General features: G+C 42.7%; 112 protein-coding genes, 1 tRNA gene and 2 other RNA genes (1 of these 115 cut by a window edge). 92 read left to right on the plus strand and 23 right to left on the minus strand.

The annotated features are described in order from the left end of the window. The 5 genes from RCH61_RS02060 to RCH61_RS02080 form a co-directional block, all read left to right on the plus strand. Positions 1–645 (plus strand): CD225/dispanin family protein (locus RCH61_RS02060; RefSeq protein ID WP_306479753.1); only part of this gene is annotated, 645 nt, incomplete at its 5' end. 24 nt (positions 646–669) lie between these two features. Next, the gene (locus tag RCH61_RS02065) at positions 670–1113 is read left to right on the plus strand and encodes a DUF2752 domain-containing protein (protein ID WP_306479754.1); all 444 of its coding nucleotides are present in this window, start codon (positions 670–672) and stop codon (positions 1111–1113) included. A gap of 319 nt (positions 1114–1432) precedes the next feature. Beyond that, on the plus strand, positions 1433–2362 hold the full coding sequence (gene pyrF / locus RCH61_RS02070) for an orotidine-5'-phosphate decarboxylase (protein ID WP_306479755.1): 930 nt from the start codon (positions 1433–1435) through the stop codon (positions 2360–2362). Positions 2363–2462: 100 nt separating this feature from the next. Then, a complete protein-coding gene (locus RCH61_RS02075) occupies positions 2463–3245 on the plus strand; it encodes a dihydroorotate dehydrogenase electron transfer subunit (RefSeq protein WP_306479801.1) in 783 nt (260 codons plus the stop codon). After that, the gene (locus RCH61_RS02080; RefSeq protein ID WP_306479756.1) at positions 3245–4147 is read left to right on the plus strand and encodes a dihydroorotate dehydrogenase; all 903 of its coding nucleotides are present in this window, start codon (positions 3245–3247) and stop codon (positions 4145–4147) included. Before RCH61_RS02075 ends, RCH61_RS02080 begins: the two co-directional genes overlap by 1 nt. A gap of 201 nt (positions 4148–4348) precedes the next feature. Here RCH61_RS02080 and RCH61_RS02085 read toward each other — a convergent pair whose 3' ends face one another. Both RCH61_RS02085 and RCH61_RS02090 read right to left on the minus strand, forming a co-directional pair. Further along, a complete protein-coding gene (locus RCH61_RS02085; RefSeq protein ID WP_306479757.1) occupies positions 4349–4999 on the minus strand; it encodes an SdpI family protein in 651 nt (216 codons plus the stop codon). Beyond that, on the minus strand, positions 4996–5274 hold the full coding sequence (locus RCH61_RS02090; protein WP_442920440.1) for an autorepressor SdpR family transcription factor: 279 nt from the start codon (positions 5272–5274) through the stop codon (positions 4996–4998). The genes RCH61_RS02085 and RCH61_RS02090 overlap by 4 nt, the downstream gene beginning before the upstream one ends. 347 nt (positions 5275–5621) lie before the next feature. Between RCH61_RS02090 and RCH61_RS02095 the strand changes: the two genes are divergently transcribed. Then, positions 5622–6908: an aminotransferase class I/II-fold pyridoxal phosphate-dependent enzyme gene (locus RCH61_RS02095; RefSeq protein ID WP_306479759.1), complete on the plus strand. Its 1287-nt coding sequence runs from the start codon at positions 5622–5624 to the stop codon at positions 6906–6908. Positions 6909–7032: 124 nt separating this feature from the next. Here RCH61_RS02095 and RCH61_RS02100 read toward each other — a convergent pair whose 3' ends face one another. Then, positions 7033–7692 (minus strand): hypothetical protein, encoded by a 660-nt coding sequence (locus RCH61_RS02100; protein WP_306479760.1) that lies wholly within the window; start codon positions 7690–7692, stop codon positions 7033–7035. A gap of 43 nt (positions 7693–7735) precedes the next feature. Beyond that, positions 7736–8122 (minus strand): VOC family protein, encoded by a 387-nt coding sequence (locus RCH61_RS02105; protein ID WP_306479802.1) that lies wholly within the window; start codon positions 8120–8122, stop codon positions 7736–7738. A 468-nt stretch (positions 8123–8590) separates the two neighbouring features. Here RCH61_RS02105 and RCH61_RS02110 point away from each other — a divergent pair, with 468 nt between their 5' ends. The 3 genes from RCH61_RS02110 (at position 8591) to RCH61_RS02120 (ending at position 11224) form a co-directional block, all read left to right on the plus strand. Beyond that, complete coding sequence (locus RCH61_RS02110) at positions 8591–9466, plus strand: LysR family transcriptional regulator (protein ID WP_178006615.1); 876 nt, start codon at positions 8591–8593, stop codon at positions 9464–9466. Positions 9467–9546: 80 nt separating this feature from the next. After that, on the plus strand, positions 9547–10293 hold the full coding sequence (locus RCH61_RS02115) for an ABC transporter ATP-binding protein (RefSeq protein WP_178006614.1): 747 nt from the start codon (positions 9547–9549) through the stop codon (positions 10291–10293). Continuing rightward, positions 10283–11224 carry a SufB/SufD family protein gene (locus RCH61_RS02120; protein ID WP_178006613.1) on the plus strand — a complete coding sequence of 314 codons (942 nt, stop codon included), beginning with the start codon at positions 10283–10285 and terminating at the stop codon, positions 11222–11224. The genes RCH61_RS02115 and RCH61_RS02120 overlap by 11 nt, the downstream gene beginning before the upstream one ends. Positions 11225–11246: 22 nt before the next feature. Here the strand turns inward: RCH61_RS02120 and glpK are convergent, their stop codons facing one another. Next, the gene (gene glpK, locus RCH61_RS02125; RefSeq protein WP_306479761.1) at positions 11247–12758 is read right to left on the minus strand and encodes a glycerol kinase GlpK; all 1512 of its coding nucleotides are present in this window, start codon (positions 12756–12758) and stop codon (positions 11247–11249) included. A gap of 244 nt (positions 12759–13002) precedes the next feature. Between glpK and RCH61_RS02130 the strand changes: the two genes are divergently transcribed. Together RCH61_RS02130 and RCH61_RS02135 are read left to right on the plus strand one after the other, a co-directional pair. After that, the gene (locus RCH61_RS02130; protein WP_306479762.1) at positions 13003–14532 is read left to right on the plus strand and encodes a Na+/H+ antiporter NhaC family protein; all 1530 of its coding nucleotides are present in this window, start codon (positions 13003–13005) and stop codon (positions 14530–14532) included. Beyond that, complete coding sequence (locus RCH61_RS02135; protein WP_306479763.1) at positions 14522–15154, plus strand: C39 family peptidase; 633 nt, start codon at positions 14522–14524, stop codon at positions 15152–15154. The genes RCH61_RS02130 and RCH61_RS02135 overlap by 11 nt, the downstream gene beginning before the upstream one ends. Positions 15155–15264: 110 nt before the next feature. Here the strand turns inward: RCH61_RS02135 and asnA are convergent, their stop codons facing one another. Then, positions 15265–16275 (minus strand): aspartate--ammonia ligase, encoded by a 1011-nt coding sequence (asnA, locus tag RCH61_RS02140; RefSeq protein ID WP_178007710.1) that lies wholly within the window; start codon positions 16273–16275, stop codon positions 15265–15267. A 351-nt stretch (positions 16276–16626) separates the two neighbouring features. Between asnA and RCH61_RS02145 the strand changes: the two genes are divergently transcribed. The 3 genes from RCH61_RS02145 (at position 16627) to RCH61_RS02155 (ending at position 18194) form a co-directional block, all read left to right on the plus strand. Further along, complete coding sequence (locus RCH61_RS02145; protein ID WP_178007712.1) at positions 16627–16803, plus strand: hypothetical protein; 177 nt, start codon at positions 16627–16629, stop codon at positions 16801–16803. A 241-nt stretch (positions 16804–17044) separates the two neighbouring features. Continuing rightward, the gene (locus RCH61_RS02150) at positions 17045–17212 is read left to right on the plus strand and encodes a hypothetical protein (RefSeq protein WP_178007714.1); all 168 of its coding nucleotides are present in this window, start codon (positions 17045–17047) and stop codon (positions 17210–17212) included. 166 nt (positions 17213–17378) lie between these two features. Beyond that, complete coding sequence (locus RCH61_RS02155) at positions 17379–18194, plus strand: PHP-associated domain-containing protein (RefSeq protein ID WP_178007716.1); 816 nt, start codon at positions 17379–17381, stop codon at positions 18192–18194. A 62-nt stretch (positions 18195–18256) separates the two neighbouring features. Here the strand turns inward: RCH61_RS02155 and RCH61_RS02160 are convergent, their stop codons facing one another. The 3 genes from RCH61_RS02160 to RCH61_RS02170 form a co-directional block, all read right to left on the minus strand. Continuing rightward, positions 18257–18604, minus strand: coding sequence for a hypothetical protein (locus tag RCH61_RS02160; protein WP_178007718.1), 348 nt, complete (start codon positions 18602–18604; stop codon positions 18257–18259). Next, positions 18604–18966 carry a PqqD family protein gene (locus RCH61_RS02165; RefSeq protein ID WP_178007720.1) on the minus strand — a complete coding sequence of 121 codons (363 nt, stop codon included), beginning with the start codon at positions 18964–18966 and terminating at the stop codon, positions 18604–18606. The genes RCH61_RS02160 and RCH61_RS02165 overlap by 1 nt, the downstream gene beginning before the upstream one ends. Positions 18967–19062: 96 nt before the next feature. Then, positions 19063–20955: an OPT family oligopeptide transporter gene (locus tag RCH61_RS02170; RefSeq protein ID WP_330692897.1), complete on the minus strand. Its 1893-nt coding sequence runs from the start codon at positions 20953–20955 to the stop codon at positions 19063–19065. Positions 20956–21268: 313 nt separating this feature from the next. Between RCH61_RS02170 and RCH61_RS02175 the strand changes: the two genes are divergently transcribed. The 13 genes from RCH61_RS02175 to RCH61_RS02235 all read left to right on the plus strand — a co-directional run bounded on the left by RCH61_RS02175 (position 21269) and on the right by RCH61_RS02235 (position 37035). Beyond that, positions 21269–21925 carry a Crp/Fnr family transcriptional regulator gene (locus tag RCH61_RS02175; protein ID WP_178007727.1) on the plus strand — a complete coding sequence of 219 codons (657 nt, stop codon included), beginning with the start codon at positions 21269–21271 and terminating at the stop codon, positions 21923–21925. Positions 21926–22149: 224 nt separating this feature from the next. Then, positions 22150–22458, plus strand: coding sequence for a thioredoxin (trxA, locus tag RCH61_RS02180; protein ID WP_178007723.1), 309 nt, complete (start codon positions 22150–22152; stop codon positions 22456–22458). 22 nt (positions 22459–22480) lie between these two features. After that, positions 22481–25876, plus strand: coding sequence for a PD-(D/E)XK nuclease family protein (locus tag RCH61_RS02185; protein WP_306479764.1), 3396 nt, complete (start codon positions 22481–22483; stop codon positions 25874–25876). A gap of 2 nt (positions 25877–25878) precedes the next feature. Further along, the gene (gene addA, locus RCH61_RS02190) at positions 25879–29469 is read left to right on the plus strand and encodes a helicase-exonuclease AddAB subunit AddA (protein WP_306479765.1); all 3591 of its coding nucleotides are present in this window, start codon (positions 25879–25881) and stop codon (positions 29467–29469) included. After that, positions 29466–29732 carry a DUF1294 domain-containing protein gene (locus tag RCH61_RS02195; RefSeq protein ID WP_178006346.1) on the plus strand — a complete coding sequence of 89 codons (267 nt, stop codon included), beginning with the start codon at positions 29466–29468 and terminating at the stop codon, positions 29730–29732. The genes addA and RCH61_RS02195 overlap by 4 nt, the downstream gene beginning before the upstream one ends. A 231-nt stretch (positions 29733–29963) precedes the next feature. Further along, entirely contained in the window at positions 29964–30314 is a 351-nt protein-coding gene (locus RCH61_RS02200; RefSeq protein WP_306479766.1) for a PadR family transcriptional regulator, read from the plus strand. A gap of 80 nt (positions 30315–30394) precedes the next feature. Further along, positions 30395–30595, plus strand: a complete 201-nt coding sequence (locus RCH61_RS02205) for a small, acid-soluble spore protein, alpha/beta type (protein WP_178006901.1) — start codon at positions 30395–30397, stop codon at positions 30593–30595. 124 nt (positions 30596–30719) lie between these two features. Beyond that, positions 30720–31397: a WecB/TagA/CpsF family glycosyltransferase gene (locus RCH61_RS02210; protein ID WP_306479767.1), complete on the plus strand. Its 678-nt coding sequence runs from the start codon at positions 30720–30722 to the stop codon at positions 31395–31397. 232 nt (positions 31398–31629) lie between these two features. Next, positions 31630–32721 (plus strand): PucR family transcriptional regulator, encoded by a 1092-nt coding sequence (locus RCH61_RS02215; RefSeq protein WP_178006899.1) that lies wholly within the window; start codon positions 31630–31632, stop codon positions 32719–32721. 40 nt (positions 32722–32761) lie between these two features. Beyond that, the gene (ftsE, locus tag RCH61_RS02220) at positions 32762–33448 is read left to right on the plus strand and encodes a cell division ATP-binding protein FtsE (protein WP_306479768.1); all 687 of its coding nucleotides are present in this window, start codon (positions 32762–32764) and stop codon (positions 33446–33448) included. Next, a complete protein-coding gene (gene ftsX, locus RCH61_RS02225) occupies positions 33438–34388 on the plus strand; it encodes a permease-like cell division protein FtsX (RefSeq protein ID WP_178006473.1) in 951 nt (316 codons plus the stop codon). The genes ftsE and ftsX overlap by 11 nt, the downstream gene beginning before the upstream one ends. 12 nt (positions 34389–34400) lie before the next feature. Beyond that, positions 34401–35495 carry a murein hydrolase activator EnvC family protein gene (locus tag RCH61_RS02230; RefSeq protein WP_178006472.1) on the plus strand — a complete coding sequence of 365 codons (1095 nt, stop codon included), beginning with the start codon at positions 34401–34403 and terminating at the stop codon, positions 35493–35495. A gap of 295 nt (positions 35496–35790) precedes the next feature. Beyond that, positions 35791–37035 (plus strand): S41 family peptidase, encoded by a 1245-nt coding sequence (locus RCH61_RS02235; RefSeq protein ID WP_442920441.1) that lies wholly within the window; start codon positions 35791–35793, stop codon positions 37033–37035. Between the two features lie 175 nt (positions 37036–37210). On the opposite strand, the gene RCH61_RS02240 is transcribed toward RCH61_RS02235, so the two are convergent. Together RCH61_RS02240 and RCH61_RS02245 are read right to left on the minus strand one after the other, a co-directional pair. Continuing rightward, positions 37211–37807 carry a 4Fe-4S binding protein gene (locus tag RCH61_RS02240; RefSeq protein ID WP_178006625.1) on the minus strand — a complete coding sequence of 199 codons (597 nt, stop codon included), beginning with the start codon at positions 37805–37807 and terminating at the stop codon, positions 37211–37213. Continuing rightward, positions 37804–38028 carry a 4Fe-4S binding protein gene (locus tag RCH61_RS02245; protein ID WP_178006626.1) on the minus strand — a complete coding sequence of 75 codons (225 nt, stop codon included), beginning with the start codon at positions 38026–38028 and terminating at the stop codon, positions 37804–37806. The genes RCH61_RS02240 and RCH61_RS02245 overlap by 4 nt, the downstream gene beginning before the upstream one ends. 164 nt (positions 38029–38192) lie before the next feature. Between RCH61_RS02245 and RCH61_RS02250 the strand changes: the two genes are divergently transcribed. From RCH61_RS02250 to RCH61_RS02295, 10 genes are all read left to right on the plus strand, one after another. Beyond that, complete coding sequence (locus RCH61_RS02250) at positions 38193–38462, plus strand: hypothetical protein (RefSeq protein WP_178006627.1); 270 nt, start codon at positions 38193–38195, stop codon at positions 38460–38462. 43 nt (positions 38463–38505) lie between these two features. Next, positions 38506–39108: a lysine exporter LysO family protein gene (locus tag RCH61_RS02255; protein ID WP_178006628.1), complete on the plus strand. Its 603-nt coding sequence runs from the start codon at positions 38506–38508 to the stop codon at positions 39106–39108. Between the two features lie 155 nt (positions 39109–39263). Then, complete coding sequence (clpB, locus tag RCH61_RS02260) at positions 39264–41876, plus strand: ATP-dependent chaperone ClpB (protein ID WP_178006629.1); 2613 nt, start codon at positions 39264–39266, stop codon at positions 41874–41876. A 66-nt stretch (positions 41877–41942) separates the two neighbouring features. Continuing rightward, complete coding sequence (locus RCH61_RS02265) at positions 41943–43148, plus strand: Y-family DNA polymerase (RefSeq protein WP_442920442.1); 1206 nt, start codon at positions 41943–41945, stop codon at positions 43146–43148. A gap of 109 nt (positions 43149–43257) precedes the next feature. Beyond that, a complete protein-coding gene (locus RCH61_RS02270) occupies positions 43258–43767 on the plus strand; it encodes a DedA family protein (protein WP_178006630.1) in 510 nt (169 codons plus the stop codon). 77 nt (positions 43768–43844) lie between these two features. Further along, positions 43845–45170 carry a glycosyltransferase gene (locus RCH61_RS02275; protein ID WP_178006631.1) on the plus strand — a complete coding sequence of 442 codons (1326 nt, stop codon included), beginning with the start codon at positions 43845–43847 and terminating at the stop codon, positions 45168–45170. Further along, positions 45103–45735, plus strand: coding sequence for a hypothetical protein (locus tag RCH61_RS02280; protein WP_178006632.1), 633 nt, complete (start codon positions 45103–45105; stop codon positions 45733–45735). The genes RCH61_RS02275 and RCH61_RS02280 overlap by 68 nt, the downstream gene beginning before the upstream one ends. A 37-nt stretch (positions 45736–45772) precedes the next feature. Further along, entirely contained in the window at positions 45773–46471 is a 699-nt protein-coding gene (locus RCH61_RS02285) for a response regulator transcription factor (RefSeq protein ID WP_178006633.1), read from the plus strand. After that, a complete protein-coding gene (locus RCH61_RS02290) occupies positions 46443–48626 on the plus strand; it encodes a sensor histidine kinase (protein WP_306479770.1) in 2184 nt (727 codons plus the stop codon). The genes RCH61_RS02285 and RCH61_RS02290 overlap by 29 nt, the downstream gene beginning before the upstream one ends. Before the next feature lie 146 nt (positions 48627–48772). Next, complete coding sequence (locus tag RCH61_RS02295; protein WP_178006513.1) at positions 48773–49450, plus strand: TIGR00266 family protein; 678 nt, start codon at positions 48773–48775, stop codon at positions 49448–49450. A gap of 160 nt (positions 49451–49610) precedes the next feature. Here the strand turns inward: RCH61_RS02295 and RCH61_RS02300 are convergent, their stop codons facing one another. The 3 genes from RCH61_RS02300 to RCH61_RS02310 form a co-directional block, all read right to left on the minus strand. Beyond that, complete coding sequence (locus RCH61_RS02300) at positions 49611–50111, minus strand: DUF6106 family protein (protein ID WP_178006514.1); 501 nt, start codon at positions 50109–50111, stop codon at positions 49611–49613. Further along, positions 50108–51058, minus strand: coding sequence for a PucR family transcriptional regulator (locus tag RCH61_RS02305; RefSeq protein ID WP_178006515.1), 951 nt, complete (start codon positions 51056–51058; stop codon positions 50108–50110). Before RCH61_RS02305 ends, RCH61_RS02300 begins: the two co-directional genes overlap by 4 nt. Before the next feature lie 146 nt (positions 51059–51204). Then, complete coding sequence (locus tag RCH61_RS02310; RefSeq protein WP_178006516.1) at positions 51205–52317, minus strand: ABC transporter ATP-binding protein; 1113 nt, start codon at positions 52315–52317, stop codon at positions 51205–51207. Between the two features lie 198 nt (positions 52318–52515). Between RCH61_RS02310 and RCH61_RS02315 the strand changes: the two genes are divergently transcribed. Further along, on the plus strand, positions 52516–53034 hold the full coding sequence (locus RCH61_RS02315; protein ID WP_178006517.1) for a peptidylprolyl isomerase: 519 nt from the start codon (positions 52516–52518) through the stop codon (positions 53032–53034). A 77-nt stretch (positions 53035–53111) separates the two neighbouring features. On the opposite strand, the gene RCH61_RS02320 is transcribed toward RCH61_RS02315, so the two are convergent. Beyond that, a complete protein-coding gene (locus tag RCH61_RS02320) occupies positions 53112–53642 on the minus strand; it encodes a GNAT family N-acetyltransferase (RefSeq protein WP_178006518.1) in 531 nt (176 codons plus the stop codon). Between the two features lie 260 nt (positions 53643–53902). On the opposite strand from RCH61_RS02320, the gene htpG reads away from it, so the two are divergent. Beyond that, positions 53903–55975 (plus strand): molecular chaperone HtpG, encoded by a 2073-nt coding sequence (gene htpG, locus RCH61_RS02325; RefSeq protein WP_178006519.1) that lies wholly within the window; start codon positions 53903–53905, stop codon positions 55973–55975. A gap of 162 nt (positions 55976–56137) precedes the next feature. On the opposite strand, the gene RCH61_RS02330 is transcribed toward htpG, so the two are convergent. After that, positions 56138–56626: a DUF5721 family protein gene (locus RCH61_RS02330; protein WP_178006520.1), complete on the minus strand. Its 489-nt coding sequence runs from the start codon at positions 56624–56626 to the stop codon at positions 56138–56140. A gap of 227 nt (positions 56627–56853) precedes the next feature. Between RCH61_RS02330 and RCH61_RS02335 the strand changes: the two genes are divergently transcribed. The 10 genes from RCH61_RS02335 to RCH61_RS02380 all read left to right on the plus strand — a co-directional run bounded on the left by RCH61_RS02335 (position 56854) and on the right by RCH61_RS02380 (position 67256). Beyond that, positions 56854–57612 (plus strand): GDSL-type esterase/lipase family protein, encoded by a 759-nt coding sequence (locus tag RCH61_RS02335; protein ID WP_178006521.1) that lies wholly within the window; start codon positions 56854–56856, stop codon positions 57610–57612. Then, positions 57609–58094 carry a DUF4358 domain-containing protein gene (locus tag RCH61_RS02340; protein ID WP_178006522.1) on the plus strand — a complete coding sequence of 162 codons (486 nt, stop codon included), beginning with the start codon at positions 57609–57611 and terminating at the stop codon, positions 58092–58094. The genes RCH61_RS02335 and RCH61_RS02340 overlap by 4 nt, the downstream gene beginning before the upstream one ends. Positions 58095–58115: 21 nt before the next feature. Further along, positions 58116–59525: an MBOAT family O-acyltransferase gene (locus RCH61_RS02345; RefSeq protein WP_178006523.1), complete on the plus strand. Its 1410-nt coding sequence runs from the start codon at positions 58116–58118 to the stop codon at positions 59523–59525. 10 nt (positions 59526–59535) lie between these two features. Then, positions 59536–60690 (plus strand): DHHW family protein, encoded by a 1155-nt coding sequence (locus tag RCH61_RS02350; RefSeq protein ID WP_178006524.1) that lies wholly within the window; start codon positions 59536–59538, stop codon positions 60688–60690. Continuing rightward, on the plus strand, positions 60683–61417 hold the full coding sequence (locus tag RCH61_RS02355; protein WP_306479771.1) for a pseudouridine synthase: 735 nt from the start codon (positions 60683–60685) through the stop codon (positions 61415–61417). Before RCH61_RS02350 ends, RCH61_RS02355 begins: the two co-directional genes overlap by 8 nt. Positions 61418–61461: 44 nt before the next feature. Continuing rightward, the gene (gene ligA, locus RCH61_RS02360; RefSeq protein ID WP_178007651.1) at positions 61462–63423 is read left to right on the plus strand and encodes an NAD-dependent DNA ligase LigA; all 1962 of its coding nucleotides are present in this window, start codon (positions 61462–61464) and stop codon (positions 63421–63423) included. Positions 63424–63567: 144 nt separating this feature from the next. Further along, positions 63568–65064 (plus strand): ATP-dependent Clp protease ATP-binding subunit ClpX, encoded by a 1497-nt coding sequence (gene clpX, locus RCH61_RS02365; RefSeq protein WP_178007653.1) that lies wholly within the window; start codon positions 63568–63570, stop codon positions 65062–65064. Positions 65065–65276: 212 nt separating this feature from the next. Continuing rightward, entirely contained in the window at positions 65277–65597 is a 321-nt protein-coding gene (locus tag RCH61_RS02370) for a PadR family transcriptional regulator (protein ID WP_178007655.1), read from the plus strand. After that, positions 65594–66190 carry a DUF1700 domain-containing protein gene (locus RCH61_RS02375; RefSeq protein WP_306479772.1) on the plus strand — a complete coding sequence of 199 codons (597 nt, stop codon included), beginning with the start codon at positions 65594–65596 and terminating at the stop codon, positions 66188–66190. The genes RCH61_RS02370 and RCH61_RS02375 overlap by 4 nt, the downstream gene beginning before the upstream one ends. Continuing rightward, positions 66174–67256 (plus strand): DUF4097 domain-containing protein, encoded by a 1083-nt coding sequence (locus RCH61_RS02380; protein ID WP_306479773.1) that lies wholly within the window; start codon positions 66174–66176, stop codon positions 67254–67256. Before RCH61_RS02375 ends, RCH61_RS02380 begins: the two co-directional genes overlap by 17 nt. Positions 67257–67265: 9 nt before the next feature. Here the strand turns inward: RCH61_RS02380 and RCH61_RS02385 are convergent, their stop codons facing one another. Continuing rightward, positions 67266–68972 (minus strand): S8 family peptidase, encoded by a 1707-nt coding sequence (locus RCH61_RS02385; RefSeq protein WP_306479774.1) that lies wholly within the window; start codon positions 68970–68972, stop codon positions 67266–67268. 293 nt (positions 68973–69265) lie between these two features. Here RCH61_RS02385 and RCH61_RS02390 point away from each other — a divergent pair, with 293 nt between their 5' ends. Then, entirely contained in the window at positions 69266–69913 is a 648-nt protein-coding gene (locus RCH61_RS02390) for a zinc-ribbon domain-containing protein (protein ID WP_178007667.1), read from the plus strand. Further along, positions 69903–70400 carry a signal peptidase II gene (locus RCH61_RS02395; RefSeq protein ID WP_178007665.1) on the plus strand — a complete coding sequence of 166 codons (498 nt, stop codon included), beginning with the start codon at positions 69903–69905 and terminating at the stop codon, positions 70398–70400. The genes RCH61_RS02390 and RCH61_RS02395 overlap by 11 nt, the downstream gene beginning before the upstream one ends. A gap of 23 nt (positions 70401–70423) precedes the next feature. On the opposite strand, the gene RCH61_RS02400 is transcribed toward RCH61_RS02395, so the two are convergent. After that, positions 70424–71014 (minus strand): HAD family hydrolase, encoded by a 591-nt coding sequence (locus RCH61_RS02400; RefSeq protein ID WP_178007663.1) that lies wholly within the window; start codon positions 71012–71014, stop codon positions 70424–70426. 186 nt (positions 71015–71200) lie between these two features. On the opposite strand from RCH61_RS02400, the gene RCH61_RS02405 reads away from it, so the two are divergent. The 30 genes from RCH61_RS02405 to RCH61_RS02550 all read left to right on the plus strand — a co-directional run bounded on the left by RCH61_RS02405 (position 71201) and on the right by RCH61_RS02550 (position 102255). Next, complete coding sequence (locus RCH61_RS02405; RefSeq protein WP_178007661.1) at positions 71201–72112, plus strand: MurR/RpiR family transcriptional regulator; 912 nt, start codon at positions 71201–71203, stop codon at positions 72110–72112. A 291-nt stretch (positions 72113–72403) separates the two neighbouring features. After that, a complete protein-coding gene (locus RCH61_RS02410; protein WP_306479775.1) occupies positions 72404–74302 on the plus strand; it encodes a beta-glucoside-specific PTS transporter subunit IIABC in 1899 nt (632 codons plus the stop codon). 34 nt (positions 74303–74336) lie between these two features. Beyond that, positions 74337–75770: a 6-phospho-beta-glucosidase gene (locus RCH61_RS02415; RefSeq protein ID WP_178006344.1), complete on the plus strand. Its 1434-nt coding sequence runs from the start codon at positions 74337–74339 to the stop codon at positions 75768–75770. 103 nt (positions 75771–75873) lie between these two features. Then, positions 75874–76218: a transfer-messenger RNA gene (gene ssrA, locus RCH61_RS02420) on the plus strand. Next, a tRNA-Ala gene (locus RCH61_RS02425) sits at positions 76219–76291 on the plus strand. 355 nt (positions 76292–76646) lie between these two features. Then, the gene (locus RCH61_RS02430; protein ID WP_178006343.1) at positions 76647–77570 is read left to right on the plus strand and encodes a substrate-binding domain-containing protein; all 924 of its coding nucleotides are present in this window, start codon (positions 76647–76649) and stop codon (positions 77568–77570) included. Between the two features lie 57 nt (positions 77571–77627). Further along, positions 77628–78521, plus strand: coding sequence for a phosphate ABC transporter permease subunit PstC (gene pstC, locus RCH61_RS02435; RefSeq protein WP_178006342.1), 894 nt, complete (start codon positions 77628–77630; stop codon positions 78519–78521). After that, positions 78514–79374 (plus strand): phosphate ABC transporter permease PstA, encoded by an 861-nt coding sequence (gene pstA / locus RCH61_RS02440; protein WP_178006341.1) that lies wholly within the window; start codon positions 78514–78516, stop codon positions 79372–79374. Before pstC ends, pstA begins: the two co-directional genes overlap by 8 nt. A gap of 24 nt (positions 79375–79398) precedes the next feature. Continuing rightward, entirely contained in the window at positions 79399–80148 is a 750-nt protein-coding gene (gene pstB, locus RCH61_RS02445) for a phosphate ABC transporter ATP-binding protein PstB (RefSeq protein WP_178006340.1), read from the plus strand. Positions 80149–80151: 3 nt separating this feature from the next. Further along, positions 80152–80820, plus strand: coding sequence for a phosphate signaling complex protein PhoU (gene phoU / locus RCH61_RS02450; protein WP_178006339.1), 669 nt, complete (start codon positions 80152–80154; stop codon positions 80818–80820). Positions 80821–80935: 115 nt separating this feature from the next. Beyond that, a complete protein-coding gene (locus tag RCH61_RS02455) occupies positions 80936–81610 on the plus strand; it encodes a winged helix-turn-helix domain-containing protein (protein ID WP_178006338.1) in 675 nt (224 codons plus the stop codon). Continuing rightward, positions 81607–82926 (plus strand): sensor histidine kinase, encoded by a 1320-nt coding sequence (locus tag RCH61_RS02460; RefSeq protein WP_178006337.1) that lies wholly within the window; start codon positions 81607–81609, stop codon positions 82924–82926. Before RCH61_RS02455 ends, RCH61_RS02460 begins: the two co-directional genes overlap by 4 nt. Before the next feature lie 224 nt (positions 82927–83150). Continuing rightward, entirely contained in the window at positions 83151–83519 is a 369-nt protein-coding gene (locus RCH61_RS02465) for a GntR family transcriptional regulator (RefSeq protein WP_178006336.1), read from the plus strand. A gap of 46 nt (positions 83520–83565) precedes the next feature. Next, positions 83566–86010: an ATP-dependent Clp protease ATP-binding subunit gene (locus RCH61_RS02470; protein WP_178006335.1), complete on the plus strand. Its 2445-nt coding sequence runs from the start codon at positions 83566–83568 to the stop codon at positions 86008–86010. Between the two features lie 210 nt (positions 86011–86220). After that, on the plus strand, positions 86221–86634 hold the full coding sequence (locus RCH61_RS02475; RefSeq protein WP_178006334.1) for an endosialidase: 414 nt from the start codon (positions 86221–86223) through the stop codon (positions 86632–86634). Between the two features lie 84 nt (positions 86635–86718). After that, a complete protein-coding gene (radA, locus tag RCH61_RS02480) occupies positions 86719–88095 on the plus strand; it encodes a DNA repair protein RadA (RefSeq protein ID WP_178006333.1) in 1377 nt (458 codons plus the stop codon). A 279-nt stretch (positions 88096–88374) separates the two neighbouring features. Further along, positions 88375–90066, plus strand: coding sequence for a hypothetical protein (locus tag RCH61_RS02485; protein WP_306479776.1), 1692 nt, complete (start codon positions 88375–88377; stop codon positions 90064–90066). A gap of 11 nt (positions 90067–90077) precedes the next feature. Then, positions 90078–90215, plus strand: coding sequence for a hypothetical protein (locus tag RCH61_RS02490; RefSeq protein WP_178006331.1), 138 nt, complete (start codon positions 90078–90080; stop codon positions 90213–90215). 3 nt (positions 90216–90218) lie between these two features. Beyond that, positions 90219–90386 (plus strand): hypothetical protein, encoded by a 168-nt coding sequence (locus RCH61_RS02495; protein ID WP_306479777.1) that lies wholly within the window; start codon positions 90219–90221, stop codon positions 90384–90386. Between the two features lie 83 nt (positions 90387–90469). Further along, the gene (locus RCH61_RS02500; protein ID WP_306479778.1) at positions 90470–91186 is read left to right on the plus strand and encodes a hypothetical protein; all 717 of its coding nucleotides are present in this window, start codon (positions 90470–90472) and stop codon (positions 91184–91186) included. After that, positions 91176–91442 (plus strand): PqqD family protein, encoded by a 267-nt coding sequence (locus tag RCH61_RS02505; RefSeq protein ID WP_306479779.1) that lies wholly within the window; start codon positions 91176–91178, stop codon positions 91440–91442. Before RCH61_RS02500 ends, RCH61_RS02505 begins: the two co-directional genes overlap by 11 nt. Further along, positions 91429–91896: a S26 family signal peptidase gene (locus RCH61_RS02510; RefSeq protein ID WP_306479780.1), complete on the plus strand. Its 468-nt coding sequence runs from the start codon at positions 91429–91431 to the stop codon at positions 91894–91896. The genes RCH61_RS02505 and RCH61_RS02510 overlap by 14 nt, the downstream gene beginning before the upstream one ends. 113 nt (positions 91897–92009) lie before the next feature. Beyond that, positions 92010–92188: non-coding RNA, 6S RNA (gene ssrS, locus RCH61_RS02515), on the plus strand. A gap of 161 nt (positions 92189–92349) precedes the next feature. Continuing rightward, positions 92350–93240: a YihY/virulence factor BrkB family protein gene (locus RCH61_RS02520; RefSeq protein ID WP_306479781.1), complete on the plus strand. Its 891-nt coding sequence runs from the start codon at positions 92350–92352 to the stop codon at positions 93238–93240. Positions 93241–93299: 59 nt separating this feature from the next. Beyond that, a complete protein-coding gene (locus tag RCH61_RS02525) occupies positions 93300–94439 on the plus strand; it encodes a LysM peptidoglycan-binding domain-containing protein (RefSeq protein ID WP_306479782.1) in 1140 nt (379 codons plus the stop codon). A 285-nt stretch (positions 94440–94724) separates the two neighbouring features. Then, positions 94725–95897, plus strand: a complete 1173-nt coding sequence (locus RCH61_RS02530; RefSeq protein ID WP_306479783.1) for an iron-containing alcohol dehydrogenase — start codon at positions 94725–94727, stop codon at positions 95895–95897. A gap of 139 nt (positions 95898–96036) precedes the next feature. Continuing rightward, positions 96037–97170: a cobalt-precorrin 5A hydrolase gene (locus tag RCH61_RS02535; protein ID WP_306479784.1), complete on the plus strand. Its 1134-nt coding sequence runs from the start codon at positions 96037–96039 to the stop codon at positions 97168–97170. Next, the gene (locus tag RCH61_RS02540) at positions 97171–97704 is read left to right on the plus strand and encodes a phosphatase PAP2 family protein (RefSeq protein ID WP_306479785.1); all 534 of its coding nucleotides are present in this window, start codon (positions 97171–97173) and stop codon (positions 97702–97704) included. A 98-nt stretch (positions 97705–97802) separates the two neighbouring features. Beyond that, positions 97803–98582: a hypothetical protein gene (locus RCH61_RS02545; protein WP_306479786.1), complete on the plus strand. Its 780-nt coding sequence runs from the start codon at positions 97803–97805 to the stop codon at positions 98580–98582. A 70-nt stretch (positions 98583–98652) separates the two neighbouring features. After that, a complete protein-coding gene (locus tag RCH61_RS02550; RefSeq protein WP_178007753.1) occupies positions 98653–102255 on the plus strand; it encodes a fibronectin type III domain-containing protein in 3603 nt (1200 codons plus the stop codon). A gap of 129 nt (positions 102256–102384) precedes the next feature. On the opposite strand, the gene RCH61_RS02555 is transcribed toward RCH61_RS02550, so the two are convergent. Beyond that, the gene (locus RCH61_RS02555; protein ID WP_178007752.1) at positions 102385–103257 is read right to left on the minus strand and encodes an AraC family transcriptional regulator; all 873 of its coding nucleotides are present in this window, start codon (positions 103255–103257) and stop codon (positions 102385–102387) included. Positions 103258–103428: 171 nt separating this feature from the next. Between RCH61_RS02555 and feoB the strand changes: the two genes are divergently transcribed. Then, positions 103429–105765 carry a ferrous iron transport protein B gene (gene feoB, locus RCH61_RS02560; protein WP_306479787.1) on the plus strand — a complete coding sequence of 779 codons (2337 nt, stop codon included), beginning with the start codon at positions 103429–103431 and terminating at the stop codon, positions 105763–105765. 19 nt (positions 105766–105784) lie between these two features. On the opposite strand, the gene RCH61_RS02565 is transcribed toward feoB, so the two are convergent. After that, on the minus strand, positions 105785–106507 hold the full coding sequence (locus RCH61_RS02565) for a tRNA pseudouridine synthase A (RefSeq protein ID WP_306479788.1): 723 nt from the start codon (positions 106505–106507) through the stop codon (positions 105785–105787). A 149-nt stretch (positions 106508–106656) separates the two neighbouring features. Between RCH61_RS02565 and RCH61_RS02570 the strand changes: the two genes are divergently transcribed. Continuing rightward, entirely contained in the window at positions 106657–107133 is a 477-nt protein-coding gene (locus tag RCH61_RS02570; protein ID WP_178007197.1) for an acyl-CoA thioesterase, read from the plus strand. Between the two features lie 12 nt (positions 107134–107145). On the opposite strand, the gene RCH61_RS02575 is transcribed toward RCH61_RS02570, so the two are convergent. Both RCH61_RS02575 and RCH61_RS02580 read right to left on the minus strand, forming a co-directional pair. Then, complete coding sequence (locus RCH61_RS02575) at positions 107146–107433, minus strand: hypothetical protein (protein ID WP_178007195.1); 288 nt, start codon at positions 107431–107433, stop codon at positions 107146–107148. A gap of 87 nt (positions 107434–107520) precedes the next feature. Beyond that, positions 107521–108099: a hypothetical protein gene (locus tag RCH61_RS02580; RefSeq protein ID WP_306479789.1), complete on the minus strand. Its 579-nt coding sequence runs from the start codon at positions 108097–108099 to the stop codon at positions 107521–107523. A gap of 134 nt (positions 108100–108233) precedes the next feature. Here RCH61_RS02580 and RCH61_RS02585 point away from each other — a divergent pair, with 134 nt between their 5' ends. Beyond that, complete coding sequence (locus RCH61_RS02585) at positions 108234–108383, plus strand: hypothetical protein (protein WP_178007193.1); 150 nt, start codon at positions 108234–108236, stop codon at positions 108381–108383. A gap of 165 nt (positions 108384–108548) precedes the next feature. Here RCH61_RS02585 and RCH61_RS02590 read toward each other — a convergent pair whose 3' ends face one another. Continuing rightward, the gene (locus tag RCH61_RS02590; RefSeq protein ID WP_306479790.1) at positions 108549–108785 is read right to left on the minus strand and encodes a chorion class high-cysteine HCB protein 13; all 237 of its coding nucleotides are present in this window, start codon (positions 108783–108785) and stop codon (positions 108549–108551) included. 117 nt (positions 108786–108902) lie between these two features. On the opposite strand from RCH61_RS02590, the gene RCH61_RS02595 reads away from it, so the two are divergent. The 8 genes from RCH61_RS02595 to RCH61_RS02630 all read left to right on the plus strand — a co-directional run. Then, entirely contained in the window at positions 108903–109820 is a 918-nt protein-coding gene (locus RCH61_RS02595) for a S8 family peptidase (RefSeq protein ID WP_178006258.1), read from the plus strand. A gap of 83 nt (positions 109821–109903) precedes the next feature. Continuing rightward, positions 109904–110254, plus strand: coding sequence for a YlxM family DNA-binding protein (gene ylxM, locus RCH61_RS02600; RefSeq protein WP_178006257.1), 351 nt, complete (start codon positions 109904–109906; stop codon positions 110252–110254). A gap of 73 nt (positions 110255–110327) precedes the next feature. Beyond that, a complete protein-coding gene (gene ffh, locus RCH61_RS02605; RefSeq protein WP_178006256.1) occupies positions 110328–111689 on the plus strand; it encodes a signal recognition particle protein in 1362 nt (453 codons plus the stop codon). Between the two features lie 58 nt (positions 111690–111747). Continuing rightward, a complete protein-coding gene (gene rpsP, locus RCH61_RS02610; protein WP_004845380.1) occupies positions 111748–111993 on the plus strand; it encodes a 30S ribosomal protein S16 in 246 nt (81 codons plus the stop codon). Between the two features lie 23 nt (positions 111994–112016). Continuing rightward, the gene (locus RCH61_RS02615) at positions 112017–112244 is read left to right on the plus strand and encodes a KH domain-containing protein (RefSeq protein WP_178006255.1); all 228 of its coding nucleotides are present in this window, start codon (positions 112017–112019) and stop codon (positions 112242–112244) included. Positions 112245–112419: 175 nt separating this feature from the next. Beyond that, on the plus strand, positions 112420–112926 hold the full coding sequence (gene rimM / locus RCH61_RS02620) for a ribosome maturation factor RimM (protein WP_306479791.1): 507 nt from the start codon (positions 112420–112422) through the stop codon (positions 112924–112926). A gap of 26 nt (positions 112927–112952) precedes the next feature. Next, complete coding sequence (gene trmD / locus RCH61_RS02625) at positions 112953–113732, plus strand: tRNA (guanosine(37)-N1)-methyltransferase TrmD (RefSeq protein ID WP_178007415.1); 780 nt, start codon at positions 112953–112955, stop codon at positions 113730–113732. Between the two features lie 340 nt (positions 113733–114072). Beyond that, positions 114073–115343, plus strand: the 5' portion of a protein-coding gene (locus RCH61_RS02630; RefSeq protein WP_178007413.1) for an FIVAR domain-containing protein. Its footprint extends 103 nt past the window's final position; the window shows 1271 of its 1374 coding nt (coding positions 1–1271); its start codon is at positions 114073–114075; its stop codon lies off the right edge, out of view.

Genomic DNA, 115343 nt, shown 5'->3' on the forward strand with positions numbered 1-115343 from the left:
CCGACAGAACCGGTACAGCCGGTGCAGGCAGAAGAGCCGACAGAACCGGTACAGCCGGTGCAGGCAGAAGAGCCGACAGAACCGGTACAGCAGACACAGGCAGAAGAGCCGACAGAACCGGTACAGCCGGCACAGGCAGAAGAGCCGACAGAGTCGATTCAGCAGACACAGGCAGAAGAGCCGATTCAACCGAAAGCGGCATCTGCGGAAAATGGATATCAGGAAGCACAGCCGCAGAATCCGTATACATCTGCACAGAATAATTCTTATTATGGAGCAGGACAGTCTTATTCAGACCCAAATGCAGATCAGCAGTACACGGGATATCAGAACCAGACATCTTATCAGAATCAGGCGCCTTATCAGAATACACAAGTACCGCAGCAGCCGATTAACTGGGTTCCGTATCTTGTACTGTCCATTATTTGTACGTTATGCTGCTGTCTTCCGTTTGGTATTGTAGGAATTGTGTATGCGGCGAAGATTAATTCAGCAATGGCGGCCGGCAACTATGAGGAAGCGAAGAGCGCAGCGAAGACAGCGAAGATCTGGATTATCGCATCTGCTGTAGTAGGTCTTGTTGTAGAAGTAATTTATATCATCTTCATATTTATCGGAGGCGCAGGCGGATATTACTATTACTAAGAGGTTGTAAAGCAGAGGAAACAGATGTTAGAACGATTGCGTAAAAAAAGAAGTCTGCGGATATTGATCGTAGCAGGAGCGGCGGCAGCTGCACTTGCAGGGGCGGTTTACTTGTATTTTCATAATCCGTACAGTTATCCGCTGCCGTGTATCTTTTATTCTTTGACCGGATTTTATTGTCCCGGATGCGGCGCGGGCAGAGCCGGTTATTCGCTTCTGCACGGAAAGTTTTTAGACGCGTTTTGCTATAATCCGGTTATGACGGTGCTGCTTCCTCTTTTGGGACTTTATGTGGCGGCAAGAGCAGTTGACTGGGCGATTACGGGAGGAGATCATGTTGATCAGAAGATCAGTGCGAAATTCGTTGCCGGAATACTGATTTTTGTTCTGCTGTTTGGAATCGTAAGAAATATTCCGGTATATCCGTTTAATTTGCTTGTGCCGGGCGGTTTGTTTGAATTATTTTAAAGAGACGGCGAATGGAAGAACGATTGTTTTTACAGAGAAAAGCAAGTCGGATAAAGCAGAATAAAAAATACAGAATAAAAATCAGCAGGATAAGAAAAAGAAAAGATGTATCAGCGGGCGCTTGGGAGATTTCCTTAAGCGTCCGTTTTATTTGCGAAAAAACCGCTTTACCTGACGCGGGTGATTCAGACGAGATTTTAGTATAGAAGTCGGTAAGATATTGTGATAAAATGAAAAAGACAAAAAGTTCTGAAAATGTGTAAAGCAGACGCTTTGCATAACAGAGAAACAGATTTTCGGGAAAACGGAGGATACTTGTATGATTAACAAATTAGTGGAAAAGATTAAAAAGACAAAAGCGCCGATCGTGGTAGGTCTTGATCCGATGCTTAATTATATTCCGCAGCATGTTCAGGAAAAAGCGTTTGCTGAGTACGGAGAAACTTTGGAAGGAGCGGCAGAGGCAATCTGGCAGTTTAATAAAGAGATCGTGGATAAGACATATGATCTGATTCCGGCTGTGAAGCCGCAGATCGCGATGTACGAACAGTTCGGAGTTCCGGGACTTGCCGCATTCAAGAAAACCGTAGATTACTGTAAGTCAAAAGACCTCGTTGTTATCGGCGATATTAAGAGAGGAGATATCGGTTCTACATCAGCAGCATATGCGGTTGGACATCTTGGAAAGGTAAAAGTCGGATCAAAAGAATACGTTCCGTTTGATGAAGATTTTGCAACTGTCAATCCATATCTTGGATCTGACGGAGTGAATCCGTTTGTGGATGTGTGTAAAGAACAGAAAAAAGGATTGTTTATCCTTGTGAAAACGTCCAATCCTTCCAGCGGAGAATTCCAGGATCGTCTCATCGACGGACGACCGTTGTATGAACTTGTAGGGGAGAAGGTTGCACAGTGGGGCGCAGAGTGTATGGGCGATGAATACAGCTATATCGGCGCGGTTGTCGGAGCAACGTATCCGGAGATGGGAAAAGTTCTTAGAAAGATCATGCCGAAATCCTATATTCTCGTGCCGGGATATGGCGCTCAGGGAGGTAAAGGAAAAGATCTTGTTCATTTCTTTAATGAAGATGGACTTGGTGCGATCGTGAACTCTTCAAGAGGAATCATTGCGGCATATAAGCAGGAGGCATATGCGAAGTTTGGCGCAGATCATTTTGGAGATGCTTCCAGAGCTGCCGTAGAGGATATGATCGCAGATATTAGTGGAGCGCTTGAATCCGCAAAATAAGACGTTGGAAGAAAACAGAAACGATCTGAAGGAAGATCTAAGAGATCTGAAAGAAAGGGTCGGTAATGAAGAATTTGGAATAAAGGAGCATATGACACATATGACAAGAGAAAAGGAAAATGCAGCGGTCATTTCACAAGAGGAGATCGCTCATGGAATATATAGTATGTGGATCAAAACGGAGGCGGCAAACACTGCAAAGCCGGGACAGTTTATCTCAATGTATACGAACGATGGAAGCAAACTTCTTCCTCGTCCAATCAGTATTTGTGAGATTGACAAGGAGAATGGGGCGCTGCGTGTCGTATATCGTGTGACAGGAGAGAATACAGGAACAGAGCTTTTTTCCCAAATGAAAGAAGGCGATACGATTCCGGTGATCGGACCTCTCGGAAACGGATTCCCGGTGGAGAAGGCGGAAGGAAAACGTGCTTTTCTGATCGGCGGAGGAATCGGCGTGCCTCCGATTTTGGAACTGGCAAAACAGATGGGATGTGATAAAAAACAGATCATCGTCGGTTACCGAAACGAAGAGACATTTCTGGAAACAGAGTTTAGACAGAACGGCGAAGTGTACATTTCTACAGAGGACGGAAGTGCAGGAACAAAAGGAAATGTGATGGATGCAATCCGGGAAAAGGGATTGGAAGCGGACATTATTTATGCATGCGGACCGACTCCGATGCTTCGCGCGATCAAGACATATGCAGAAGAAAATGGAATCGAATGCTATATTTCTTTGGAAGAGCGTATGGCATGTGGAATCGGGGCATGTCTTGCCTGTGTATGCAAAACAAAAGAAAAAGATCATCACAGTAACGTGAATAACAAAAGGATCTGCAAAGATGGTCCGGTATTTTTGTCAACGGAGGTAGAGATCTGATGAATACAAAAGTGACGATTGCAGGAGTAGAGTGGAAAAATCCGGTCACAGTTGCATCCGGTACATTCGGATCCGGAGCTGAATTTGTTGATTTTGTTGATCTGAACAAGCTTGGGGCAGTGACGACAAAAGGAGTTGCCAATATTCCGTGGACAGGTAATCCGACTCCGAGGGTAGCAGAAACTTACGGGGGAATGATGAATGCGGTCGGTCTGCAGAATCCGGGAATTGATATGTTTTGTGACAGAGATATTCCGTTTCTCAGAAAGTATGATACAAAGATCATTGTAAATGTATGCGGAAGATCTACGGAAGATTATTGTGAGGTTGTTGAACGTTTGGCGAATGAAGATGTCGACATGCTTGAGATCAATATTTCCTGCCCGAATGTAAAAGAGGGTGGAATCGCGTTTGGTCAGAATCCGAATGCGGCGGAAGAGATTACAAAAGCGGTGAAAAAGTATGCAAAACAACCGATCATTATGAAATTAAGTCCGAATGTCACAAGTATTTCCGAGATGGCAAAAGCAGTGGAAGCAGGAGGCGCGGATGCAATATCTTTGATCAACACTTTGACAGGAATGAAGATTGATGTGAATAGAAAAGCATTTGTTTTGGCAAATAAAACAGGCGGAGTGTCCGGTCCGGCAATTCATCCGATTGCTGTCCGTATGGTATATGAGGCGGCAAATGCTGTCAGCGTTCCGATCATCGGAATGGGAGGAATTGCGTCTGCAGAAGATGCCATTGAGATGATCCTTGCGGGAGCAAGCGCAGTGTCTGTCGGAACAGCAAATTTCTTCGATCCGGCAGTGACCATGAAGGTTGTGGATGGAATTGAAGAATATATGAAGCAGCAAGGATTTGAAAACGTTGCGGATATGGTTGGAATCGTAAAATAATCAAAAGAATATATAGAAAGACTTGAATTGAAAATAACGTCTGACAGAAGAATGAAATTGCTGTCAGACGTTATTTTTTTGCATGGTGACCGCTTCCGATCCCGGAATGTGCCTTTTGGCACTGCAGGTGATTGAACAGAAAATATCATTTCTGTACGGGCTATCCCTATTTGATAAGAGTATTCTATTAGAAGCTGTTTATCAGATTCCTTTTTTATAAAGGATAAAAGAATAGGCGGTCGGGACAATCGTGCCGATCATAATTACAGTCAGGATAATCCACATTGCGGCATCACTTCCGAACAGACTGTCTGTAAAGGTCATTAAAATCATAGCAATGCCCATAACGATGTAAAGTTTTCCGCCGAGGCGATGCGTGCGATTCCAGTTTTCGGTGCTGTTCAGTGTCCACGGAAGTTTAATTCCTACCGTATAGTTTTGCTGCAGCTTCGGCATATAGTTTCCGAGAACGATGAAAAAGACACCGATCAGGGCAGATACAAAGATTTCAATGCTAAAGTTAATTCCTAATGCGATCAGATAAGTTGCACAGCTGCACATAAGTGAGATGACGGGAACTGTCCAAAAAAGGAGCGCCATCGGTTTCTTATGGATGTTCTTTTTCTTCGGATCATTTAAAGTGATGAAGAGACAAATGAGGTGGAGCGCAGTAAGGATGAGCGGCATCCCGAATACTGCAAAACTCTTATTAGACCAGCCGTTCGCTGTTCCGTCGCTTCCCCAGTGTGTGGCGATCGTATCAGGGAGTTGATTCCAAAGGAATAATCCGATCAGAATGGGCAGCAGAGTAACCAAAGTTGTAATGATAATTGTGTTTTTATATTTTTTCATGACTCTTTTTCTCCTTTCAAGTCTGAAATCCATACCATAATTTCTTCCAGTACAGTAAGGTTCAGTTCATAGAAAATAAAATTTTTCTCACGGGTCTCCCGGATCAAGTCTGCATTTTTTAAAATCTTCAGATGATAGGAGATTGTTGCATGGGTCATATCAAAATGCCCTGCAATTTCGCCGGCAGACATGCGTCCCTTTTTCAAAAGCTCCAAAATTTCCCGCCTTGCCGGGTCGGATAATGCTTTAAAAGTTTCAGCAAAGCTCAAGAACATCCCTCCTCATATTTTAACTCCTGATTTACATGAAAAGTATTTAGAAATATTTCTAAATACCTTATAACACCGGAGGAAAGGAAAGTCAATATCTATTTAGAAAAAAATCTAAATTGTTTTTGCCATTATAAAATACAGAAATGCAGGGAATGATTTGAAAACAAAGAAAAATGTAGTTGTCATGTCGGAATATGAATGAAAAATGGTAAAAAATTTCAAAATCATCATAGAATATCCTTGAAAATCGTTTTTTAAACACAAAAAATGACGGAAAGCATTGACGAAACATCAAAAAATGTATACAATACGATACAGTGATGAAAAAAACAAAACGGAGGAGTCCTGCAATGACTGCGTATAAAGATTTAAGTAAAGAAGAGCTGTTAGAATTAAAGAGCGGATTAGAAGCGCGCTTTGGGGAAGTAAAAGAAAAAGGATTAAAACTGGATATGTCCAGAGGAAAACCGTCTGCGGATCAGTTGAACTTGTCAATGGATATGATGAAAGTGCTTGCCGGAGATGCAAATCTGATCTGTGAAGACGGAGTAGACTGCCGAAATTACGGAAACCTTGATGGAATTGATGAGGCGAAGCAGCTTCTTGCAGATATGATGGAAGTGCCGAAAGATAATGTGATCATTTTCGGAAACTCCAGCTTAAACGTAATGTATGATACAGTTGCCCGTGCTATGACTCATGGAATTATGGGCAATACGCCGTGGTGTAAATTAGATAAAGTGAAGTTCTTATGTCCGGTTCCGGGATATGACAGACATTTTGCGATTACAGAATTTTTCGGAATAGAGATGGTCAACGTACCGATGACTTCGACAGGTCCGGATATGGATCTTGTGGAAAAACTTGTCAGTGAAGATGAATCGATCAAAGGAATCTGGTGTGTGCCGAAGTATTCCAATCCGCAGGGTATCACATATTCTGATGACACAGTGTACCGTTTTGCAAATCTGAAACCGGCTGCAAAAGATTTCCGTATTTTTTGGGATAACGCATATTGCGTACATCATCTGTATGAAGATAAGCAGGACTATCTTCTTGAGATTTTAATGGAATGTAAAAAAGCTGGAAATCCTGACATGGTTTACAAGTTCTCTTCAACTTCTAAGATCAGCTTCCCGGGTTCAGGTATTGCTGCGATGGCGGCGTCTGAAGCGAACTTAAAAGACGTCCGCAATATGATGAAAGTTCAGACGATCGGACATGATAAAGTTAATCAGCTCCGTCATGTAAGATTTTTCAAAAATATTCACGGAATCGTAGAACATATGAGGAAACACGCTGACATTCTCCGCCCGAAATTTGAAGCGGTTTTGGATGTCCTTGAAAGAGAATTAGGAGGGCTGGAGATCGGATCATGGATCGCTCCTCACGGCGGATATTTTATCTCTTTTGATGCAATGGAAGGCTGCGCGAAAGCGATTGTTGCGAAAGCGAAAGAGGCAGGTCTTGTCATGACCGGAGCAGGCGCGACATTCCCTTATGGAAAAGATCCCCATGACAGCAATATCCGTATTGCTCCGTCCTATCCGACGGCGGAAGAATTGTCAGTTGCAGCAGAAATTTTTGTGCTGAGTGTGAAGCTCGTAAGCATCGATAAATTACTTGGAAATTTATAAAATGAGTTTGGCGGAGAAAAATAAGAAATTTTGCAAATAATAGAGTAATGAAAATACAGAATAAATAAAAATGAAGAGGGTATCGTTTTAGATTATGTTGAAACGATCCCCTCTTTTTTGGAAATCAAAAATCGGTCAATGCACAAACTAATGCAGAATACCGTTTCGTTTTATTTTGAATATCATCTTCTGTTACACCATAATAAGAATATAAATCTTGGGCAATGCGTTTAAAACGTTTCATCTGTCTTCGATCGCCTCCGTAGCTTACCCCAAATAGATCCCAGCGAAAATCTAATGTCATTTCCAAATATCCGTTTCCTATAACTAATTCGTACATTTGAAAATCCATAGGTACTTCTTCATCCGGAATAGATTCAATTTTTTGTTCTCTTTCCTGTAGTAATGCATGGAACTTTTGTAATGATTTTTCATCGGAAATATCGGGGGTTGAAATATGTAAGAGATCCCCTAATAGTTCGGGTCTATGGTTGCAGATGATTCCTTCTTTCGCGCATTTTTTTTCGCATTTATATTTCCGGTGAGTTTGGCTGATCGGGAGAAAGCTGTATTTCTCCTGGGCATAAATAATCGTTTCTTCTTTTGTATGCGTTCCGGGCTGAATTTTTTTTTCTGCCCGTTTTCGCCGCAGCTGATATATCTTATTTTTTAGCCGATTCTTTAACGGCTTTTTATAATCATTGCTTTTTCCGGCAATAAAAATACTTACAGGACCGTCATCACCGCCTATCACTGTCGTTTGCTGTATATGCTTATCTATCAAAATGACGCTTCCTTTCTTAATGAGTGTGAGGTTGGTACTGCTTCTAATTTATAACTGCACTTTCAGACTTCATGGGTGTTCCGACTTCAATCAAATTGCCGTCCAAATCATAAAAGCGGACTGCTTTTTGTCCCCAGCTATGTGTTGTGAGACGGTTAACATATTGAATTGACGGGTATAACTTTTCTAAGTTTTTGATAAATGCTTCGATATTTTTCTCTTCAAAATATAGTTCGCAGGAATTGCTTTTCGGAAGGATTTCTTTTCCTAAAAATTTCGTCCAGATTTTCTCGTCTTGAAGGACAAGGCCTTCTGTCAGGATCATATTGCCGTCATTATCGAGGATCATATCCAGACCGAATAAATCGTGATAAAACTGTTTTGATTTTTCGATATCTTTTACAACAAGCAAAATGTTTTTTAATTTCATGCGTATACCCCACTGCAGTTTTCTTGATCGTTTTTTCAGAAAATGATTTGTTGACATAACGAATATCGTTTCCTTTTTGTTTTCTGAATATTTATGGATAGTATATCAGTTTTTGGAAAGATGCGCAATTTAAAACAGGATTTCACAGGAAAATGCTGTACTGGGGAAAATCACCCAATTCCCATCATATGCTGCATTCCGAGACTTACAAGGGATATTCCGACCCAGCAGCAAAAGCCTGTCTTGTTTATGGTAATACGATATCATAAAAAATATATAAAATAAAATTATTAATATTTATATAATAATAAATATATGTTATAATTGAATGCAGGGAGTAATTCTTATAGAGCTCGGGCGGATGTTCGGTGAAAACACCGCCCGCTGCTTTTATGTATAAAGAAGTATATATAAAGAAGTATGTATGAAGGAACGGAGCAGGAGAAAGACGTTTCATGGGGGATGCGTATGCTGGATTTTAGGATGGAAACATTTTTGACAGTATGCCGGGAGATGAATTTCACACGGGCGGCAGAAAAATTAAATATTACCCAGCCGGCGGTATCGCAGCACATCCGTTTTTTGGAGAAGCATTATCATGTGAAGCTGTTCCGCTATGAGGGGAAGAAACTTGAGCTGACAGAAGCAGGAGAAATTCTGAAAAATGCATCTTTGACAATGATGCATGACGAGAATGCGATGCAAGATGAGATGCGAAGAGCAGGCAAGGGAGAAGAGATTCGTTTTGGGGCGCCCCGGACAGTCGGAGATGTGCTTGTAGGGAAGATGATCTTTAACTATTTGAAAATCTATCCGGACGCGCAGATTCATACGATCGTAGAAAATACGCAGGAACTTCTAAAAAGGCTGGACGAAGGAGAGATTGATTTTGCCTTGGTGGAAGGTTTTTTTAAGAAGAGTGAGTATGATTTCCAGACATATTCGGAAGAACCGTATATTGCGGTATGCAGTTCAGATTATCATTTTACAGAGACTCCGAGACGGCTGGAAGATCTTTTCGGAGAACGGCTTTTGATACGAGAGGACGGATCCGGCACGAGGGAGGTGCTGGAGCGCTGTTTAGATTCCCGTAACTTGAGTGTGAGTGATTTCAGGCAGACAGTTGAGATCGGAAGTTTACATGCGATCAAAGAGTTGACAAAATCAAAATGCGGTATTACATTTTTATATGAGGCTGCCGTCAGGGAAGAACTGAAAGATAAGACGTTCGTTAAGATCCCTTTGGAAGATTTTCATGTGACACGAGAATTTACGTTTATTTGGAGACGCGGCAGTTTTTATGCGGATAAATATAAAGAGATTTTCCGATATTTTTCGGCGTAATGGAAAAAATAAACAGAAGGAATGCACGGCATTTTGTGCCGGCGACAAACAAAATAAAGAAAAGGAAGTGAATTTCCGAAATGTTACAGGCAGAACATTTATCGTATAATATAGTAGAAGAAGGAAAACAGTCAGAGATTTTAACAGATGTGAGCTTTTCTGTAGAAGATGGGGAAATGCTTGTTATTACCGGTCCTAACGGCGGGGGGAAATCGACTCTTGCAAAGCTGCTTATGGGGATTAACCGGGCGACAGGCGGGAAGATTCTTCTTGACGGAGAGGAAATTACGGATTATGCGATCGACGAGAGAGCAAAAGCAGGAATGGGATTTGCGTTTCAGCAGCCCCCGCGTTTTAAAGGGATGACGGTCAGACAGCTTCTTTCGCTTGCGGCAGGCGGAACGCTGGATGATAAAACATGTTGTGCGCTGTTGAGCAGCGTAGGACTGTGTGCGAAAGAATATATTGACAGGGAAGCCGACGCCACACTTTCGGGCGGAGAGATGAAACGGATTGAGATTGCGACAGTTTTGGCGAAAGATCATAAAGTGTGCGTATTTGATGAGCCGGAAGCGGGGATTGATCTGTGGAGTTTTTCGATGCTCATTAAACGGTTTGAGCAGATCCACAGAGAGAAAAAGCAGAGTTTGATTCTGATTTCACATCAGGAACGAATTATTCGTATGGCAGACCGGATCATGGTGATCGGAGACGGGAAAGTAGAAGCGGTCGGCACGGCGGATGAGATCATTCCGACGTTATTCGGAACGAAGCCGGAGTCTTGCGGATGCAGAAAACAAAAAGGGGGCGAACTCTATGAGTGTTGATTTTGAAGGAAGCAGCAAAGAGTCAGTGACGCAGCAGGTGTTGGATATAATTGATTCTTATGGATTTAAACAGGAAGGCGCGTACAATCTTCGCTTGAATGGAATGGCGGTATGCCATGGAGACAGCCGTCATATTCAGATCATTCCGAAAGAGGATCGTCAGGGAATCGATATCCATATCAGCGGGGAGGCGAAAGATGAGCAGGTTCATATTCCTGTTGTGATGACTGAGGAAGGTGTGGACATTGTTTATAATGACTTTTATATAGAAGACGGAGCAGATGTGACGATCATCGCAGGGTGCGGAATTCACGGGGAAGGATGTTCCGAGACTCGTCATGACGGGATTCATGCATTTCATGTAGGGAAACATGCAAATGTGAAATATATAGAAAACCATTATGCACAGGGAAATGGTTCCGGCAAGAAGACGTTGAATCCTGTGACAAAGATCTATGTCGGGGAAGATTCGGTGTTTACTTTGGAAACAACGCAGATCAGCGGTGTGGACTGTACAGAACGTGAAAATTATATTGAATTAGGGGATAATGCGAAGCTGTTCGTGACAGAAAAACTGATGACAGATGAAGAACAGTCCGCAGTTTCGAATATGGAGATCGAGCTTAACGGTGTGAACAGTTCGGCAAGAATTGTCTCCAGATCTGTTGGAAAAGGCAGATCAAAGCAAGTGTTTCATCCGAAGGCAATCGGAAATAATCAGTGTCATGCACATGTGCAGTGTGATTCGATTATTATGGATCAGGCAGAGATCAGTTCGATTCCTGAGATCAATGCAAGACATGTGGATGCACAGATTATCCATGAGGCGGCGATCGGAAGGATCAATGATGAGCAGCTTGTGAAGCTTCGCACGTTCGGCATGAACGAAGAGGAAGCGGAAGCTGTCATCATTGAGAATTTCCTGAAATAAACAGTGTCTTTGTCTGTTTTGGTTATTCGTTCTCTGAATCGTTGTTTTTTGCCCAGCCGTAGGAATATTTTACCGCTTTATTCCAGCCTTTAATACGGCTTAAGCGGATGTCTTCGCTGACAGACGGGAGGAAGATCTGATCCGTTGAACGGTTGCTGATTACCTCTTCTTTGTTTTCCCAATAACCGACAGCAAGTCCGGCAAGATAAGCAGCGCCCGTGGCAGTCGTTTCTACGCAGGTAGGACGGTTGACAGGGGCGTTTATAATATCTGCCTGTACCTGCATCAGGAAGTTATTTGCGCTTGCGCCTCCGTCTACATTCAGGGAAGAAAGAGCGATGCCGGAGTCAGCTCTCATTGCCTCAAGTACATCATTTACCTGATAGGCGATGGATTCAAGGGTCGCGCGGATAATATGGTATTTGTTCACTCCACGGGTAATGCCGACGATCGTTCCGCGCGCATATTGATCCCAGTGAGGAGCGCCAAGTCCTGTGAATGCCGGAACAACGTAACACCCATTTGTCGTATCTACTTTTGAAGCCATGTATTCCGAATCTTCGGAAGAATCGATGAGACGCATCTCATCTCTGAGCCATTGAATGGCGGCACCGGCTACGAAAATAGATCCTTCCAGCGCATAATTGACTTTCCCGTCTAATCCCCATGCAATCGTAGTTACAAGCCCGTTTTTGGAGAATACAGGCGTTTCTCCGGTGTTCATCAAGAGAAAACATCCTGTGCCGTAAGTATTTTTCGCTTCGCCGGGATGAAAACAGGTCTGCCCGAAGAGGGCTGCCTGCTGATCTCCTGCGGCGCCTGCGATAGGGATTGCTCCGCCGAAAAACGAAGGATCTGTCTCGCCGTAAATGCAGCTTGACGGTTTTGGTTCGGGAAGCATACTTTTTGGAATGTCAAGTTCGGCAAGAATTTCATCATCCCAGGTAAGCGTATTAATATTGAAAAGCATCGTTCTGGAGGCATTGGAATAGTCCGTCACATGAACCCGTCCCTTTGTCATTTTCCAGATGAGCCATGTTTCTACAGTCCCGAAAAGCAGTTCCTGTCGTTCGGCGCGCGCTCTTGCATCCGGAACATTGTCTAGAATCCATTTGATTTTTGTTGCTGAAAAATAAGCGTCGATGACAAGTCCGGTCTTTTGACGGAATTTCTCTGTAAGTCCTTTTCTTTTCAGGGAGTCGCAGTATTCAGAGGTGCGTCGGCATTGCCAGACGATCGCATGACAGATTGGTTCACCTGTTTTGCGATCCCAAACGATGGCGGTTTCACGTTGATTGGTGATTCCGATCGCCGCAATATCTTCTGCCGCCGCTCCGATTTTGTTCATGGCTTCTACTGCAACGCCCAGCTGACTTGCCCAGATCTCATCGGCATCGTGTTCCACCCATCCGGGATGAGGGAAATATTGAGTAAATTCTCTTTGAGCGATACTGCAAATCTCGCCTTTTTTATTGAAGAGGATGCATCGGTTACTTGTTGTTCCGGCATCCAAAGACATAATGTATTTTGACATGATAAACCTCCTGCAGCAGTCTGTTCTGCCTTAAGTTCTTATAAAAATGAATTTCTTTCATAGAGATATTAATTGTTATTATAGCAGTTGAAGAAGGAAAAGACTATATTTTCTCATCCCTTTTCTATTCTCATTGAGAAATGCTTTTGATATAAGAAAAAGTATGATATAATCGTAAAGACACCGTCAGGTAGTGGACGGATCGGCGAAAGAAAAAAGGAATAAGAGAGATGGAGAGTGAAGTATGGACGGATCAATGTTTATTGGAACATGGTGGGCTCTTGTCCCGCCGCTGCTTGCAATCGTGCTCGCATTTATAACAAAAGAGGTATACAGTTCTCTTTTTATCGGTGTAGCAGTAGGTGCAATGCTCTACAGCGGATTTAATCCGTGGGATTCATTTGTAAACTTTTTTGATATTATGAAAAGCAGCATGAATCTCAACATTTTAATTTTTGACGTTTTGCTTGGAATGATCATAGTGCTTATGGCAAAATCAGGCGGATCGGCAGCGTATGGAAGATGGGCAGGGACGAAGATCAAGTCGAAAAAAAGCGCCCTTTTGGCAACGACAGGTCTTGGAATGCTGATTTTTGTGGATGATTATTTTAACTGTCTGACAGTTGGTTCAGTAATGCGTCCGGTAACAGACAGATATAAAGTGTCCAGAGCGAAGCTTGCGTATATTATCGACTCAACGGCGGCCCCGGTCTGCATTATCGCGCCGATTTCCAGCTGGGCGGCGGCAGTGAACTCTTATGTGCCGGAAGACGCGGGAATCAGCGGATTTCAGCTTTTTATGAATACGATTCCGTATAACTTGTATGCGATTTTGACTTTGACAATGGTTATTTTCATTACTGTGACAGCATTTGATTTCGGACTTATGAAAAAGCATGAGATGAATGCGGCGAAGGGAGATCTGTTTACGAGCGGAGGAGAAGAGTTTGATCAAGTATCAGAAGATGAGATCAATCCGAACGGAAAAGTGATCGATCTTGTGCTTCCTGTAGCCGTATTGATTGTGTCTGCGGTCGGAGCAATGATTTATACCGGATTTCAGGGAGGAGCGACGAACCTTATTACCGCGTTCTCGGGATGTGATGCAGAGACAAGTTTGATCTTTGCAACGATGATCACAGTATTTTTCATGCTGATCTTGTATCTTCCGAGAAAAGTTGTAACATTCAAAGGCTTCATGGATAGTTTGGCAGAAGGATTCAAATTGATGGTTCCGGCAGTTACGATCTTGATTTTTGCGTGGTCTTTGAAGGGAATGGGAGACGCCCTCGGATTAGCAGAATTTGTCGGAGGAGTTGTAGGAAAGAATGCATCGGCAAGTATTTTTATTCCGGCAGTCTTATTTATAGTGGCAATTTTTCTGTCCTTTTCTACAGGAACTTCATGGGGAACGTTTGCGATCCTTGTCCCGATCGCAACGGCTTTGTTTGCAGGAGCAACGAATCTGACGATGATGACGATCTCTGTATCGGCAGTTCTTGCAGGTGCAGTTTGCGGCGATCATATTTCTCCGATTTCGGATACGACGGTTATGTCTTCTGCCGGAGCGCAGAGTAATCATATCAACCATGTGTCGACTCAGATGCAGTATGCGGCAGTTGTCGCGACGGTGAGCTTCGTAGGATATATTCTTGCGGGAATTATTCAAGTATGGTGGATCGTTCTTGGAATCAGTCTGATCCTTTTGCTCGGAGTTCTTACCGGACTTAGGATCCTTTCCGGCAGAAAGCAGGTCAAGGGAAATGTCGGATAAACAGAAAAAAGTATGTATCAATGTGCCGTATATCGATCAGAGCAGGCTGTATCCGACCGGATGCGAAAGTGTATCGACGGTAATGCTGCTTCAGTTTTTAGGCGTTCATATAACAGTTGACGAATTTATACAAAACTATTTGGAAAAGAAGTCTTTTGAAGAAAGAGGCGGGGTGATCTATGGTCCGGATCCGCGCCGGTATTTCTGCGGAAGTCCTTATGATGAGGAATCCTTCGGTTGTTATGCGCCGGTTATTCGATGTGCCCTTGAGAAGATAATCGGAGAAGATTATACGGTGACAGATGAAACCGGAATGACAACGGAATACTTGATCAAAAAATATATCGATCAGGGGATGCCGGTCATTTACTGGGCGTGTATCAATATGCGTGATCCGATCGTAGGACCGCAGTGGAAGCTTTTGGATACAGAAGAGGTATTTACATGGATCTCAAATGAGCATTGTATGCTGCTCGTCGGCTATGATGAAGGTGGGTATTATTTTAATGATCCATATGAAAATAACGGCTGTATCCGATATCCGAAAGAAATTGTGGAAGATCGGCATAAAGCGCAGCATATGCAGGCAGTCGGTATTGCGAGAAAAAGAATCGGGAAATAGAAAAGAAGGAAAAATAGACATAGAAGTAAAAATTAAGAAAAATATAGACGAAAAATAAAAAGAAAAAAATCGGCAGTCTGCAAAAGATAAGGTGCAGGCTGCCGTATTTTTTATAATAAGTGGATTCCGTTTTCGGAAGCAGTTTCAACGATCTCTTCCGGCCACATAGAAGAATGGACTTCTCCGATATGGGCTTTTCTTAAATAGTACATGCAGATACGGGATTGACCGATTCCTCCGCCAACTGTATAAGGAAGCTCTCCGTCAAGAAGAGATTTTTGGAAAGGAAGTTCAGCGCGGTCTTCACATCCGGAGGCTTTGAGCTGAGATCTTAAAGCTTCTTCATCAACACGGATTCCCATGGAAGAAAGTTCAAGAGCAATATCAAGAACCGGATAGTATACGATAATATCGCCGTTTAATTCCCAGTCGTCATAGTCCGGCGCGCGTCCGTCATGTTTTTCGCCTGAAGCGAGTACTTTTCCGATCTGTGAAATGAAAACAGCCCCTTTTGCTTTGGCAATACGATGTTCCCTCTCCTTTGGAGTACAGTCGGGGAACATATCCTCAAGTTCCTGCGAAGTAATAAAGAAAATATCATCAGGAAGAAGAGGTTCGATATAATTATATCTTCTTGAAATGAAATCTTCAGTATCTTTTAAAGCGCTGTATACTTTTCGAACAGTGTATTCCAGCGTTTCCATGTTTCGTTCTTCTTTAGAGATGATCTTCTCCCAATCCCACTGGTCAACGTAGAGGGAGTGGATATTATCGGTATCTTCATCGCGGCGGATTGCCGTCATGTCAGTGTAAAGACCTTCGCCTGAATGAAAACCGTACTTCTTCAGGGCGTAGCGTTTCCACTTCGCGAGAGAATGAACGATCTCCGCGCAGGCATCGCCCTGTTCTTTGATTCCGAAAGAAACCGGACGTTCAACGCCGTTCAGGTTATCGTTCATACCGGATTGCGGAAGAACAAATAACGGCGCGGATACACGCGTCAGATGAAGAGACTTAGCAAGTGCACGTTCGAAATGATCCTTTACTTCTTTGATAGCGACCTCTGTCTCGCGGATCGTAAGCGGAGAAGAGTACCCCTCCGGTATTTTTAAATGTTCCATTATATAACCACTCCTCTTTTGATGTATTGACATTTATGTACTATTTTAATGTGGCGGGGAAGAGAAGTCAACTGTGATTTGGTTTGAGATACGAAACTTATCAACCGTATTGAAAGAAAGAAAAGAAAGTAAATTGTAAAAAAGACGGACAATGGATAAATAACAGATAATTTGAAAATATTTTAAAAAATATTAGAAATATTGTTGACAAATAGTAAATAGAGTGATATTATAAAGTCAACAAATAAAACAAACTAAATAATCAATCAAAAACAAATCAAAAAGATTTGATTTTGAAAGAATTTTAGTAAATGTTTTATTCATCCATCGAATATCGTGATCGGAGATCAGATGAAAGGTGCAGAGAAATATCATAATGACGAGAAAGTTATGAGAGAAGTAAAATCTGTAGCTGTAAAACATCAGAAACCGAAGTTCGATGGAAATTTAAGAACAGGAGGTACAGACCACCGGGAACATAAGTTAATCTATCCAAAAAAGATAGAACAGAGAGGTACAAAAGAATGATAGAGATATCACATTGAAAATGGATGTTGATCAAGATCAGTTGGTTGGCATCCATTTTCATTGTGATTTTTTGCAATGGTGACGAGTCAAAGTCCGGGCTTGCCCGAGACCTTGGCGGCTGCTTATAATCCCGGAACGCCTACAGAGTCATATTTATTGCACACCTTTGCTGGTAGAATTTAAAAATAAGGTTTTAACCGCTATTTTAGAAGGGCGGATATTTGAGAAAGGTGTGTTTTATATGAAAATGAAAAGAAAGACAGTAAGAAATATTTCGATATGTATCTGGTTGTTTTTGATGATTTTTTCGGCGGTTTTGTTCGCGTTCGGAGAGACGAAAAGTTCTCCGGCAGTATATATGTTTGTATGGGCGGCATGTCTGTGGAAAGCGTTATCTGCAGTTGGATGAATGATGGACGGAAATGATTTCCGTTTTTGGAAAATATGAAATGTCGGTGTATAACAGTTGTAATCAACTGAAGGAATGCTGTATAATAGTGCTATAGAGATTCGGTAAATTTCAATAGCAGAAACGAAGAATATCAGGTGGTTACACCGGAAAAGGGGGCTTGTGTATGAAGATAGATATGCACTGCCACGTAAAAGAAGGTTCGATCGACAGCAAGGTCGGATTGGAAGAGTATATTACGATTTTAAAGAAGCACGGATTTCAGGGGATGGTTATTACCGATCATGATACCTACAACGGATACCGGTACTGGAAAGAGAACATTAAAGGGAAGAAACATACGGATTTCGTTGTATTGAAAGGGATTGAGTATGATACGAGAGACGCGGGACATATCCTTGTTATTATGCCGGAAGGCGTTAAGATGAGGCTGCTTGAGATGCGGGGGATGCCGTTGGCGCTTTTGATCGATCTTGTGCACCGAAACGGAGGTGTGCTTGGACCGGCGCATCCGTGCGGAGAGAAGTATATGAGTTTTACGAATGCGAGACGGTATTATCTGTCGCCGGAGATTGTGAAACGGTTTGATTTCGTAGAAGCGTTCAATAGCTGTGAGCCTGTGGCGTCAAATTCCGGCGCGGAGAAATTAGCGAAGAAGTACGGGAAAGTTATGACAGGCGGCAGTGATTCTCATAAGCCGGATTGTGTCGGACGAGGATATACGATCCTTCCGGAACCGGTTACGTGCGAGACAGAGTTGATTTCGCTGATTCATAAGAAGACTCCGTTTAAGGCAGGCGGAGTGCTCTATAATAAGACGACGAAAGAGAAGATTGGTAAGATCAATAAGCTTCTTGTCTATTCTTTCTGGGTGTATAACAAGAGCGGGGAATTGGCGAAACGCCATGGGAGAAATAAAAAAATGGAGGAAGAACATCCTTTTGATCCGATTGATCCGATTGAATTGTATTATCATTCTTAGCAGTTTCTATTGAGGCTGTAGGAATTGTATGATCATGTGGCAATAAAAAAGTTGTCCATCAGTTATTTGTTTAACTGATAGACAACTTTTTTTTCTTCCTTTACTTCTTTGATCATTTTTTGTTTCAGCATATACGGCAGGATGGAGTCGAGAAATGCCTTCGGGTCGGTTACACCGATCCGTTCACTGTTAAAAGGCTGCTTTGCAGTCAAATCCTTCACAAACGGCTCAAGTTCTTTTCTTGTCAGAGATTTGTTTTTTTTGAGCGCTTTTTTAACATTTGCGATCCCTTTGGAACAAAGCAGATTGGATAAATCCTGTCCCTGACGCATTGTGCGCCAAAGTCCCCATCCGTAGATAATCATCGTGGCAACGGCAAACATTAATACATAAGGGATATATTTCACCATTATTTCTTCTCTTCTCCTTTCCAATAAATCAGATTGTTATCTTTCATGATCTCAAGAAATTTGATCAGTCTGGATAAAGACTTTTCCATTTTCGGAAATTCGGCGTCCATTTCTTTGGAAAGCTGATGTACGTCTTTTGTGTCGTCGATTGCATGCCATATAAAGCTTCCGTATTTATCCATTTTGATATCGCTGACTCTTGGGCGGCGGAATACTTTTTGGGCAATTCTGTGATAGAATCCTTTCCATTCAATGAAGACAGTTACGATCCCGTTTTCATCAGTTTCATATTCGATATCCGGGTTTTTCACCGGAATGAAATCAAGATAGTTTTTTTCACCTTTTTTTACTTTTTTACTCATTTTTATGGTAAATCCTCTCTATAACGTCATTACAGCATAATATCATAAAAAGAGACAGCCTGCAAGCTGCGGGCTGTCTCATCAGTAATTAAAACCTTATTTTTTAGCAGGTTTCGCCTTCATGCAGAGTGCGAACAATCCGGCAAGAAGAGCGATGAAGATGATAAGACTTCCAATCTGTGGAAGTGAGAAGCTTAAAGTAAGGTCAAGTTTCGCAACAGCAAATCCTGCAAGTAAGATACCTGTGAGCCCTTCTCCTGCGATAAGACCTGATGTGAAGAGAACACCCTTGTCTGTGCGAGCTTTCTTTTCTTCTGCTGTACCTTTGGCTTTTTCAACAAGGAAACGTACAGCTCCACCAGCCATGATACCTGCACTCAGGCTGAATGGGAGGTACATGCCGACTGCAAACGGCATTACCGGAACTTTCATGATCTCGACTACGATTGCGATAAACACACCGATGAGGATAAGTCCCCACGGAAGCTCTGCGTTCATGATACCTTCAACGAGCATTTTCATCATTGTAGCCTGAGCTGCCGGAAGTTCTTTTGATCCGTAGGACCAAGCTTCATTCAGAAGGTAGAGAACTCCTCCGATCGCTGCAGCAGAAACAACAACACCGATCAATTCACCGATCTGCTGTTTCTTTGGTGTAGCGCCTACGATGAAACCTGTTTTAAGGTCCTGAGAGGTATCTCCGGCGATTGCTGCGATTACACAGATAACACCGCCGATAGCGATTGCTCCGACCATACCTGTTGTACCTGTTGTACCTGTTGCTTTCAGAGTCAGTGTAGCGATGATCAATGTTGCGATCGCCATACCGGAAACAGGGTTGTTAGAAGAACCGATCAGACCTACCATACGGGAAGAAACGGTTGCAAAGAAGAAACCGAAGATAACGATGATAAGTGATCCGAGCGGGCTTACAGGGAATGCCGGGATGAGCCAGATCGCAACAACGATCACCAAAAGGATCACGAGAAGGATCGGCATCGGAAGATCCTGCTGTGTACGAACAAGCGTTGTGTTGGAACGCTTTTTGGACATACTGGACATTGCCTGTTTAAATGTACGAACGATCAGCGGGAAACTCTTGATGAGGCTGATCATACCGCCGGCAGCAACGGCTCCGGCTCCGATATATTTGATGTAGTTGCTCCAAAGAGCGGAAGGACCGTCGGCTGCGAGCATTTCCGCGATTGGCGCTGAGCCCGGGAAGATCGTAGCGTCGGCGCCGAACAGAGCGATCGCCGGCATAAGTACAAACCAGCTTAAAGTACCTCCTGCAAGCATGTAGCTTGAAATCTTCGGTCCGCAGATGAAACCTACACCTGCCAGAGCCGGGAGTACCTGAATACCGATCTGAGCTCCTGTATAGCTTTTGAATGCATATCCGATCTCGCTTGGGAATAATTTAAATCCGTCTGCGATGAATTTGTAAGCTGCTGCAATACCAAGTCCTGCAAATACAGTACCTGCTTTTGCACCTCCCTCTTCTCCTGCAAGAAGAACTTCAGCACAGGCTGTTCCTTCCGGGAACGGGAGTGTTCCGTGTTCTTCAACGATCAATGCCTGACGAAGCGGTACCATGAAGCAAATTCCAAGGACACCTCCGAAAAGTGCAACGAGAAAGATCGTCATCATGCTTGGGAAAGCGATCTTGCCTTCTTCAGCCCAGATAAATAATGCAGGCAGAGTGAAGATAGCACCTGCCGCTACAGACTCTCCGGCAGAACCGATTGTCTGTACAATGTTGTTTTCGAGAATGGAATCCTTACGAAGGATCACACGGATGATACCCATAGAGATAACGGCTGCCGGGATGGAAGCTGATACTGTCATTCCGACGATCAGTCCGAGGTATGCATTTGCGGCGCCGAAAACGATTGCAAGGATAATACCAATCACGATTGAAGTTACCGTAAACTCCGGAACAATCTTATCTGCCGGAATATACGGTTTGAACTCATTTTTCTTTTCCATGATGTTCATTCCTTTTCCTTTCTGTAAAATTAACGACTTCTTAACAGAGTCTATATCAGTATATCACTTTAGGGAGATAAAAGAAAGAAGAAAAAACTGTATTTATGTAATATTTAGGCAAAATTTGTCAATATTTCTATGACATTATTAATCTCATAACGGTTTTCTTATTTCTTTAGGAAAAAAATTTATATTTTTTGCATAGAAAAAAAGGAGGGATTTTCGGAAGCGGAGGAATGATATTTTTCACTTTATCTTTTGACAGGTTTCTTTTATAATGGAAGATAGGAAAACGGAAGGTGAAAGAGTGAAAATGAATGAAATTTTTGAACAGGCGTTTCCTTTTTGGGAAAGTCTGACAGAGAAGCAAAAAGAAGAGATTCGAAACAGTACGGTGAAGACACAGTGTCCTAAGAAAACGCAGCTTCATTTTGGCGGCGGAGAATGTGCCGGAGTTCAGATTGTCAGAAAAGGAAGAGTGAGAGTGTTTATTACGTCGCCGGGAGGCGGAGATATCACGCTGTTCCGTCTGCTGGAGGGGGACGTCAGTATTTTGAGCGCGGCATGTATGCTGAACGGAATGGATGTAGAGCTTGACATGGAGATGGAAACAGATTGCGAGCTTTATACGATTCCGAAATATGTATACCGCAGATTGTATGATGAAAGCGGGATCGTGAAAGACTATACGATGGAGATGATCTCGGAGAAGTTTTCAGATATTATGTGGCTGTTTAATCAGTTTGTGTTTTCGAATGTGGCGTCAAGAATTGCATCGGCGCTTTTGGATCATAAAGTAATGGAACAGTCGGAAAGTCTGGCGATTACGCATGAGGCACTGGCGCGGGATGCAGGAACTGCAAGAGAAGTTGTGACAAGAATTCTGAAACAGTTTCAGGCGGACGGACTTGTGAAGCTGACGAGGGGAAATGTGGAAATTCTTGATGAAGCAGGTCTGAGGAAGATTTAAGGAAGCTCTGATCTCGAAAATGCACAGAGTGATTATCTGTGATTTTGTCACGGAAAAGAAATTTCATCCGGTATAATATAATGACATACTCAATGAAAGAAAACAAAAAATAAAAACAAAATGAAAACCGATTGAAAGCATCGGAAAAACATTCAAAGAGAAATCTGGAAAAAGAAAATTCATTAAAAACAGACCGAATAAGGTCAGGAAAAGGAGAAATGAAAATGGCAGTAGTAAAATTGACAGCAGCAAATTTTGATCAGGAAGTTCTTCAGGCAGATCGCCCGGTATTAGTAGATTTTTACGCAGACTGGTGCGGACCGTGTAAGATGATGGGACCGGTAGTGGAAGAAGTTTCAGGAGAATTGGATAACGTAAAAGTGTGCAAGATCAACATTGACGAAGAGATGGACGTGGCGCAGCGTTATGGAGTTATGAGTATTCCTACATTTATTGCATTTAAAAACGGAGAAATAGCAGGCAAACAAGTGGGAGCTGTTCCGAAGAGCGCGCTTGCAGATTTGGTAAAATAAAAGGAGAAAACAGAGGCAGTTTATGTCATTACAATTTATTATGGGAAACTCCGGAAGCGGAAAATCTCATTATTTATATGAAACGGTCGTTCAGGAGGCGGCCAAAAATCCAAACAAAAACTATCTTGTCATCGTTCCTGAACAGTTTACGATGCAGACACAAAAAGATCTCTGCCTCGCACATCCGCGAGGCGGGATCATGAATATTGATGTGTTGAGTTTCGGGCGCCTGGCACACCGCATTTTTGAAGAGGTGGGGCAGGATGCCCGTACTGTGCTTGATGACGAAGGAAAAAGTCTTATTCTGCGTAAGATCGCAGGGGCGTGTGAAAAAGACCTGAAGGTTTTCAGGGGGAACTTGAAAAAACAAGGGTATATCAGTGAAGTGAAATCGGTAATTTCTGAATTTACGCAGTACGGAGTAGACTTTGATCTGCTGGATGACTTTATGGAAGAGATTCCGTTTGAAAGTTATCTGTATTATAAACTGGATGATATCCGAACAATCTATCAAAGCTTTGAAGAGTATTTGAGTGAAAAATATATTACAAAAGAAGAGATGCTTGATGTGCTCAGCGATGTTGTCCCGCATTCTGATATTTTAAAAGGAAGTGTGGTGGCAATGGACGGCTTTACAGGTTTCACACCTGTGCAGAACCGTCTGATCGGTGAGCTTTTTTCCGTATGTGAAAAAGTGATGATCACGGTGGAAATGGACGGAAGGGAAGATCCTTATGTATATCGGGATCCGTATCAGCTTTTTGCTATTGGTAAACAGATGGTTACATCACTTGTAAAGATTGCCAAAGAGAAAAAAACGGAAATAGACGATGCGGTATGTTTTTATGAAAGACCTGTGTATCGGTTTCGGAACAATCCGGAAATGGCGTTTTTGGAGTCGGAAATCTTTCGCTATTCAGGAGCGAAATATAAGCAAGACTGTGAGTTTATTTCCATGCATGAAGTTCGTTCCCCGGGAAAAGAGGCTGAATATGTAGCGGCGAATATTCGGCGTCTTGTGCGGACGAAAGGGTATCGGTATCGTGAGATTGCTGTAATTGCAGCAGATATGAACGTGTATGCAGACGTATTGGAAAAGGCGTGTGCATCTTTTGACATACCGGTTTTTATGGATCATAAAAAAAGCATCCTTTTGAATTCTTTTGTAGAGTATGTGCGGAGTCTTTTAGGGATGATACAGGAAAATTTTACTTATGAAAGTGTGTTTCGGTATTTAAGATCCGGGTATAGTGAATTTACAGAAGACGAGATTGACCGAATGGAAAACTACTGTCTTGCACTGGGAATAAAAGGATATAAGAAATGGCAGCAGGCGTGGGCGCGGAAGTCAAGGGAGGCAGACGAGCCGGAATTAGAGAAACTGAATCATCTGCGTGTAAAGTTTGTTGAAAAGATAGATCCGCTTGTCTTTGTTGCAAGGCAGAGAAAGAAAACAGTGTTTGACATTACGCTTGCGGTATATGAATTTATCGTCGGAGAACAGATACAGGAGAAACTGGAGCGACAGCAGCAATATTTTGCAGAACAAGGGGAACTTGCGCTGGCGAAAGAATATGAGCAGATCTACAGGATCGTGTTGGAACTGTTTGATAAATTCGCAGAGTTATTAGGAGAGGAACCGATTTCTCTGAAAGAATATTGTGAACTTCTTGACGCTGGATTCGAGGAGGCGAAGGTGGGGGTAATTCCGCCGGGCATCGATCAGGTTGTGATCGGCGATGTGGAACGTACAAGGATCAAAAATATACGCGCGCTCTTCTTTGTCGGTGCGAACGATGTGCTTTTGCCCGGAAATGCAGGAGCAGGAGGTCTCCTGTCTGAGAAAGACAGAGAGGAGTTTAGAAAGAAGCAGATCGCTTTGTCTCCGGGACCGAAGGAGAAGCTGTACATTCAAAAGTTCTATTTATATATGTCTCTGACAAAGCCGACAGAGTTTTTAAGTTTATCATGGTCGAAGGTATCGGGAGACGGGAAAATGATGCGTCCTTCATATTTGATACAGGAAGTTCGGCGGTTATTTCCGAAGCTTGCAGTGAAGGATGAGGAGAATACAGCGCTTCGCGAATGTGAGATTACCCGCAAGGGCGGCATAAAGAAAGTAGCGGAAGGAATTTGCTGCCGTCGTCTCGGTGTAGATGACCCGTGGAAAGAACTGTATACATGGTTCATAAAGGATGGAAAAAATGAGAAGGAGATTTCCGGCATTTTAGACGCAGGTTTTCTGCGCAGAACCGATACCAGGCTGGCGTCGGAAATGGCAGAGAAACTTTATACTTCCCGAAATCGTGTCAGCGTGACAAGACTGGAGAAGTTTGCGTCTTGTGCGTATGCCCATTTTCTCAGTTATGGACTGCGGCTTTCTGATCGGGAAGAATATGGATTTGAGGCGCTTGATCTTGGAAATATTGCACATAAATCTTTGGAAGTGTTTTCTAAAAAGGCAGATGCACAGAAGCTGAGATGGGAGGAAATACCGGAATCTCTTCGTGATGAGATGATCGATGCAAGTGTGGAAGAAAGTATCATTGATTATGGCAATACCGTTCTTTTTAGTTCCGCGCGAAATGAATATATGATCACACGGATCAAACGGCTCATCCGAACATCGGTGTGGGCGCTGACGAAGCAGATAGAAAAGGGGGATTTTGTTCCGAGCGGATATGAGATGCAGTTTGGAAGCGGGAAGATCGACCGGATTGATATTTGTTTCGATGGCGATCATGTATATGTGAAAGTGACGGATTATAAAACAGGAATGAAACGTTTTGATATTACGTCGCTCTATCACGGACTGCAGATGCAGCTTCCGGTTTATTTGAATGCGGCGCTGGAGGTGGAAAAGAGAAAATATCCTGATAAAACGATCGTGCCGGCGGGGATCTTTTATTATCGTATTCAAGATCCGATCGTTTCAGAAGAAGAGACAGAAGAGGCGGTGGAGAAAAGCATTTTAAAGGAACTGAAGCAGGACGGTCTGATCAATGGGGAAGATGCGGTTCTGGCTCATTTGGAAAGAGATCTTTCAGGAAATTCAATTCTATTTCCAATAGGAAGAAACAAGAATGGTTCGCTTAGTAAAAATTCCCGCGCTCTTTCTGAAGACATGTTTCAGACGGTCCTTTCTTTTGCGAAACAGAAGGAAGAATCGGTCAAAGAGCGAATGTATGCAGGGGAAGTATCTGTCTCTCCATATGAAATGGGAGATGCGACAGGATGTGATTATTGTCCGTATAAAGATATCTGCGGATTCGATCCGCGGCTGGAAGGATGCAGTTACCGCAGACTGAAACAATATTCTTCTGAAGAAGCCGTGAAAAAGATGAAGGAGACGCTGACGGAAAACGAGGAGAAGGATCAGGACGTATATCAGCGGGAAGAGAAAGGCGGAGAACAGTGAGTATGGGCGTGAAGTGGACAAAACAGCAGCAAAAAGTGATAGATCTTCGGAATCGGAATATTCTTGTGTCTGCGGCGGCCGGATCTGGAAAGACAGCCGTTCTTGTAGAACGTATCATACAAAGGATTACAGACGAGCAGTGTCCGGTGGATGTAGACAATCTTTTGATCGTAACGTTTACAGAGGCGGCTGCGGCGGAGATGAAAGACAGGATTAGGGCAGCCATTGAGAAAAGGCTGGAAGAAAATCCGGGAAACGAACATTTGGAACAGCAGGCGACTTTAGTACATAGTGCGCCGATTACAACGATTCATAGTTTTTGTCTGTCTGTGATAAGGGAACATTTTCATGTGATCGATCTTGATCCGGGATTTCGGATCGGGGAAGAAGGGGAACTGAAGCTTCTGAAACAGGATGTTCTAGACGAATTACTGGAAGAGCGGTATGCAGAAGGAGATCAAGAATTTCTCTCTTTTACAGAGCGGTTTGGAACCGGGAAAAATGACCGGAAGATCGAAGGGATTATCTTAAAACTGTATGAATATTCCCGCAGTTATCCCCAGCCGGTGAAATGGCTGGATCAATGTGTGGAAATATACGGAAAAGACGAAGCGGAAGAAAAGCTGGTACAGCAGATGTTGAAGCATGTTTATCTTCGCGTGAATGAACCGGAGAAGCTGCTTCAAAGATGTCTGAAAATATGTGAAGAACCAGACGGTCCGTATATGTATGGAGATATGCTGGAGTCAGATCTGTTACATGTAGAGAATATCAGGAGAAGCAGTGATTTTGCAAAAATGTATCGCGCAGTTACTCAGTTTGAATGGAAGACTCTCTCCAGAAAAAAGGATGACAGCGTATCGCCTGAGAAGCGAGAACTTGTGAAGTCGCTGAGAGATCAGGCGAAAAAGGCGATAACAGGAATAAAGGAAATGTATTTTTACACATCGGAAAATACATGGAAAGAAGATCTGCTTCAGGCAAGGGGATCAGTGGAAACGGCTGTGCTTTTGGTAAAGCAGTTTGCAGAGAAGTTTGCAGAGAAGAAGCGCAGCAGAAATATGATAGATTTTAACGATATGGAACAGTTTGCCCTTGCTGTTTTGACAGAAGAAAAAGAGGGAGAACTTGTTCCTTCCGTTGTCGCTCGTGAGTATGCGAAGCAGTTTGAAGAGATCATGATCGATGAATATCAGGACAGCAATTTCGTTCAGGAAACGATTTTGACAAGTGTGTCAGGGCAGGCAGACGGGAGAAACAATATTTTCATGGTAGGAGATGTAAAGCAGAGCATCTACAGTTTTCGTCTTTCAAGACCAGAACTGTTCATGGAAAAATATAATACATACAGCGTGGAAGACAGTGAAAAGCAGCGGATCGATCTGCATAAGAATTTCAGGAGCAGGGAAGAAGTTTTAGACGGCGTTAATTATATTTTTCATCAAATCATGAAAAAAGAAATGGGCGGGATAGAATATGACGATAACGCGGCTCTTTATGCCGGAGCGTCCTTCCCTGAAATCCGGGAGACAGACGAAAGAAATAAAAGGTCAGATACATCAGAGCAGAACGATCTGTTTAAGACAGAGCTGCTGGTTTTGGCTGAGTGGAAAAAGGATACAGAAAATGTACGCCGGACGGAAGCGAGAATGATCGCGAAGAGAATCAGAAAGCTGATGCGGGAAGGAATCGTTTTTGATAAAGAGACAGAAACGTACCGCCCGGTGAAATACAAGGATATCGTGATTCTGACAAGAAGTGTGAAAGGATGGGCGGAAGATTTTTCGGCAGTTCTTGCAGAAGAAGGGATTCCCGCGTATTCTGTAAGCAGGGAAGGTTATTTTGCGGCGTATGAGGTAAGCGTGTTACTCGACTATCTGAAAATACTTGATAACGGACGTCAGGATCTTCCGCTTGCGGCGGCGCTGACTTCTCCGTTTGGACGCCTTCGAACAGAAGAGATGGCAAAGATCAGGATGGAATACCCGGATACGCCGTTTTATGAAAGCGCACGGCTGTATGCTTCGGCAGAAGCGAACGATCCGGTTTTGCAAAAGAAGCTGTCGGAATTCTTTGAACAGGTTGATAGGTTCAGAGGAAAGGTATCTTATACTCCGATTCATGAGCTGCTGGAAGAAATTATAGAGGAAACCGGATTCGGTATCTATATCGGAGCGATGGAAGGCGGCGCTCAGCGGACGGCAAATATCGAAATGCTCGTGGAGAAAGCCAAGGCGTTTGAAGGAACAAGTTATAAAGGATTGTTTCATTTTGTGCGGTATATTGAACAACTGAAAAAATATGATGTAGATTACGGGGAAGCAGGAACGCTGGATGAGCAGGCGGATACAGTGCGGATCATGAGTATTCATAAGAGTAAAGGATTGGAATTTCCGATCGTGTTTGCAGCAGGACTGGGAAAAAGTTTTAATACGCAGGACACAAAAAGCAGTATGCTCCTTCATCCAAAATGGGGAATCGGAGTGGATAAGATTAATCTGGAACGGCGGACAAAGGCTCCAACCTTTCTGAAAAAAGTGATTCGTGAGGAGTTAATGTATGAAATGTGGTCGGAGGAAATGCGTATCTTGTATGTGGCGCTGACAAGAGCAAAGGATAAACTGATCATGACCGGAGTTCTGCCGCATCATTTTGTGATGCAGTCAGGGGAAAACGGAGTGATTACTACAGGGGCAAAATCTTATTTTGACTGGATCATGCCGGCGCTTTGGTCTGAAACGGCGGGAGGAGTAAGAAAGGATGCTCCGGTTGATGTTTTTTATTATACGCAGGAAGATTTGAAACCGGATGTTTCAGAGGTGAAGGCAGAAGAGCTGGCGCTTGATGTGTTGAAACATTGGGATGCGGAAAAGATTTATGATCTGAAATTCCGGGATCGGTTGGATGAGCAGATGAAGTATGTTTATCCGTATGATTTTGAAGGCAGTATGAAGTTGAAATTTACGGTGTCAGAATTAAAGAAAAGAACGATTCTGCAGGAAGAATCCGGTGAAGAGATGTATAAAGAACCGGAAGTTGTCCCGCTTATTCCTCATTTTATTAAGAAGGAAGACACGCTTTCCGGAGCTTCCAGAGGAAGCGCATATCACAAAATGCTTGAATTGCTTGATTTTGCAAAAGAGTATGATGAAAGCGGTCTGGAAGCTGAGTTGGAGAAGCTGACAGAAGCAGGACGTTTGTCAAAGGAAATGGCAGACTGCATCAGGATTGAAGATATGATGCATTTTCTTCAGACAAAGAGCGGAAGCCGTATGTCCCGGGCGGCAAGAAAAGAAATGCTTTATAAAGAGCAGCCGTTTGTGATCGGCGTGGACGCATCGGAGATCTATCCGGGAGATCAGTCTGGGGAAAAGATACTTGTACAAGGGATTATTGACGTATACTTTGAAGAAGAGGACGGACTTGTCGTGCTTGATTATAAGACAGATCAGGTGAAAAACGGGAAAGAACTGGCAGAAAAATACCATGCGCAGTTGGAATATTATGCGCAGGCGCTCTCGCAGCTTACCGGAAAATGCGTGAAAGAGAAGATCATTTATTCGTTTACTTTAAAAGAGGAGATCAATGTATGAAAATTCTGATGTATTATCTGATCGCTGTAAATGCAGTCACATGGATGATGTACGGTTTAGATAAATGGAAGGCAAAAAGCGGAAAATGGAGAATATCGGAAAGGGCGCTTCTTCTTGCCGCTTTGGCAGGCGGTTCTGTCGGGGCGCTGGCAGGGATGATGATGTTTCGCCATAAAACAAAGAAGCCGAAATTTTTCATAAGCGTACCGGTGTTTTTTGTGATCCACTGTGTGATAGCAGGATATATTCTTTTGAATTATTAACGAAAGAATTAAAAGCCGGAACAAAATGGGATTGTTTAAGAATGAAAACCGTATTGGAAAAGTCTATGATATTTCTGATACGGTTTTATTTTGGAAAGAGTTTTGTTTGACAAATGATATTATATAAAATATAATATTACTTGAATAATATATTTGATTTTACAATGAAAAATCCGGCAGGGGATCGGAGCGTTTTTTTGTTTTTGGAAAATGGAAATCGAGGAGGAACGCATGGCATTTCATACAGGGGCGGCTCTTTTGGATGCGATCGTATTGGCGGTTGTATCTATGGAAGAGACTGGAACATACGGATACAGGATTACGCAGGATGTAAGGAAAGTGATCGAAGTATCGGAGTCAACATTGTATCCGGTTTTGCGAAGACTTCAGAAAGACGAGTATCTGGAAGTGTACGACAGACAGTTTGAAGGGAGAAACAGGCGGTATTATAAGATCACTTCAAAAGGGATGCAACAATTAGATTTTTATAAGAAAGAATGGGAAACTTATACCCGGAAGGTCAACGCGATCTTTCACGGGATGATCGTGAATGAGGAGATTTCAGAATCGGATCGGAAGTAAAAGACGCCAAACCGGAGCAGATGAATAGAATTAGAAAAACAGGCAACACTTCTTTGCAAAGAAATGAAAGGAGCAGTTGTATGTCGGGAAAAAAATCAAAAAAGATCGATTTGGCAAACCTTGATCCGGAAGAAAAATTAAAATACGAAGTAGCGGAAGAATTGGGACTTCTCGATAAAGTGATGGCAGAGGGGTGGAAATCCCTTACATCGAAAGAAACGGGAAGGATCGGAGGGCTTGTAACAAGAAAGAAAAAAAGCAGTCGGGCAGATCAGACATAGCAGAAGAATAAACAAAAACGGCAGAACGGGGCATTGAGAAAGCGGCGAAGGGCGGAATATTTCTTTACAAAGACAAGCAAATTTGATAAAATTGTACATCCGAGGGAGACGACAGGTGATGTGTATGAAAGAAAAAATAACTGTTTTGAGTACAGAAATGGACTGCCTGACAGCGAAAGAAGCTATGGTGAAGGCAATCGCGTTTATGGAGAGAGAGTCGGCTGATATCATAGAGATCCTATCCATGAGCACTCTGATGAGTGTGCGGGATGAAGAAGAATGGAAAAAAACGATATCCGGGTTTGGTCTGATGCTTCCGGGGGAGACAGAGATCCTTGAAGCAGCAGGGGAAACGGACAGAGTGAAGCTGAGAGAAGCAGACAATCAGACATTTATAAAAATGTTTATGAAATATCTTCAAAGGAACAGAAAAAAAGTATTTCTGCTTGCAGACTCCGAGGAGAAGCTTGCATCTGTCGAGCATGCGATGAAGTATTATGATAAAGGGATCTGTCTGACGGGACATGCGCTGATCCGGGAAGGTGAAAACAGAGAAGAAGATGTAGTAAACGAAATCAACGGAACCGAAACAGACTGTATTTTATCCGTGCTGCAGTCGCCTTATCAAGAACAGTTCATCGCGAAATATCAGGCTCTTTTGAATGTGAAGATGTGGTTCGGATGCGGATCGCTGCTGGAAAAAAGTTATGGTGAAAGAAAGCTTTCCAAAAGACTTTCCCGCTTTTTCTTAAAAAAGAGATTTCATCTGTTAGTAGGAAAGCAGCAGAAAAAGACGAAATAGACAAATGCTGGACAAAGTGTCTATATTTGGAATTTGTGAACAATGTATAAGATGTAAAATATGAATTTTTTGTAAAATATCTGAGGAAGTGCATAAAAAATATGTATTTCCTCTTTCTTTTTTTGCTGTTTTGCATTAATATAATACATGAGTCTAAGAAAGATGATTTTTTTCGCTTTTTAAGTTTGTGAAAAATGTACATGATATAATTCCAAAGAGTGGAGGAAAAAGAATGATTTCAAATCAGATACTTCAGAATACGATCGATGGACTGAAAGGAATTTCCAAAGTTGATTTTGCTGTATTGGATACAGAAGGAAAGGAATTGGCTGCTACATTTGATAATGTACAGGAAAGAAGCGGCGCGGTGCTCTCGTTTGTAGAATCGCCGGCTGACAGTCAGGTAATACAGGGATGCCAGTTCTTTAAGATCTTCGATGAACAGAGACTGGAATATGTTCTTTTGGCAGAGGGAGACAGCGAGACGGCATACATGCTCGGAAAAGTTGCGGCATTTCAGGTTCATAGTCTTCTTATCGCTTATAAAGAACGATTTGATAAAGATAATTTTATTAAAAACCTGTTGCTGGATAACCTGCTTTTGGTAGATATTTATAATCGTGCAAAAAAATTACATATTGACACAGAGGTAAAACGTGTTATCTTTATTATTGAGACATCACACGAAAAGGATAATGCTGCGCTTGAGAACGTAAGGAATCTTCTCGGCGGAAAATCAAAAGATTTTATTACCGCAGTCGATGAGAAGAATATTATCGTAGTGAAGGAACTTGCAGAAAAGGATGGCGCAAAAGAGCTTGAGAAGATGGCGAAGTCAATGCTTGATATGCTGCGTGAAGACACGAAGGACGAGAAGATCCGCATTGCGTACGGTACGATCATCAGCGATATCAAGGAAGTTTCCAAGTCTTATAAAGAAGCGAAGCTCGCTCTTGACGTAGGAAAGATCTTCTTTGCAGAGAAAGATGTCGTTGCATTTACGACGCTTGGCATCGGACGTTTGATCTATCAGCTCCCGATCCCGCTGTGTAAGATGTTTATCAAGGAGATTTTCGAGGGGAAATCACCGGATGATTTTGACGAGGAGACATTGACGACGATCAATAAGTTTTTTGAGAACAGCCTCAATGTGTCAGAGACATCCAGACAACTGTACATTCACAGAAATACTCTTGTATACAGACTGGACAAGCTTCAGAAGAGCACAGGACTCGATCTTCGCGTCTTCGAAGATGCGATTACATTTAAGATCGCGCTTATGGTCGTAAAATATATGAAATACATGGAATCATTAGAGTATTGATCTATATTCATACAGGAGTATAAATAATTAGGAGGAACTTATGATTGAATTAAGAAACGTGACGAAGGAGTACTCCAAGGGAAATGCTGCCCTTAACGGAGTCTCTGTGAAAATCGAACGGGGAGAATTCGTTTTCATCGTCGGGGACAGTGGTTCGGGAAAATCTACCCTGATCCGTTTGATCATGAAAGAATTGAACCCGACTGAGGGTACGATCATCGTGAACGGGCAGAATCTGAACCGGATGAAGCACAAGAATATCGCAAGATACAGAAGAGGTTTAGGAGTTGTGTTTCAGGACTTCCGTCTTTTAAAAGACAGGAATATTTATGAGAATATCGCATTTGCCCTGCGTGTGACAGAGACACCGACGAAGGTGATCAAGAAAAAGGTTCCGGCAGCGCTTTCACTGGTCGGACTTGCACAGAAATACAAATCATTTCCGAAGGAACTGTCAGGAGGAGAGCAGCAGAGAGTTGCAATCGCAAGGGCGATCGTAAATGAACCCGCTATTTTGTTGGCAGACGAGCCTACGGGAAACTTGGACCCAACGAACTCATGGGAGATTATGAGCCTTTTGAAAGAGGCGAATGAAAGGGGAACGACAGTGCTTGTCGTGACACATAACCAGGAGATCGTAAACGAGATGAACGAGCGCGTGATCACTATGAAACAAGGTGTGATCGTCAGTGATGAACAAAAAGGTGGGTATATAGATGAGGATTAGTACATTTGGATACGTCGGAAAACAGGGCGTTAAGAATATCTGGAGAAACAAGATGTTTTCACTCGCATCCATTGCGACAATGTCAGCTTGTATCTTCTTGTTTGGATTATTCTTTTCGATCATTGTAAATTTTCAGTATATTATAAAAACAGCGGAGGAAGGCGTCGCGATTACTGTATTCTTTGACGAAGACGCTACGGATTCAGAGAAGAAAGCAATCGGAGAGGCGCTGGAGTCACGCGAAGATGTGGCAGAAGTAAAGTACATATCGGCAGAGGAAGCGTGGGAAGAGTTCCAGAAACAGTATTTTGCTGATAATCCGGAGCTGGCAGAAGGGTTTAAAAACGATAACCCGCTTGCATCTTCGGATAACTACGAAGTATATATGAAGACATCGGAAGATAATAAGAGTCTTACAGCGAGAAGCCGTTCTCTTTCCGAGACGCAGAAAGAACTTGTTTCTTATGCGAAAAAACTGGACGGTGTGCGTGAAGTGAATAAGTCGGATGTAGTGGCGAAGATGCTTTCAAGTGTGAATACGCTTGTAGCTGTTATTTCAATCGCAATTATCATTATTCTTCTTGGAGTTTCCATCTTCCTGATCAGTAATACGGTTACGATGGGTATTACCGTCAGAAAAGAAGAGATCGCGATTATGAAGTATATCGGAGCGAAAGATTTTGTTGTTCGTTCTCCGTTCGTTATCGAAGGTCTTATCATCGGTATTTTCGGTGCGGCAATCCCGCTCGTTCTGTTGTACTTCCTGTATGACAAAGCAGTTGAGTACATTATGATGAAGTTTAGTATTCTTGAGAATATTATTACATTCCTTCCGGTATCGTCTGTATATCAGATTTTACTTCCGATCGGTGTAGTGATGGGAATCGGAATCGGTTTCCTCGGAAGTTTCTTTACGGTGCGTAAACATCTGAAAGTGTAGGAGGTATACACGATGAAGTGTAGAATGAAGAGGGTGGCGAGTCTATTTCTTGCGTTGTCACTGTGTGCCGGAATGACGATGAATGTAGGCGCCGTTACCGTTCAGGAAGCGGAGAATAAAGCGGACGAGCTGGAAGGCAAAAAGGAACAGGCTCAGGAAGAGGCGAAAGATCTCACAGAAAAGTTAAAAGAGATCGTTGCCGATATGGAAGAAACGCAGGAGAAACTGACGGAAAAGGAAGAAGAGATCGAACAGGTTGAAAATGAACTTGTTCAGGCTCAGATTGATGCGAACGATCAGTATGAGAGAATGAAAGTTCGTATCAAATATATGTATGAGAGCGGGAATACCCAGTTTGTAGCTGTCCTTGCCGAGAGCAAGAATATGGGTGACTTTCTGAATAAGGCAGAATATATTTCCCAGATTTCAGAGTATGACAGAGACGAGCTTATAAGGTATCAGGATACGGTCGAAGAGATCAAAGTGAAAGAAGAAGAAGTTCAGGCAGAATATGAAGAACTGAATACGCTTCAGACAAAGCTTGTTAGTCAGCAGACGGAAGTTCAGACGATGATCGATGCGAACAAGGAAAAGCTTGATAATATCCAGTCAGAGATCGATGCGAATGCGGTTGCATTGGAAAAGGCGAAAGAGATTGAACGGATACAGAAGGAGCAGGCGGGAAATAATTATATTCCGTCAACAGGTGGAAATGTCGTAAGTGGAAATGGATATTTTACGCATCCGTGTCCGGGCATGTCTTATCAATCCAGTTATTTCGGTGAGATCAGACCGTATGAGATCGGCGGACATAAAGGGCATGATTATGCGGCTCCTACCGGAACACCTACATATGCGGCTGCCGCAGGAACGGTTGTAATCGCAGGATTTAGCAACAGCGCCGGAAATTGGGTTGTTATCAATCATGGAAATGGACTTGTGACAAAATACATGCATCACAGCGCGCTTTGTGTCAGGGCAGGGCAGTATGTGGAAAAAGGTCAGCCGATCGGATATGTGGGAAGTACGGGACAGTCAACCGGACCGCATCTTCATTTTCAGGTAGAGCTGAATAATGTAGCTGTTAATCCTGATTTGTATCTGTAGATTTATCGTGTGTATGTATAGAGTGGCAGATGCAGATAGGATTTGGTAAATGGAATTTAGTATATGGGAGATGTCCTGTATATGGTATAAGAGGGGAGACAAGGCAGAGCTCGATCTGTTTTGTCTTTCTTCTGTATAGGAAAAAGTTTGGGTGACGTTTTATAAAAGCAGAATGGGAAAATGAAACAGTTATATAATAGATAGAGACAAAATGAAACAAAACCGATGAATGTATGAAGATGGGGTGAATGGAAACAGTATGGATCAGAATAGGAGTCAAAGAGAACCAAACGAAATGAATCAGGAGCAGTTGAACAGAAGAGAACCGGGAACAGACAGTGGGAAGAAAAAAAGCCGGTTCGGTGTAGGCGTTCTTGTAGGAATTGTGATCGGCGCCGTTTTGTTTATCGGAATATGGGGCGTTGGAAGGATGACGGTTTCTGTATTACGAAGAGGCAATTTTGGAACGGAGAGTACGTCAAAATCAGATGTAGAACATAAATTGGACCGACTGAATGCATTGATTGAAAAGTATTATCTGTATGAGGATGAGATTGATAAAGACGCGCTTGTGGAAGGGATTTATTCGGGATATGCAGGCGCGCTTGGCGATCCGTACACAGAATATTATGATGAGCAGGAGACGAAAGAACTCTTTGAATCAACGAATGGAGAGTTTTCTGGAATCGGCGCTTCCATGTCGAAATTGCAGGGAACAGATGAGATTACGATCATCAATGTGTATAAGGATTCTCCGGCGGAGAAGGCAGGATTGAAAGCCGGAGATATTTTGTATAAAGTAGACGGCAAAGAAACGGCAGGATATGAGCTGGATACCGTCGTTTCATGGATCAAAGGTGAGAAAGGAACGTCGGTCGTGCTTTCAGTATTAAGAGATGAAAAGGAAGTGGAAGTGACGGCGGTTCGGGATACGATCGAAGTGCAGACCGTTGTGTATGAGATGGAAGAAGATCAGATCGGATATATCGCTGTAAGTGAGTTTGACAGTGTAACATATCATCAGTTTGAAGCAGCTCTTGAGGATCTTGAAGCGCAGGGGATGAAAGGACTTGTGATCGATCTTCGGAATAATCCGGGCGGAAACTTTGAGACGGTAACGGATATGCTGAAACTGCTTCTTCCGGAAGGCGTGATCGTGTCAACGAAAGATAAAAACGGAAATGTAGAAGAAGTTACATGTGATGGAACGAATGAATTTGATAAACCGCTGGCTGTTCTTGTAAATCAGTACAGCGCCAGTGCGTCTGAAATCTTCAGCGGAGCTGTGCAGGATTATGGAGTAGGGAAGATCGTCGGCATGACGACGTATGGAAAAGGCGTTGTCCAGCAGCTTATGGATCTCGGCGACGGAACGTGTTTGAAGATGACGATTGCAGAATATTATACGCCGAACGGACGGAGCATCAACGGGAAAGGCGTTGAGCCGGATGTAGAAGTTGAGTATGAATATGATGAAAATAATCCTGAAGCAGATTCACAGCTGGAGAAAGCTTTGGAAGTCGTGAAAGATCAGATGTAAAAGCAGAAGACTGCTAAAGAAAAAAGCGGAACAGTCATCCACACTGTTTCGCTTTTTTTCTTTAAAGAATTAATTATTCAAATCGGTTTTCTTGAATTGGTTCTCTTATATTATGTCCTGTTTTTCGGAGTGTTTCTGTGATAATATCACTTAGTATGGGAGTTTTGTGATATGATCACACGGGCTCATCGGCAGTGTTTTGTTTTGGACTTTTCGCTTTGCAGATGAGCTGAGTCATTGTTCCCATGGGACAGTAAACACACCAGCTTCTCGGTTTGAACAAGATCATTGTCACTAAACCAAGTACGGTAGATGTAAGCATAACGCTGTAAAATCCAAAAGCGAATTGTGCGACGCCGGGGTGGAAGACTGTGCCGTGATATGCCCAGTTCCATGGAAGAGAGAAAGTCCACAAAAGCGTAACCGCCTGTTTTAGACTGCGGACGTTTGCAAATACAAGTCCTGTGTTCCAAAGCATCTGGAAAAACATAATAAAGAAAAAGATTAAAAATCCATAACGGAACCATTTACTTTTCATCCAGCGTGGAATATCTTTTTTTCTGGAAAGCCCGAAACGGCCGCCGATCAGCCCGAAGAGCTGCCCTCTTCCACAGTAGCGGTTGCAATATCCCTTTGTTCCTTTTGCAAGAGAGATAATCAAAGGGATGAAGAAACAGAGAAGTCCGATCCATGCAAAGAGGATGTTGAAAAATCCGAGGATCAAATAAGCAAGGGATACGATCCACAGATAGTCATACCAATGTTTTTTCATAACTGTACCTCCTTGATCGCGATGACAGATGCCGGACATTCGACAGAACATTTTCCGCAGCCGACACATTTTTCGGGATTGATCTTAGCCACGATCCCCCTGAAGATTACGATGGCGTTCATCGGACAGACTTTGACGCAGCATCCGCATGCCACGCAGTCACTTTCCGAGACGAATGCTTTTCTTTTTTTTCTGATTTTCTTTTCCGCAGTTTTTTCCATGACGGACCTCCTAACAATTTTGTTTTATCAATATAGCATGCAGCAGCAGATGTTTCCGTGATATAATCACGCAGCAGCAGAAGATTCTCTTTTATACATGACGAAACGTTCAAACTTTGATATAGTAAGGAAGTATGAAAAATCAAGTATAAGGAGTCAGGGAGATGGATATATTAATTGTTATGTGTATTGGGATTATTGCAGGGCGTTTTTCTTTTCTGCGGCGCGGAAAAAAGATAAATGAATACTTTTCCCTGCTCTGCACATTCGTTTTAATCTTTTCTATGGGAGTGATGCTTGGAAAGAAGGAGAATTTCTTTGAAGAACTGTCATCGCTTGGTCTGACAAGCTTTCTGTTCTTTCTCATTCCGACGGCGCTTTCTATCCTCTTTGTCTATGTACTGACAAGAGTTTTTATGAAGAAAGAAAAATAAGTTGTCAGGAAGAAAATAAGATTTTGGGAAAGAAGGGTTGAAGATGATTGTTTTTCTAACAATATTGTCCTTACTGTCAGGACTCGCTTATGGTTATTTCGATGTGGAAAGCAGCTTCATTACTGCCATTACGCAGAACACGAATATTGTTTTATATTTGTTAATGTTTTCCGTTGGGATAAGTATCGGAATGTATGACGGGATCATGCAAAAAATACGCGAATATCATATTAAGATTTTTATTATTCCGATCGGGATTATCATCGGTTCTCTTTTGGGAGGTGTGCTTTGTTCTGTCATTATTAAAATGCCGGCAGGAGAAGCGACGGCGATCGCAAGCGGACTGGGATGGTACAGTCTTTCAGGTGCGACGATCAGTAAAATGGTAGGAGCGGAAGCAGGAAGCATTGCTTTTTTGAGTAACCTTATGAGGGAAATCTTTTCTTTTTTTATTATTCCGTTTTTGGCGGTGCACTTTAATTATTATACATGCATCGCTCCGGCTGGAGCGACCAGTGAAGATACGACGCTTCCTGTCATGTTAAAATATACAAATGAAGAGACGGTCGTACTGTCTGTTTTAAATGGTGTGATCTGCTCTTTTTGTGTACCGATCCTTATTTCGTTTTGTTTAAATATAAGATAAGAAACAGAATAATATCCGGGGGACGAGTCAGAAGATTTATGCTTTTTAAAGAAGCCGGATTATAAAAATATGAAAAAATTAGCACTCGATGCTTGACAGTGCTAACAACAAGTGCTATATTCCTAATAGAACACGAAAACAAAGGAGGGATTAGCATGAATATAAACAGATTTACACAAAATTCACTTCAAGCGGTGCAAAACTGCGAGAAGATCGCCGCAGATAACGGGAATCAGGAATTGGCGCAGGAACATTTACTGTATGCGCTGCTTACACAGGATGACAGTCTGATCTTAAAATTGTTTGAAAAGATGAATATTCAAGGTCAGCTTTTGATCAACAGAGTGGATCAGGCGATCGGAAAGCGTCCAAAAGTTCAGGGCGGTCAGCTTTTCGTAGGGCAGGATCTGAACAATGTGTTGATCCATGCCGAGGATGAGGCGAAACAGATGGGAGACGAATACGTTTCCGTAGAGCACCTTTTCCTTTCCCTGTTAAAATATGCAAGTAAAGAGATGAAACAGATTTATCGGGAATTTGGTATCAGCCGGGAAGGATTTCTGCATGCACTTTCCACTGTCAGAGGCAATCAGAGAGTGACAAGCGATCATCCCGAAGCGACTTATGATACGCTGAACAAATACGGACAGGATCTGGTAGAACGGGCAAGGGATCAAAAGCTTGATCCGGTGATCGGTCGTGACGAGGAGATCAGAAATGTGATCCGCATTCTTTCCCGTAAGACGAAAAACAATCCGGTGCTTATCGGAGAACCTGGAGTCGGAAAGACAGCGGTCGTGGAAGGTCTTGCTCAGCGGATCGTCAGCGGAGACGTTCCCGAAGGACTGAAAGAGAAGACGATCTTCTCTTTGGATATGGGTGCTCTTGTTGCAGGTGCAAAGTATCGGGGAGAGTTTGAGGAACGTCTGAAAGCAGTTCTTGAAGAAGTGAAAAACAGTGATGGAAAGATCATCCTGTTTATTGATGAGCTGCACACGATCGTTGGAGCAGGAAAGACAGACGGCGCTATGGATGCCGGAAATATGTTAAAACCGATGCTTGCAAGAGGTGAACTTCACTGCATCGGAGCAACAACGCTTGATGAGTATCGTCAATATATCGAGAAAGACGCGGCTTTGGAACGTCGTTTCCAGCCGGTTTTGGTTGACGAACCTACGGTGGAAGACGCTATTTCTATTTTGCGCGGACTGAAAGAGCGTTATGAAGTATTTCACGGAGTGAAGATTACAGACAGCGCCCTTGTGGCTGCGGCAATGTTGTCAAACCGATATATTTCAGACCGTTTTCTGCCGGACAAAGCGATCGATCTTGTCGATGAAGCCTGCGCGCTTATTAAGACAGAACTGGATTCCATGCCGACAGAGCTGGATGAACTAAGAAGAAGGATCATGCAGCTTGAGATTGAAGAAGAAGCATTGAAAAAAGAAGAAGACCGATTGAGCCGTGAACGTCTGGAGCATTTGCAGGAAGAGCTGGCAGGGCTGAAAGAAGAATATGCGGGCAAAAAGGTACAGTGGGACAATGAAAAGCATTCTGTTGAACGGGTACAGAAAATCCGTGAAGAGATCGAGCAGGTAAATAAAGAGATCAGTAAGGCGCAAAGAGAGTATGATCTGAACAAAGCCGCAGAACTGCAGTACGGAAAACTTCCTCAGCTTCAGAAACAGCTTGAAGAAGAGGAAGAGAAGGTGAAAGAAAAAGAGCTGTCGCTTGTTCATGAAGCAGTGACGGATGAAGAGATCGCAAGGATCGTTTCCAGATGGACAGGAATTCCTGTAGCGAAATTAAATGAAAGTGAAAGAAATAAAACACTTCACCTTGCGAATGAACTTCACAAAAGAGTGATTGGTCAGGACGAAGGGGTCGAACTTGTAACAGAAGCGATCATTCGTTCCAAAGCCGGAATCAAAGACCCGGGCAAGCCGATTGGATCGTTCCTTTTCCTCGGACCGACAGGCGTAGGAAAGACAGAACTGGCGAAAGCTTTAGCACAGAGTCTGTTTGACGATGAGAATAATATGGTGCGGATTGACATGAGCGAGTATATGGAAAAATATTCCGTGTCAAGACTGATCGGAGCGCCTCCGGGATATGTCGGATATGACGAGGGCGGTCAACTGACGGAAGCCGTTAGAAGAAAACCGTATTCGGTTGTACTGTTTGACGAGGTGGAAAAGGCGCATCCTGACGTATTCAACGTATTGCTGCAAGTGCTGGATGACGGAAGAATCACGGATTCACAGGGACGTACTGTAGATTTTAAAAATACGATCCTGATTATGACATCCAATATCGGTGCAGGTTATCTGCTGGACGGCATAAACGAAGACGGAACAATCGCGGAAGAGGCACAGAGTATGGCGATGAATGATTTGAGAGCTCATTTCAGACCGGAATTTTTGAACCGTCTTGATGAGATCATTATGTTTAAACCATTGACGAAAGAAAATATTCGTGCGATTATTGACTTGTTAGTAGCAGATGTAAACAGACGGCTGGAAGAAAAAGAGCTGACGATCGAGCTGACAGAAGCGGCAAAAGACTGTGTCGTAGAGGGCGGATACGATCCGATGTACGGGGCAAGACCGTTGAAGAGATATCTGCAGAAAAATGTAGAGACACTGGCTGCGCGGCTGATTCTTGCCGGAAATGTCGGAAGAGAAGATACGATCCTGATCGATGCGGCAGACGGAAGACTGAAAGCAGATGTGAAGCGGATAAACAGTGCAGGCGGACACGAAGTATAAGCCAAATATGAGAAATTCAGAAAGAAGAGAGCCTGCACAGTGCCGGTGCGTGAAAGGATGACGCAAGTGACACCGATTATCTTTCATATTGATGTAAATTCGGCTTATTTGAGCTGGACGGCTGTAGAACAATTAAAAAACGGTGCAAAAGTGGATATACGCGAGATTCCGGCAATCATCGGCGGAGATCAGAAATCCCGTCACGGCGTTGTCCTTGCGAAATCCACTTCTGCAAAAAAATATGGCATCCGCACAGGGGAACCTGTTGCGAATGCCTTTCGCAAGTGTCCGAATCTTGTGATGTATCCGCCGGATCATCGAATGTATCGGGAGAAAAGCAGACAGATGATGGAATATTTAAAGATATTTACGAAGGAGATCGAGCAGGTCAGCGTAGATGAATGCTATATGGATTTCACAAAAATCAGCGACAGATACAGCTCGCCCATCGACGGAGCGATCGAGATCAAAGACGGAATCAGGAAGAATTTCGGATTTACGGTAAATGTCGGGATCTCAACGAACAAATTACTTGCGAAAATGGCGTCAGATTTTGAGAAACCGGATCGGATACACACGTTGTTTCCGGAGGAGATAAAAGTAAAGATGTGGCCCCTTCCGATCGGGGATCTTTATATGGCAGGAAAATCCAGTGTGCAGGTTTTGAAAAAACTGGAGATCAACACGATCGGGGCATTGGCGCAGTCAGATCCTGAACTGATCGTGCTTCATCTGAAAAGTCATGGAAGGATGCTGTGGGAATTTGCAAACGGGATCGGTGCATCGGCTGTTCAGTCAGAACCGGAAGAAGCGAAAGGAATCGGAAATTCCACTACTCTTAGAGAAGATGCGCAGACGTTGGAAGAAGTATGCCCGGTATTTGAAGAATTGGCAAAGAGCGTTGGAAGACGTTTGAAGAAAGCGGGAAAAAAGGCGAAAATGGTCAGTATGGAGATCAAATATTATGATTTCCGCACATTATCCCATCAGATGCAGTTGGAGAAACCATCGAATGAAAGCAGTGTATTATATAAGGCGGCAGTTGCTTTGTTTCAGGAAGCATGGAGCGGGGAGCCGGTGCGGCTTCTCGGGATCAGAACGTCGAAATTAGTGGACGAAGACGAACCTGAACAGCTTACGCTTTTCGATATACAGCCGCCGAAAGAGCCGGATGAGAAACATAAGCGTCTGAAAAAGGCAATGGATGAACTGAACAAAAAGTATGGAGAAGGTTCGGTCATAAAGGCAAGCCTTATGAAAAAGAAAAAATAAATTTCAAAATCTTATTCAAAAAATCTTTAGAATTTCTTTTGAATCTTATATCAGCCTCCTTTAGATTTACAGGATATCCTGTAGATAGTTAAAGGAGGCTGATTTTTTTATGAGCATATCTGAACTTACCGAGTATTTTTTACAATATGGAGCGTTTTTTATTTATTTGATCGTGCTTTTGGAATATTTGAACCTTCCGGGATTTCCGGCTGGTGTGATCATGCCGCTGGCAGGAATTTGGGCTGCGAAAGGGGAAATCAGCTTCCCGATGGTCATGATCCTTACTGTTTTTGCAGGATTGACCGGAAGCTGGGCATTATATCTGCTTGGCAGATTCGGCGGCGGAAAAGTGATGGAATTTTATTTTAAGAAATTTCCAAAGCAGCAGCCGGTGATTGAAGAGAAGATGGCGTTTTTGAGAGAAAAAGGCGGAACAGGCGTGTTTGTAAGTAAACTTCTTCCGATGGTTCGGACGCTTATTTCGATTCCTGCAGGAATGGTAAAAATGAATTTTACAAAATATACGGTCAGTTCCGTGTGTGGGATCTTCCTTTGGAATCTGGCATTTGTAGGGGCAGGATATTTCTTCGGAGATGCGGCGATCAATTTCTTTACATAATTTTAGGGCGTTTGTGGAAAGCAAACAGGAAATCATACCGAAATAAGGCGAGAGAATCCAGACAAGGGGGAAATGACATGAAAATCGCAATGTTGACAAATAATTACAGACCATTTGTAGGGGGCGTGCCGATCTCAGTAGAGCGTCAGGCGAAGGAATTAATTAAATTAGGACATAAAGTGACGGTGTTCGCGCCGATGTACGGAGAAACAGAAGAAGAAAAAGCGGCGGTTTTAGCGGCTGATGCATCTGCTTTCGAGCAGGTTGTCCGGTATGGAACACAGAGAAGGAAGATGGACAACGGAATGGTGTATCCAAGCTTTTATCCTTCGGAGATCATGGAAACGTTCGAAAGAGAAACGTTTGACTGCATCCATGTACATCATCCGATGTTCGTAGGACCGTGCGCGCTTTATTTGAAGCGAAAATATCGCCTTCCGCTTATTTATACTTATCATACAAGATACGAAGACTACCTGCATTACATACCCGGACTGCGTGTCGATGAGAACAGCTTTGAGCTCAAAAAGAAAGCCGTTGGTCTGATTCAGACAAAGCTGATACCTGCTTATATGAGCTGGTTTGCGAATCAATGTGATCTCGTGCTTGCGCCGTCGGCGGGAATGCAGAAGATACTGTGGAAGTATGGGATGAGGAGCAGATCCGCCGTATTTCCGACAGGACTTGAAGAATCATTTTTCAGAACGGATGAGCAGAGGGCGCAAGAAATCAGAGAGACATATATAGGAAAGAAAAAGCATTTATATGTTACGGTATCCAGACTGGAAAAAGAGAAAAATTATGAATTTATCCTTCGCGGAATTGCGAAGATCAAAGAGGAAGCCGGGGATGATTTTCATGTGATGATTCTTGGAGACGGAAGTCAGAAAAGGGAATTGAAAACGAAGGCGGCTCTTTTGGGTATCAGCGATCTTGTGACTTTTGCAGGAAATGTACAGAACGAGGACGTGAAACATTATGTACATGCGGCAGACCTGTTTTTGTTTGCGTCAAAGTCCGAGACACAGGGAATCGTTTTGGCAGAGGCGATGGCAGCAGGAACTCCGGTCGTTGCAGTTCATGCGGTCGGTTCTGATGATATTGTCGAAGACGGGATCAATGGATTTTTGACCGAGGAAGAGGAAAGCAAGTGGGCTGAGAAAGTAATTGAAGCTTCACAGCCGAAGAACAGGTTCAAAATGAAAAAAGCAGCTTTGGCGGAAGCGCAAAATTATCGCTCCGGCACACTTGCCTTATATGAAGAGATGCTCTACAATCAATGTATCTGCGAAAAAGCAATGGATCAACAGAAAGACGGAAAAGGAGAATATTTTTATGAAAACGGAGAAGATCACGGAGAACGTACTGCAATGGCTGTTCACAAAATATCTCACATTGCTTGAAAAGACAGTGAAAATAAACTGGCATGAAGAAAATGAATACGGGGAAAGTCAGATATTTGGGTTTTGGCATGAGGACAGTTTCTTTATGAATCTTGTGCTTGATCGTCTCGCGGATAAGACAACACCCGTAGATGTGATCGTTACAGCCGATACGCGGGGAAATTATATTGAACATATGATAAAACGGTGCGGCGGGAATGCGCTGCGTGTTCCTGACGGGTATAAAGCATTCGGCGCATTGAAAAAGATTGTCTGCGATTCTTATGAAAAGGCGCATTCGATCGCTGTTGCGTTAGATGGACCGCTTGGTCCCAGACATGAGCCGAAAAAACTGGCGTTTTATTTGTCAGAACATGCAGAAGAGTCGTTTGTAGGGATCAGTCTTTCTTATTCGTCCTGCATTCGTCTGACGCGTAGATGGGATAAATATGTGATACCGCTTCCATTTACGACAGTTGACGTTGCGGTGAAAGATTATGGAGTCGTTTCCAAAAAGGCGATTCCTGATCTTCCGGTCAGCGCAGAAGCACAAATCAGAGAAGTATGCATTACACAGACAGTATAAAAATGATAGGAAATGACAAAAGGAGAGGGAGTAAGAGATGGAAATTAATCATGTATTGATCGTAGAAGATGATAAGGAGATCAGAGAAGGTGTTCAAATATATCTGCAAAGTCAGGGGTATGTGGTGTTTCAGGCGGCAGATGGGATCGAAGGTTTGGAAGTGATTGAAAGAGAAGAAATCCATCTGGCGATCGTGGATATTATGATGCCGCGGATGGACGGAATCAGGATGACGATGAAGCTTCGGGAAAAGCATGATTTTCCGGTTATCATGTTGTCCGCAAAATCAGAAGAAGTCGATAAGATCATGGGACTTAATATCGGGGCGGATGATTATGTGACGAAACCGTTCACTCCGATGGAGCTGATGGCAAGGGTCAATTCTCAGCTGCGCAGATATCGAAAATTTCTTGAAAGACTGACGCCTCAGGAAAATACTCATGTTATCGGAGGCCTTGAAATCAACGAGGACACTGTGGAAGTGACGATGGACGGCAATCCGGTGAAACTGACTCCGATTGAATACAAGATCCTTTTATTGCTTGCGAAAAATCCGGGGCGGGTCTTTTCGGCAGAAGAAATCTATGAGAGGGTATGGCAGGAGAAAGCAATCAACACAGATACGATCATGGTGCATGTGAGAAATATTCGGGAAAAGATTGAGATTGATCCGAAAAATCCAAAATATTTGAAGGTGGTGTGGGGCGTTGGATACAAAATTGAAAAACAGCCGTAAATTCGCAGTGATCGTGCTTCTTCTCTTTTTGGCTGCCTGTTCGTCGGTTATGATGTCTCAGTATGGAGCGATCCGTCGGACGATTGAATCGCAGAAAGAAGCGGAAAATCAGTCGGGAGATACTGCAAGCAGTATGGCAAACACGCTGGCAGAGGGAAATTATCTCCTTTATAATCGATATGTAAGGGATACAGATCCGGCAGAAGTGCTTTCCCTTTACGGACAGCAGAGATTTGATCTGGCAGAGAAATATTTAGATTATGAATTGATTGACGGTCAGGATGAGGTGATTGCCTCTGATCTGTCGGAAGAAGAACTGGAGAACTTAAATGCGGAGGATGGTAAAAAATATGCATTCCGCGTGAAATATGTATTTTCAGACAGTGGGGAACTGGAAGACGTTCAGATCGGGGGAACGGCATTTGATGCGGCGGCAGCATATAATATGGAGTCGATCTACATTAATGAAGCTGCAAGCGTAGAGAATTACGGTCAGATCTCCTCGATTACGAACCTTGAAGATGTTACGATCCTTTACGGGATGACAGATGAAAATCTCGAAGCCTACGGGAAAATCGTTGCTTCGGAAGAGGGCGAATGGTATGCATATTACGATCTTAGTTATATCGGCGCATACCGGGATCCTTTGGAGATCTTAAGCGTTCTGCTGATCGCAGCGGCGCTTCTTATGCCATTTATCAAACGTCTTGATTTAAGTGAGATGAAAATATTCCGCGTACCTTTTGAAGTGGCGGGTGCAGGATTATTATTCTTTTCTTTCGGCGGCTTTGATGTGATGACGTATGTCGTTTATCATACGGTGAAGAAAACGTTCCTTCCGGCAGGATTTGAGCCGGTTATATCTGTAATCAATTTCCTTTTGTGGATGTTTTTGTTTGGAATGCTTTTTTGGTGTGTTACATCACTTCGGGCAATGTTTCGGATGAAGAAGGCATACTGGACGGAAAGGACGCTGACGGCAAGAATGCTGAGAAAGATGAAGAACAAAGAAGGAGAAAACGAAGGAAAGATAAGAAAGAAAGCAGGCAGGATCTTAACGAGGATAAAGAACTTTTTTGCCCGGCAGTATGACGCGCTGCTTCATCTTGATTTTCAGGATAAAACGAATCGGACGATCCTTCGCGTCGTGCTTATCAACTTCGCCATTCTGTTTGTCGTATGTCTCTTTTGGTGGTATGGAACAGTTGCGCTGGTCGTTTATTCTGTGCTGTTGTTTATGTTCCTGAAAAAATATACGCAGGATCTTTCTAAAAAATATGAGGTTTTGCTGAAGTCTACAAATCAGTTGGCAGAAGGCCGTCTGGATATTCCGATCGAAGGCGACGTCGGTCTGTTCAATCCGATACAGGAAGAATTGAAGCGGATTCAGAAAGGATTTAAAAAAGCGGTAGATGAGGAAGTGAAGAACGAGCGCATGAAAACAGAACTTGTTACGAATGTTTCTCATGATCTCAGAACGCCGCTGACAGCGATCATCACATATACGGATCTTCTGAAAAATGAAAAGGATGAAGAAAAGCGGAAAGAGTATATTCATGTTTTGGAGAGAAAATCTCTTCGTCTGAAAGTGTTGATCGAAGATCTGTTTGAGATCAGCAAAGCTGCGAGCAAAAGCGTTGTGATGCACTTTATGAAAGTTGATATTGCCGGATTATTTAAGCAGGTTGAACTGGAAAATGACGGGAAGATCAAAGAGGCGAATCTGGAATTTCGGACGAAGCTTCCGGAACAGAAAGTTGTCATGTGGCTTGACAGCGAGAAAACCTATCGTATCTTTGAAAACCTTATCGTGAATATTACAAAGTATGCAATGCCGCATACAAGAGTTTATATTGAGATGACAGAGCAGGAGAACGGAGTTCATATTACAATGAAAAATGTTTCTGCGACGGAGTTGAATTTTAATCCTGATGAGATTACAGACCGTTTTGTGCGGGGAGATTCTTCGAGAAATACGGAAGGTTCGGGACTTGGATTGGCAATCGCGAAAAGTTTTGCTGAGCTGCAGCACGGTTCGCTGAAGATCTCGACAGAAGCAGATCTGTTTAAAGCTGACCTGTATCTTCCGAAATTAGAAGAACCGGCTGAAAATTCACAGGAGGGATCTCCTGAAAATCTGTCAATGAGAAAATAGTACAGAGCAAGCAAAGAATGTCGGGAGAGTAGTGACTCTTCCGGCATTTTGTGGTACTCTTTTGGTAGAAAAAAGGATCGGCATAGAAAAGAGAGATGATAAGAAAAATATGCTGGTATAAAGAATGAGAAAAGGGAGGAAAAAAGATGAAATATGAGATCAAGGGCGGAGAGCTTCCGGTAGTAGTCTGCTTTATGGATGCCGGAGAAACAATGATCACAGAGAAAGGTTCTATGAGCTGGATGTCACCGAATATGAAGATGGAGACAACTTCTAACGGCGGAGTCGGAAAAGCGCTTGGAAGAATGTTTGCAGGAGAGGCAATCTTCCAAAACCGGTATACGGCAGAAGGAGGTCCGGGAATGATCGCTTTTGCATCCAGTTTCCCGGGGCAGATCAAACCGTGGGAAATTATGCCGGGAAGAGAGATCGTCGTACAGAAATCGGGATTTTTAGCAGCGCAGGAAGGGGTTGAATTGTCTGTTTTCTTCCAGAAAAAATTAGGAGCGGGTCTGTTCGGCGGAGAGGGCTTTATTATGCAGAGACTTTCGGGACAGGGACTGGCGTTCCTTGAATTTGACGGATCGGTCGTAGAATATGGACTTCAGCCGGGGCAGCAGATCGTAGTTGATACAGGATATCTTGCGGCGATGGACGCTACTTGTAAAATGGAGATCCGTACAGTGCCCGGAATTAAAAATATGATGTTCGGCGGAGAAGGATTGTTTAACACGGTGATTACCGGACCGGGACGGGTCTGGCTTCAGACGATGCCGATCTCGAATGTGGCAGGCGCAATCTTAAGATATCTCCCGTCCAAATAAGTAGAATAGCATGCTATGAAAATAATATTAAATATACAGGAAAAATCAGAAATTGTTATTCGTGAATCATTTTAGAATTGTCTAAGCTCTTCTGTCAGGATCAACATGGAAAATTATTTGTCCGTTTTGATCCTGACAGGCAGACGCTTCCTCTCTTTTTTTAATCTAAAAACATTTTAGATCCCATCCATTGTCTCATATGTTCAATCATTTTTACGTCAGGCTCGATATATACGCATGCGTTTTTCTGATCGAGAGAGAGCATAACCGCATAGACAGATGCGTTTTCATTGCCGGAAGTAAAATCATATATTTTATCAGGATGGAAGGAGTTCAGCCGCGGAGATTTTTTCGGAGCAATGATCTCAGCAGACTGAATATCAAAATTGAGCATATTTTTTCTTTTTGATTTATTATAAATGGCATCGATCTGAAAATCGTGGTTTAAGATCATGTATTCATATTCTACATTGAATTTTGAAAAAATAAAATAATAACCGATCATCAGGATCAAGATTGCAATAATAAATGATAAGAATCCGAGAAAAGGCATTCCTAAAACAGCGGCTGCTGCCGCAAGAGCGATGACAAGGATGCTGATAAAAATGCCGGATGCTTTCAGTTTACGGGTTACGAGTTGTTCATATAATGCGTCATTCATAGTTCTTGATTTCCTTTCAGGTAATTTATGACCATCATAGCGACCTTGAATGTCATGGCATCTTCGAAAGTGCGAAGATCCAAACCTGTCTGTTTTTCAACTTGTTCCAGACGGTAGATCAGCGTATTGCGGTGCATGTGCAGCTGTCTGGCAGTCTCTGCAATATTCAGGTTGTTTAAAAAGAAACGGTTGATTGTAGCCGTAAGCTCAGGATCAAGCGCTTCCGGTGTCGAAGTGCCGAATATTTCGGAAAGAAAATTCTCACATAAAGAAGCAGGAAGCCGATAGATCAGTCGTCCGATCCCCAGTTCATTATACGGGAAAATATTTTGCTCTGAATAGAAGAGACGTCCGACTTTCAGCGCCAGGCTCGTCTCGCGGAAGGCATCTGAGATATCGGAAAGGGTGTTCATTACCGAACTGTAGGACAGGCGGACATGGATAAGCGCTTCCGTGTTGAGCGTGTCTACAATTATTTCTGCAATATGTCTCATATCTTCAAAAGATTCTTCCTGCTTTAAGGGACGAAGGATTGCAAGCAATGTCTCCGTCACCGGAACAATGTACGTTTTTGAACGGGAAGAAAACAGGTTCTTTAATATCGCGCCTGATGTTTCGTCAAAATTCTTTCCTTCGATAAGAAAGAGAATCCTCTTTTCATCCGGATTGATATGAAGTCTTGCGGCGCGGTCGGCAATTTCATAGCGGGGAATATTCTCAGTCATTAATCCCTGAAGAAAATCTGTCCGGTTATATTTTTCTTTATAAGCGGTACAAAGACAATGGATCTGTGTCAATGCAGACGCGATCTGTTCGGGATCTGTGTCTGAGACTTGAAGCGATACACCGGTGATCCGGTGCAGTTCCCGCAGCGCTCTTTCCAGTTCTTCCGTCAGTGCGGCAGGATCCGTTGCCCGGATGGCAGCTTGTTCTGTGTTTTGTTCCATAGATTAACCTCACCTTGCATAAAGAGGCTGCACCCGAAACAAGTGCAGCCCCCTTTTATTCTTTTATAAGCAGCATGGCCAGAATGAACTTCTGATCAAACCGGGCGTTTTGACAGCCGCATAACTGCTGTTTTGATTTTAAATCATTAGTTTGTAATCGTCAACTCTGTTTCTTTGTCAAATACGTGAATCTTCTCCATATCAAGTGCAAATACTGCTTTATCTCCTGTGCGCAGTGTTGTACGCGGGTTAACGCGCGCTGTCATCTGCGTTCCCTCTAAATCAAAGTAAAGGAATACTTCTGCGCCGAGAAGCTCGTATACTTTGATCTCGGATTCGATGATGCTGTCCGGGGAGTTGCTGATAAATGCCTGAGAGTCATGTACGTCTTCAGGACGGATACCGAGAACAACTGTCTTTCCGTCATAGTTTCCATCGATGAGAGCCTGTTTCTTGGAAGCCGGAACTTTTAATACATGTTTTCCGACTGACAGTGTTACATCATTGCCTTTGACTGAGCAGACTGCATCCATGAAGTTCATCTGCGGAGATCCGATAAATCCTGCAACAAAGAGATTGCACGGTGTATTGTAAAGATTCTGCGGTGTATCAACCTGCTGAACAACTCCGTCTTTCATAACGACGATTCTTGTTCCCAGTGTCATAGCCTCTGTCTGGTCATGTGTTACATAGATGATCGTTGCGCCGAGGTTCTCGTGAAGTTTAGAGATCTCGATACGCATCTGAACTCTCAGTTTTGCGTCAAGGTTGGAAAGCGGCTCATCCATAAGGAAGACTTTCGGATTACGAACGATGGCACGCCCCATAGCAACACGCTGTCTCTGTCCGCCTGAAAGAGCTTTCGGTTTACGGTCAAGCAGTTTGTCCAGGTCAAGGATTCTTGCTGCTTCACGAACTTTTTTATCAATCTCTGCTTTCGGTACTTTACGAAGTTTCAGACCAAATGCCATATTATCATATACAGTCATGTGCGGGTACAGAGCGTAGTTCTGGAATACCATTGCGATGTCACGGTCCTTCGGCTCTACATCGTTCATAACTTTTCCGTCAATCTTGAATACTCCGTCAGAAATATCTTCCAGACCTGCGATCATACGAAGCGTTGTAGATTTACCGCATCCGGACGGTCCTACGAAGATGATGAATTCTTTGTCTGCGATCTCAAGGTTGAAATCTTTTACCGCATGAAATCCGTTAGGATAGATTTTCTGAATGCCTTTGAGTGATAAACTTGCCATTTTATGTTCCTCCTGAAAATAAAAATGTTTTCTGAATTTGCTTATGAAATAAGTATAACCGTAAGCCGGAAACCGGACAATGTTACGAGTGACTAAAAAAAGAAGGAAAAAGTGTACATGTTGACGAAAAATAAGAAATCGTCTACAATAGCACTATCGTAAATTATGAAATCAAGGAAAGAAAAGAGGAATAAAATTATGGCAAATCCGATCGTTACATTTGAGATGGAAAACGGAGATATCATGAAAGCAGAGCTGTATCCTGAAGTTGCGCCGAATACAGTGAACAACTTTATTTCATTAATTAACAAAGGATTTTATGACGGATTGATCTTTCATCGCGTGATCCGCGGATTCATGATCCAGGGCGGATGTCCGAATGGAAACGGAATGGGAGGTCCGGGATATGCGATCAAAGGTGAGTTTACGCAGAACGGATTTAAAAACGACCTTGCACATGATCCGGGCGTTCTTTCAATGGCACGGGCAATGCATCCGGATTCTGCGGGAAGTCAGTTCTTTATCATGCATGAGAAATCTCCGCATCTCGACGGAGCTTATGCAGCTTTCGGAAAAATTACGGAAGGGATGGATGTTGTAAATAAGATCGCGGAGACAGCGACAGATTACAGTGATCGTCCGCTTGAAGCACAGAGAATGAAAAAAGTGACTGTAGAATTGTTCGGAGAAACATACAGTGAACCGGAAACAGTGTAAGTTCTGTAAACTGCAGAAAGGTGAAAGTACAAAAGCGGAGACGTCGGGCGTCTCCGCTTTTTGGTATTAGTTTGTCTTTATAACCGATATTCCATAATATAGTCATCCATGAAAAAACCATTTCCGATGTCATTTTTTTGAGCGTCGATCGTCTGAAAGCCGAGATGGCGGTATACGTTTAAAGAACCGTCATTGTGTTTGTTGCATGTCAGCCAAATAGCAGAATATCCTTGTTTTCGGCACAGTTCTTTCAGAAAATCAAACAGAAAAGTTGCCAGATGTCTGCCACGGTACTCTTTGGCAAGATAGAGTTTGCTCAAAAACAATCTGCCGTCCTTGTCTGGACGGATCGATACATATCCGCACAGCTTTTCCTGATCGAGAAGCCGGTAATATTCATATCCTTCAAGAACCTGTTTTTGCAATGCAGGGCAGGATTGGAAACGGTCGAGCATATATTCTACCTGTTCGCTTCCGATGATCGGTGTAAAATGTTCATGCCAGATCACATCCGCCAAGTCGGCGATTTCCTGAAGATGTTCGGTGCTTTCAGCTTTTTGAATGCTGATCGAGCGGTTCTTTTCATTGACTGAACTGTTCTGTTTCATGAAAAAGTCTCCCTTCTGTAATGTAAAGTACTGCTGTCTGAAATATTATAGTACATACAGGCTTTCTCCTGCAACTTTCTAAAAATAATATAAATTATTAGCACTCACCACAAAAGAGTGCTGATTTTCTATTGACTTTTAAATATCTCCGTACTAGAATGTCTGTTAGACATGGAAACAGAAAGCGTAAAGCTGATTGGATTCCGAAAGATCGGCAGAGGCGCAACTCATAAAATAAAAAAAGAGAAGGAGTGTTTACGATGGCAGTAAAAAAAGGAACATTATCGATTGACAGCGAGAATATATTTCCGATTATAAAGAAATGGGTATATTCAGATCATGATATTTTTGTGCGCGAGCTTGTGTCAAACGGATGCGATGCGGTTACAAAGCTGAAAAAGCTTGATATGATGGGAGAGTATGAACTTCCGGAAGATTACAAGGCAAAAATTGAAGTGATCGTAAATCCGGAAGAAAAGACGATGAAGTTTATTGATAACGGTCTTGGTATGACCGCTGAAGAAGTGGAAGAGTACATTACGCAGATTGCATTCTCAGGAGCGACACAGTTTCTTGAAAAATATAAAGACAAGACAACAGAAGACGATATGATCGGTCACTTCGGACTTGGATTTTATTCTGCATTCATGGTGGCAGATGAAGTTCAGATCGATACATTGTCTTATAAAGAAGGAGCATCTGCCGTACACTGGGCAAGTCAGGGCGGTACGGAATATGAGATGCAGGGAGGAAATAAAGAGACAGTCGGAACAGAGATCACGCTGTTTTTAAATGAAGACAGTCTTGCATTTGCAAATGAATATCGTGCAAGAGAAGTGATTGAAAAATATTGTTCTTTTATGCCTGTCGAGATCTTTCTTTCCAAGGCAAATGCAGAGCCGGAATATGAAACGATTGATGAGGAAGACGTGCTTGACACAGACGAAGTCGTAGAGCATATTACGGAAGAAGTTAAAGAAGGCGAAGAAGGCGAACCGAAGAAGAAAGCGAAGATCGTAAAACGTCCGGTTTCTTTGAGCGATACACATCCGCTGTGGAGTAAGAGTCCGAGCGAGTGCACGAAAGAAGAGTATATTGATTTCTATCGGAAAGTATTTATGGATTATAAAGAGCCTTTGTTCTGGATTCATCTGAATATGGATTATCCGTTTAACTTAAAAGGAATTCTGTATTTCCCGAAGATCAACACAGAGTATGAGTCCATTGAAGGAACGATCAAGCTGTATAACAATCAGGTCTTTATCGCGGACAATATTAAGGAAGTGATTCCTGAGTTCCTCATGGTGCTTAAAGGAGTGATCGACTGTCCGGATCTGCCTCTTAACGTATCGAGAAGCGCCCTGCAAAACGATGGATTTGTCAATAAAGTTGCCGATTACATTTCCAAGAAAGTGGCGGATAAACTGACAGGAATGTTTAAGACGGACAGAGAAAATTATGAGAAATACTGGGACGATATCAGTCCGTTTATCAAATTTGGATGCCTGAAAGATGAAAAATTCGGCGAGAAGATGAAAGATTCGATGATCTATAAAAATTTGGATCACAAATATCTGACATTAGAAGATATTATAAATGAAAGCAAAGCTGACGCTGCAAAAGAAGATGCAGAAAAGGCAGATGAAGAGACAAAGGAAGAGGAAGAAAAGGACGTTCAGACAGATGCAAAAGCAGACGCTGACGATCAGGATAAAGAGCCTGAGAAGACAAGTGTTTACTATGTGACAGATGAAGTTCAGCAAAGTCAGTATATCAATATGTTCAAAGCACAGGGTCAGGATGCCATCGTGCTGACACATAATATTGATTCTGCGTTTGTGACTTATCTTGAGCAGAAGCATGAGGACGTCCGTTTCCTGAGAATTGATGCAGATGTTCATGAATCTCTGAAAGATGAAGTTGCAGAAGATGAGAAGGAAGCTTTCGGAAAAATGGCGGACAGTCTTGTAGAAATCTTCCGCAAAGAGCTGAATGATGACAAGCTGGATGTAAAAGTTGAAAAATTAAAAGACGATAAAGTGGCGTCTATGGCTGTACTGTCAGAGGAAAGCCGCCGCATGGAAGAGATGATGAAGATGTACGGTATGAGCGGAATGGATCCGGCGATGTTCGGCAGCAAGGCAACGCTTGTACTCAATGCAAACCATCCGCTTGTGAAATTCCTGACAGAAAATAAAGAAAGCGAAAATGTAACGGTTATCTGTAAACAGCTCTATGATCTGGCAATGCTTGCTCATAAGCCGCTCAGTCCGGAAGAGATGACGGCGTTCGTACAGAGAAGCAACGAGATCATGCTTTTACTCACAAAATAAAACTACAGTTGATATTTCATTGAAAATATAACGAAATGGAATGGGGCTGTCGCTTTAACGATGAATCATAAAATCGTGAAGCGGCAGCCCCTAAATTAAACTCACTCTCTTTTATTATGAGATAGTTACGCTTTCTGTGTGCAATTTGAGAAAGTATTCATATCAATTTAGTAATTCAAAATCAATCTCTTTTTTCCTGAAGAAATTTTCCGTCATTTCATCCCATGCATGTTCTAACGTTTTATCCATCATAAAAGTTTTGAAGGAAGTTCCGGTAATACATGTCAATGTGCTGCCATCGTAGCGGATGTTCAGATAAAGTCCCTGCACAGCGTCCGGCTGAATTGAAAGACTGTTTTGTAAGATGAGCGTCTCGATCTTTTTCGGGGAAAGGCTGAATACAAAGTGAAAGGCAAGCGGCGTTCGTTTTCCTTTAATGAGAGAATAACAAAAGCTTCTTACGTTTTTCCAGTAAGAGTACTCAGGGAGAACAGCGTCAGAGTCAAAAAAATCTTTTTGGATAAAACCGTCAATGTGAAAGGTGTTGAATGTCGTGATCTCTCCCTCGATAAATGAAAAGTGGTCAAATGTTTCATTTAGAAGAAGATGGGACATGAAATCTTTGATATTTGTCAATGAAAATGCGATCATGAAAGACTCCTTATCATTGTATATTTGTGCAATTTTTCTATGAAGTTCCTGATATGACAGGATAATATTAATTGTATCACGAAACCAAGTCGGCGTCATTGACTTTTTGGAGTAAAAAAAGTATTATTACCTTGGATTATTTTTTATTTCATAGGAAAGTGCCTTTTGGCACTTCCGGTGATTGGAAAATAAAAAAGAGTATAATAAATAATAGGGAAATGAAATAAATGAAGAAGATAAAACAGAAAACAAAAAGAAAAATTGCTCTTGCGGTATGTATTCTTGCGGCAGTGCTTGTTATTGTGCTGCTCGTACAGGGAATCCGCGGGCTTTTTTATAAGAAGGCAGATACGTCGGCAGGACTGGAATATATTCATGGGGAAGAGAACGGTGATATCTCGGCGATCGAAAAGAAGATCGCTCTGCTTGAAAAGAATGACGGAGAAGACGGTGCGGGTGAAATGAGCCTGAAAGAGAAGTTTACCGGTGCGGTCATCGTAGGGGATTCCATTACGGAAGGATTTACAGAGTATGATATATTGAATACATCCAGCGTTGTGGCGAAGATCGGGGTGCATTTGGATGAATTGGACGAGCAGATTCAGCAGGTAAAAGAGTTAAGTCCAAGTATTATCTTCCTTTCGCTCGGAATGAATGATGTTGAGCATACAAACGGTGATGCAGAGAAATTCATCAAACAGTATGAGTCGGTTGTCGATGAAGTGAAAAAAAATGTTCCGGAAGCGCATATCTTTGTGAATGCGATCTTTCCGGTACAGGAAAAGGCAGTGAAAGAAAAGCCGGTTTTTGAAAAGATAGAAGAATATAACGATAAATTAAAAGAGTTGTGTGATAAAAAGAGAATCGGATTTATTGACAGTTCAGATCTTGTCTCGGACGAATATTATGAACAGGACGGCGTGCATTTTAAGGCGGCTTTCTATCCGGTTTGGGCTGGAAAAATGGCGGAGGTGGCAGGGTTATGAGTCAATGGAAGAAAAGAACGGTTCAGGTGATGCGTTATGTGACGTTCCTTTTGATCGTCGGATTTGTGGCTCTTTTGTTAATCTATACAAGCGGAAGCAATCGTCCGTTTGAGGAAGTAGAGCAGTTGGTAGAAGCCTCTTTGAAGAAAGACAATCTGGCGCTTCAGGACGGGTCTGCGCTGAAACGCAATTTTGGACTGAATGCGGCTGATTATGAAGGCGTAATGTATTATTCTTCAGAATTCAGCATTTCATCAGAAGAAGTTCTTCTTATTAAAGTGAAAAATGAGTCTCAGACGGCGGAAGTGTCTGAAGCGATCGAAGAACGGATCAAAATGCGGACGAATGATTTTGAAGGGTATGCGCCGGAGTCGGTACAGCTTTTGGAATCTGCAAAGCAGAGTGTGCGCGGAAAATATGTATTCTTTGCCGCTGCGCCGGAGGCAGAGAAATATTTGGAAGTATTTAACAACAGTTTATAAGGCGGGAGAGGGAACAGGCCGATGTTATTCAGCAGTATTACATTTTTGTTTATGTTTCTGCCAATCGTGATGGCAGTGTATTATCTCGTTCCGAACGGGGTGAAAAATATCGTCTTGCTTTTGGCAAGTCTGTTTTTCTATGCATGGGGAGAGCCGGTTTATGTTGTACTTATGATCTTGTCCATCGTATTGAACTATTTTTGCGGACAGGATATTGAAGCGAATGGGGATGATCCGAAGAAGGCAAAAAGGAGTCTTGTATTTGCGCTCGTGGCGAATCTCCTCATACTTGGATTTTTTAAATATTATGGATTTTTGCTCGATACGATCAATTCATTCCTTACAACGGATATTCCATACAGAGTTCTTCCTCTGCCGATCGGAATTTCGTTTTATACATTTCAGGCGATCTCCTATGTGATCGATATTTACAGGAAAGATGCAAAGCCGCAGAAAAATATTTTATATTTTGCACTTTACATCAGTATGTTTCCGCAGCTGATCGCAGGACCTATCGTCCGTTATGCGGATATCGAAGAACAGTTAAAAGAGCGCAAGGTGACGCTTCGCAAACTGGGACAAGGCTCGATGTATTTTATTATCGGACTGGCGAAAAAAGTGATCATTGCAAATTCGACAGGAGCGGTGTTTGAAGAAGTTGCGGCGATGTCAACCGGAAATTTATCTGTTCTGACTGCATGGATCGGGGTGTTTTCTTATGCGTTTCAGATATATTTTGATTTCAGCGGATATTCGGATATGGCGATCGGACTTGGAAAAATGTTCGGATTTGAATTTAAGAAAAATTTTGACCACCCGTATGTGTCTAAAAATGCGACGGAGTTTTGGCGGAGATGGCATATTTCTCTTGGCACATGGTTCAGGGAGTATGTGTATATTCCGCTTGGAGGAAACCGCTGTTCTGTCTCAAGAAATATATTTAATCTGATGGTCGTTTGGACTTTGACCGGAATGTGGCACGGCGCGGCGTGGAACTTTATCGCATGGGGCGTATACTACGGCGTGATCCTTGTAATGGAAAAGTATGTTTGGGGGTCTTCTGTAGAACAGCTCCCGAATCCGGTGCAGCATATTTATGCGGGTGTGGTGATCCTTGTAGGATGGGTCTTCTTCTTTAGTCCGAGTCTCGGATATGCTTTGCGTTATCTTTGGGCGATGATCGGAGGCGGAGCAGGGATCGCGGATGCAAAAGGTGCGTTTCTTTTATTTACTCACCTTTTGCTGTTTGTCATTGCGTCTGTAGGAAGTACCGCTTATGGAAGGAAACTTTTAAACGGAGCGGTTCGTCTTTCTTCAAACAGAACAGTAAGGATGACGGTGGGGGCTGTTCTCTATATGGGAATGTTCTTACTTTCAGTGGCATTTTTAGTGACAGATACATTTAATCCGTTTTTATATTTCAGATTTTAGGGGAATACTTATGAACAGCAGGAGAAGAAAAGGGCAGATTGAAAGCCTCATCGGGAAAATATTTATACTGAGTCTCTTTCTTATTTTGATCGTGAATCTGATCGTTCCGACGAAAGAAAAGTCGGAGGAAGAAAACCGGATGCTGGAGAAAAAACCGAAAGCAACGGTGTCTTCGATCATTTCCGGCGATTATATGGAGCAGTGGGAAAAATATGCAAGCGATCAGTTTTTCGGACGGAATTTTTGGAGAAAAATAAAAGTAAATGCAGATAAGATTGCGGGAGCAAAAGAGGAAAACGGCGTTTTTATCGGGAAGAACGGACAGTTACTGGAAGATATCGCTGTTCCTGATAACGAGCAGCTTGAAGCGAACACGAATGCCGTGAAAAACTTTGCGCAGACGTATTCGAATATTCCGACGACAGTAATGCTCGTTCCGGATGCGGCATGCATTTTGAGCAGCCGTCTGCCTGCATTTGCCACAGTGGAAGATCAAAGACAGATGTTCGGTATGGTAGAACGCAATCTTGGAGATACAGTCAACTGGGTTGATACGGTTTCGATCATGAACAAGCACAAGACGGAAAAATTATACTATAAGACAGATCATCACTGGACAACGCAGGGCGCCTTTTTTGTATTTAAAGAAGCCGCTCCGCTGTTCGGGATCGAGGGCGATGTGTCGGATGATTATGTGTCTTATACTGTGACGGACAGCTTTAATGGCGTTCTTGCATCGAAAAGCGGAGTCGGATTGGATGAAAAAGAGAAGATTGATATTTATGCTCCGACAGACGGAGACGATGATGTAATCGTAAACTATGTCAATGAGACGAAGAAGACGACTTCTCTTTATGATTCGTCAAAATTAGAAACGAGAGATAAGTACGGTGTATTTTTAGGAGGAAATACATCTGTGATTGATATAAAAACGGTATCTACGAGCAAAAAGCGGCTGCTTGTAGTGAAGGATTCGTTTGCGGACTGTTTCATTCCGTTTCTGACGCCTCATTACAGAGAGATCGTCGTTGTCGATCCGAGATATTATACCGGAACGATGAAAGAGATCATGGATACTTATCGGATAACAGATGCGTTGATCCTGTATAGTGGAAATACATTTTTTACAGATAATAATATAAGTGGAGTGTTTACTGGTGAGTAATCGGATCAGAGAAGAATTTTTACAGCCGAAAGAGTCGGTGAGACTGAATAAATATTTAAGTGAGGCGGGCGTTTGTTCCAGAAGGGAGGCGGACCGCCTTATTGAGAGCGGAAAAGTAACGGTAGATGGGGAAAGGGCGCAGACCGGGATGCGCGTTTTGAAAGGTCAGGTTGTCAAAGTCGGGAAAAAAACAGTTTCCAGACAGGATGAGCTGGTTGTTTTGGCTGTGAATAAACCGAAGGGAATCGTCTGTACAGCAGATCGAAGAGAAAGAGACAGTATCGTACGGTTTCTTGATTATCCCGTGCGTGTCACTTATGCAGGAAGACTGGATAAAGATTCCCGCGGGCTTCTTCTTATGACGAATAACGGAGACATCATTAATCAAATGATGCGGGCGGCAAATCGGCATGAGAAAGAATATAAAGTGACAGTTGATAAAGAGATCACGGAAGAATTTATAAAAAAGATGGCCGGAGGAGTTCCGATTCTTGATACGGTTACAAGACCGTGCAAAGTGAAAAAGATCGGAAAATATACTTTTTCGATTATTTTGACTCAGGGATTAAACCGTCAGATCAGACGAATGTGTGAAGAACTCGGTTATCAGGTGAGAGACCTCGTTCGGGTAAGGATCATGAATATACGGCTTGGGAGTCTGAAAGAGGGAACGTACAGAAAACTGACGGATGCAGAGCTGGAAGAACTGGACAGGATGCTTAAATAAAAAGAAGGTGGAGTTCAGAACTTATCTGAATGTTGGAGAAGAAGATGGAAAAGAAAAAGAAAACGGAACGAATGCGTGAACTTGTAGACCTGCTTAATCAGGCGAGAAGAGCTTATGAGCAGGAAAACACGGAAATCATGAGTAATTTTGAATATGACCGTCTTTATGACGAGCTGCTTGCGCTGGAACAGGAGCTTGGAACAACCCTTGCCTCAAGCCCGACAGTCAATGTAGGGTATGAGGTTTTGAGCGAGCTTCCGAAAGAACGCCATGAGAAGCCGATGTTATCTCTGGATAAGACAAAAGAGGTAGAGAGACTTCGGGAATTTGTAGGAGATCAGCAGGCTGTAATCTCATGGAAGATGGATGGGCTGACCATTGTTCTGACTTATGAAAACGGCATCCTTGTGAAGGCGGTTACGAGAGGAAACGGTGAGATCGGAGAAGTCGTTACGAATAATGCGAAGGTGTTTCGCAACATTCCGCTATCCATACCGTTTAAAGGAGAGCTTGTCCTTCGAGGCGAAGCAGTTATTTCTTATAAAGATTTTGAGAAGATTAATGAAGAGATCGGTGATGCCGATGCAAAATATAAAAATCCGCGGAATCTGTGCAGCGGATCGGTGCGCCAGTTGAATAACGAGATCACTGCGAAGAGAAACGTGCGGTTTTATGCGTTTACTCTTGTAAGAGCTGAGAATGTCGACTTTCGAAATTCCAGGGCATATCAACTGCAGTGGCTTCAGGAGCAGGGGTTCGATGTTGTGGAACATCATCTCGTTACGCAGGATACAGTCGAAGATGAGGTGGCGTGGTTTGCAAAGCATATTCAGGAAAATGGAGTGCCGTCAGACGGACTTGTTCTTACTTATGATGATATTTCCTACGGACAGTCGCTTGGAACAACGGCAAAATTTCCGAGAGATTCTTTTGCGTTTAAATGGGAAGATGAAGTGCGGGAGACGACGATTCGTGAGATTGAGTGGAGTCCTTCCAGAACAGGGCTGATCAATCCGGTAGCTATTTTTGATCCCGTGGAATTAGAGGGAACAACAGTGAGCCGTGCAAGCGTGCATAATATCAGTATTATGGAAGAATTAGAGTTGGGAATCGGAGATACGGTTACGGTATATAAGGCGAACATGATCATCCCTCAGATTGCGGAAAATCTGACTCGCAGCGGGGTGAGTGAAATTCCGAAAGAATGTCCGGTCTGCAAAAAACCGACGAAGATTTCCATGGAAAATAATACGAAGACATTGTATTGTGTGAATCCGGCATGTCAGGCAAAACATGTGAAGTCGTTCAGCTTGTTTGCCAGCAGGGATGCTATGAACATCGAAGGATTATCAGAAGCAACTTTGGAAAAATTTATTATCAACGGGTATGTAAAAGATTTTACAGATATCTTTCATCTTGACCGATATGCAGAAGAAATAAAGACGATGGAAGGATTCGGGAAAAAGTCTTATGAAAATCTGCAGAAAAGTATAGAAAATGCAAGAAAGACAACGCTGCCGAGACTGCTCTACAGTCTTGGAATCCCGAATATCGGAATTTCAAATGCAAAAGTAATCTGCCGTGCTTTGGGATCAGATCCAAAACGGATCATTCAGGCAACAGCAGAGGAATTAAATGAGATATCGGGCGTGGGCGGAGTTATTGCAGGAACATTTGTCGAATATTTTAAAGATGCGGCGCATGTGGATGTTTTTGAGAGGCTTCTTGGAGAAGTAGAGCTTGCGAAAGAGACGGCAGAAGAAGATCAGAAGTTTGCAGGAGTGAATTTTGTTATTACGGGAAGCGTGGAACACTTTGCAAATCGGGCTCAGGTCAAAGAAGAGATCGAGAAGCGGGGAGGTAAAGTGACGGGAAGCGTGACATCAAAGACGAATTATCTGATCAATAATGACACCGGATCAGGAACGGCGAAAAATAAAAAAGCCCGGGAACTTGGTATACCGATCATTTCAGAAGAGGATTTTTTGAAAATGATGAACGAATAGAGAAAAACGCATTCGTGATTTTTACAAAAACTTCATTTGTACAATGAAGATAAGTGTACTATAATAAGAAAATACTTGTAGAAAGAAACCGGATAAATGGATGTTCGTACAAATGAAAATAGGCAGAGAAAGACGAGGAGAATTATGTCAGATCAGGATTTCATTTTGGTAGATGAGGAAGAAAAAGAGAAAGAAGATGCCGGTGAAAATAAGGCGGATAAAGATGAAAAAAAAGACAGCTTAGCAGTGAAAAAAGAAGATGAACAAGAAGAAAAAGACGGCGGCGATGATGACGATGGATACGAGAAGATATGTCTCATCTGTCACAGACCGGAAAGCGTTGCGGGCAGAATGATTGAGATGCCGAACCATATTACGGTGTGTCAGGATTGCATGCAGAGAAGTTTTGACGCGATGACAGACGGTTCTGTCGATCTGAGCCGGCTTGTCAACATGCCCGGAGTGCAGTTTTTAAACGTATCAGATTTTGACAATATGCAGCCGAGAGCACAGAAGATTAAAAAGAAAAAAGAAAAGCCGAAGGAGTTCCATCAGCTTGATATTAAGAAAATTCCGGCTCCGCATAAGATCAAGGCAAGGCTTGATGAGTATGTAGTCGGACAGGAAAAAGCGAAGAAAGCGATGTCGGTTGCCGTTTATAATCATTATAAACGGGTTGCATCAGATACGATGGACGATATTGAGATTGAAAAGTCGAATATGCTGATGATCGGACCGACAGGAAGCGGTAAGACGTATCTTGTTAAAACATTGGCGAAGCTTCTCGATGTGCCGCTGGCTATTACAGATGCAACGTCACTGACAGAAGCAGGATATATTGGCGACGATATCGAAAGTGTTGTTTCCAAGCTCCTTGCTGCAGCTGACAATGATGTGGAACGGGCAGAGCAGGGAATTATTTTCATCGATGAAATCGATAAGATTGCGAAAAAGCACACATCGAATCAAAGAGATGTAAGCGGCGAGTCCGTTCAGCAGGGAATGCTCAAACTTTTGGAAGGCAGCGAGGTAGAAGTTCCGGTCGGCGCAAACAGCAAGAATGCGATGGTTCCGCTGACAACGATCAATACGAAGAATATTTTGTTCATATGTGCAGGCGCATTTCCTGATTTGGAAGATATTATAAAAGAGCGTCTTACGAAGAAGACTTCCATGGGATTTAACGCAGAGCTGAAAGACAAGTATGAGCATGACGAAGATATTCTGTCAAAGGTAACAGTGGAAGATCTTCGTAAGTTCGGTATGATTCCGGAGTTCCTCGGACGTATGCCGATCATATTTACTTTGAAAGGTCTTGATAAGGATATGCTCGTTAAGATCTTGAAGGAGCCGAGAAACGCAATTTTAAAACAGTATCAGAAACTGCTTGCTTTGGATGAAGTGAGTCTGATCTTTGACGACGGCGCGCTTGAGACGATCGCCGAGAAAGCGATGGAGAAAGATACCGGCGCGAGAGCCCTTCGGGCGATCATCGAAGAGTTTATGCTTGATATTATGTATGAGATTCCGAAAGATGACAATATCGGAGAAGTGACCATCACAAGGGAATATATTGAAGGTACCGGAGGTCCGATCATTAAACTGCGCGGGCAGCAGTCAATCGCAATGAACGACAATTAATCAGAAGAGAGAAGAGAAAAAAGAAAAAAGGAAGAAACGGAAGATTTGATTACTGATCAGGATCTTCCGTTTCTTTCTTTTGATTTTCTTTAGAAATTCTTTTGGATATATATATTGACCATTTATATTATAGTATATATAATATAAATAAATCAAATATATATGAAAATCAAACATATAATTAAACAAAACACATACGAAGGGGTGAGCATATGACATTACCGTTAAATGCACCGATGTTTGATCTTCTTGTCCTTTCTGTGATCGCAGAAGAAGATGCCTATGGTTATCAGATCGGGCGGATCATTAAAAGAGCGTCGGCGACTACGAAAGATTCGACATTGTATCCGATATTGAAAAGGCTGCAGGAAAATCATTTTGTGGAAACGTATGACAGACAGTTTCAAGGAAGAAACAGAAAATATTATACGATCACAGACAGCGGAAGACAGTATTTGTCAGAATTGACAGAAGAATGGGAGCGTTACAGAACCGTTGTGGACGATATTGTAAAGGGAGGGATTTCATCATGACGAAAAGTGAATACATGAAAAAATTGTCATATAGTCTCAGAAGACTGCCGAAAGAAGATTTCGATCAGGCGATTGACTATTTTGAAGAATATTTTGCGGAGGCAGGACCAGAGAATGAACAGCAGGCGATCGAAGATCTTGGATCGCCGGAAGATGCGGCAAAAGAATTGATAATGAACCTGGCGGAAAAGAATGCGGAAGAACCGCCGAAATCGGTAAAACACAGTTTTAAGGCAGTTTGGATCGGCATTCTCGGGATCTGTGCAGCTCCGATCGCACTGCCGATCGCGCTTGGTCTGATCGGTGTAGTTGCGGCGGTGATCATTTCTGTTTTTTGCGTATTTGCAGGATTATTTCTTACAGCGGTCACTTTGGCAGGAGCGGCAGTGATCGGAATCATAGGAGGAGCCGCGCTTTTGATCCAAAGTCTGCCGGATGGATTGTCAACCTTAGGATTTAGTCTTTGCTGCGGTGCGGTTGGCATTGCATCTGTGTATGGAATCTTCTGCTTTTTGAAATGGCTTCTTGGCAAGATGGCACAGCTTTTAGGAAAGATTACGAAGGGAGGAAGAAAAAATGAAAAAAATAACTAAGCGAATCTTAATCACTTCAGCAGTGACGGCCGGAGCGGGAGTTGTTCTCATGGGAGCAGGAATCGCGTTAGGCGGCTGGCCGGGTGTTGTTTTTACAAAAGACGGAATTCGTTCCCCATATGATCAGAGAACTCCTTATCGTCAGGAAAAGAAAGAGATCGATCCTTTTTCGGAATTGAGTCTCTATATAGGATCGGAAGCAGATGTGTCCGTTGCCGCTTCTGAAGATGGAAAATATTATATTGAATATACCCTTGACGGGAATTATAGTGAACCGAAATATGAACTTAAAAATGGAAAACTTTCATTTACCCAGCAGGATCATGACGGATATATGACAGGCATGTTTGGATTGAGCATAGGAAATGTATCAGGAGAGGATTCATATATCAAAGTTTATGTGCCAAAAGGAACGGTTCTCGATGCGGCAGATATTTATAATGATTACGGGGATGTCAGATGGTCCGCTGTGAACGGGAAGGCAGTTTCGATCGAAGCAGACAGCGGTGATGTAAAACTGGAGCAGTCGGAAACGACATCTATGGAATTGATCTTAAATGACGGAGATGCATCTGTTGACACACTGAAAACGGGAACCTTTCTATTACAATCGGATTATGGCGACAGTACACTTGCCGATGTTTCAGGCAAAGATCTTACTGTACAGGCAGAGTGCGGAGAAGTGGATATGGAACGGGTTTCATTTGAAAACATGGCAGTGGAAGCACAGGACGGAGATGTGCTGACACGGGAAGTATCCTGTTCCTCGGCAGATCTGACATTAGAATACGGAGATCTTCAATGGGATGCAAAAAAACTGGAAAATCTGACTTGCCAGACAGAGTGCGGAGACGTAGATCTTGTCCTTCCTGAAGTGATGGAGCAGTATCAATTCGATCTGCAGCTTGAATATGGGGATCTTTCCCTGCCGGAAAATGCGCCTCATGATCTGTATAGAGAAGAAGACGGAGAAGTATCTTACCGGATATTAGCATCAGAGAAAAATGCAGGAAAGAAGATCTCCGTCATGAGTGAAGACGGTGATGTGAAGGTTCGTTACCGCTAAGTTTAGATGTTATAATCTTCGCATTACTTCAAATGTATTATAAAGATTTAATTGTCCGTATCCCCATTCACGATTAGGATATTCCATCGTATCGGGACGGAGTGCTCCGAGTATGAGAAGACTTCTGATTTGGAAGGAATCTATACCCGGAGCTTTTTGGATATAGAGGATCCATTCCAGCATTAACGCTACAGCTCCGGCAGTGACCGCACAGGCTGCACAGGAGCCGGAACGCGTTTCAAACCGCCCATTGGCAACAGGACCACGGATATTGATTCCCGGAGCGGTCAAGTCAGGCTTGATCTGACCGGATCTCGTATACCCCCTGCCGGAAGCCTGCGCCACAGCGCCTGTCGGTCCGTTATAATATGAAACAACGATAGGGCTTTGTGTATTTGCGGGATTCGTCAAAGTATAGTAGGGGTCAGATTCGAGAAAATACACTTCTCCGTCAATAAATTCTGTGACCGGAAGCCACATATGAAATTGACCGTCGGTGATGATGACAGGTTCGATGACAATCTTCCAAATACCTGCGGCAGGACGGTTAAATCGGAAAAATACAAGTTCAGAGGTACTTTTTTCAACGAGGATGCGATAATCAACGGATACTTTTGTACGTTCAAACAAGAAGTCGATCTCTGCGCTGGCTCCTGCCTGAAAAGGGATTCTGGACGTATCTTCCCCCGAAGGGGAGATAATAGATATTGACAGGACATTTGGAATATCTGTCCATAATTCCATGGAAAATCCAGAAACATTTTCCCCGACACGGATTTCTACGGTTTTATTTTCTGTTCCGTTTGTTAAAAGATTGGAGTAGTGGTGACGTTGATCTGCCTCGTTTCCGGTTCCGATGACGATGATATGATTGGCAAGTGTGCCGTAATTTTCAATCAGTTGGGGGAGAGGAAGCGTTCCGATATGTCCGCCCATATTGGAACCGACCGTAAAACAGATGACGAGAGGGAGATTCAAAGAGTCTGCAAGGAGATTCAGATAGCGCAGTCCGAGCATGAGATCTGTTTCCTGATAGCATACGGCATTAGTTGGGATGAAATAGTAGTCCCTGAGATATTTTTTTGCCTGTTTCAGTTTCACAACGGCGATAGAAGCTTCAGGAGCAGCTCCGAGAAACTCTTCTTCCGGTATAGCGCTTCCACATGCAAGGGCGGCGGCGTAAGTTCCGTGTCCTGTTTCATCGGTGGATGGAACGAGGTCAAAAGGAGAGTCTGACCGAAGCGCTTCGTTGATCTGGTCTTCTGTAAATTCACTTCCGTAAGAGAAATGTTCCGGCAGATTTCCGGTTTGTACAGTCTGATCCCAAATGGCGCGGATGCGGGTTGTATTGTCTAAGTTTCGGAAAACCGGATTCGTATAATCAATCCCGCTGTCAAGGAAGCCGATCAGAATGTTGCGTCCCTTAAGCTGAAGGGTAGGATAGTTTTGGATCGGAAGGATTCCGGCTTCGTTGAGTGTCTGCATACTAAGCGGAGTGTAACAGTTCGGGATCGAGGTGTAAGAATATTTCGGAAAAGTGATCGGATCTGTGATTTCCTTTGGAAGATAGAAGCATTTGTAAGAAAATCCGGCGTCCTGTTCACAGCGCTCCACTGTCATCAAACTGTTAAAAAAAGGCGTTCGGACATGATTTCCGATGAAGTCGCGGTAATCTTCAGATAAAATATGTTCACGGCATGTTTCACGGTCAAGCATATAAGAATTTCTCCGAATTGATTTTTATATCATATGCAAAAAATCAGAGAGTCATTCCTGAAAAAGTTTGCTCAAAAAACGCTTTTCCAAAAGAACGCTTTTCTAAAAGGACGTTTTCTAAAAAGAACGGATTCTGAGGAGGCAGAAGTGAAAAAAGTATAAATTCCAATGAGAAATGTTGAAGTTGTTTCAGAAAAGGGTATAATAATGATAACTTAAAATATCATATACGACCGATGTTTTTTGTACTTCGGACGTCCGTTTGGACGAAAGACGAAAGGAGATTGATACACATGAAAGATTTTTTTGAAAATTTCGGAAAACGGCTTGGAGAGACTGCGGAAATGGTGACGAATAAAGCCGGAGAAGTGATTGAGATTCAAAGAGTCAAAAGTCAGATCAGAGATCTTGCACGGGATAATGCCGTTGATATGATGGAGTTGGGAAAAGCAGTATATGAGCGTTATAAAGCAGGCGAAGAATTGGATGAAAACGCGGCAGCGCTGTGCGATTCAGTAAAAGAACGGGAAAAAGAAATTGAAAAATATGAACGTAAGATCGCGGCTTTAAAGGGATCGGCAGCATGTTCTGAATGCGGCAGGATGGTTTCGGAAGATATGGCATATTGTCCGTACTGCGGAGAGAAGATGGAAGCACAGGATCCGGAAGAAGAGACGGAAGAGTATGCGGAAAAGATAAAGGAGAAAGTGGCAGACGCAGCCGGAATGATGGCTGACAAAGCAGAAGAAACTGCGAAAAAGGTCGGAGATGCTGCTCACAAAGCCGCTCAAAAAACAGAGGAAGTGCTGGAAAAAGCAGCGGAGAAGACAACGCAGGCTGTTCATAAAGCGGCAGATAAGGCTGAGGAAACGGCTGAGAAAACGGCAGAGAAACTAGGAGACGCAGCAGAGCAGACGATGGAGAAACTGAATGAAGATTAAATGGTTTCCGATCACAGCAGCTTTGGCTGTCGGCGATCAGGCAGTAAAATGTTACGCTGAGAATAAACTTGTAAAGGGGGAAGAACGGCCGATTACAGAGAAAGTTGTCTTGCGGCATGTTCAAAATAAAGGCATTTGCATGAGTTTATTGGAAGATGAACCAAAGACAGCTCATATTTTATCAGGAGCAGCGTCCGGAGCGGTGCTCGGATGGCATGCCTTTACGGTTATGACGAAGAAGAAAGGATTTTGGAAAAAGTTCGGTCTTTCTTTGATGGCGGCAGGTTCAGCAAGCAATCTGTTTGACAGGATCGTTCGCGGACATGTTGTAGATTATGTGGGATTTCGCTGCGAAGATAAACAACTGGCAGGGATCACATATAATTTTGCCGATTTCTTTATTGCTGCAGGCACTGTTATTACGATTATTGCAAAACTGTTTTCCCCGAGAGCGAAAAAGCGGGAAAAGGGAAAGAAAACTGCTTAAAGGAAAAGCGATTGGTTTCTTTTTTAGAAACCAATCGCTTTTTTTACGTCGTCAATATTTCCTTGAAATATCATTCCGTCCATGCCAAGAGAACGGGCGGCTGCAATGTTTGGCGCCAGATCGTCTATGAAGAAACACTCTTTCGGATCAAGAGAAAATGTATGAAAAAGGTATTGGTAGATAGCAGGATCCGGCTTTGCCATTTTAAGCGGCGCAGAGAAAACAATTCCGCTGAAGTCTTTTAGAAAATCGTAGTTTGAAGAATATTCGGCAAAATAGGTCGGTGCATTTGATAATAAATAGAAAGGAATCTGCCGGTCTTTTAATTCTTTTATAAAGTTCAGAGTGTCTTCAATCGGTGTCAGAAAGCGCGGCCATTCCCGGAAGAATGTCCGAACGACAGGTTCTAACCGTTTCGGAAGAGATGCGGCAGTATCCTCTGCATATTGTTCATAACTGACAGAACCGCTGTCGATTTTGTCCCATCCTGAAAAGATCGCCGAGAAGAGAAGTTCCTGATCTTCTGCGGAAGACGTAAATTGTTTTAAAAGATGCCATCCGTCAAACTTACCGATTACATTTCCAAAATCAAAAACAATATTTTTATATTTCATGTGATCTGTACCTCGTATGATTAAGAATTATTATGATTAGTGTAGTATCAGGGAGTCACTTTGTCAAATAGTTTAGATATCAGATGTTTGGGGGCAGATCGTTGGATATTTGAAGCGTTTCCTTTCTTGCAGTGTTTAGATACGGCGTGTTATACTGAAAAAAATGGGATAAATAAGAGGTGTCTTATGTCGATTATTCAAACGATCAAAGAACAGGTAAATATGACCGAGAGAGAGCGGGACATATGCAGATATATTTTGGAGAATCCCGAGAAGATCGAAGAAATGTCTTCGAGAGAATTAGGACATGCCACATTTACCAGCGCTGCTTCAGTGACTCGGTTCTGTCAAAAGATAGGAGTAAAAGGATTCCCGGAATTTAAAATGCAGTTTGTTCAGGAATTGAGAACCGGAGGAATGGAAGAACATTCTGCAGTTACGATGTCAGAGCGGGAGAACGTTGTCACCATGGTTCGAAAAGCGGAGCAGATCCAAAAGCTGGCTGTGGAAGAGACGAATAAAGAACTTTCTTATACACAGCTTGTACGGATAGGAAAGTTGATTGCTGATGCAAAATCTGTTGATTTCTATGTATATGATATGAATAATTATTTGGCAAAATACGGATCTGCCTTATTTTTTCACGCAGGAAAATTGTCAAGTGTTCACTCTGAAATTAATATACAAGGACTTCATGCGGCGATGCCGGCGGATGGACATGTCGCTGTCATTATCAGCCATACGGGGCGGAATGAGCGTTTGGCGGAGATTGAAAAAATGCTGCACAGAGGCGGAACGAAGATCATTGTGATTTCCGGCAACAGAAAAGGAACTATAGGTCAGTATGCAACGGAGTTTTTATATGCGGCAGGATCAGAGAAAGTAGAAGAATTTTGGAACTCTATGTTTTTTGCATCAGGAAAATATTTGCTTGATATTTTATATGGCATGGAATTCAGCAGACGATACGAAGAGAATATTGCGCTGAACAGCAGATATGAAAAATCAGGACAGGATCTGTTGTGGGGACTTCCAAAGAAAAGCTTGCAGCAAGTCAGGAAAGTGAATAAAAAAGAACGTGAAGAAAACGAAAAGTAAGACGGAAAAATCAGCGTCTTTTCCTTATTAAAATGGGAGAAAAGGAAAAGATGCTGATTTTTTGTGCATTTTATACAAAAATAAAGGGGCATTTTTTGACATGTGAAACATTATTGCAAAAAATAAAAGAAAAAATCAGTTAAGATTGAAACAGTTAAACAAAAAGAAGAGAAAGAATTGAAAAAATCAGTCAGATTATTTAAACTAGCGTCAAGATCGAAAGAGGAAGTGCACAGAATCTCTTGGAATAAAAGATATGATCAAAGTGAGTGAAAGGAAAAGGAGAATGTTATGTCAAAGGTAAGAGATTATCAAAAACTTGCCGTCGATGTGATCGAGGCAGTTGGAGGTCAGGAAAATATAGCGAATGCTACGAGATGTGCAACCAGACTGCGTCTTGTTTTAAAAGAAACTCCAAAAGGGGCGAAAGAAAGAGTATCAGCGCTTGCGGGCGTGATCACAGTTGTAGAAAATAACGGACAGTTTCAGGTTGTCATCGGAACGCATGTAGGAGAAGTGTACGATGCTGTTGCGGAAGCGTTGAAACTTGATACGAAGAATCAGGAGATTGAAGAGCCGAAACAAAGCATCTTGAATCGGGTCATAGCAACGATGTCAGCGGTGTTTGCGCCGTTTGTATATATTCTTGCAGCGGCGGGACTTCTGCAAGGTGCGCTGATCTTGAGCACAATGGCGTTTCCGCAGTTCGCTCAGACAGGAACCTATGAAGTATTGAACTTTATGTCCTGGACACCGTTTACATTCCTTCCGATTTTTATTGCGATTACAGCGTCAAAGCATTTTAAATGTAATACGTTTATCGCGATCCTTTGCTGTTGTGCCCTTGTGAATCAGTCGTGGGCAGATATTGCGGCACGGATTGCCGGAGGCGAGATCGTTACTTTTCTCGGCATTAAATTGTCTGAGACAACGTACACATCAACGGTGCTTCCGCCTCTTATCCTTGTGTGGCTTTTGTCTTATTTAGAGAAATTTGTTGAAAAAAGACTTCCGGATGCAGCAAAACCGCTTTTAACTCCATTAATTTGTTTCCTCATTATGGTTCCGGCAACAATCCTTGTTCTTGGACCGGCATCTGCGATTACGGCAAACGGAATTGCAAACGGTTATAATGCACTTGTTGAATTTGCACCTGCAGTGGCAGGAGCAATTATCGGGGGACTTTGGCAGGTAGTCGTTATCTTCGGAGTTCACTGGGGTATCACACCGGTTGTTCTTGCGAACTTTGATATGAACGGATTTGATACGTTTCAGGCATTTCAGACAATCGCGGTAGTTGCACAGGTTGCGGCAGCTTTCGGTGTCTATCTGAAATCAAGGAATAAGCAGTTTAAAGGCGTTGCTCTTTCAGCAGGAATTACCGGAATTTTCGGAATTACAGAGCCTACGATCTACGGCGTAACATTACGTCTGAAAAAACCGTTTATCTGCGGTTGTGTCGGAGGCGCTGTCGGAGCAGTCGTATTAAGTTTCTTCCATTCTGCTTATTATGCATATGCAGGGCTTCCCGGACTTCTTACGATCGTAAATGCGATCAGCAAAGATGCTCCGATGTCATTTATCGGTATGGTCGTTGCATGTGTGATCGCATCCGTGATCGCGATTGTTTCAATTCAGATTATCGGATTTGACGATCCGCAGGAAGAGGCAGAGAATTTAGAGACAAACAAGGCGGAAAAAGGAGCGGCCGCATCAGCGATTGAGACAAAGAAGACAGGGGAAAAAGAAGTGCTCAGCCCGCTTAACGGAAAAGTGATCCCGTTAAAGGAAGTACATGACGAAGTATTTTCAAGTGAAATGATGGGAAAAGGATGTGCGGTCATTCCATCTGAAGGAAAGATATACGCTCCTTTTGACGGCAGAGTTGTGGGACTTCTGGACAGTCATCATGCAGTCGGCATGGAAAGCGAAGATGGAGTAGAAATCCTGATCCATGTAGGAATGGATACAGTGAAGTTAAACGGAGAAGGATTTACGATCCATGTAGAAGAAGGACAGCAGGTGAAGGAAGGACAGCTTCTTCTTGAATTTGATATGGATAAGATACAGGCGGCGGGTTATGAAGTGACCACTCCGGTAATCGTTACAAACAGCGATGAATTCCCTGAAATCGTGACCGTGGCAAACAAAGAAGTTTCTCACGGAGAGGGATTGCTGAAAGTCAAATAAAGGTGAAAGTAAAATAAAAAGGAGGATTTACAAGATGGCATTATCAAATGATTTTTTATGGGGAGGAGCAGTTGCGGCAAATCAGCTTGAAGGCGGCTGGGATGAAGGCGGCAAAGGGATCAGCGTCATAGATGTAATGACAGGCGGAACGCATGAGAAGATGCGTGAGATTACAGACGGGATCGAAATGGATAAATACTATCCGAACCACAGGGCGATTGATTTTTATCATGAATACAAAAGCGACATTGCGTTGATGTCAGAAATGGGTTTTAAGTGTTTCCGTACAAGTATTGCATGGACACGTATTTTCCCGAACGGGGATGAAGCAGAGCCGAATGAAGAAGGGTTAAAGTTCTATGATGATATGTTTGATGAACTTTTGAAGTATGGAATTGAACCGGTCATTACGCTAAGCCACTTTGAGATGCCTTATCATCTGGCAAAAAAATATGGCGGATGGATCAATCGTAAGGTGATTGATTTCTTTGTAAACTATGCAGTGACAGTTATGGAGCGGTATAAAAGTAAAGTTAAATATTGGATGACGTTTAATGAAATCAATAATCAAAGTAATACGTCTGCCGATATTTTCGGATGGACAGATTCGGGCGTTCGTTTTTCGGAATATGAAAACAAGAAAAAGGCAATGTATCAGGCGGCGCATCATGAGCTGGTTGCAAGTGCGATCGTTGTGAAAAAAGGTCATGAGATTAATCCTGAGTTTCAAATCGGATGTATGTGTTCCTTTGTTCCGTTTTATCCGTATTCCTGCAATCCTGAAGATATTATGACTGCGGCAGAGTGTATGCACGAAAGATTTTATTTTTCGGACGTACATATGAGAGGCCATTATCCGGCTTATGCGAAAAAAGAGTGGGAGAGGGAAGGAACAAAACCGGAGATGTTTCCGGAAGACGAGAAGATTTTGGCGGAAGGAAAATGCGACTATCTTGGATTCAGCTATTATATGACAAATGCGGTGAAAGCAGATGCAAAAAAAGATACGGCAGAATCTCTGGATGGAAGTTCTCCGTATTCTGTACCAAACCCATATGTGAAGGCAAGCGATTGGGGATGGCAGATCGATCCTGTCGGATTGCGCTATGCCTTGGTCACTCTTTATGAACGTTATGAAGCTCCGCTTTTTATTGTAGAAAACGGATTCGGCGCTATTGATGTGCTGAAAGAAGACAAGACATGCGATGATGATTACAGGATCGCATATTTAAAAGAACATATTACCGAAATGAAAAAGGCGGTTGAACTTGACGGAGTAGACCTTATGGGATATACCCCGTGGGGATGCATTGACCTCGTATCATTTACAACAGGAGAAATGAAGAAAAGATATGGTTTTATCTATGTCGATATTGATAACGAAGGAAAAGGGAGCGGAAAACGGTATAAAAAGAAATCCTTTGGATGGTATCAAAAAGTAATTCAGTCAAACGGAGAAGAATTGTAATCCGAAAAAAGAAATAATGCGCATACCCCTTGATTTTTGAAGCCGTATATTCTATATTATAAATGATGTAAAAATTGCATCTTCTGTACAACCTAATGAATGAGGGCTTGTACTGGTTTCGACAGGGATCTTGAAGATGGAGAAGCTATCCGCAGGCTGATGCGTCAAATCGCAAACTTAAAATTAAACGCTAACGATAATTTCGAATTAGCTGCGGCCTAATTGCCGCATGTCGGCCCCGTGGCACTCACACCTCGGGAATCCGGCATCAACGATGTGAGAAACGATATTGGCAAAGCTTTGAGTCAATAGGCGTATCATGAAGCTACTGAAACCGTAAGGGTGTTAGTTCCCGTGCGGCATAGGGAATGAAAAAGAACTGACTATGATAGTAGAAGTACATGGGATAGGTTTTTGGACGCGGGTTCGATTCCCGCCAGGTCCATAAGGGGTATTAGCGCAGTTGGGAGCGCGCAACATTCGCATTGTTGAGGCCAGGGGTTCGACTCCCCTATACTCCACGGAATAAGCACCCATACAAAAATGATTGTTCGAAAGAACAGGATTTTTGTATGGGTGCTTTTGTGTTACAGACAATTTCATTTTGTTATTCGATTGCTTGCTCCTTCCATTATTTTATAATTTTCATTTTTTACAAAGTTAGATTGGAACGAAATTTAATTTACACAGATTTAACATAGCGCTGATTTTACATTTTACATTTGTTATTTAAGATAGTCAATGTGCAAGGGAGCACGGAAGAAAAGGCGAAATGCAAAGTTAGTTTTAGTTGGTTTTGCCAAATAAAGAGAAATAAAAAAGAATAAAAGAAAACAAAAAAGTGAAAAGTGGAAGCAAAAAGGAGATTGTAAGACTATGAAAATGAAAAAGTTTATTGCAGTTGTATCTATGGTAGGAATGTTGGCGGCAGCTATGACGGGATGTGGATCGGGAAATGATGACACAGCCGATGCGGACAAAACTGCAAATGCAGCAAATGCAGGAGACTGGGACAGTTCGAATGATATTACAGTTGTTTCCCGTGAGGATGGTTCGGGAACAAGAGGCGCATTTATCGAGCTGTTCGGAATTCAGGAAGAAGTTGACGGAAAGAAAGTTGACATGACGACAACAGAGGCTCAGATCACAAATAATACTTCGGTTATGATGACGACAGTTGAAGGAAATGAATATGCGATCGGATACATTTCTCTTGGTTCTCTTGATGACAAAGTTGTAAAAGCTCTTAAAATCGACGGAGCAGAAGCGACAGCAGAAAACATTGAAAATGGAAGCTATAAAGTATCCAGACCGTTTAATGTGGCGGTAAAGAAAGATCTGGACAATGAAGTGGCGAAAGATTTCATGAGCTTTATTATGAGTACAGAAGGTCAGAAAGTAGTAGAAGAAGCAGGTTACATACCGGTATCTGATGTGCAGGCTTATGCAGGAACAAAACCGGAAGGAAGCTTTGTAGTAGGCGGATCTTCTTCTGTAACGCCGGTAATGGAGAAGCTTGTAGAGGCATATAAAGAACTCAATCCAAATGCAAATATCGAACTTCAGGCATCTGATTCAACGACAGGTATGACATCTGCGATTGAAGGAAGCTATGACATCGGTATGGCTTCAAGAGAGTTGAAAGACGAAGAAAAAGAAAAACTTGACGCGACAGTGATCGCAACAGACGGTATCGCAGTAATTGTAAATAAAGAAAACCCGACAGAAGAAATGACATCTGATCAGGTAAAATCAATCTACCTCGGAGATGTACTTACATGGGATGAGATTGCCGAGTAAGATTTGGAATGAGAGAGTCTGTTCGGTGCGAACAGATAAAATGAAGAGGAAATCAATATGAAATCAAAAGCATGGACTGAAAAATTCATGCAGGGAGTGTTCTTTGTTGCCGCCTGTGCCTCGGTGCTGGCGGTAGCTCTCATATGTATCTTTTTATTTGCGAACGGAATCCCTGCAATCAAAGAGATCGGATTTGTCAAATTTATTACCGGAGAGATATGGAGACCGGGAAATGAATTGTTCGGTATCTTCCCTATGATTATCGGAAGTTTATATGTTACGGCAGGCGCGGTTATCATTGGTGTCCCGATCGGTGTTTTAACTTCTGTATTTATGGCAATGTACTGCCCGAAGAAAATTTACAGACCGCTGAAATCGGCAACAGAACTTTTGGCGGGAATTCCTTCTGTTGTATACGGATTTTTCGGACTGGTCGTCATTGTTCCGATCGTCCGTGATTTCGGAAGAATGTTAAAATCTGCGGGATTGGTAAAAACAGCAGGAGATGGAAACAGTATTCTTACAACATCTCTGATCCTCGGTATGATGATCCTTCCGACGATCATCGGAACAACAGAAAGTGCGATGCGGGCTGTTCCTGATCATTATTATGAAGGAGCGCTGGCGTTGGGGGCAACAAAAGAAAGGAGCATTTTCCGGGTGATCCTTCCGGCGGCTAAATCAGGTGTGATTGCAGGAATCGTACTGGGAATCGGACGCGCTGTCGGAGAGACGATGGCGGTGATCATGGTCGCGGGAAACCAGCCTCGGCTTGTGGGAAATATTTTAAAAGGAATCAGAACATTGACCGGTAATATTGTGATGGAAATGGGATATGCGACAGGGCTTCACAGAGAAGCGCTCATTGCAACAGGGGTCGTTTTGTTTGTGTTTATTCTGATTATTAATTTCAGCGTTGCGCTGCTCAAGAGGAGGACAGATCATGAGTAATAAAATGACAGTCGGTGACAGGCTGAAATCTTATATGAAGCACCCGGGATCGTTTCTTGTGATGCTGCTTGTCATGCTCGGAGCGTTGATTACATTTTCGGTACTTTTGTTTTTGATCGCATATATATTGATCAATGGAGTGCCTCATATAAAACCCTCTCTTTTTGAGTGGCATTATACGTCGGAAAATGCTTCGGTCATTCCTGCGTTTGTCAATACGATCGTTATGACGCTGCTGTCTCTTTTGATTGCGGTTCCGTTCGGTATTTTTTCGGCAATCTTTCTTGTGGAATATTCAGGAAGAGGCAATAAATTTGTAGAAGTGATCCGTCTGACAACGGAGACACTTTCAGGAATTCCTTCGATTGTATACGGACTGTTCGGAATGTTGTTTTTTGTAAATACGCTGGACTGGGGATTTTCGATTTTGGCAGGAGCATTTACGCTGTCTATCATGATCCTTCCGCTTATTATGAGGACGACAGAAGAAGCGTTAAAATCAGTTCCTGATTCTTACAGGGAAGGAAGTTTCGGACTTGGAGCAGGAAAACTTCGCACCGTATTTCGAATTGTGCTTCCGTCGGCAGTTCCGGGAATTTTGGCAGGGGTGATCCTTGCAATCGGAAGGATTGTCGGGGAAACAGCGGCGCTGATCTACACAGCGGGAAGCGTGGCGCAGATCCCGAGCAGCGTTCTGGGGTCGGGACGAACATTGGCAGTTCATATGTACCATTTGTCAAGCGAAGGGCTTTATATGAATCAGGCATATGCGACAGCGGTGATTTTGCTTGTTTTAGTAGTAGGGATTAATGCGTTGTCAGGTGCGATTGCACGGAAACTGACGAAAGCATAAGAAGAAGTAAGAAAGGAAATAAGGATGTCAAAGATAAGTATTAAAAATCTGGATCTGTATTACGGGGATTTTAAAGCCCTTAAAAATATAAATCTGGAAATCGAGGAAAATAAGATCACTGCGTTTATCGGACCATCCGGTTGTGGAAAATCAACATTACTAAAATCCATCAACCGTATGAATGATCTAGTGGAAGGCTGTCGTATAGACGGTGAAATTTCTTTGGACGGACAGAATATTTTCAAAGGGATGGACGTTAATCTTTTGAGAAAACGTGTCGGAATGGTATTTCAAAAACCGAATCCGTTTCCGATGAGCATTTATGATAATATTGCGTTTGGTCCCAGAACACATGGAATCCGTTCGAAAGCGAAGTTGGATGACATTGTAGAACAGTCACTTCGAAATGCGGCAATCTGGGATGAATGTAAAGACAGATTGAAAAAGAGCGCGCTGGGAATGTCTGGAGGACAGCAGCAACGACTTTGTATAGCAAGGGCGCTTGCGGTAGAACCGGAAGTTCTTCTTATGGATGAGCCGACATCAGCCCTTGACCCGATCTCTACGTCAAAGATCGAAGACCTTGCGATGGAACTGAAAAAAGATTATACTATTGTCATGGTTACGCATAATATGCAGCAGGCTGTGCGCGTGTCCGACAATACGGCGTTTTTCCTTCTTGGGGAAGTTGTGGAATATAATAACACAGAGAAATTGTTTTCGATACCGTCAGATAAAAGAACAGAAGATTATATCACAGGGAGGTTTGGTTAAATTATGCGTAACAGATTCGACAGACAGCTTCATTTATTGGATGAACAACTTACACATATGGGGGAATTATGTGAGACAGCCATTGCAAAAGCAACGCACGCATTAAAAGATGGAAGTATCGAGCAGGCGAAAGTGATCATTGCCGAAGATGAGGAGATCGATCAGATTGAGAAGGATATCGAGAGGCTTTGCCTGAAACTTCTTCTTCAGCAGCAGCCGGTTGCAAAGGATCTGCGCAGAATTTCGGCGGCGCTTAAGATGATTACGGATATGGAGCGTATCGGAGATCAGACGTCTGATATCGCAGAGATTATTCTTTCTTCCAAAGGAGCTGCGGCTACAGATGAGATCCATGTGATCGGAACGATGGCGTCTGAGGTAAGCAAGATGGTTCGCAGCAGCGTTACGGCATATGTTGAGAAAGATTTAGAGCTGGCGCGAAGTGTGATGAAGGCGGACGATGAGATCGATCAGTATTTTGAGGAAGTGCGTGATGAGATGATTGAGTTTATCAGAGAAGAGAAAGGCGAAAATGGAAAACGCATTTTTGATCTGATCATGGTGACAAAATATTTGGAACGCATTGGAGATCATGCCACGAATATTGCTGAGTGGGTAGAATTTTCTATCACAGGAGTTCATAAAGAACATGCCCTCATTCATGCAGAATAAAAAACACAAGAGAAATATGGCAGTATAGAAGCGACAAGAGATAGGACAAATAATAAACAGGAAAATAAAAGAAAACAGAGATAGAAGCAAAAGGAAGTAAAGGAGAACGTAAAGTATGATATATTGCGTGGAAGATGACGATAATATCAGAGAACTTGTCATATATACATTGGAGACAACGGGGCTTAAAGCCAGAGGCTTCGCGGATGGTTCTGCCTTTACGGAGGCTCTGGCGTTTGATACGCCGGAGCTTGTTTTGCTTGATATTATGCTGCCCGGAGAAGATGGGATGGAGATTTTGAAGAAATTAAAATCTTCTACCAAGACAAGAAATATTCCGGTAATCATGGTCACGGCAAAAGGGTCGGAGTATGATAAGGTAATCGGTCTGGACTCGGGAGCAGACGATTATGTGACAAAACCATTTGGAATGATGGAGCTTGTTTCCCGTGTCAAGGCAGTTTTGCGCAGAAGCGGAAAGACGGAAGATCGGACAGATCCGGAAGTCGAGGGCGTCCATATAGATGTAAAAAAACATGAGGTTACCGTAGATGGACAGGAAGTGGCGCTTACGCTGAAAGAGTTTGAACTTTTGGAAAAATTAATGAGAAATCAGGGGATTGTTCTGACAAGGGATCAGCTTCTGACGGAAATCTGGGGGTATGATTTTGACGGAGAGACAAGAACCGTAGACGTACATATCCGAACCCTTCGTCAGAAATTAGGAGAAAAGGGCGAGATCATTCAGACAGTACGCGGAGTCGGGTATCGCGTGGGAGGAACGGCATGAGCATCAAAAGAAAGATTCAAAAGAGTATGACAGTCATTCTGACAGTTACGCTCATCCTCTCTTATATGATCCTTTCGGTTATCCTGTATAACCGGAATATGTCTCTGCTTCAGACAGAAGTAAAGCAGGAGGCGGCATATATCCGTGAGGCGATTAATCTGTCTGACAGTAATTATATGAAACAAATGGACGAGGTTGTAGTCAGTACAAGGGTCACGCAGATCAACGCAGACGGAACTGTACTTTATGATTCCCGCAGAGATGCAGAAGTTCTTAAGAATCATGGAAATCGTAAGGAAGTCAAGGAGGCGCTTTCAAAAGGAGAAGGCGCAGATGTAAGAAAGTCGGAAACCGTCGGGAAAGATATGTATTATTATGCTCTTCTTTTGGATGACGGGACTGTGCTGCGTGTGTCAAAGTCGATAGATAATCTGGCAAGTACGGCTGTCAGTCTTATGCCGATCATGGGAATGCTTGCATGTTTGACGATTTTATTTGCCTTTGCACTTGCAAGGTGGCAGACGAATCGATTGATCAAACCAATCAATGAATTGAATTTGGAACGACCGTTGGACAATGATGTTTATGAGGAGTTAAGTCCTTTGTTAGAAGCGATGGATAGACAAAACAGAGAGAAAGAAGCGGTTGCGAACATGAGGAAAGAGTTTTCTGCAAATGTGTCGCATGAATTAAAAACGCCGCTCACATCGATTTCCGGTTATGCGGAGATTATGAAAAACGGATTAGTCCGGCCTGAAGATATTCCGGTATTTTCCGAGCGTATCTACAAAGAAGCGCGCAGGCTGATCTCTTTGATCGAAGATATTATTAAGTTATCAAAACTGGATGAAGAATCAGTGGAACTGGAAAAAGAAGAAGTGGATCTTTATGAATTGACAAGGGAGATTATCAGCAGACTTTCGCCACAGGCGGCGCAGAAGAATATCAGGATCGAGCTTTCAGGAGAGCATGTAAAATATTTCGGAATCCGTCAGATTTTAGATGAAATGATCTATAATATTTGCGAAAATGCAGTAAAATATAACTATGACAACGGAAAAGTTTCTGTCTGGGCGGGAAATACATTAGACGGACCTAAGATCAGTGTTGCAGATACTGGTATCGGAATTCCTGTGGAACATCAGGAACGTATTTTCGAACGTTTTTACAGGGTAGATAAAAGTCACTCAAAGGAGAGAGGCGGAACCGGACTCGGACTTTCAATCGTGAAGCATGGGGCGCTTTTGCATGGGGCGAAAGTCAGTGTGGAAAGTGAAGAAGGAAAAGGAACAAAGATGAGCATACAGTTTGTGTGAACGTGAAAAAAGAGATCGTACAGATTAAAATATAATTTCTCAATGAAAGGACTTGGAGACAGGTCCTTTTTTCTTACATAGAAAATTTTATTCCGGTGCAGGGAAAAACATCTCGAGAAAGTGCAAAATACATCTTTATTCTTATAAAGAAAAGTTTTAAAATTTGTTGAAAAATTATAATATTGTGCTATGATACATATAACAAATTCCGAAAGGAGGACGCTATGATCATAGAAGTTGATTTTAACAGTGATGAAGCAATCTATATCCAGCTTTGCAATCAGATCATTATGGGAATTGCCACATCGGATATTCATGAGGGGGATTCGCTTCCGTCAGTGCGGCGGCTTGCAGATACGATCGGAGTCAACATGCATACAGTGAATAAGGCGTATAGTGTACTGAAGCGGGAAGGGTATATTAGTTTGGATAAGAGAAGGGGAGCTGTGATCGCCCTTGATATTGACAAATTAGAAGAACTGCAGATGATGAGGAGACAGCTTCAGATCGTTCTTGCAAGAGGATGCTGTAAAAATATTTCACGACAGGAAGTACATGAATTAGTGGATGAGATATTTGACGACTATGAGTGATATGTTTTGGTGTATTTGAAAACAAAATAATTGACAGGAGGAGTTTATGCATATTTCATATACGAAACAGGCGGCAAATGCTATTAAGTATGCCGCGAAGAAAGCGAAGGAGATGAAGCATCCTTATATCGGTACGGAACATCTGCTGCTTGGACTGAGGGAGGAATATTCGGGCGTAGCAGGACAGGTGCTTGCTAAAAACGGAGTTGAGTCAGAGAAGATCGTGCAGCTTATGGATGAATTGATCGCTCCGCAGGAGGAAGTATTTGCTTTACAGAAACCGAAGGAGAGTCCGAGGCTTCGCTATATTCTTGAGAACAGTGAGAAGGAGGCACATCGTCTTCGAACGGCAGACGTCGGAACGGAGCATTTACTTTTGTCCATGATCCGAGATGTGGATTGTGTCGCTGCAAGAATTCTGATCACATTGAATATCAGTCTTCAAAAGCTTTTGAAAGATATTTTAAATGCTTCAGGAGTCGATCCGAAAGAATATCAGGAAGAGATCCAGGACGAGGTGAAAGGCGGCGGTTCTGTACTTGAACAGTATTGTACGGATATGACGGCGCGGGCAGAGGAAGGAAAGCAGGATCCTGTTGTGGGACGGGATGAAGAGATGTACCGTCTGATGCAGGTGCTCAGCCGCAGAACGAAAAATAATCCTTGTCTGATCGGAGAACCGGGTGTGGGAAAGACGGCAGTTGTAGAAGGATTGGCGCAGCGCATAGCAGCCGGCGTTGTTCCGGAGAAGATGAAAAAGAAACGGATCTATACGCTGGATCTTCCGGGGATGATCGCCGGATCAAAATATCGCGGTGAGTTTGAAGAACGTATGAAAGGTCTGATTTCAGAAGTGGAATCTGATGGAAATATTATCCTGTTTCTTGATGAGATCCATACGATGATCGGAGCCGGAGGCGCAGAGGGCGCGATTGATGCGTCCGGTATTTTAAAGCCTTCTCTTGCGAGAGGGGAGCTTCAGCTTATCGGGGCGACAACGATTACGGAATACCGCAAATACATTGAGAAAGACGCGGCGCTTGAGCGGCGGTTTCAGCCGGTGTCGGTAGAAGAACCGACGAAGGAGCAATGCCTGGAGATCTTGAAAGGACTAAAGGGAAGATATGAGACTCACCATAAAGTGAAGATTCAGGACGCAGCGCTTGAGGCGGCGGTTTCCATGTCGGAAAGATATATTACAGACCGCAATCTTCCTGATAAAGCGATTGACGTTCTGGATGAGTCTTGTTCTAAAGTGAGCTTAAAGGGATATAAAGTTCCGGAAAATCTGACGGCTTTTGAATTTCGGCTGAAAGAAGTGGAAAAGCAGAAAGAAGAGAGTATTAAAAACGGACGCTTCGAGGAAGCTTCGCTTCTACAGAAAGAACAAGAAGAAGCAGAACGGAAATTAGGACAGATGAAGAAGCGTTTTGAGAGAAAAACAGCATCGATCCATCCGGAAGTGAGAGAAGAAGATATCGCGGAAGTCGTTTCTGCGTGGACGAAGATTCCTGTTCAAAAACTTGCGGAGAGTGATACAGATCGGTTAAAGAAGCTGGAAAGTGTTCTTCATCAGAGAGTGATCGGTCAGGAGGAAGCTGTGACGGCAGTCTCCCGAGCTGTGAAGAGAGGACGGGTAGGACTGAAGGATCCGAGGCGCCCCATCGGTTCGTTCCTGTTTCTCGGACCGACAGGCGTTGGTAAGACCGAACTGTCCAAAGCGCTTGCAGAGGCAATGTTCGGCAATGAGGACTCAATGATTCGTGTAGATATGTCGGAGTATATGGAGAAACATTCGGTTTCCAAGATGATCGGATCGCCTCCGGGATATGTAGGACATGAGGAAGGCGGGCAGCTCAGCGATCAGGTGAGAACCCATCCGTATTCGGTTCTGCTGTTTGATGAGATCGAGAAGGCGCACCCGGATGTGTTTAATATCCTTTTGCAAGTGCTGGATGACGGACACATTACGGATTCAAAAGGGCGGAAAATCGATTTTTCTAATACGGTGATCATCATGACGTCAAACGCAGGGGCGAAGGCGATCGTAGAACCTAAAAAACTGGGATTTGCAGCGAAAGATGATCCGTCCGGTGATTATAAACGGATGAAACAAAATGTGATGGATGAGGTGAAACAGATTTTCCGACCGGAATTTTTGAATCGTATCGATGAAATTATCGTATTCCATGCACTTGAAAAGTCGCATATGAAGAAGATTGTTACGCTCATGTGCCGCGATTTTATAAAACGAATCGAAATGCAGATGGATATTCATTTGACATTGCGGGAATCTGCAAAAGCGCTGATCGTAGAAAAAGGAACAGATGCAAAATACGGAGCAAGACCGCTTCGCCGGGCGCTGCAGACAGAGCTGGAAGATAAACTTGCAGAGGCAATCCTCAACGGAGAAGTAAAATCCGGTGATTATATTGAGGCAGGAACAGTGAAGAAAACGATTCGCTTCATTCAGAAAGAGAAAACTGTATAAAGGGAGTTCACAGGATTTTACAGTGCGGCAGCCGATATTGGCTTATGTAAATAAATTGTTATTTTTTAGTCAATATTCACAGATATTTCAGTAGAAAAATCAGGTGTTTTATATTATAATGATACAAAGGTCAAAGGAATGCGGATGACAATGATTTAAGGAAGACATATCCTGTGATCACATTGTGAAATACTTAGGAGGAAAATGAAGATGGCAGCAGTGAAAGAATTATTGCGCGCGGAAAATGACGGAAGTCTCAGTTTCGGAGACTATACTCTTTCAGCAAAGACAAAAAAGGATAACTATGAATTTGAAGGAGATATTTATAAAGTAAAAACATTTTCAGAGATTACAAAACTTGAGAGGAACGGAATGTTTGTTTATGAATCTGTTCCGGGAAGCGCAGTAGAAGGATTCAAAGAGACCGACTCGGAAGTGGCGTTTTCGGTTTCTGCACAGGGAGACGTTCAGTTTACTTTAGAATTAGAGCCGGAATGCGAATATGAGGTGTTCATTGACGGAGAGTCCGCAGGAAAGATGCGCACAAACTTAAGCGGAAAGCTTAGCGTCAGCGTGGAACTTTCAGAAGGGCAGGAAGCAACGATAAAGGTTGTAAAATGCTAATATATTGATAAAAGTTTACAAAGAATTAAAATAGTTTCAGGGTGGATGCTGTATCCACCCTGTTTATCTTAAGAAGGAGAACGGATGGCAAAAGGAAAGAAGAGTATCTTTTTCTGTCAGAACTGTGGACATGAAGAAGCAAAGTGGCTGGGGCAGTGCCCGGGATGCGGTGAATGGAATACATTTGTAGAAGAAAAGATTGACAGCGGAGTGACAAAAGGAAGTACGCAGGGGGCAAGGGCGGTTCGGGAATCGGTCAGAGATGCAAAAGTGATTCCGCTGAATGATGTGACGGCGGACGATGATGTGAGATGCATCACCGGGATTAAAGAGCTTGATCGTGTACTTGGAGGGGGAATTGTTCCGGGTTCGCTTGTACTTGTAGGAGGAGATCCGGGAATTGGAAAGTCTACCCTGCTTCTTCAAGTATGCAGAAGGTTGGCGGATAAAAAGAAAATTTTATATATTTCAGGGGAAGAGTCGCAGGCGCAGATTAAATTAAGAGCGAATCGCATGGGGAAATTTTCGGATGGACTGCTTCTTTTGTGCGAGACGAATTTAGAGATTATAAGAGGAGTGATTGAAAAGGAATGTCCGGAACTTGTCGTGATCGATTCCATTCAGACGATGTACAGTGAAGACGTTTCATCTGCGCCCGGAAGCGTGTCGCAAGTAAGAGAATCTACAAATGTGTTTATGCAGTTGGCAAAAGGGCTTTGTATTCCAATTTTCATAGTCGGTCATGTGACGAAAGAAGGAACGGTGGCAGGACCAAGAGTATTAGAGCATATGGTTGATACGGTACTTTATTTTGAAGGCGACCGTCATGCGTCTTACAGGATTTTGCGCGCTGTGAAGAACAGATTTGGTTCGACAAACGAGATCGGTGTATTTGAGATGCGGCAGACCGGACTTGAGGAAGTGGAAAATCCGTCAGAATATATGTTGAGCGGCAGACCGGAGCAGTCGGCAGGATCGGTTGTCGCCTGTTCTATGGAAGGAACGCGTCCCATTCTGATCGAGATTCAGGCGCTTGTATGCAGAAGTAATTTCGGAATGCCGAGAAGGACGGCGGCAGGAACAGATTATAACAGAGTCAATCTTCTTATGGCAGTATTGGAAAAACGTCTTGGAATGGCGCTGTCGAATTCCGACGCGTATGTCAACATTGCAGGAGGAATACGGATGAATGAGCCTGCCATTGATCTTGGAATCATTATGGCGCTTGTTTCCAGTTATCGCAATCGGCCTGTTGATGAGAAGACGATCGTTTTTGGAGAAGTGGGATTAAGCGGGGAAGTCCGCGCGGTCAATATGCCGGAACAAAGAGTTGCAGAGGCGAAAAAGTTAGGTTTTGAGACATGTATTCTTCCGCAGGTGTGCATGAAAATGGTAAAAGATGTGAAAGGAATCCGGCTGATCGGAGTGAAAAGCGTCAATGAAGCAGTCGGGATGATCTGAGGCTTGTAAAATATGCGGTTGTAGAGATGGTATAAACAGAGTAGAAAACGGCATGGTTAGTCGCTGTTAATAGTAGAGCGAATCGTTGTATCCTTTTAATGGAGGTTACAGCGATTTTTCGTTTTTTGTGGCAGTAGTCTATTGACAAAATGTGGGGGGGGGTGGTAACATTTGTATGTCAATAAATTATAACATGTGTATGCTTGTTTTATTTAGATGATTTTGTGTTTAAAAAGTCATGCAATATGCATGGTGAAAATTTAAGAAGGGGGAAGCCTTATGAAATTGAAAAAAATTTTAGTAGCAACTCTTACGACATCAATGCTTTTTTCGGGAATCGCTTTTACAGGAGTTGGAGTAACAGAAGTACAGGCGGTTAATGAAGAAAGTCAAGCAGCAAGACAGATAGCAGGGAATAATATTGCCAACGGTTCTGGGATTGTTGCTTATTCGGGACAGACCGCCCCTTATGGTTCGGAATATTTGATGGATACTGGTGGAAACAATGAAAGTAACGATAATGCGAGATGGCTATCTGGTGTTGCATCAAAGAATGGAACAACTCCGACAGGAAATACATCATATATTGTGTATGATTTGGGAGAGAATGGACCACGCAGTTATGAAGGAATAAAATTAAGATTCCATAATAAAGCTTTCGCAACAAATTACAAAATTTATACAAGCGATATTAATAACTATGACAATAATCAGACAAGGATTACTCCAGAGTCAGATGGATGGAGAGTAATTGATACATTTGCACGTACGAACTATGATGCAAATACAACATTCCCATTAGATGAATTGGGAAAACAGACCGGATTAGACAGATATATTTTGTTCTGTTTTACTGATATGAATTTAAAAGGTGGAGCTAATGTTAGTAATCAAATTTCAATCCGTGAAATTGAGATTTATCATCAAGCAATTACAAGTATTACATTGCCGGAAAGTAAAGATATGACAGTGGGAGGGAAAGACACACTGGAAGTTACAATAGCACCGGATAATGCTACATACCAAGATGTTATTTGGTCGGCAGAAAATATCTCTGACGACACGGGTTCGACAACAACAGGAGATGTAGTGACTGTTGACAATGGGCAAGTAACGGCAAATTGTCCGGGGAAAGCACGTGTGACAGTGACATCTAAGGATGATGCGACAAAAACTGCAAGCTGTGTTATTACGGTTCAAGAAAACAAGGGTGACTTGAATTTAGCCATTGAAGAAGCTGGAAAGTTACAGCAGGCAGACTATACTGAAAGTTCATGGAAAACATTTACGGATGCTTTAACAGGAGCAGAAGGGGTTCGTAATGACATTTATGCAACAACAGATGAAATTGAAAATGCGATCAGTACATTGATGGAAGCACAAAATGCATTGGAGAGAGCATATAAAGTAACAGTTGATGGACAAGAAGTTGCAAAAGGTGCATACAATACAGTGGCTACACTTACTGCTCCGGAGGCTCTGGAGGGTCAGAAGTTTGCCGGCTGGGTATTAGATGGAAAAGTAGTAAGTACAGAAACTGTATACTCAATAGCAATTTCAGGTGATCTTGATTTCACAACAAAGTTTGTCAATATTGAAGAAGAAGTGACTCAAGAACCGGCAGCGCTTTTGAACGAAGTGATTATGACAACGGTAACATCTACAAAAAGTAAAGTTACATTTGTGAATCAAATCGTTATTCCGAAAGGATATAAAGTTGCAGAAGCAGGTTTTGCATATACAAAAGATGCGAGTTTGAATGAATTACACGGTGAGAACGGAATTCTAAACGATTCTAGAATTAAAAAAGTAGCAACAACAAGGTTGAATAAAAATGGACAATTTTCTGTTACATATACAAAGGTAACGAAAGGTTCCAATATTCATAGTGAGGTATATGCAAGATTGATTACACCTGCGGGAGAATCTGTTTGGGTATATTCACCATTGACAACTACAGTAATTAAATAGGAGAGAGAAAAATGAAAAAGGCTTTTGTAGAACCAAAATTAGAAATCAGTATGTTTGAGTATGAGGAGTTAATGACTGTATCGACACCTGGCATTGATACTGATGATGGGCTTGGTATTCCTGAAATTGAAGGTGGAGAGGATATGTAGATTATGAAAAAAATTGTATTCATTGCATGTCTGATATTGTTGACAGGATGTAGTGATACGTCAAAGAACTCGTCCGGTGATAAAGTTGAGGATAATCGTGATATGGCAGAAGAAGTAGAAGTGGAAGACGGTTACGATGTACCTGAAATAAATATTGAGATGGAAGAGTAGTATTTATATATGGAATGTTAGAAAAAGCAGCGTTGCTAAAGCAAGGTTTTTAGCGCGCTGCTTTATGCATATAGGAGAATTTGATGTTTTATAAAATTGGAGATGTAATTGTCAGATTTAACGGGAATAGTTCTTTTGCAAAAACGGAATGTTTGCCTTATATGGTTGAAGAGGAAGCGTTTGAGGATTTTATAGAGTTATCTTATACGAATGAGGATTTATGTCGTTATAAAGATAAATTAGGGTGTGGGGCGATTTTTGAATATAACTATACTATGAATTGTTTTGCGAAAGAAATAATTACTTATGATGCTTTTTGTTATCATTCTTCAGCATTATCAGTTGACAGAGAAGGGATTCTCTTTTCAGCAGATTCTGGGATAGGTAAGTCTACACATGCTCGATTGTGGATGCAATATATGAATAACAATCACAATATAGTTGTTTTGAATGACGATAAGCCGTTAGTGCGTATTATCGGGAAAAAACCGATTGTTTATGGAACACCTTGGGCAGGCAAGCATGCTATTCACAGCAACGGAAGTGCTCCTATAAAAGCACTTGTTTTTTTAGAACAGGCATTAGTTAATAGCATAGAAAGAGTTCCTGTGAATCAGGTATTTGATTTAGTTTTTGCGCAAGTATTGGGCGGGAAGGATCGAGAACATCTTTATCATTTGATGGAGTTGTTAGATATGTTTATTAGACAAGTCCCAATATATAAGCTGCGTTGCAATATAAGTGAAGAAGCAGTAAGGTTGGTTTATGATACAATATGGAGAAAAGAAGATGAAGATTAGAACAGGGTTAATGATGAGAAATGTAGCAGGTAGTTATGTGGTAGTGGCTGCAGGTAAGGAAGCTATTGATTTTAATGGTATGATCACTTTGAACGAAACAGGAGCTTTTTTGTGGAATAAGCTCGTAGAAGGATGCACAGAGGAAGAGTTGGTAAGTTCATTGTTAGAAGAATATGACGTATCTTTTGAACAGGCGAAAGTCAGTGTAGAGAATTTTGTGAAAGAAGTTAAGGAAAATAATTTTGTTGAAGAATAAATATACGGTTGAATTTGACAGCTTAATGGAAATAATAGAAACTAAGTTATCTCAAGGTAGCGAAGTGATTATATTAGCCACAGGTAATAGTATGATGCCGTTATTTAAACATAAAAGAGATCAGGTTTGTCTGATCAAAGAAAGAAATTTGAAGAAATATGATATGATTCTATACCGGAGATTAAATGGACAATATGTCTTACATCGTATTGTGGGTAAAAATAGTGATGGGTTTATTTTGCGGGGGGATAATCAACTGGAGAATGAGTATTCAATTCAACTAGAACAAGTAATTGCAAAAGTTATTAGTTTTAAGCGTAAAGGCAAAGATTATCGGTGTACTAATTTGATATATTCTTGTTATGCGCGAGTATGGGTGAATACATGCTGGTTGAGGCATCTTATTTTAAAAATAAAAGTTGTTTTATCCACATTTTCTAGTGTGTGGAAATAATGTTTCCCCAATATAGGAAAATATTGAAAAAATACGATGGAAAAAATATGGAAAAAATATGCGGTTGTAAAAATGGGGTAAGTAGAGTATAATAACAGTAAGTTGAAAGAGAAATGAACCTGGGATGTGCGATACCCTTGTTATTTTGAACCTACATTAGTTTAAACGGGATTCCTATATTTCTGTAATATGTCAGGCCTCCGATAGCAGTGGACGACAAAAAAGCAGATGCGGTTGCCCACCTAGCCGTGGCTAGGACTCAAAATACAAGGAACGGCATTTTGGGGAATTGCAAAAGATAAAGGCGGTCGTCCTGTACGGCCGCTTTTTGCAATGGCGATGACATAAGTCCGGGCTTGCCCGAGATCTTGGCGGCCGCTTCCAATCCCGGAATATGCCTTTTGGCGCTTTCAGTGATTCAAATGAAATTAAAATGGAATTGTAAATGTAAATATGAAAAAGTGGGAAAAGACAAAGAATCAGATATTTAAAGTTATTATAACAATCAATTCACATCATACAGGCGCTTATGCAGCACAGGCGGCTTATTTTTTTGTGCTGTCCTTGATTCCGATCTTTTTGCTTCTTCTAACGATGGTGCGGTTCACTCCGGTGACTATGAGTGAAGTGATGAAAGCAGTGCTTCAGGTGTTTCCTGAGAGTGTAGCGCCGATGATTCGTTCAATCGTATCTCAAGTATATTTCCAATCCGGGACGATCGTTCCGGTGACGATTCTCGTGGCGCTTTGGTCAGCGGGAAAAGGAGTTCTTTCTGTTACGTCGGGATTAAACAGTATTTGTGAAAATATGGAGACGCGTAATTATTTTTATTTGAGAATCAGGGCGTCATTTTATACAGTTATCTTCCTGTTGGCAATCGTAAGTTCTCTTGTATTGTCGGTATTCGGAAATCGGATCAGCGTGATGGTGTATGAACATATCCCGTTTTTGAGTAAAGTTGTTGAATTTATTATTCGGATCAGAACGTTCGTTACATTTATTGTACTGACCATTTTTTGGGATCTTGTGTACCGATTCCTTCCGAACCGCAGGAATCTGCCGAAAACAACCCTTCGAAAACAGCTTCCCGGTGCAGTGTTCACAGCATGCGGCTGGCTGCTTTTGTCGTTCTTCTTTTCGGTATATCTTGATGTATTTAAAGGCTTTACAAGTATGTACGGAAGTTTGACAACGATTATCCTTATTATGCTTTGGCTGTATGGATGTATGTACATTATACTGCTGGGCGGTGAGATCAATGCGCTTTTAGAAAAATATTTACAGAAGCGGGCGAGAAATTCAGAAAACCTCAAGCAGAAAATCAAGAACAAAACCGAAGAATAAAACAGAAGCATAATCCCCCGGATAAAAGCATAGTCTTTTGTTACGGGGGTGATTTATTATTGATCTACGTTGTGGAAAAGGGAGATACTTTGTCAAAAATTGCGGCAAGTTCGGGAGTTCCTGTTTGGAAGATTGTTTATGATAATCAACTGCAGGATAAGAATCAGATCGTGCCGGGGCAGGCTTTGCTTTTGTTAAAAGTGAAGGAAGGACAGGAGGAAGAAGATGAAAAGGATGAACAGATCAGTCTGGCAGAAGGAAAAACTGTCGGGGGATATGCCTATCCGTTTATAGATGCGGAAATATTGGAACAATCCTTTCCGGCATTGAAAGAACTTCTTGTTTTTTCTTATGGTTTTACGTTTGAAGGAGATTTGATTTTGCCTGCGCAGGATGATCTCTGGCTCGTAGAGACGGCTTGGCGTCACGGAGCAAAGCCGCTCATGGTTTTGACGCCGTTTTCGGGCGGAGCGTTTAATAATCAGCTTGTAAAAGTTCTTGTAGAAAATGCAGAAGTACAAGAACGGCTTTTGGAGCAGCTTTTGGAGGAAGTTGAGAAGCGGGGGTTTGCTGGGGTAAATATTGATTTTGAATATGTTTTGCCTGAAAATAAAGAGCAGTATGCGCAGTTGATTCAAAAGATGCGGGAAAGTATGAACAAGAAAGGGTATACGGTGTCTGTTGCAGTTCCGCCGAAAGTGTCCGACAGGCAGAAAGGTCTGCTTGTAGAAGGGGTAGATTATAAGCTGGTAGGAGAAAGTGCAGATTACGTTTTCCTCATGACTTATGAGTGGGGATATACTTACGGGCCGCCGATGGCTGTAGCGCCGCTTGATAAAGTACGGCAAGTGGCAGAATACGCGCTTGGGCAGATTCCGGCAGAAAAGCTTATCTTAGGAATTCCAAACTATGGGTACGACTGGCAGCTTCCTTATGAGCGGGGAATTACAAAAGCGCGGACGATCGGAAATATAGAGGCGGTGAATCTTGCTGTGTCGCAGGGTTCGGATATCCAGTATGCTCCAACTGCCCAAAGTCCGTGGTTTACTTATAAAACAGGCGGGATGGAACATGTGGTCTGGTTTGAAGATGTCAGAAGTATCCAGGCAAAATGGAAGTTGGTTCAAGACTTAGATCTGGCAGGCGCCTGGTATTGGAATTTAATGAGGAAATTTCGGAGCAACTGGCTGATGTTGTAATCGTTATTGTCAGATGACGAATCTCATTTTCGACATGATTTTTTTGCTTTGGAAATAATTTTCTTCATTGTGCATACGTGGAACTTCCTTTTTTGCACCAACCCATTAATTGCTTTATGTCTTTGATCTCAAGCCCGGATTTCTTCAGACATTCGATGATTCGCAAAGCTTCGATTTCTTAAGTATTGTGAAAAATTGCAGAACAAATACTTGACATGAAGTTAGGTTTAGGCTTTATGATATTAAATGAAGATATTGATGTCAATGAAAAGGAGACGATGTATTATGAATGGAAATTTTGTTTACTGCAATCCTACGAAGCTTTATTTCGGCGAAGATTCCCTTGATTTTTTGAATGAGGAGCTTCCTAAATATGGGAAAAATGTTGTGCTTGTTTACGGTGCAGGTTCGATTAAAGAAAATGGAATCTATGATAAAGTAATAAATATATTAAAAAAGAATGAAAAAAATATCGCTGAGATTGCCGGGGTTATGCCGAATCCGACTTTGGCAAAATTATATGAAGGAATTGAGATTGCCAGAAATCATAATGCAGATCTGCTGCTTGCGGTAGGCGGCGGATCGGTATGTGATTATTCTAAGGCGGTGTCTGTATCAGTGAACTGTACGGAAGATCCGTGGGAGAAATATTTTGTGCGGTTTGATGAGCCTGATTGTGAGATCGTTCCGGTTGGTTGTGTTCTGACTATGGTCGGAACAGGATCGGAGATGAACGCGGGATCGGTTATTACAAATGAGAAGACGAAGCAGAAGATCGGTCATGTGTTTGCAGATGAGAAGATCATGCCGAGATTTTCGATCTTGAATCCACGTTTTACAATGACACTGCCGCATTATCAGATGGTTTCCGGAATTTATGATATTTTTAATCATATCTGTGAACAGTATTTTTCAGATACAGACGATAACACGAGCGACTATATCAGCGAAGGTCTGATGCGTTCCCTGATCCATTCAAGCAGGATCGCAAATAAAAATCCACAGGATTATGAAGCGAGAAGCAATATTATGTGGACGGCGACATGGGCGCTCAACACGCTTGTTGCATGCGGAAAATCGACAGATTGGATGGTTCACATGCTCGGACAGGCAGTCGGAGGATATACGAACGCGACACACGGAATGACACTGGCGGCAGTTTCGCTTCCGTATTACCGCCATATTATGCCGTATGGTCTTGAAAAATTCAAACGGTTTGCAGTAAACGTATGGGGTGTGGGTACTTCAGGAAAAGAAGACCGGGAAATTGCAGAAGAAGGTTTGGCGGCGATGGAAAGCTGGATGAAAGAGCTTGGACTTGTCATGAATCTGACAGAACTTAAAGTGACAGAAGAGATGATAGAAGGTATTGCGGATGTGACGATCGTATTTGATACCGGATATAAGAAACTGGATCGAAATGAAATTATTGAAATTTTCAGGGAAAGCCTCGTATAACGAAACAGCTTCGTATAACGAAAAGTTGAACAGTCTGATCCGATTATGCTATACTTGACGGAGAACTGCTGAAAGATTCGGCAGAAAATCAGCTGTATTATGTTACAGAAAGTCAGGCGGGAAGATCGGGGAGGTTGCGATGACGGGCAGCATTACGAAAGTAGTCATATTCAGTTTTACAGAAAAAGGAACAAAACAGAATCGATATATATATAAGAAATTAAAAATGCAGGGGTATATCTGTGAGGGATATGCCCCTGCAAAGTATGTTATAGAAGATGAGTGCGGGATGAAACAACTTCCGAAAAGAAAAGAACAGTTGATCGAAGAACGATGGGGAAAGTGTGCGTTTTTGTTTATCGGTGCGGCAGGGATCGCAGTTCGTTATATCGCGCCGTATGTGAAAGACAAATTCACAGATTCGGCTGTTGTCGTGGCGGATGAAGCGGGGCAATATGTTATTCCGCTGTTGTCCGGTCATGTTGGAGGAGCGGCAGAGCTGGCGGATCAGGTGGCGGAGCTGCTCGGCGCGGTCAGTGTGCATACGACGGCTACAGATGTGCGGAAAAAGTTTGCCGCAGATGTATTTGCGAAAAAAAATGCATTGCATATTACGGATAGGGAGGCGGCAAAAAGAATCTCCGCCGCGGTGCTTGACGAAGAGCCGATCGGAATCTATGCAGAAGGAGAATATGCAGAAAATGCAGTGAAAAATTCAGAGGAAATGTTTTCAGATGAAGTTTGGATATGTAATACGGAAGAAGAAGTGATGAAATATCGGTATCGGGTAGTTGTTTCAGATTCGTTTCCTGCGGCAGATGAAAATACCCTTCTTTTAAAGCCGAAAAATGTTATTGTCGGACTTGGGTGCAGGAAAGGCATATCGGAAGAACTTTTGGAAAAAGGACTTTTGAAAATTTTAAAAGAGAATAATCTGGATATGGAACAGGTTGAAGTGATTGTGAGTATAGACCTGAAAAAAGAAGAACGTGCCGTTCTTTCGCTGGCAGAAAAGTATCAAGTTCCGTTTTTGACATATCCGGCGGAAATGCTCAAAGAGATCAAAGAGGTTTCTTCTTCTTCGTCTTTCGTTGAGAAGGTGACAGGGGTTGACAATGTGTGTGAGCGGGCGGCGCTGACTTATTGTAAAGAGCATTGTAAATACTCAGAACTGATTTTAGGTAAAAGGACTGAAGAGTCGATGACTGTGGCGATTGCGAGAAGAGTTATGGGGATGAGCGTGCGAAGGAAAAAAGATATGGAGGATAAATAAATGGCATTTGAGTTACGATTTTTAGACTGGCTTCAGACACTGCATACGCCGGTTCTGAGTGAGATGATGAAGGCGATTACTCATCTTGGAGATGCCGGAGCTTTGTGGATTATATTGGCGGCTGTGCTGCTGGCATTTCCGAAAACGAGAAAAAGCGGAGCAGTTGTTGCTGTGGCGCTTATTGTTGATCTTGTGTTATGTAACGGGATTTTAAAAAATATGGTTGCCCGCACCCGGCCGTTTGATGTAAACGAAGGAGTTTCCCTGTTGATCACAGCGCCGAAGGATTTCTCTTTTCCGTCAGGTCATACGGCGGCATCGTTTACAGCGGTTTCGGCGCTGTATTTTGCAGGGGAAAAGAAGCTTTGGAAAATAAGCTGTGCGGTGGCTGTACTGATCGCATTTTCGAGGATGTATTTGTACGTTCATTATCCGACAGACATTTTAGGCGGAATCATTGTCGGAGTTCTATCAGGATTTGCGGGGATGGCAATCATAAAAAAGCTTTGGAAAAAGGTGACAGTTCCGAATTAGATAAAAAGCTCTCATGAAGATACAAAAATGGACGAGAAGAAAGAGGAGAAAATTGTTATTATAATCTAAAGCTGTTCATTTGCAGGGAGACAGACATTATGAAAAACAAAAATCAGCATTTCTTAGCAGGCAGACGAAAACTCAGCAGATGTTTTTGGATCAAAGCTGCAGTAATCGGAGGATTCTCAGCGGCAGTGGTATTTGCGGCAGCGGCGGCAGTTTACCGAAATAATCGGTTTGATCTGAAAGTCGGAAAAGAAAAAGTTGAGAAAAAGGAATATCAGCTTTGTATGGAACTTGTAAAGTATGATACGAAGATGGAGATTCAGAAGCGTTATGATGCTCCATATGGTGAAGATTTTTGGGAGCAAAGTTATGAAGGAAAGTATGGATATGAGATTTTAGCGGATAATACGATTGAAAAGATCAAGTATATTCATGCGGTGTATGATTTGGCAGAAGAATACGGCGATGTATCTGATGGAAGCTTTGCGGCAGTTGAAAAACGCTGGGAAAAAGAAAATGCGAAGAGAAAGAAAAAGATAGAAGCCGGGGAAGTTGTTTATGGTCTGAAAGAATACACGTTTGCCCGTTATATGCAGTATGAGATCAGTATGTATAAGGAAATTTACTGTAATGATACTGACAGAAAAGAAATGGCGCTGACTGAAGAAGAGATAGCTGAATATTACAGTCAGGGAGAATGGATTTTTCAAGACAGCGAAGATAAGGCTGATCTGGAGACTGCGCGCGTTGCTGTTGAGAGAGAGTTGCGAGAGAAAAAATATGATGTCATGATCGCTCAAATGGCAGAAAATTCAAAAGTGAGCGGCAATTTAGAAGCGACAGACCGTTTTACTTTGAAGCTTATAAAGTGATAATAGTCTATAGAAAGACGGAAAATGAAAAGGCGTTTTGACCTCTTTATCGGGTGGGAAGGAGAAGAGTATGAAAAAAAGATGGGTGAGCGGAATGCTTGCATTTTTGCTTGTCGGAACAACTGTTGGATCGATGATTCCGATCAAAACGGCGCAGGCAGAAGAGAATCGTCAGGGAAAAACGTATTATGTCGATTCGGAGAACGGAAATGACAAAAATGACGGACTCTCTGAAAGAAAAGCATTTCAGACATTGGACAAAGTGAATGAGCTTACGCTTGGAGCCGGGGATCAGATTCTTTTGAAAAACGGTTCGGTGTTTGAGGATCAGGCACTTCATATTAAAGGAAGTGGCAGTGAAAGCGCTCCGATTAAAATTTCTACATACGGAGATGAAAAAGACGGACGCCCGCAGATTAATACGAATGGGCACGGGCAGTGGGAATTAAATTACGGACAGAAACTTGATAATCAGAACCACAAGTGGCACGGGACGGTATCTTCTTCTATTCTGCTGAAAGATGTAGAATATATTGAAATTGAGGGGTTGGAGATTACAAATGACCGTGATTCGGCGACAGACGCAGAGAAAGATAAAAATTATAAATATAATGATGCAGAATGTATGGACAGAACAGGAGTTGCCGGAGTTGCTCAAAATAAAGGAACGGTTGACCATATCGTGCTGGATGATCTGTATATCCACGATGTGACTGGGAATGTTTACAATAAACATATGACAAACGGCGGTATTTACTTTATTGTTGAAAAACCGGAGAATGAGAGCGCGACGGGAATTGCCAGATATAATGATGTAACGATACAGAACTGCTATCTTGATACGGTAAATCGTTGGGGAATTGCAGTTGGATATACATATGAATGGGCAAAATTTAACGGCGGCGCCTTAAGTGATGAGACGATGAAAACATATGCGTCTTCAGATGTTGTGATTCAGAACAATTATTTGAATAACGTCGGTGGAGATGCTATTACGACAATGTATCTTGACAGACCGATCATCCAGTATAATGTGTCAGAAAATGCAGCGGCTCAGATTAATACAACAGATTATACGGATCCTCAGCCACAGCTTGACGCGAATGGAAATCCGACCGGAAAGACACATACAGGCGGAAGAGTTGCGGCAGGTATATGGCCGTGGAAATGTAAAAATGCGGTTTTCCAATATAATGAATGTTTTAAGACGTTAAATGCTGCAAAAGGAAACGGGGACGGACAGCCGTGGGATGCGGATTATGGTGACGGCACAAATTATCAATATAACTACAGCCACGGAAATACGGCAAGTACGATTATGTTCTGCGGAGGGGAATCAATCAACAATACGTTCCGTTACAATATCAGTGTACATGAAGATATGGGGCCTCTCGATCCGGCAGGAAATTCAGGCAATACGCAGGTGTATAATAATACATTCGTGATCAAAGAAGGAATCCGGTCGATTTGGTACAGAGATTCCGGTCCGGTTACAATGGAAAACAATATTTTCTATTTTGATGGGGAGCAGCCGGCGCAGATTACAAACTGGAATCCGCGTAACAATAAAGTTTATTCTAACAACCTGTTTTATAATGTGAGTTCTTATCCTGACGATAAAGCGGCTGTAAAAGTGGAAAAAGGAACTCCGGTTCTTGTAGATGCAAAGTCCGGTCCGGTAAAAGCAGCGGAAGATAAGCAGGCAAGACGTCATGAAGATCCGGCGGCAACAACAGTTTTTGACGGATTTAAGCTGGCAGAAAATTCTCCGGCGATCAATAAAGGAAAAGTGGTGATCGACCGTAACGGTTATTCGATCGATCATGATTTCTTCGGACATGCAGTTACGGCAACACCGGAAATCGGAGCTGCAGAAAGTGATGTGATCGGAGATCTTGTTCTTCGTTCTGTAGTTTACCAAATCGATCAGGATGCCAGGACGATCAGCGATATACCGAAAAATACAACAGTAGAACAGTTTTGTGAAAATGCTATCGTAGATACGGGTGTGACGATAACCGTGAAAGCAAGAGACGGCAGACCTTTGGAAAATACAGATATCATCAAAGGCGGCATGACAGTAACTCTCTTAGGTGAAGGAAAAGAATCCGTTGTATATACCGTAGTTGCAAGTTCAGATAATGAACTGAAGTTATCATATTATGAAGTGAAAGAAAAGACGATCTATGTGCCGTTTACAGAGAAGAATCCGACAACGGTTGGTGAGTTGAAGAAAAATGTTGAAGCAGCTGATACGGCAGAGGTATCTGTAGTGAACGGTGAGACTGCATTGAAAGATCAGGAAAATGTTGCAGATTCAATGACAATGCGGATTACGGCAGAGGACGGAAAGACGAACGATTATACGATCAAACAGAAAAATATGTATAACTGGTCTTTAGATTATGCAGGACCGCGGCAGGGAAATGTATGGTTTGGTCAGAAGAAGGCAGTATCAGGGGAGTGGACGGAGATAAAAGAGTATGACAGTCAGTATCCGAACTGGATGGTAAATACATATTATGGCCCGGGAATCGATGAGGCGAATCATAATGTGACACCGACAGAGCAAACACACGGTCTTCTTTCAGCTCCTCCGAGTACAGGGGTTTCTACCGCTATGGCATATAGAGTGCCAAAAGACGGAACCGTATCATTTCATGTAAAAGATGACGAACCGTATTTGAGACAAAACGGAAACAGCGGCGGAACAGTAACATTAAAACTGTTATTGAATGATGAGGAAAAACAAAGTGTTATTCTTGAACAGAGTAAAGTTCAGGCAAAAGATTGGAAATCGTTTGACAAGATTGAAGTGAAACGCGGGGATTATATCCGTGTTACAGCAATTTCAAACGAAGCTCCTACAAAGCCGTCTGTTCATGTGACACCGGTTATTACGTATCTTAATGAAGGAATTGCGGATACTCAGGCTCCAGAAATTCCGGCAAATGTAAGATGTGCACATATTACAGAAACGGAAGCAAGTGTTGCGTGGGACGAGGCGCTTGATAATGTGGCGGTGACAGGATATAACGTATATGTAAACGGAACAAAACATAATACTGTTATTGTCGATAACACGCAATACAAACTGACAGAATTAGAACCTGACACAGAATATCTGATACAGATTACGGCAGTAGATGCGGCCGGAAATGAGTCTGAAAAATCCGCAGAAGTGAAATTTACGACACAGAAGGAAGAGATGATGGAACTGAAAGCTCCGGTGAACGTAAATGTTTTTGATGTGACAGAAGCAAGTGCGAAGCTGTCATGGGAGAAAGCGGAAGACGGAAAAGAAGCGGTTGGATATTATATTTATGTAGGCGGTAATAAGCTGAATAAAGAACTGATTGTATCAACATCATATGATCTTAAGAATCTAAAAGCAGATACACAGTATTCGGTACAGATCACGGCAGTAGATGCAGATGGAAATGAGTCTGAAAAATCTGAAAAAGAAACATTTAAGACATTGAAAACCGAATCGGAAAAAGAGGAACCGACACCGACTCCGGAACCAGCTCCAACCCCGGATGATAAAGATAGCATCTGTAAAACAGAAGCGGTGAAAACAGGGGATCATGGAAGCGTATTTGTATGGGCAGCAGGAATTCTTATATCTGTGTCCGCAGTGTCCGTGGTTTTAAAAAGAGGGAAATATAGATAAAAAGAAATATAAATAAGTTATGATAAAGAAGAAAAACGGTTTTGAAAAGATGAAAGTCTGTTTCAAAACCGTTTTTTGCAATGGCGATCGCTTACAATCCCGGAATGTGCCTTTTGGCACTTCCGGTGATTAAATTAATTTGCGATATTGTGATGGCGTTGTGTTTACGCAGTCACGAAATACTCTTGAGTAGTGTTGGGAATTTGTAAATCCAGATTGAAGCGCTATTTCAGTCAATGACAGTCTAGGGTCGTGCATCAGACTGATTGAATGGTTTATGCGGTACACATTAATATAGTTGGAAAGCGTAATGCCGATATGTTCCTTGAACAGTTTGCTTAAATAGCGAATGGATATATGGAGCTGGGATGCAATATCGTCCTGTTTGATCTTTTCGGCATAATGCTCTTCAATGTAACTCAGTGTATAAGCGACATAACTGTTCTGAAGCTGCGGATTAGAAAAAGGCTGAGTCGGCGTTGTGTGATCCAGTATATACAGCATTAAATTGATTAGAGAAACATTAATGTTGGCAGCAGAAAACAGGCTGTTGGAGGCAGTGTAAAGATCAATCAATTTATCAAGTATGCCATTGATTATAGTGTCTGATGAAAAACGATAATAAAAATGTGAAGAAAATAAGATCGCATGCATTAATGTGATCGGATGGACGCCTTCGTTTTCCAAAATGATATTTGAAAATATAGATGGATCAAAATGAATATGTTTGAATGTACAATCAGTTTTTTTATCTAGATAAAAGGAGTGAACGATATTAGGCAGTATCATAATAACCTCGCCTTGTGTACAATGGAGTGTTTCGGATTGAATATCCATTTGGCATTCTCCTGAAAGAATGCAGTAAATCTCGATCGTGGAATGCAGGTGATGCGGAAAAGTGTATCCGGCAGATTGGGATGTAATAACTGCACCGGATAAGATCGGGGCGGATAAAGAAATTGATTCTAGTAAATTGGTGTTGTTTTTTTGCAATACGTTCATGAGAAACCTCTTAGATTATTGTACTTATTAAATCATGGATTTGTAAATGAGCTATAATAAACGATATAAGTTTACAAGTGTATATTTTCATTATATCAAAAAAACTCCCCTTTTTCAAATTTTCTGCTATAATGTTAGTTGACACTTACTATAAGATGAGGAGTGAAAAGAATGACATTAAAAGAACTTGGCATCGGACAGAAGGGGATCATCCTGTCTGTGGGAGGCAGCGGAGCGCTCAGACAGCACTTTTTGGATATGGGGCTGATCAGGGGTGCGGAAGTAACGGTTGTGAAATATGCTCCGATGGGAGATCCGATCGAGCTGAAAATACACGGATACGAGCTGACGATCCGCTTGGATGATGCAGAGAAAATAGAAGTAAAAGAAATTAAGGCAGAAGAAAAACAAAAAGAGAGAAAAGTAAAGAGAAAATCCGCTGTCCATCCGGGGTACGGAGAGGGTGGAAAGTATCATGAGAAAGAAACGGAAAATCCTCTGGCGGACAGCGAGGTGTTGACATTTGCCCTTGTCGGCAATCAAAATTGTGGAAAAACGACGTTGTTTAATCAACTGACAGGAGCGAATCAGCATGTCGGAAATTTTCCGGGCGTGACGGTAGACCGGAAAGACGGTGTGATCAAAGGCTATAAAAATACATTGATTACAGATCTTCCGGGCATCTATTCCATGTCTCCTTACAGCAGCGAGGAGATTGTTACGCGGGAATTTTTGCTGAATGAAAAACCGAAGGGGATTATCAATATTGTTGATGCGACGAACATGGAGAGAAATCTGTATCTGACGATGCAGTTGATGGAATTAGATATGCCGATGGTTGTCGCGCTGAATATGATGGACGAATTGCGGGAAAATGGAGGCAGTGTTCATGTCAACGAGATGGAAGCGTTTCTCGGAGTGCCGGTTGTACCGATTTCGGCGGCAAAAGGAGAAGGAATCGAGGAGCTTGTAAAACATGCAGTGCATGTTGCAAAATATCAGGAAAGTCCCAGAAAGCAGGATTTCTGCGCGGATACAGAAAGTGGAATTCACAGAGGACTTCATGCGGTTATGCATCTGATTGACGATCATGCTCAGAAAGCCGGAATTCCGCTTCGGTTTGCGGCGGGCAAGATTATGGAAGGTGATGAGAAGATCGCCGGGAAATTGAACTTAAGTCAGAACGAGAAAGAGATGTTGGAGCATATCGTTGTCCAGACAGAAGAGGAAAGCGGGTTTGACCGTGCGTCTGCCGTTGCGGATATGCGATTTTCTTACATAACAGAAGTGTGTGAAACAACGGTTGTAAAACCTCATGAAAGTAAGGAACGTCTAAGAAGTAAACGCATCGACCGGATACTGACCGGAAAATATACCGGGATTCCGGCGTTTATCGCGATTATGGGTATTGTATTCTGGCTGACGTTTAACGTGATTGGCGCCGGACTGCAGTCTTTGCTGGAGATGGGGATCGGATATTTGACTGAAGTTGTGGATCGGGCAATGACGCTGGCAGGGGTGAATGAAGCGATCCATTCCCTTGTTATTGACGGCATTTTCAACGGAGTAGGAGGAGTGCTTAGTTTCCTGCCGATTATCGTGACGCTGTTTTTCTTCCTTTCTTTACTGGAGGACAGCGGATATATGGCAAGAGTCGCTTTTATTATGGACAAACTGCTTCGAAAGCTGGGGTTATCGGGAAGAAGTATCGTTCCTATGCTGATCGGTTTCGGCTGTACGGTTCCCGGCGTTATGGCAAGCAGAACGCTGCCGTCAGAGAGAGATCGGAAGATGACGATCTTGCTGACTCCATTTATGAGCTGTACGGCAAAGCTTCCGATCTATGCGTTTTTTACGGCTGTATTCTTTCCGAATCATGCCGCTCTTGTGATGATCGGACTTTATATGCTTGGAATTGTTATGGGAATTATAATGGCGCTTTTGTTTAAAGGAACGATGTTTAAAGGAGAACCGGTACCATTTGTTATGGAACTTCCGAATTATCGTTTACCGGGAATGAAAAATGTCGGACAGTTGTTATGGGAAAAGGCAAAAGATTTCCTGCAAAGAGCGTTTACAGTGATTTTTGTGGCGACGATCATCATTTGGTTTTTACAAAGCTTTGATATAAGCTTCAACATGGTAACAGATTCAAAAGACAGTATTCTTGCAATGATCGCAGGGGCAGTAGCTCCGATTTTCGCTCCGCTTGGATTCGGAGACTGGAGAATATCGACGGCGCTTGTCACCGGATTTATGGCAAAGGAAAGTGTCGTTTCCACATTGACGGTACTGTTTGGAACGACGGAAGTGCTTCTTGGAACGATCTCGGCAGCCGGCGCTGCGGCGCTTCTTGTATTCTGCCTGCTATATACACCGTGTGTTGCGGCGGTTGCATCGATCAAGCGTGAGCTTGGCACAAAATGGGCGGTTTTCGTTGTGGTCGGTCAATGTGTGATCGCATGGCTTGCGGCATTTGCAGTGCATGCCATTGCGATACTCTTTTAAAAAGAAAAGTAAAAATAAATTAATCAGGATAGGCAATGGAGTGGAGAAAAAGTCCCGATGGATCACAGTGGAACTTTTTCTCCGCTCCTTTTTGAATGAGAAATTCGATAATGCGTTCAGGCATCTGATAGAGAAAATCATTTGCACAGATTTTGATTGTAAGAACGGGCGACAGACCGCCTGTTAAATCTTTTTGTTCAGAGAAAGAAATGTCGAAAATTTCTTTGACAGTTCCTTTCTTCTTTTTTACCGCAGAGAACGTGCGGAAATCATGAATCCCTATGAGACTGTCCGCCGCTTCTTTCATGGCGTCAAGATCTGCATTGGAAATTTTTCGATCTGGATGCGCGGTGTAATCCCTTGTGAACAGATTGCCATCAGGGGAAACGCTGATGCGGTATATATAGGTTTTTGAGACAGCATTAAGATCTGCTCGGAAACGATCGGACACAATTTCACAACTTAAGACACGAATATCTTTCGGAAGGTATTCGTTTAATTTTTCTAAAAAATATGTATCGGAAAAAGAACTCTCAGTATGAAAATTGACTGTCTGGCAGAGCGCGTGAACTTTGGGAGCTGTTTTCGCACCTGCAAAAAGGAGAACGTCTTCTCCTGTCATTTTTTTTAAAACAGAGCAAATCCGGCAGGAGACTGTTTTTGCATATCCGTCAGAGGCGGGGCGCGTCCATCCTAAATAGCGTGTTCCATCGTATTGAAGAGTCAGTTTTATATTCGGCATAAGGTACTCCTTTGCTTGGCGTATTTGTAGATCGTATTTCTGTATAATAGTGTATCGGATGAGGAGCGGAATGTACAGGGGTGATTTTATTTGCCGTTTATGATATACTGGCTACATAAAATCTGATGAGTTGAAGAATGGAGAAAAGGATGATAGAAGAAAGAAGAGTAGAAGATTCTCAAGTGGAAACAGTGCATATCGTAAGACCGAATCATCTCAATGCAGCAGGGCGTCTTTTCGGAGGTATGCTGATGCAGTGGCTTGATGAAGTGGCGGGTATGGTAGCAAAGCGGCATACGAGATCCAATGTCATTACTGCATCCGTAGATAATCTTCGGTTTATACAAGGAGCATACAAAGGCGAGATGGTTGTCGTGATCGGAAAAGCGACATATGTAGGTACGACATCTATGGAGGTGCGTGTAGATACTTATGTGGAACATATGGAAGATGGGATGCGCCGTCCCATCAACCGCGCGTATTTTACAATGGTGGCGTTAGATGAGAATGATAAACCAAAGCAAGTGCCCCGACTGGTTCTGGAGACGGAAGCGCAGCGCGCGGAGTGGAAGGCGGCGGAGAAACGCCGGGAGATGCGGATGCGGCGTAAGGAAGAAGGGTTTTAATAAAGAAACAGTCTATTTTCCGTTGTGTTTTCGGAAGAGCGAGGATGCCATATTGATCGTGCGGTCAATTTGCTCTCGCTCTTCTTTACTTTTACCTTCTTTTAAAATCTCAAGAATTAAAGTCATTTCTTCTGGGGTAAATCGAATCCCCTGTTTGTTGGCTCCGCTGATAAGCGCCATCATGACGGGTGCTAATTCTTTTCCTGATTTTCCGGAAGTCTTGGAGGCGGCGGTTTTGATCAGTTCTAATTTTATGGGATCTATATTTTTCATCGCAGGATTGTTCATCCATTCATTCATATTGACGTTCCTTTCCTTTTTGATTTTGAATTCGAAATAGTTTCTGTATGATTTCTGTCGGTTTCTGTCGGTTTGTGTCGGTTTTTATCAGTTTTTGTCATAGTTTTCGGAGCTTTCTTTGGTGTTTTCTTCCGAATCTTCTTTAACATATTCTTCGGCTTTGCATGTGCAATCTGGATCGGAGTCAGTCTGTGTCGCTGCCGTGTCATGTTCGGTATTTTGAAAAGCGGATGAAAAGAGATCGCTGTACATGCGGAATTGTTCCTGAAAATCCGAAGAAAATGCTCCGGAGAAAAGATCAGCCGGCTGGAAAGAGGCATCTTGCGGTGGCTGCATCATCTCCATAAACGCCATCATTTCTTTTAACTGAATGAGTGTGTCCAGCATCTCGGCATCTTTTGGATTCAGATAAGGACGAAGGTTGTCGATGAGATCTGTTGGAGAGGCTGCGCTTTGTCCCGTCCCTTCTTTAGAAAAAGGATCTGTCCGGCAGTCGTGTCCGAAGAGGCGGATCGTTTTTTGAAGTTCAGTAAACTTGATGAAAGAAGCCAGCATCCGACGCCCGGGAAAAGGGGTGTATGGGATGAACAGCTTCATGATCTGAAGGGGCGGTGATGTGACAAGCACATCAAAAGGTGTCATTCGTTCCGAGTGGTCTTGATCCATTTTCTGAAATGCTCCGATGTATAGCGTTGTAAATATATATGTGACTTTGTATAGAAATATGTATTATGGGAATGTTACTTTTTAGAAAATATTTCATAAAATAGTAGAGAATGGGTACAAGAAAGGAAATGAATATGTCAAGGAAATTGATTATTGACGGCAATGCGGTGTATGAGATCGATGAACAGTGTATGTTGAAAAGAAAACTTGAAAGTGAAGAGAAAATGACAAAAGAAGAAGGGAAAAAGAAAGAAGGAATGAAAGAGAAAGAAAATGAAAAATAAAAAAAGAACAATGCATACAAGAAAGATGCGCGGAAGAAACCGCGCATCTTTCTTGTATGGTGACGAGCCAAAGTCCGGGCTTTCCCGAGACCTTGGCGACCGCTTACAATCCCGGAATGTGCCTTTTGGCACTTCCGGTGATTGAAGACAGAAGGAAAATTCAGATTAGCATCCGCATCCGCAGTTCGATCCGCATCCGCCGCCGAAGCTGTTGCCGCCGCAGAAGAAAAGAAGCAGGATGATCCAAAGACAACTGTCATTTCCGCATCCGTTTCCGCATCCACTGTTCATGTTTCCGCATCCGCCGCAGCATGCAAGGAGAAGGATGATCCAAAGGCAAGAAGACATACCGTTTCCGTTTTCGCATCCGCATCCGCAGTTAGTAGCTGTTAAATCACTCATGTTAAAACCTCCGAATTAATTAGTGTTTACAGTTCTATATTATGCCGGCAGAGGAAAAGTGTTCCTGAGGGGCAAAAGTTTCGCATTGGGAATATTCTGAATAAAAAAGGATTTCTTATGAAATGGGTAAAACAATCGGTTGGATATTGGTGTGACGATATGATGACTGGGGAATATATGGGGCAGGGAATCTGTGCGGCGCTGCTGGATACAGGAGTGGCGGGGCATCCTGATCTGGCAGGGCGCATTGTGCAGTTTTGTGATTTCACAAAAGAAGAGAGTCGATCAGGTGACAACGGTTATGATGACAGTGGGCACGGAACTCATGTGTCAGGAATTTTGTGCGGAAGCGGGAAAGTGTCTTCCGGAGTATATGCGGGAATGGCTCCCAAAGCAGAGCTTGTTGTCGGTAAAGTTCTTGATAAAGACGGAAACGGAGATGTTTCTCATGTATTGAAAGGGATTGAGTGGATTTTAGAGGAGAGGAAACGGTACGGGATCCGAATTGTGAATATTTCTGTCGGTACACAACCCGGACTTGCGCAGAAACAAAAGATGATGCTGTTGGATGCGGTGGAATCTCTTTGGGACTGCGGCCTCATCGTTGTTGTGTCTGCCGGAAATTACGGACCGGAAGAAGGAACGGTCGCAGTGCCGGGAAACAGCAGAAAGGTGATTACAGTTGGCGTGCCGGACAGCAGTATTCCATATTCAAGAAAGAGCAGGAAAAGCCTGAATTATTCGGGGAGAGGTCCGACATTGGAATGTGTTGTAAAGCCGGATGTATTTGCTCCGGGAACAGGAGTCATAAGCTGTAACAGTATGTATGGGTTTACGGGAGAACATCCTTATATAATGAAGACAGGGACATCAATGGCGGCTCCGGTTGTCTCGGGCGCTGTCGCCTGCCTGCTGTCGAAATATCCTGATATGACGAATGTGGAAGTAAAGCTGAAGCTAAGAGAAGCCTGTGTAAAAATAAAAGGAACAGAAGCCGGATGGGGAATGCTTCATGTAGGGCGGTTGATGAAATGATATTTGTGAGAAAAAGATAAAGTGTAAAGAAAAAATACTTGACACAAAGAAAGGTTTCGTGTATGATTGCAGAGGTGACAAGAATGGATAAAATTTTAGAACAGGCATTATTATATGATTTTTACGGTGAACTTTTGACCGCGCATCAGAAAGAAATCTACGAACAGTTTGTGTTAGACGATCTTTCTTTAGGAGAGATCGCGGCGGATGCGGGGATTAGTCGGCAGGGTGTTCATGATATTGTGAAACGCTGCGCCAAATCACTGGAAGAATATGAACGAAAACTTCATCTCGTGGAAAAATTTCTTGCCGTGAAAGAGCAGGTATCCCGCATTGACGGGGTGCTGAAAGAGTGGGAAGAAAAGAAAGAAGATCCGGAAGAGATCATACAGCGCATCCGTAAGTTGTCGGCAACGATTATCGAAGAGTTGTAGATGCACTTATTTGCAGCTGAAAACAGAGTGTGTTTCAAATAGATGCGGAAGGAAAAGGTAGAGGAGTCAGACAATGGCATTTGACAGCTTAACAGAGAAATTACAAAATGTATTCAGAAACCTTCGCAGCAAAGGCCGTCTCACAGAGGATGATGTGAAGGCTGCGCTGAGGGAAGTTAAGATGGCGCTTCTTGAGGCGGATGTCAATTTTAAAGTCGTAAAAAAATTTGTAAAAGACGTTCAGGAAAGAGCTGTCGGTCAGGATGTTATGAACGGACTGAATCCGGGACAGATGGTGATCAAGATCGTAAACGAAGAGCTTGTGAAGCTGATGGGATCTGAGACGACAGAGATCAAGCTGCAGCCGGGAAGTGCGATCACGGTGATCATGATGGCAGGTCTTCAGGGAGCAGGTAAGACGACGACAACGGCAAAACTGGCGGGAAAATATAAATTAAAAGGAAAGAAACCGCTTCTTGTTGCCTGTGACGTTTATCGTCCGGCTGCGATCAAACAGCTTCAGATCAATGGTGAAAAGCAGGGCGTGGAAGTGTTTTCAATGGGCGATAAAAACCGTCCGGCTGATATTGCAAAGGCGGCTCTTGTCCATGCACAGAAAAACGGCAACAATATCGTAATCCTTGATACCGCGGGACGTCTTCATATTGACGAAGAGATGATGGCGGAACTTCAGGAGATCAAACAGGCGGTAGAAGTTCATCAGACGATTTTGGTTGTAGATGCAATGACAGGTCAGGATGCGGTCAATGTAGCCGAATCCTTTCATAATAAAATAGGAATAGACGGTGTGATCGTCACGAAATTAGACGGTGATACGAGAGGCGGTGCGGCGCTGTCCATTAAGGCAGTGACCGGAAGACCGATCCTCTATGTCGGTATGGGTGAGAAGCTCTCTGATCTGGAACAGTTTTATCCGGACAGGATGGCATCTCGAATTCTCGGAATGGGAGACGTACTGACATTGATCGAGAAAGCCGGCGCAGAGCTTGATGAAGAGAAAGCGATGCAGATGGCAGACAAGATGAAAAAGGCGCAGTTCGACTTTGAAGATTATCTGATGAGTATGGAACAGATGCGTAAGATGGGCGGTCTGTCAAGTATTATGAGTATGATGCCGGGTTTGGGCGGATTAGGCGGAAAGAACAAACTGCCGGATTTGGATTCGCCGGAAAATGATAAGAAGATGGCTCGTATGGAAGCGATTATATATTCAATGACCCCGGAAGAGAGAAAGAATCCGGATCTTTTGAATCCTTCCAGAAAACATCGGATAGCAAAAGGTGCAGGGGTGGATATCTCCGAAGTAAACCGCATGGTAAAACAATTTAATGAGTCTCGGAAGATGATGAAAAAACTTCCGGGCATGATGGGCGGTAAAGGTGGTAAGAAGGGCAGATTCAGACTTCCCTTTTAACACATAGATAACAAACAATAACAAAACAAATTAAGAAAGAAAAACAGAGGTGGAAAAAATGGCAGTAAAGATCAGATTAAGAAGAATGGGACAGAAGAAAGCTCCTTTTTATAGAATCGTGGTAGCTGATTCAAGATCCCCGAGAGACGGAAGATTTATCGAGGAGATCGGAACATACGATCCGACAAAAGATCCGAGCGAGTTTAAAGTAGATGAAGAGCTTGCTAAAAAATGGCTCAACAATGGCGCACAGCCGACAGAAGTAGTAGGAAAGATCTTCAAGGCAGCAGGAATCGAAAAATAAGATGTCCGCGGAGGTGCGTACAGATGAAAGAATTAGTTGAGGTGATAGCAAAAGCGCTTGTAGATCATCCTGAAGAAGTTTCTGTTAACGAAAAAGACGAAGGACGTACCGTAGTGCTTGAGCTTCATGTCGCAGAAGGCGACATGGGAAAAGTGATCGGCAAACAGGGCCGTATCGCAAAAGCAATCCGTTCTGTTGTGAAGGCGGCAGCGGCAAAAGAAGACAAAAAAGTAGTTGTCGATATTATGTAATTAAGAAAGCAAGAGGGACAGCGTTCGGTAAGAACAGCCTGCCCCTTTTCTTATATTACTTATCAGTATATAGATACGGGATGATCGCGGGAGAATGGAAGTTTCAATGCGATATTTCGTTTGATTGATAGAATTGACGTAACAGCAGGAAAAAGGTTGGAGCAAGGAGAAAAATATGGAACAGTTTTTGCAGGTGGGAGCGATTACTTCTACCCACGGTATTCGGGGTGAGGTAAAAGTGTTTCCGACGACAGACGATCCGGCGCGGTTTAAGAAACTGAAAAAAGTGATTTTAGATATGGGAAAACGACAGATTGAGATGGAGATCCAGTCAGTCCGGTTTTTTAAGCAATTTGTGATCGTTAAGTTTAAAGGAATTGATAATATCAACGATGTAGAACAATATAAAGGCGGCGCTCTTTTTGTGAATCGGGAAGATGCGGTGCGTCTTGAGGAAAATGAATATTATATCGCAGACCTGATCGGTATGGATGTGTTTACACAAGAAGGACATTTCGGCGTTGTAAAAGATGTGATGGAGACAGGGGCAAACGAAGTGTATATCATTGATTCTGACGCGCACGGAGAAGTGCTTGTGCCGGCAATCCGGCAATGTATCGAAGAGGTCGATGTAGAAAACGGGAAAATGCAGATTCGGCTTTTAGAAGGTCTGATCGGATAGATTTTAGAGTTAGGAGAAACAGACGAATGAACTTTCATATACTTACGTTGTTTCCTGAAATGGTTGAAAATGGACTGAAAACGAGTATTATCGGGCGGGCGGTCGATGCGGGACTGCTGTCGATCGAAGCGGTTAATATCCGGGATTTTGCCTTTAATAAGCATCAGAGCGTGGATGATTATCCGTACGGCGGAGGCGCGGGAATGCTGATGCAGGCTGAGCCTGTATATTTGGCGTATAAAGAGATTAAGGAACGAATCAAAAGAGAGGATAAGAAACTCCGTGTTGTCTATCTTTCTCCGCAGGGGAAGACGTTTGATCAAAAGATGGCGGAAGAACTGGCGGCAGAAGAAGATCTTGTCTTGTTGTGCGGACATTATGAAGGGATTGACGAGCGGGTTTTGGAGGAGATCGTGACAGACTATGTTTCGATAGGTGATTATGTTCTTACCGGAGGGGAGCTCCCGGCAATGGTTATGGTCGATACGATCTCAAGACTTGTGCCCGGTGTGCTGCACAATGACGTCTCGGCGGAATTTGAGTCTTTTCAGGATAATTTGCTGGAATATCCGCAGTATTCCAGACCGGAAGAATGGCATGGGAAGAAAGTACCTCCGGTGCTTTTATCGGGACATCATGCGAACATTGAGAAATGGCGCAGGGAACAGTCGATTTTGCGGACGTACGAAAGAAGGCCGGATCTTCTGGAGAAAAGTACGCTGACATGGAAAGAAAAAAAGTGGCTGGAAGAGACTGTTAAGGAGAAAACAGCGCAGGAAGAAGTGAAAGAAGACGAGGACAATTAAAGAAGGAAGTCAGTCGGAAATGAAAGAACAGCATAAGATAGAACGATAAAGTGACTTTGATAATAAAAACAGAAGAATTGATAAAGGGATAGAAAATGTGATAAGGGGTACGAATTGGTATTTGTTACACTTTTTAACGAAAAATTTTTAACAGCTTGAAAATGAAAGAAGCAGAGGGTAGACTTTTTTGGGGATTGCCGGAGACGGGAGTCTCTTTGTTGCAATGGCAACGAGCCGAAGTCCGGGCTTGCCCGAAGCCTTGGCGACCGCTTATAATCCCGGAATGGCCTTTTGGCACTTCAGGTGATTAAGTATATTTTAATAATAGGAGGAAGAGAAAATGAAGAAAAACATTTTCAAAAAAGTGGGCAGAGTCTTTACTTCACTGGCTCTCGTAGCGTCCATTTGTCTGACAATGTCGGTTTCTGTTTTTGCAAAAGGGTATGACTTGGATGACAAAAACATCAATTATCGTGATTATCTTTATTTCGTTATTGATGGAAAAGATTACAAGATGACAGCTCTTACAACGGAACCGGGCGTGGATTTTTCGGGAAGCGATGTATCTGCCGAGGTTTATGCAAAAGTTGATATGGAAGGTCTGAATGCAGCAATGCAGGCGGCAGGATCAAAAGATACATTTGTCCTGAATAATAAGACATATATGTCACGTTATGAGAAATCAACAGATCCGATCGTATATAACTTTCAGGATGCCGGAAATGGTACATATGCGATCGTAGATAAATCAGGCGCGCATATGACGCTGGATAACCTTGCACATGTAGCGACTGTCGGACTGTATATCGGAAAAACAGCGGACAGCAGTACTTATTATTTCGGGATGGATGCGCTTGTAACCAATCTTTTTAAGCTCAATATTCTCGGAAAAGTGACAGCAAAAGCGATGGTGAACTACAAAGATGCAGAAGGAACAGTCTTAAGACAGCTTATGTATGAGACAGAGACAACAGGATACTGGGGAGAGAGTGTTCTTGTAGAATATGCAAATCTTCCGCTGATCGGAACGTCTTATAAGCTTGCAGGAGATACAACAGGCGCATATATCAGCTATGGATTAGAAAATGAGATCAACGTAACAGTTGAAAAAATCGCACCGGACTTTACTGCTCTTGAAGCGAAAGTTGCAGAAGTAGAAAAATTCCTTGACGAAACAGAAAAGGAATACACAGAAGAATCAATGAATGCTCTTACAGGAGCGCTCACAGTGGCAAAAAATATTCTTGCAAACAAAGACAATGCGATTCAAGAAGATGTAAATAATGCATTGACAGCATTGACAAATGCAAAAGATGCTCTCGTTTTGGCGCCGGAAGAACCGGGAGAAACAGTTGATCTGAAAGCGTTGAAAGACAAAGTTGCAGAAGTAGAAAAATTCCTTGCAGAGACAAAGACAGAATATACAAAAGAGTCCATGAAAGCGTTGAAAGACGCTCTTGCAGATGCAAAAGCAATCATTGCAGATCCGGAAAACGTAAAACAGGCTGATGTAGATAAAGCTCTGAAAGCTTTGACAAAAGCAAAAGAAGGTCTTGTACCGGTAACAGGCAACGTCAAAGAAACAGCTGATGCAAAACAGGAATCAAAAGC

Source organism: Mediterraneibacter sp., assembly GCF_030825015.1.
Classification (GTDB): domain Bacteria; phylum Bacillota; class Clostridia; order Lachnospirales; family Lachnospiraceae; genus Mediterraneibacter.

Excerpts from the sequence above, each read along its gene's own strand:
- RCH61_RS02065 (WP_306479754.1), top strand. The coding sequence starts at position 670 with ATGTTAGAACGATTGCGTAAAAAAAGAAGTCTGCGGATATTGATCGTA.
- pyrF (WP_306479755.1), top strand. The coding sequence starts at position 1,433 with ATGATTAACAAATTAGTGGAAAAGATTAAAAAGACAAAAGCGCCGATC.
- RCH61_RS02075 (WP_306479801.1), top strand. The coding sequence starts at position 2,463 with ATGACAAGAGAAAAGGAAAATGCAGCGGTCATTTCACAAGAGGAGATC.
- RCH61_RS02080 (WP_306479756.1), top strand. The coding sequence starts at position 3,245 with ATGAATACAAAAGTGACGATTGCAGGAGTAGAGTGGAAAAATCCGGTC.
- RCH61_RS02085 (WP_306479757.1), bottom strand. The coding sequence starts at position 4,999 with ATGAAAAAATATAAAAACACAATTATCATTACAACTTTGGTTACTCTG.
- RCH61_RS02090 (WP_442920440.1), bottom strand. The coding sequence starts at position 5,274 with ATGTTCTTGAGCTTTGCTGAAACTTTTAAAGCATTATCCGACCCGGCA.
- RCH61_RS02095 (WP_306479759.1), top strand. The coding sequence starts at position 5,622 with ATGACTGCGTATAAAGATTTAAGTAAAGAAGAGCTGTTAGAATTAAAG.
- RCH61_RS02105 (WP_306479802.1), bottom strand. The coding sequence starts at position 8,122 with ATGAAATTAAAAAACATTTTGCTTGTTGTAAAAGATATCGAAAAATCA.
- RCH61_RS02110 (WP_178006615.1), top strand. The coding sequence starts at position 8,591 with ATGCTGGATTTTAGGATGGAAACATTTTTGACAGTATGCCGGGAGATG.
- RCH61_RS02115 (WP_178006614.1), top strand. The coding sequence starts at position 9,547 with ATGTTACAGGCAGAACATTTATCGTATAATATAGTAGAAGAAGGAAAA.
- RCH61_RS02120 (WP_178006613.1), top strand. The coding sequence starts at position 10,283 with ATGAGTGTTGATTTTGAAGGAAGCAGCAAAGAGTCAGTGACGCAGCAG.
- glpK (WP_306479761.1), bottom strand. The coding sequence starts at position 12,758 with ATGTCAAAATACATTATGTCTTTGGATGCCGGAACAACAAGTAACCGA.
- RCH61_RS02130 (WP_306479762.1), top strand. The coding sequence starts at position 13,003 with ATGGACGGATCAATGTTTATTGGAACATGGTGGGCTCTTGTCCCGCCG.
- RCH61_RS02135 (WP_306479763.1), top strand. The coding sequence starts at position 14,522 with ATGTCGGATAAACAGAAAAAAGTATGTATCAATGTGCCGTATATCGAT.
- asnA (WP_178007710.1), bottom strand. The coding sequence starts at position 16,275 with ATGGAACATTTAAAAATACCGGAGGGGTACTCTTCTCCGCTTACGATC.
- RCH61_RS02145 (WP_178007712.1), top strand. The coding sequence starts at position 16,627 with ATGAAAGGTGCAGAGAAATATCATAATGACGAGAAAGTTATGAGAGAA.
- RCH61_RS02150 (WP_178007714.1), top strand. The coding sequence starts at position 17,045 with ATGAAAATGAAAAGAAAGACAGTAAGAAATATTTCGATATGTATCTGG.
- RCH61_RS02155 (WP_178007716.1), top strand. The coding sequence starts at position 17,379 with ATGAAGATAGATATGCACTGCCACGTAAAAGAAGGTTCGATCGACAGC.
- RCH61_RS02160 (WP_178007718.1), bottom strand. The coding sequence starts at position 18,604 with ATGGTGAAATATATCCCTTATGTATTAATGTTTGCCGTTGCCACGATG.
- RCH61_RS02165 (WP_178007720.1), bottom strand. The coding sequence starts at position 18,966 with ATGAGTAAAAAAGTAAAAAAAGGTGAAAAAAACTATCTTGATTTCATT.
- RCH61_RS02170 (WP_330692897.1), bottom strand. The coding sequence starts at position 20,955 with ATGGAAAAGAAAAATGAGTTCAAACCGTATATTCCGGCAGATAAGATT.
- RCH61_RS02175 (WP_178007727.1), top strand. The coding sequence starts at position 21,269 with ATGAATGAAATTTTTGAACAGGCGTTTCCTTTTTGGGAAAGTCTGACA.
- trxA (WP_178007723.1), top strand. The coding sequence starts at position 22,150 with ATGGCAGTAGTAAAATTGACAGCAGCAAATTTTGATCAGGAAGTTCTT.
- RCH61_RS02185 (WP_306479764.1), top strand. The coding sequence starts at position 22,481 with ATGTCATTACAATTTATTATGGGAAACTCCGGAAGCGGAAAATCTCAT.
- addA (WP_306479765.1), top strand. The coding sequence starts at position 25,879 with ATGGGCGTGAAGTGGACAAAACAGCAGCAAAAAGTGATAGATCTTCGG.
- RCH61_RS02195 (WP_178006346.1), top strand. The coding sequence starts at position 29,466 with ATGAAAATTCTGATGTATTATCTGATCGCTGTAAATGCAGTCACATGG.
- RCH61_RS02200 (WP_306479766.1), top strand. The coding sequence starts at position 29,964 with ATGGCATTTCATACAGGGGCGGCTCTTTTGGATGCGATCGTATTGGCG.
- RCH61_RS02205 (WP_178006901.1), top strand. The coding sequence starts at position 30,395 with ATGTCGGGAAAAAAATCAAAAAAGATCGATTTGGCAAACCTTGATCCG.
- RCH61_RS02210 (WP_306479767.1), top strand. The coding sequence starts at position 30,720 with ATGAAAGAAAAAATAACTGTTTTGAGTACAGAAATGGACTGCCTGACA.
- RCH61_RS02215 (WP_178006899.1), top strand. The coding sequence starts at position 31,630 with ATGATTTCAAATCAGATACTTCAGAATACGATCGATGGACTGAAAGGA.
- ftsE (WP_306479768.1), top strand. The coding sequence starts at position 32,762 with ATGATTGAATTAAGAAACGTGACGAAGGAGTACTCCAAGGGAAATGCT.
- ftsX (WP_178006473.1), top strand. The coding sequence starts at position 33,438 with ATGAGGATTAGTACATTTGGATACGTCGGAAAACAGGGCGTTAAGAAT.
- RCH61_RS02230 (WP_178006472.1), top strand. The coding sequence starts at position 34,401 with ATGAAGTGTAGAATGAAGAGGGTGGCGAGTCTATTTCTTGCGTTGTCA.
- RCH61_RS02235 (WP_442920441.1), top strand. The coding sequence starts at position 35,791 with ATGAATCAGGAGCAGTTGAACAGAAGAGAACCGGGAACAGACAGTGGG.
- RCH61_RS02240 (WP_178006625.1), bottom strand. The coding sequence starts at position 37,807 with ATGAAAAAACATTGGTATGACTATCTGTGGATCGTATCCCTTGCTTAT.
- RCH61_RS02245 (WP_178006626.1), bottom strand. The coding sequence starts at position 38,028 with ATGGAAAAAACTGCGGAAAAGAAAATCAGAAAAAAAAGAAAAGCATTC.
- RCH61_RS02250 (WP_178006627.1), top strand. The coding sequence starts at position 38,193 with ATGGATATATTAATTGTTATGTGTATTGGGATTATTGCAGGGCGTTTT.
- RCH61_RS02255 (WP_178006628.1), top strand. The coding sequence starts at position 38,506 with ATGATTGTTTTTCTAACAATATTGTCCTTACTGTCAGGACTCGCTTAT.
- clpB (WP_178006629.1), top strand. The coding sequence starts at position 39,264 with ATGAATATAAACAGATTTACACAAAATTCACTTCAAGCGGTGCAAAAC.
- RCH61_RS02270 (WP_178006630.1), top strand. The coding sequence starts at position 43,258 with ATGAGCATATCTGAACTTACCGAGTATTTTTTACAATATGGAGCGTTT.
- RCH61_RS02275 (WP_178006631.1), top strand. The coding sequence starts at position 43,845 with ATGAAAATCGCAATGTTGACAAATAATTACAGACCATTTGTAGGGGGC.
- RCH61_RS02280 (WP_178006632.1), top strand. The coding sequence starts at position 45,103 with ATGAAAACGGAGAAGATCACGGAGAACGTACTGCAATGGCTGTTCACA.
- RCH61_RS02285 (WP_178006633.1), top strand. The coding sequence starts at position 45,773 with ATGGAAATTAATCATGTATTGATCGTAGAAGATGATAAGGAGATCAGA.
- RCH61_RS02295 (WP_178006513.1), top strand. The coding sequence starts at position 48,773 with ATGAAATATGAGATCAAGGGCGGAGAGCTTCCGGTAGTAGTCTGCTTT.
- RCH61_RS02300 (WP_178006514.1), bottom strand. The coding sequence starts at position 50,111 with ATGAATGACGCATTATATGAACAACTCGTAACCCGTAAACTGAAAGCA.
- RCH61_RS02305 (WP_178006515.1), bottom strand. The coding sequence starts at position 51,058 with ATGGAACAAAACACAGAACAAGCTGCCATCCGGGCAACGGATCCTGCC.
- RCH61_RS02310 (WP_178006516.1), bottom strand. The coding sequence starts at position 52,317 with ATGGCAAGTTTATCACTCAAAGGCATTCAGAAAATCTATCCTAACGGA.
- RCH61_RS02315 (WP_178006517.1), top strand. The coding sequence starts at position 52,516 with ATGGCAAATCCGATCGTTACATTTGAGATGGAAAACGGAGATATCATG.
- RCH61_RS02320 (WP_178006518.1), bottom strand. The coding sequence starts at position 53,642 with ATGAAACAGAACAGTTCAGTCAATGAAAAGAACCGCTCGATCAGCATT.
- htpG (WP_178006519.1), top strand. The coding sequence starts at position 53,903 with ATGGCAGTAAAAAAAGGAACATTATCGATTGACAGCGAGAATATATTT.
- RCH61_RS02330 (WP_178006520.1), bottom strand. The coding sequence starts at position 56,626 with ATGATCGCATTTTCATTGACAAATATCAAAGATTTCATGTCCCATCTT.
- RCH61_RS02335 (WP_178006521.1), top strand. The coding sequence starts at position 56,854 with ATGAAGAAGATAAAACAGAAAACAAAAAGAAAAATTGCTCTTGCGGTA.
- RCH61_RS02340 (WP_178006522.1), top strand. The coding sequence starts at position 57,609 with ATGAGTCAATGGAAGAAAAGAACGGTTCAGGTGATGCGTTATGTGACG.
- RCH61_RS02345 (WP_178006523.1), top strand. The coding sequence starts at position 58,116 with ATGTTATTCAGCAGTATTACATTTTTGTTTATGTTTCTGCCAATCGTG.
- RCH61_RS02350 (WP_178006524.1), top strand. The coding sequence starts at position 59,536 with ATGAACAGCAGGAGAAGAAAAGGGCAGATTGAAAGCCTCATCGGGAAA.
- ligA (WP_178007651.1), top strand. The coding sequence starts at position 61,462 with ATGGAAAAGAAAAAGAAAACGGAACGAATGCGTGAACTTGTAGACCTG.
- clpX (WP_178007653.1), top strand. The coding sequence starts at position 63,568 with ATGTCAGATCAGGATTTCATTTTGGTAGATGAGGAAGAAAAAGAGAAA.
- RCH61_RS02370 (WP_178007655.1), top strand. The coding sequence starts at position 65,277 with ATGACATTACCGTTAAATGCACCGATGTTTGATCTTCTTGTCCTTTCT.
- RCH61_RS02375 (WP_306479772.1), top strand. The coding sequence starts at position 65,594 with ATGACGAAAAGTGAATACATGAAAAAATTGTCATATAGTCTCAGAAGA.
- RCH61_RS02380 (WP_306479773.1), top strand. The coding sequence starts at position 66,174 with ATGAAAAAAATAACTAAGCGAATCTTAATCACTTCAGCAGTGACGGCC.
- RCH61_RS02385 (WP_306479774.1), bottom strand. The coding sequence starts at position 68,972 with ATGCTTGACCGTGAAACATGCCGTGAACATATTTTATCTGAAGATTAC.
- RCH61_RS02390 (WP_178007667.1), top strand. The coding sequence starts at position 69,266 with ATGAAAGATTTTTTTGAAAATTTCGGAAAACGGCTTGGAGAGACTGCG.
- RCH61_RS02395 (WP_178007665.1), top strand. The coding sequence starts at position 69,903 with ATGAAGATTAAATGGTTTCCGATCACAGCAGCTTTGGCTGTCGGCGAT.
- RCH61_RS02400 (WP_178007663.1), bottom strand. The coding sequence starts at position 71,014 with ATGAAATATAAAAATATTGTTTTTGATTTTGGAAATGTAATCGGTAAG.
- RCH61_RS02405 (WP_178007661.1), top strand. The coding sequence starts at position 71,201 with ATGTCGATTATTCAAACGATCAAAGAACAGGTAAATATGACCGAGAGA.
- RCH61_RS02410 (WP_306479775.1), top strand. The coding sequence starts at position 72,404 with ATGTCAAAGGTAAGAGATTATCAAAAACTTGCCGTCGATGTGATCGAG.
- RCH61_RS02415 (WP_178006344.1), top strand. The coding sequence starts at position 74,337 with ATGGCATTATCAAATGATTTTTTATGGGGAGGAGCAGTTGCGGCAAAT.
- RCH61_RS02430 (WP_178006343.1), top strand. The coding sequence starts at position 76,647 with ATGAAAATGAAAAAGTTTATTGCAGTTGTATCTATGGTAGGAATGTTG.
- pstC (WP_178006342.1), top strand. The coding sequence starts at position 77,628 with ATGAAATCAAAAGCATGGACTGAAAAATTCATGCAGGGAGTGTTCTTT.
- pstA (WP_178006341.1), top strand. The coding sequence starts at position 78,514 with ATGAGTAATAAAATGACAGTCGGTGACAGGCTGAAATCTTATATGAAG.
- pstB (WP_178006340.1), top strand. The coding sequence starts at position 79,399 with ATGTCAAAGATAAGTATTAAAAATCTGGATCTGTATTACGGGGATTTT.
- phoU (WP_178006339.1), top strand. The coding sequence starts at position 80,152 with ATGCGTAACAGATTCGACAGACAGCTTCATTTATTGGATGAACAACTT.
- RCH61_RS02455 (WP_178006338.1), top strand. The coding sequence starts at position 80,936 with ATGATATATTGCGTGGAAGATGACGATAATATCAGAGAACTTGTCATA.
- RCH61_RS02460 (WP_178006337.1), top strand. The coding sequence starts at position 81,607 with ATGAGCATCAAAAGAAAGATTCAAAAGAGTATGACAGTCATTCTGACA.
- RCH61_RS02465 (WP_178006336.1), top strand. The coding sequence starts at position 83,151 with ATGATCATAGAAGTTGATTTTAACAGTGATGAAGCAATCTATATCCAG.
- RCH61_RS02470 (WP_178006335.1), top strand. The coding sequence starts at position 83,566 with ATGCATATTTCATATACGAAACAGGCGGCAAATGCTATTAAGTATGCC.
- RCH61_RS02475 (WP_178006334.1), top strand. The coding sequence starts at position 86,221 with ATGGCAGCAGTGAAAGAATTATTGCGCGCGGAAAATGACGGAAGTCTC.
- radA (WP_178006333.1), top strand. The coding sequence starts at position 86,719 with ATGGCAAAAGGAAAGAAGAGTATCTTTTTCTGTCAGAACTGTGGACAT.
- RCH61_RS02485 (WP_306479776.1), top strand. The coding sequence starts at position 88,375 with ATGAAATTGAAAAAAATTTTAGTAGCAACTCTTACGACATCAATGCTT.
- RCH61_RS02490 (WP_178006331.1), top strand. The coding sequence starts at position 90,078 with ATGAAAAAGGCTTTTGTAGAACCAAAATTAGAAATCAGTATGTTTGAG.
- RCH61_RS02495 (WP_306479777.1), top strand. The coding sequence starts at position 90,219 with ATGAAAAAAATTGTATTCATTGCATGTCTGATATTGTTGACAGGATGT.
- RCH61_RS02500 (WP_306479778.1), top strand. The coding sequence starts at position 90,470 with ATGTTTTATAAAATTGGAGATGTAATTGTCAGATTTAACGGGAATAGT.
- RCH61_RS02505 (WP_306479779.1), top strand. The coding sequence starts at position 91,176 with ATGAAGATTAGAACAGGGTTAATGATGAGAAATGTAGCAGGTAGTTAT.
- RCH61_RS02520 (WP_306479781.1), top strand. The coding sequence starts at position 92,350 with ATGAAAAAGTGGGAAAAGACAAAGAATCAGATATTTAAAGTTATTATA.
- RCH61_RS02530 (WP_306479783.1), top strand. The coding sequence starts at position 94,725 with ATGAATGGAAATTTTGTTTACTGCAATCCTACGAAGCTTTATTTCGGC.
- RCH61_RS02535 (WP_306479784.1), top strand. The coding sequence starts at position 96,037 with ATGACGGGCAGCATTACGAAAGTAGTCATATTCAGTTTTACAGAAAAA.
- RCH61_RS02540 (WP_306479785.1), top strand. The coding sequence starts at position 97,171 with ATGGCATTTGAGTTACGATTTTTAGACTGGCTTCAGACACTGCATACG.
- RCH61_RS02545 (WP_306479786.1), top strand. The coding sequence starts at position 97,803 with ATGAAAAACAAAAATCAGCATTTCTTAGCAGGCAGACGAAAACTCAGC.
- RCH61_RS02550 (WP_178007753.1), top strand. The coding sequence starts at position 98,653 with ATGAAAAAAAGATGGGTGAGCGGAATGCTTGCATTTTTGCTTGTCGGA.
- RCH61_RS02555 (WP_178007752.1), bottom strand. The coding sequence starts at position 103,257 with ATGAACGTATTGCAAAAAAACAACACCAATTTACTAGAATCAATTTCT.
- feoB (WP_306479787.1), top strand. The coding sequence starts at position 103,429 with ATGACATTAAAAGAACTTGGCATCGGACAGAAGGGGATCATCCTGTCT.
- RCH61_RS02565 (WP_306479788.1), bottom strand. The coding sequence starts at position 106,507 with ATGCCGAATATAAAACTGACTCTTCAATACGATGGAACACGCTATTTA.
- RCH61_RS02570 (WP_178007197.1), top strand. The coding sequence starts at position 106,657 with ATGATAGAAGAAAGAAGAGTAGAAGATTCTCAAGTGGAAACAGTGCAT.
- RCH61_RS02575 (WP_178007195.1), bottom strand. The coding sequence starts at position 107,433 with ATGAATGAATGGATGAACAATCCTGCGATGAAAAATATAGATCCCATA.
- RCH61_RS02580 (WP_306479789.1), bottom strand. The coding sequence starts at position 108,099 with ATGGATCAAGACCACTCGGAACGAATGACACCTTTTGATGTGCTTGTC.
- RCH61_RS02585 (WP_178007193.1), top strand. The coding sequence starts at position 108,234 with ATGTCAAGGAAATTGATTATTGACGGCAATGCGGTGTATGAGATCGAT.
- RCH61_RS02590 (WP_306479790.1), bottom strand. The coding sequence starts at position 108,785 with ATGAGTGATTTAACAGCTACTAACTGCGGATGCGGATGCGAAAACGGA.
- RCH61_RS02595 (WP_178006258.1), top strand. The coding sequence starts at position 108,903 with ATGAAATGGGTAAAACAATCGGTTGGATATTGGTGTGACGATATGATG.
- ylxM (WP_178006257.1), top strand. The coding sequence starts at position 109,904 with ATGGATAAAATTTTAGAACAGGCATTATTATATGATTTTTACGGTGAA.
- ffh (WP_178006256.1), top strand. The coding sequence starts at position 110,328 with ATGGCATTTGACAGCTTAACAGAGAAATTACAAAATGTATTCAGAAAC.
- rpsP (WP_004845380.1), top strand. The coding sequence starts at position 111,748 with ATGGCAGTAAAGATCAGATTAAGAAGAATGGGACAGAAGAAAGCTCCT.
- RCH61_RS02615 (WP_178006255.1), top strand. The coding sequence starts at position 112,017 with ATGAAAGAATTAGTTGAGGTGATAGCAAAAGCGCTTGTAGATCATCCT.
- rimM (WP_306479791.1), top strand. The coding sequence starts at position 112,420 with ATGGAACAGTTTTTGCAGGTGGGAGCGATTACTTCTACCCACGGTATT.
- trmD (WP_178007415.1), top strand. The coding sequence starts at position 112,953 with ATGAACTTTCATATACTTACGTTGTTTCCTGAAATGGTTGAAAATGGA.